The 115,343-nt window shown below is 48.4% G+C and carries 85 protein-coding genes (1 of these 85 running past the window's edge); 37 read left to right on the top strand and 48 right to left on the bottom strand.

The genetic code is table 11. From position 1 onward, the window contains the following. Positions 1-45 precede the first annotated feature (45 nt). Together TW77_RS08905 and TW77_RS08910 are read right to left on the bottom strand one after the other, a co-directional pair. On the bottom strand, positions 46-519 hold the full coding sequence (locus TW77_RS08905) for a hypothetical protein (protein ID WP_046004631.1): 474 nt from the start codon (positions 517-519) through the stop codon (positions 46-48). A 14-nt stretch (positions 520-533) separates the two neighbouring features. Continuing rightward, complete coding sequence (locus TW77_RS08910; protein WP_046004632.1) at positions 534-14,687, bottom strand: DUF1566 domain-containing protein; 14,154 nt, start codon at positions 14,685-14,687, stop codon at positions 534-536. A 222-nt stretch (positions 14,688-14,909) separates the two neighbouring features. On the opposite strand from TW77_RS08910, the gene TW77_RS08915 reads away from it, so the two are divergent. The 3 genes from TW77_RS08915 to TW77_RS08925 all read left to right on the top strand — a co-directional run bounded on the left by TW77_RS08915 (position 14,910) and on the right by TW77_RS08925 (position 17,874). Next, the gene (locus tag TW77_RS08915) at positions 14,910-15,425 is read left to right on the top strand and encodes an SCO family protein (RefSeq protein ID WP_046004633.1); all 516 of its coding nucleotides are present in this window, start codon (positions 14,910-14,912) and stop codon (positions 15,423-15,425) included. Between the two features lie 11 nt (positions 15,426-15,436). Then, complete coding sequence (locus TW77_RS08920) at positions 15,437-17,008, top strand: methyl-accepting chemotaxis protein (protein WP_046004634.1); 1,572 nt, start codon at positions 15,437-15,439, stop codon at positions 17,006-17,008. A gap of 179 nt (positions 17,009-17,187) precedes the next feature. Next, positions 17,188-17,874, top strand: a complete 687-nt coding sequence (locus TW77_RS08925) for a LipL32 family surface lipoprotein (protein WP_046004635.1) — start codon at positions 17,188-17,190, stop codon at positions 17,872-17,874. 99 nt (positions 17,875-17,973) lie between these two features. Here TW77_RS08925 and TW77_RS08930 read toward each other — a convergent pair whose 3' ends face one another. From TW77_RS08930 to TW77_RS08950, 5 genes are all read right to left on the bottom strand, one after another. Beyond that, the gene (locus TW77_RS08930; protein ID WP_046004636.1) at positions 17,974-18,231 is read right to left on the bottom strand and encodes a hypothetical protein; all 258 of its coding nucleotides are present in this window, start codon (positions 18,229-18,231) and stop codon (positions 17,974-17,976) included. Then, positions 18,228-19,205: a sterol desaturase family protein gene (locus tag TW77_RS24205; RefSeq protein ID WP_052713121.1), complete on the bottom strand. Its 978-nt coding sequence runs from the start codon at positions 19,203-19,205 to the stop codon at positions 18,228-18,230. The genes TW77_RS08930 and TW77_RS24205 overlap by 4 nt, the downstream gene beginning before the upstream one ends. A gap of 115 nt (positions 19,206-19,320) precedes the next feature. Next, complete coding sequence (locus tag TW77_RS08940) at positions 19,321-20,529, bottom strand: Bcr/CflA family efflux MFS transporter (protein ID WP_046004637.1); 1,209 nt, start codon at positions 20,527-20,529, stop codon at positions 19,321-19,323. A 79-nt stretch (positions 20,530-20,608) separates the two neighbouring features. Further along, positions 20,609-21,820, bottom strand: coding sequence for a cytosine permease (codB, locus tag TW77_RS08945; protein ID WP_046004638.1), 1,212 nt, complete (start codon positions 21,818-21,820; stop codon positions 20,609-20,611). Between the two features lie 85 nt (positions 21,821-21,905). Beyond that, the gene (locus TW77_RS08950) at positions 21,906-22,364 is read right to left on the bottom strand and encodes a DUF4920 domain-containing protein (RefSeq protein ID WP_046004639.1); all 459 of its coding nucleotides are present in this window, start codon (positions 22,362-22,364) and stop codon (positions 21,906-21,908) included. A 210-nt stretch (positions 22,365-22,574) separates the two neighbouring features. Between TW77_RS08950 and TW77_RS08955 the strand changes: the two genes are divergently transcribed. Then, positions 22,575-23,093 carry a hypothetical protein gene (locus tag TW77_RS08955; protein ID WP_046004640.1) on the top strand — a complete coding sequence of 173 codons (519 nt, stop codon included), beginning with the start codon at positions 22,575-22,577 and terminating at the stop codon, positions 23,091-23,093. Positions 23,094-23,208: 115 nt separating this feature from the next. Here TW77_RS08955 and TW77_RS08960 read toward each other — a convergent pair whose 3' ends face one another. Continuing rightward, on the bottom strand, positions 23,209-25,158 hold the full coding sequence (locus TW77_RS08960; protein WP_046004641.1) for a hypothetical protein: 1,950 nt from the start codon (positions 25,156-25,158) through the stop codon (positions 23,209-23,211). 138 nt (positions 25,159-25,296) lie between these two features. Next, positions 25,297-25,758 (bottom strand): flavodoxin family protein, encoded by a 462-nt coding sequence (locus TW77_RS08965; protein WP_046004642.1) that lies wholly within the window; start codon positions 25,756-25,758, stop codon positions 25,297-25,299. 67 nt (positions 25,759-25,825) lie between these two features. Here TW77_RS08965 and soxR point away from each other — a divergent pair, with 67 nt between their 5' ends. The 3 genes from soxR to TW77_RS08980 all read left to right on the top strand — a co-directional run bounded on the left by soxR (position 25,826) and on the right by TW77_RS08980 (position 29,153). Next, positions 25,826-26,353 carry a redox-sensitive transcriptional activator SoxR gene (gene soxR / locus TW77_RS08970; RefSeq protein WP_046004643.1) on the top strand — a complete coding sequence of 176 codons (528 nt, stop codon included), beginning with the start codon at positions 25,826-25,828 and terminating at the stop codon, positions 26,351-26,353. Next, positions 26,350-28,137 carry a DUF885 domain-containing protein gene (locus TW77_RS08975; RefSeq protein ID WP_046004644.1) on the top strand — a complete coding sequence of 596 codons (1,788 nt, stop codon included), beginning with the start codon at positions 26,350-26,352 and terminating at the stop codon, positions 28,135-28,137. The genes soxR and TW77_RS08975 overlap by 4 nt, the downstream gene beginning before the upstream one ends. Before the next feature lie 554 nt (positions 28,138-28,691). Further along, on the top strand, positions 28,692-29,153 hold the full coding sequence (locus tag TW77_RS08980) for a GyrI-like domain-containing protein (RefSeq protein WP_046004645.1): 462 nt from the start codon (positions 28,692-28,694) through the stop codon (positions 29,151-29,153). On the opposite strand, the gene TW77_RS08985 is transcribed toward TW77_RS08980, so the two are convergent. After that, a complete protein-coding gene (locus TW77_RS08985) occupies positions 29,150-30,643 on the bottom strand; it encodes a DUF3612 domain-containing protein (RefSeq protein ID WP_046004646.1) in 1,494 nt (497 codons plus the stop codon). The genes TW77_RS08980 and TW77_RS08985 overlap by 4 nt on opposite strands. Before the next feature lie 305 nt (positions 30,644-30,948). Between TW77_RS08985 and TW77_RS08990 the strand changes: the two genes are divergently transcribed. Then, positions 30,949-31,440, top strand: coding sequence for a malate synthase (locus TW77_RS08990; protein ID WP_046004647.1), 492 nt, complete (start codon positions 30,949-30,951; stop codon positions 31,438-31,440). Positions 31,441-31,917: 477 nt separating this feature from the next. After that, a complete protein-coding gene (locus TW77_RS08995; RefSeq protein ID WP_205623857.1) occupies positions 31,918-34,053 on the top strand; it encodes a cation:dicarboxylate symporter family transporter in 2,136 nt (711 codons plus the stop codon). 64 nt (positions 34,054-34,117) lie between these two features. Here the strand turns inward: TW77_RS08995 and TW77_RS09000 are convergent, their stop codons facing one another. The 10 genes from TW77_RS09000 to norR all read right to left on the bottom strand — a co-directional run bounded on the left by TW77_RS09000 (position 34,118) and on the right by norR (position 47,131). Continuing rightward, a complete protein-coding gene (locus TW77_RS09000) occupies positions 34,118-34,498 on the bottom strand; it encodes a DUF1294 domain-containing protein (RefSeq protein WP_046004649.1) in 381 nt (126 codons plus the stop codon). 66 nt (positions 34,499-34,564) lie between these two features. Next, on the bottom strand, positions 34,565-36,745 hold the full coding sequence (locus TW77_RS09005) for an exonuclease domain-containing protein (protein WP_046004650.1): 2,181 nt from the start codon (positions 36,743-36,745) through the stop codon (positions 34,565-34,567). A 163-nt stretch (positions 36,746-36,908) separates the two neighbouring features. Next, complete coding sequence (locus TW77_RS09010; protein ID WP_046004651.1) at positions 36,909-37,349, bottom strand: phosphate-starvation-inducible PsiE family protein; 441 nt, start codon at positions 37,347-37,349, stop codon at positions 36,909-36,911. Between the two features lie 144 nt (positions 37,350-37,493). Next, positions 37,494-40,817 (bottom strand): hybrid sensor histidine kinase/response regulator, encoded by a 3,324-nt coding sequence (locus tag TW77_RS09015; protein ID WP_082078890.1) that lies wholly within the window; start codon positions 40,815-40,817, stop codon positions 37,494-37,496. Beyond that, positions 40,817-42,028, bottom strand: a complete 1,212-nt coding sequence (locus TW77_RS09020) for an ABC transporter substrate-binding protein (protein ID WP_046004652.1) — start codon at positions 42,026-42,028, stop codon at positions 40,817-40,819. The genes TW77_RS09015 and TW77_RS09020 overlap by 1 nt, the downstream gene beginning before the upstream one ends. A gap of 84 nt (positions 42,029-42,112) precedes the next feature. Then, complete coding sequence (locus TW77_RS24210) at positions 42,113-43,369, bottom strand: adenylate/guanylate cyclase domain-containing protein (protein ID WP_052713122.1); 1,257 nt, start codon at positions 43,367-43,369, stop codon at positions 42,113-42,115. 40 nt (positions 43,370-43,409) lie between these two features. Next, complete coding sequence (locus TW77_RS09030; protein WP_046004653.1) at positions 43,410-44,246, bottom strand: ATP-grasp domain-containing protein; 837 nt, start codon at positions 44,244-44,246, stop codon at positions 43,410-43,412. Between the two features lie 153 nt (positions 44,247-44,399). Then, positions 44,400-44,885 carry a bacterioferritin gene (bfr, locus tag TW77_RS09035; RefSeq protein WP_010380639.1) on the bottom strand — a complete coding sequence of 162 codons (486 nt, stop codon included), beginning with the start codon at positions 44,883-44,885 and terminating at the stop codon, positions 44,400-44,402. 3 nt (positions 44,886-44,888) lie between these two features. Continuing rightward, on the bottom strand, positions 44,889-45,359 hold the full coding sequence (bfr, locus tag TW77_RS09040; protein ID WP_046004654.1) for a bacterioferritin: 471 nt from the start codon (positions 45,357-45,359) through the stop codon (positions 44,889-44,891). 197 nt (positions 45,360-45,556) lie between these two features. Next, positions 45,557-47,131 (bottom strand): nitric oxide reductase transcriptional regulator NorR, encoded by a 1,575-nt coding sequence (norR, locus tag TW77_RS09045; RefSeq protein ID WP_052713123.1) that lies wholly within the window; start codon positions 47,129-47,131, stop codon positions 45,557-45,559. Positions 47,132-47,298: 167 nt separating this feature from the next. Between norR and TW77_RS09050 the strand changes: the two genes are divergently transcribed. The 4 genes from TW77_RS09050 to TW77_RS09065 all read left to right on the top strand — a co-directional run bounded on the left by TW77_RS09050 (position 47,299) and on the right by TW77_RS09065 (position 50,559). Beyond that, complete coding sequence (locus TW77_RS09050; protein WP_046004709.1) at positions 47,299-47,523, top strand: hypothetical protein; 225 nt, start codon at positions 47,299-47,301, stop codon at positions 47,521-47,523. Continuing rightward, positions 47,523-48,740 (top strand): NnrS family protein, encoded by a 1,218-nt coding sequence (locus tag TW77_RS09055; protein WP_046004655.1) that lies wholly within the window; start codon positions 47,523-47,525, stop codon positions 48,738-48,740. The genes TW77_RS09050 and TW77_RS09055 overlap by 1 nt, the downstream gene beginning before the upstream one ends. Before the next feature lie 61 nt (positions 48,741-48,801). Next, on the top strand, positions 48,802-49,980 hold the full coding sequence (hmpA, locus tag TW77_RS09060; RefSeq protein WP_046004656.1) for an NO-inducible flavohemoprotein: 1,179 nt from the start codon (positions 48,802-48,804) through the stop codon (positions 49,978-49,980). Positions 49,981-50,070: 90 nt separating this feature from the next. Next, the gene (locus tag TW77_RS09065; protein ID WP_046004657.1) at positions 50,071-50,559 is read left to right on the top strand and encodes a low molecular weight protein-tyrosine-phosphatase; all 489 of its coding nucleotides are present in this window, start codon (positions 50,071-50,073) and stop codon (positions 50,557-50,559) included. A gap of 157 nt (positions 50,560-50,716) precedes the next feature. On the opposite strand, the gene TW77_RS24215 is transcribed toward TW77_RS09065, so the two are convergent. Then, entirely contained in the window at positions 50,717-52,549 is a 1,833-nt protein-coding gene (locus tag TW77_RS24215; RefSeq protein WP_052713124.1) for an ATP-binding protein, read from the bottom strand. Between the two features lie 123 nt (positions 52,550-52,672). Here TW77_RS24215 and TW77_RS09075 point away from each other — a divergent pair, with 123 nt between their 5' ends. Continuing rightward, positions 52,673-53,023, top strand: a complete 351-nt coding sequence (locus TW77_RS09075) for a hypothetical protein (RefSeq protein WP_046004658.1) — start codon at positions 52,673-52,675, stop codon at positions 53,021-53,023. On the opposite strand, the gene TW77_RS09080 is transcribed toward TW77_RS09075, so the two are convergent. The 6 genes from TW77_RS09080 to TW77_RS09105 all read right to left on the bottom strand — a co-directional run bounded on the left by TW77_RS09080 (position 52,985) and on the right by TW77_RS09105 (position 60,350). After that, complete coding sequence (locus TW77_RS09080; protein WP_046004659.1) at positions 52,985-54,301, bottom strand: sensor histidine kinase; 1,317 nt, start codon at positions 54,299-54,301, stop codon at positions 52,985-52,987. The genes TW77_RS09075 and TW77_RS09080 overlap by 39 nt on opposite strands. A 1-nt stretch (position 54,302) precedes the next feature. Beyond that, positions 54,303-55,640, bottom strand: a complete 1,338-nt coding sequence (locus tag TW77_RS09085; RefSeq protein WP_046004711.1) for a sigma-54-dependent transcriptional regulator — start codon at positions 55,638-55,640, stop codon at positions 54,303-54,305. A gap of 190 nt (positions 55,641-55,830) precedes the next feature. Next, positions 55,831-57,036, bottom strand: a complete 1,206-nt coding sequence (locus TW77_RS09090) for an ABC transporter permease (RefSeq protein WP_046004660.1) — start codon at positions 57,034-57,036, stop codon at positions 55,831-55,833. Positions 57,037-57,050: 14 nt separating this feature from the next. Beyond that, a complete protein-coding gene (locus tag TW77_RS09095; protein ID WP_046004661.1) occupies positions 57,051-58,364 on the bottom strand; it encodes an ABC transporter permease in 1,314 nt (437 codons plus the stop codon). A gap of 1 nt (position 58,365) precedes the next feature. Beyond that, positions 58,366-59,079, bottom strand: coding sequence for an ABC transporter ATP-binding protein (locus TW77_RS09100; protein ID WP_046004662.1), 714 nt, complete (start codon positions 59,077-59,079; stop codon positions 58,366-58,368). A gap of 14 nt (positions 59,080-59,093) precedes the next feature. Then, on the bottom strand, positions 59,094-60,350 hold the full coding sequence (locus TW77_RS09105) for an efflux RND transporter periplasmic adaptor subunit (protein WP_046004663.1): 1,257 nt from the start codon (positions 60,348-60,350) through the stop codon (positions 59,094-59,096). A 337-nt stretch (positions 60,351-60,687) separates the two neighbouring features. Between TW77_RS09105 and TW77_RS09110 the strand changes: the two genes are divergently transcribed. After that, positions 60,688-61,158 (top strand): SixA phosphatase family protein, encoded by a 471-nt coding sequence (locus TW77_RS09110; protein ID WP_046004664.1) that lies wholly within the window; start codon positions 60,688-60,690, stop codon positions 61,156-61,158. 34 nt (positions 61,159-61,192) lie between these two features. On the opposite strand, the gene TW77_RS09115 is transcribed toward TW77_RS09110, so the two are convergent. The 3 genes from TW77_RS09115 to TW77_RS09125 all read right to left on the bottom strand — a co-directional run bounded on the left by TW77_RS09115 (position 61,193) and on the right by TW77_RS09125 (position 63,797). Then, on the bottom strand, positions 61,193-61,567 hold the full coding sequence (locus TW77_RS09115) for a hypothetical protein (protein ID WP_046004665.1): 375 nt from the start codon (positions 61,565-61,567) through the stop codon (positions 61,193-61,195). Positions 61,568-61,668: 101 nt separating this feature from the next. Further along, the gene (locus TW77_RS09120) at positions 61,669-62,040 is read right to left on the bottom strand and encodes a hypothetical protein (protein WP_046004666.1); all 372 of its coding nucleotides are present in this window, start codon (positions 62,038-62,040) and stop codon (positions 61,669-61,671) included. 317 nt (positions 62,041-62,357) lie between these two features. Beyond that, positions 62,358-63,797, bottom strand: coding sequence for a PLP-dependent aminotransferase family protein (locus tag TW77_RS09125; RefSeq protein WP_046004667.1), 1,440 nt, complete (start codon positions 63,795-63,797; stop codon positions 62,358-62,360). Between the two features lie 127 nt (positions 63,798-63,924). Between TW77_RS09125 and TW77_RS09130 the strand changes: the two genes are divergently transcribed. After that, positions 63,925-64,500 (top strand): GNAT family N-acetyltransferase, encoded by a 576-nt coding sequence (locus tag TW77_RS09130; RefSeq protein ID WP_046004668.1) that lies wholly within the window; start codon positions 63,925-63,927, stop codon positions 64,498-64,500. Further along, positions 64,497-65,087, top strand: a complete 591-nt coding sequence (locus tag TW77_RS09135; protein ID WP_046004669.1) for an FMN-binding negative transcriptional regulator — start codon at positions 64,497-64,499, stop codon at positions 65,085-65,087. Before TW77_RS09130 ends, TW77_RS09135 begins: the two co-directional genes overlap by 4 nt. On the opposite strand, the gene TW77_RS09140 is transcribed toward TW77_RS09135, so the two are convergent. The 7 genes from TW77_RS09140 to TW77_RS09170 all read right to left on the bottom strand — a co-directional run bounded on the left by TW77_RS09140 (position 65,056) and on the right by TW77_RS09170 (position 73,200). Continuing rightward, complete coding sequence (locus TW77_RS09140) at positions 65,056-65,454, bottom strand: serine hydrolase (RefSeq protein ID WP_046004670.1); 399 nt, start codon at positions 65,452-65,454, stop codon at positions 65,056-65,058. The genes TW77_RS09135 and TW77_RS09140 overlap by 32 nt on opposite strands. A 2-nt stretch (positions 65,455-65,456) precedes the next feature. Next, positions 65,457-65,654 carry a hypothetical protein gene (locus TW77_RS09145; protein ID WP_046004671.1) on the bottom strand — a complete coding sequence of 66 codons (198 nt, stop codon included), beginning with the start codon at positions 65,652-65,654 and terminating at the stop codon, positions 65,457-65,459. A gap of 144 nt (positions 65,655-65,798) precedes the next feature. Beyond that, on the bottom strand, positions 65,799-67,907 hold the full coding sequence (locus TW77_RS09150; RefSeq protein ID WP_162197952.1) for a serine hydrolase: 2,109 nt from the start codon (positions 67,905-67,907) through the stop codon (positions 65,799-65,801). Positions 67,908-68,116: 209 nt separating this feature from the next. Then, positions 68,117-70,645: an ABC transporter permease gene (locus TW77_RS09155; protein WP_046004673.1), complete on the bottom strand. Its 2,529-nt coding sequence runs from the start codon at positions 70,643-70,645 to the stop codon at positions 68,117-68,119. Next, on the bottom strand, positions 70,636-71,298 hold the full coding sequence (locus TW77_RS09160; RefSeq protein WP_046004674.1) for an ABC transporter ATP-binding protein: 663 nt from the start codon (positions 71,296-71,298) through the stop codon (positions 70,636-70,638). Before TW77_RS09160 ends, TW77_RS09155 begins: the two co-directional genes overlap by 10 nt. A gap of 148 nt (positions 71,299-71,446) precedes the next feature. Further along, positions 71,447-71,782, bottom strand: a complete 336-nt coding sequence (locus TW77_RS09165; RefSeq protein WP_046004675.1) for a hypothetical protein — start codon at positions 71,780-71,782, stop codon at positions 71,447-71,449. 107 nt (positions 71,783-71,889) lie between these two features. Then, positions 71,890-73,200, bottom strand: a complete 1,311-nt coding sequence (locus TW77_RS09170) for an ABC1 kinase family protein (RefSeq protein ID WP_082078894.1) — start codon at positions 73,198-73,200, stop codon at positions 71,890-71,892. 207 nt (positions 73,201-73,407) lie between these two features. On the opposite strand from TW77_RS09170, the gene TW77_RS09175 reads away from it, so the two are divergent. From TW77_RS09175 to TW77_RS09185, 3 genes are all read left to right on the top strand, one after another. After that, a complete protein-coding gene (locus tag TW77_RS09175) occupies positions 73,408-74,823 on the top strand; it encodes a coniferyl aldehyde dehydrogenase (RefSeq protein WP_156158637.1) in 1,416 nt (471 codons plus the stop codon). 130 nt (positions 74,824-74,953) lie between these two features. Continuing rightward, positions 74,954-76,780 (top strand): di-heme-cytochrome C peroxidase, encoded by a 1,827-nt coding sequence (locus TW77_RS09180; protein ID WP_046004678.1) that lies wholly within the window; start codon positions 74,954-74,956, stop codon positions 76,778-76,780. Positions 76,781-76,849: 69 nt separating this feature from the next. Next, entirely contained in the window at positions 76,850-78,040 is a 1,191-nt protein-coding gene (locus TW77_RS09185; RefSeq protein ID WP_046004679.1) for a linear amide C-N hydrolase, read from the top strand. A 50-nt stretch (positions 78,041-78,090) separates the two neighbouring features. Here TW77_RS09185 and TW77_RS09190 read toward each other — a convergent pair whose 3' ends face one another. Beyond that, complete coding sequence (locus tag TW77_RS09190) at positions 78,091-79,707, bottom strand: calcium-binding protein (RefSeq protein WP_052713125.1); 1,617 nt, start codon at positions 79,705-79,707, stop codon at positions 78,091-78,093. 294 nt (positions 79,708-80,001) lie between these two features. Between TW77_RS09190 and TW77_RS09195 the strand changes: the two genes are divergently transcribed. Further along, positions 80,002-80,790: a hypothetical protein gene (locus TW77_RS09195; protein ID WP_046004680.1), complete on the top strand. Its 789-nt coding sequence runs from the start codon at positions 80,002-80,004 to the stop codon at positions 80,788-80,790. Positions 80,791-80,864: 74 nt separating this feature from the next. Here the strand turns inward: TW77_RS09195 and TW77_RS09200 are convergent, their stop codons facing one another. After that, positions 80,865-81,755 carry a hypothetical protein gene (locus TW77_RS09200; RefSeq protein ID WP_046004681.1) on the bottom strand — a complete coding sequence of 297 codons (891 nt, stop codon included), beginning with the start codon at positions 81,753-81,755 and terminating at the stop codon, positions 80,865-80,867. A gap of 57 nt (positions 81,756-81,812) precedes the next feature. Further along, positions 81,813-86,234: an FG-GAP repeat domain-containing protein gene (locus TW77_RS09205; protein ID WP_046004682.1), complete on the bottom strand. Its 4,422-nt coding sequence runs from the start codon at positions 86,232-86,234 to the stop codon at positions 81,813-81,815. Positions 86,235-86,714: 480 nt separating this feature from the next. Here TW77_RS09205 and TW77_RS09210 point away from each other — a divergent pair, with 480 nt between their 5' ends. The 4 genes from TW77_RS09210 (at position 86,715) to TW77_RS09225 (ending at position 91,236) form a co-directional block, all read left to right on the top strand. Beyond that, the gene (locus TW77_RS09210; RefSeq protein WP_046004683.1) at positions 86,715-88,850 is read left to right on the top strand and encodes a winged helix-turn-helix domain-containing protein; all 2,136 of its coding nucleotides are present in this window, start codon (positions 86,715-86,717) and stop codon (positions 88,848-88,850) included. A 212-nt stretch (positions 88,851-89,062) separates the two neighbouring features. Continuing rightward, positions 89,063-90,163 (top strand): OpgC domain-containing protein, encoded by a 1,101-nt coding sequence (gene opgC, locus TW77_RS09215; protein WP_046004684.1) that lies wholly within the window; start codon positions 89,063-89,065, stop codon positions 90,161-90,163. Between the two features lie 115 nt (positions 90,164-90,278). Continuing rightward, a complete protein-coding gene (locus TW77_RS25135; protein WP_156158638.1) occupies positions 90,279-90,446 on the top strand; it encodes a hypothetical protein in 168 nt (55 codons plus the stop codon). A 604-nt stretch (positions 90,447-91,050) separates the two neighbouring features. Next, complete coding sequence (locus TW77_RS09225; RefSeq protein WP_046004685.1) at positions 91,051-91,236, top strand: hypothetical protein; 186 nt, start codon at positions 91,051-91,053, stop codon at positions 91,234-91,236. Between the two features lie 270 nt (positions 91,237-91,506). Here the strand turns inward: TW77_RS09225 and tnpA are convergent, their stop codons facing one another. Together tnpA and TW77_RS09230 are read right to left on the bottom strand one after the other, a co-directional pair. Further along, on the bottom strand, positions 91,507-91,632 hold the full coding sequence (gene tnpA / locus TW77_RS25780; protein WP_240479475.1) for an IS66 family insertion sequence element accessory protein TnpA: 126 nt from the start codon (positions 91,630-91,632) through the stop codon (positions 91,507-91,509). A gap of 127 nt (positions 91,633-91,759) precedes the next feature. After that, positions 91,760-92,050, bottom strand: coding sequence for a helix-turn-helix domain-containing protein (locus TW77_RS09230; protein WP_046004686.1), 291 nt, complete (start codon positions 92,048-92,050; stop codon positions 91,760-91,762). A 352-nt stretch (positions 92,051-92,402) separates the two neighbouring features. Between TW77_RS09230 and TW77_RS09235 the strand changes: the two genes are divergently transcribed. From TW77_RS09235 to TW77_RS09245, 3 genes are all read left to right on the top strand, one after another. Next, on the top strand, positions 92,403-92,654 hold the full coding sequence (locus TW77_RS09235) for a helix-turn-helix domain-containing protein (protein WP_046004687.1): 252 nt from the start codon (positions 92,403-92,405) through the stop codon (positions 92,652-92,654). Further along, positions 92,654-92,902: a hypothetical protein gene (locus tag TW77_RS09240; protein WP_046004688.1), complete on the top strand. Its 249-nt coding sequence runs from the start codon at positions 92,654-92,656 to the stop codon at positions 92,900-92,902. The genes TW77_RS09235 and TW77_RS09240 overlap by 1 nt, the downstream gene beginning before the upstream one ends. A gap of 144 nt (positions 92,903-93,046) precedes the next feature. After that, positions 93,047-93,502: a hypothetical protein gene (locus TW77_RS09245; protein WP_240479476.1), complete on the top strand. Its 456-nt coding sequence runs from the start codon at positions 93,047-93,049 to the stop codon at positions 93,500-93,502. Here TW77_RS09245 and TW77_RS09250 read toward each other — a convergent pair. Further along, on the bottom strand, positions 93,491-94,432 hold the full coding sequence (locus TW77_RS09250; protein WP_046004690.1) for a LysR family transcriptional regulator: 942 nt from the start codon (positions 94,430-94,432) through the stop codon (positions 93,491-93,493). The genes TW77_RS09245 and TW77_RS09250 overlap by 12 nt on opposite strands. A 165-nt stretch (positions 94,433-94,597) precedes the next feature. On the opposite strand from TW77_RS09250, the gene hutH reads away from it, so the two are divergent. Further along, a complete protein-coding gene (gene hutH / locus TW77_RS09255) occupies positions 94,598-96,091 on the top strand; it encodes a histidine ammonia-lyase (RefSeq protein WP_046004691.1) in 1,494 nt (497 codons plus the stop codon). A gap of 13 nt (positions 96,092-96,104) precedes the next feature. Then, positions 96,105-98,117, top strand: a complete 2,013-nt coding sequence (locus TW77_RS09260) for a urocanate hydratase (protein WP_046004692.1) — start codon at positions 96,105-96,107, stop codon at positions 98,115-98,117. Positions 98,118-98,393: 276 nt separating this feature from the next. Here the strand turns inward: TW77_RS09260 and TW77_RS09265 are convergent, their stop codons facing one another. After that, entirely contained in the window at positions 98,394-99,620 is a 1,227-nt protein-coding gene (locus TW77_RS09265; protein ID WP_046004714.1) for an ectonucleotide pyrophosphatase/phosphodiesterase, read from the bottom strand. A 156-nt stretch (positions 99,621-99,776) separates the two neighbouring features. Then, complete coding sequence (locus TW77_RS09270) at positions 99,777-100,817, bottom strand: S66 family peptidase (protein ID WP_046004693.1); 1,041 nt, start codon at positions 100,815-100,817, stop codon at positions 99,777-99,779. A 169-nt stretch (positions 100,818-100,986) separates the two neighbouring features. Here TW77_RS09270 and TW77_RS09275 point away from each other — a divergent pair, with 169 nt between their 5' ends. Then, on the top strand, positions 100,987-103,173 hold the full coding sequence (locus TW77_RS09275; protein ID WP_046004715.1) for a carbohydrate binding family 9 domain-containing protein: 2,187 nt from the start codon (positions 100,987-100,989) through the stop codon (positions 103,171-103,173). A gap of 48 nt (positions 103,174-103,221) precedes the next feature. Here TW77_RS09275 and TW77_RS09280 read toward each other — a convergent pair whose 3' ends face one another. Then, on the bottom strand, positions 103,222-105,357 hold the full coding sequence (locus TW77_RS09280) for a winged helix-turn-helix domain-containing protein (RefSeq protein WP_046004694.1): 2,136 nt from the start codon (positions 105,355-105,357) through the stop codon (positions 103,222-103,224). A 302-nt stretch (positions 105,358-105,659) separates the two neighbouring features. Here TW77_RS09280 and TW77_RS09285 point away from each other — a divergent pair, with 302 nt between their 5' ends. After that, a complete protein-coding gene (locus TW77_RS09285; RefSeq protein WP_046004695.1) occupies positions 105,660-109,160 on the top strand; it encodes a PKD domain-containing protein in 3,501 nt (1,166 codons plus the stop codon). A gap of 49 nt (positions 109,161-109,209) precedes the next feature. Here the strand turns inward: TW77_RS09285 and TW77_RS09290 are convergent, their stop codons facing one another. Then, positions 109,210-110,589, bottom strand: a complete 1,380-nt coding sequence (locus TW77_RS09290) for a pyridoxal phosphate-dependent decarboxylase family protein (RefSeq protein ID WP_052713126.1) — start codon at positions 110,587-110,589, stop codon at positions 109,210-109,212. 87 nt (positions 110,590-110,676) lie between these two features. On the opposite strand from TW77_RS09290, the gene TW77_RS09295 reads away from it, so the two are divergent. Both TW77_RS09295 and TW77_RS09300 read left to right on the top strand, forming a co-directional pair. After that, on the top strand, positions 110,677-112,107 hold the full coding sequence (locus TW77_RS09295; protein ID WP_046004696.1) for a PLP-dependent aminotransferase family protein: 1,431 nt from the start codon (positions 110,677-110,679) through the stop codon (positions 112,105-112,107). A 34-nt stretch (positions 112,108-112,141) separates the two neighbouring features. Then, positions 112,142-112,789, top strand: a complete 648-nt coding sequence (locus TW77_RS09300; protein ID WP_046004697.1) for a hypothetical protein — start codon at positions 112,142-112,144, stop codon at positions 112,787-112,789. Between the two features lie 3 nt (positions 112,790-112,792). On the opposite strand, the gene TW77_RS09305 is transcribed toward TW77_RS09300, so the two are convergent. After that, positions 112,793-113,413: a LysE family translocator gene (locus tag TW77_RS09305; RefSeq protein ID WP_046004717.1), complete on the bottom strand. Its 621-nt coding sequence runs from the start codon at positions 113,411-113,413 to the stop codon at positions 112,793-112,795. A gap of 153 nt (positions 113,414-113,566) precedes the next feature. On the opposite strand from TW77_RS09305, the gene TW77_RS09310 reads away from it, so the two are divergent. The 3 genes from TW77_RS09310 to TW77_RS09320 all read left to right on the top strand — a co-directional run. Beyond that, the gene (locus TW77_RS09310; protein WP_046004698.1) at positions 113,567-113,884 is read left to right on the top strand and encodes an antibiotic biosynthesis monooxygenase family protein; all 318 of its coding nucleotides are present in this window, start codon (positions 113,567-113,569) and stop codon (positions 113,882-113,884) included. Positions 113,885-113,940: 56 nt separating this feature from the next. Then, positions 113,941-114,651 carry a helix-turn-helix transcriptional regulator gene (locus TW77_RS09315; RefSeq protein WP_046004699.1) on the top strand — a complete coding sequence of 237 codons (711 nt, stop codon included), beginning with the start codon at positions 113,941-113,943 and terminating at the stop codon, positions 114,649-114,651. Between the two features lie 259 nt (positions 114,652-114,910). Further along, on the top strand, positions 114,911-115,343 hold the beginning of the coding sequence (locus tag TW77_RS09320) for a TonB-dependent receptor (protein WP_046004700.1). 2,003 nt of this gene lie beyond the right edge of the window; the window shows 433 of its 2,436 coding nt (coding positions 1-433); it begins with the start codon at positions 114,911-114,913; the stop codon falls past the right edge of the window.

Consider the following 115,343-nt stretch of genomic DNA (forward strand, 5'->3'; position numbering starts at 1 on the left):
ACAGAATTATGAACACCCTCAAAAAGCCCCGCGAGGGGCTTTAAATTAAGACTTATGCCAGGCTAAAAAACCTTCTGGCTCATTATCCCAGTTTAGAGCTGTATCGATCTTATCTAGTAAGGCCGACTTATTCATCTGATATACATTATCAATTTGATCGCAGTTCAATTCAAAAATAACAACCCACTCACTCAGTAAAGGTAGTAACTTTTCAAGCATTTCCTTTAGCATCAGTGGTGATTCATCAAGATATGGTTCATTGACGCTCTTTTCCCAAGTTTCAAGCGCATTACTTTCTAATGACAAGTAGACCCAGTTCGAAACATTCATCTCTGATGGTATATAGTTCAGCATATGCTCTGGCATTGTTTGCTTTTTGAACTTAACTTCTTCTTTCCATGCATATCGAGGAGGGTCTTGGCTAAAGCTTTCATCCCCCCAGAAAGTAAGCTCCTCTTGAAAAGGGAAGTCATCTCCAAAACAAGTTTTAGGAATTAGTAAATCAAAACATACTTGCATTTTAAGCTTCCCCCTTATTGACCCTTAAATGGTAAACCGTTTCCACCTTCTCGAATCCATCCTTTCCCATCAAACTTAAATGGATGTTGATGAGGATTCAAATGGTCTCCGCGTCCATGGTTGCTCCAGTGAACTTCACTCATAGGAACATCTTTTCCATTTGCTTTCGGCCACGTATTAGCTGGAAATTCTGCTGACTGACGATAAACTTTTCCATCGCTCCCGACTCTCGAACCAAGTACAGTATGCGCTCTTCCTTCAGCTTCTTTTAATGGCAGCGGTATATCTTGGCCGTTCACTCGCTGCTTAGCTAATGGTGCATCAGATATGTAATGGTCTGCTTTCTTTGTAACCTTCTTCTTAGCCTTCCACATCTTATAAGCTTTGGCAGCTGCTGCACCGCCAAATGCCAGGCCACCGACCGCAGCGACCACCACAGCTTTGTAGTCAACACAGGCAAATGGCTTGCCTTCTACATATAGCTGGAATAACAATTCCATACCGCCGTCCTTGGCCGCACCATACAGGTTTGCCAGAATGTGCCCGGTCGGATCAATAAAGTTGACAGGATCCGCTGAAACATAATTATAAAGGTTGGTGTCGCCCCCCGCAAAGCCGATTGGATCTTTTGCAGTCCAGCGAGCAGCATACGGATCGTAATCTCGAGCACCAAACCTGACTAGCCCGGTGTCGCTGTCATACAAACCACCCGCAAACCCAAAGGGCTGAAAACCCGGGTTGGAGTCGTATGTCACCTCACCGTATACATCGTAGTCAAGTCGCTGGGCGATCTCACCACTCACAGCGTCCACCAGCATCCGGGGTGAACCTAGTTGATCGGTAATATAGCGATATTCTCTGCCACCTTTTAGCATGTAGTCAGGAACATGTCCTTTGCTGGCGTAGCCAAACAAAGCAACCACATTACCATTGGCATTTAATTGTGCGACCGGATTTAACTGGTCACTATACAGGTAACCCACAACGTGCTGCCCATCCACATACTTAGCCACACGTCGATTTTGTGGGTCAACATCATAGTCAATTTGTTTGCTAACCTGACCATCTTGTTTGATCTCAACCTGAAGTAAATTGCCAAAAATATCGTAGTCGTAGTTATGCTCGACAGAACCACACGTTTTATGTGCCAGCGCACCGTTCACATTGTACTGATACCGGCACTGAGCAAAACTGGTTAACCTGTCTTGTTCGTCAAATGTTGCGCTCTTAGTGGTGGTTTGGTCACCTTGTGTGAAATCAATGCCAATCCGGTTACCATTTGCACCATAGCGGTATACCTGTGTTGTTTCTCCTTTTATAGCTGTACTCAGGCGACCTAACCCATCGTACAAATAAGTTTCTACCTGGTTTTCACCGGCTACAAACTGTTGCTTTCTTGTTATGCGACCCGCATCATCAAATTGATAAGTGGCTTGATACAAGTTTTGTGCGCCAAAGGTATAGTGCTCTCTTACGATTTCACCATATTGGTTGTGCGATATGTGGTGTTGAATATCAAAGTGCTCAGTCCCGGTAATAACACCGCCTTTATCTAGCGCCCTGTTTAAAGTCAGATTACCAGCCGAAGTGAGCATACCATCCAGATCGTAGCCATAGGCAATACAGTTGGCGTCGTTCACACACACACTGCCAACATCGCCACCCGGGCTATAATTGACACTAAATGAGCCAGTTACATCACCAGACCAATTCGTACCAGTGTAGAGTAAGCCATCGTAATGATAATTGAGCGTATTGCCATCAGGTGCATCGACTCGAATTACATCACCTACTTCGTTGTAGCTCAGTTGGTATCGACCATAAGGGGTACTAATGGACTCTAAACGGTCAATTCCCCTGGCATAGACATAAGAGATATTTTCTCCCGAGGGTAAAGTAATCTCACTAATTCGCCGGTCTCTGTCATAGACATAGCTGGAGACAGTTTGCTCGGCATCTGCTGCTACCGGTGCAGTATAACTCGTTACGTTATTAATACTGTTATATGCAAACTGGTGCTCTGGCTGGCCATCAGGCGTAATAGAAATCAAGTTTCCGTTGTTGTCATAGCCAAACTCAGTTGCCTGCTGCTCTTGTTCGCTGTACGACAATACTGCTCGGATCACTTGCCCAACATTGTCTCTTGTCAGAGTTACTTGCGGTTGATTGCTACTGACAATTTTTTCTAATAGTCCAGTCCTAAGTCCGTAGCCACCACTGTAGAAATATCGAGTGCCTCTGTCTCCTTGCGATACTCGTGTCAAACGCCCGTAGTCGTCATAGCTATAGTGGACCGGTGCAAAGCCAACTACTTCGGTATAGTCCGGTATTTGCCTTGCTGTATCTAGTTTTAAAACCGTTTCTCTACCTAACCCGGTTGTTGTGGTTGATTTACCTGAATTAACGTGATACTTCATTGTTACTTTCTGAGTATCATTGTGCTCCACGTTAAAGTAAACGACGTAACCATCGCCATTTCTGGTAATGTCGGTTTTGGATTCCACCCCGTCGGGTGATCTCACCACCAGTGATCTTGGGACATTTCTTTTTTGAATGGGGTCGTATTTACTATGGATCAGATACTCCATTCCTCCAACCTGCTGATGAGACGTTGGTACTAGCCGGTTATTATAGTATTTAAAAGAGCGCATGCTCGACTCTACAGAGCCATCCGGATAGCGTGTTTCTGTGTCCCCATTTAAAGCTTCTTTTACCTCAAATCGATTATCTTCCGCCGTTGTATATCCATAAATTTTGGCCTGCGTCGCTTCATCCAGACGACTGTAAAAGCGCCACTCTCCACCTTCTGGATCAAGGCTTCGTGTGATCCGGCCATGTGCGTCAAAAAAGCGCTCAAAGACATTACCATTTGGGTCTACCTGATGGTTCAGCAACTCCCCCTGATAGTTGAGTTGATAGCCTGTACCATCGGGATATATGACGGACCTCAGGTTGTTGTTTTCGTCAATGTTCAGATATGTGATCAACCCCGATGGTGAAATTATCTGAGACACCTTCCCTTGCTCATCACGGATTAAGCTAACCTGATTATTAAATCGATCACGAATACTCGTCAGCTTTTTGGTGGCCCTAGAGTAACTAAACTCAGAAAGCGACGTGCCAGTTAGCTTGTCTGTGGTTTTAACATGTTTACCATTCTCTATAACGTAAGGGCTCACAACACTGTTTTGGTATGGACTAACGCACCGGACGTGGTACTGTTCTTCCTCTTGGTCGTAGGCGTGATAGCCAAGTCCCATTGTCACTTCAATCGCCCAGGCTTCTCGATCCGGCGCTCCGACATTTGGAGTAGAGCTCCAATAAGGCGACCGCCACTCCACATAGGGGCGCCATATTGCATCGGGAGCACCATTATGTCCAACCGGAGACTTGAACAAAAAGTTTTTAGTTCCTCCTTGCATCAGTAACTCATTCGCGGTCGGCAGACGCCAGTTGGTCATACCCGCATGTTCAAGCGTCTCACAATAATTAATTGCTTCACGCCATGTCATTTTTAGAGAAATGTTGTCCGGCGTGTCCTGCCAGTAAAGCTGAAAATAATCGTTATACCCTACTAGCCTTGAGGAGTCTGATAACATTGCATAGTTATACAGCGTCATATCATCAGTGATAATTGTCCAGGAGTCATGGCCGAGTCCTAGGCCCGCCACACAAAGCGCTTGTTTTCTCTGGCCCTCATCAATGCTATTTGAGCCCCAAACATTGAAGTAGCCGTTCAGCATATAGGCATCCGCTTCATGCTCCCGGCCGCTTTTATCTAGGGTGTAAAGTAGCTCTTTAATGGAAGGCAGTCTCCATCTTCCTGCCCAGGGTCCACCAAAGTCCAGGCTTTCACAGTATTCAATCGCTTCGCTTTTACTTAAAACCTGCTCTGTTGCTTTGATTTGCCAGTTTAAACGCGTGTTTATATCGGATAAATAGCCATACTTGGTGACAGCATAGGAGATGTCTCTTCCGGGTGCGCCATAGTAGCCGTCATCACCGTCGACAGCGCTTAAACTTAATCCGGAGCTGACTGTCGGAGAGGCATGACTACCCTTTTCAATTTCACCGTCCCCACGATAAATATTCCCATGGCTATCCACCAAGTGGTGATTAGATATACTCCAGCCATTGGCAATTTCACTCTTTGGCGATCCAAATAGCGAAATCACAGACTCGCTCCATTTGATTACGTTTTGTCGGCCTGTTACACCTAATGACTCACTCCCCTGCTGTGCCCAGGTTGGTGGAACCTGATCAGGCCTTAAACCTGAATCAGCTATGTTTCCTGCACTGGCATAGGCGGAAGCGTATTCATAACCAATTTTTAACCGAGCTTTTACCTCTCCCCGGACTGGTTCGCCCAGTACATCTCGGCCATCCCAAACAAACTCAACATTTTGCATCACACTCGGGGCAAACAGCTGCTCGAACCTGTTACCTGCCACTTCAAGAACAGCGTGCATGCGTATAACACCATCTGGCAATGACAAGCGGCTGACATTAGATTTGATTATATGGTGGAAGTCTGAGGTTCTGGCACTATTGTAGTGAAGTGTAAGACCCGTACCCAGAATACTGATATCTTCATGCAGCTCCAGAGTTTTAGGTTTTATATAAGAACTAACGGCTGCACATTGATCATTTTCTTCAACGACAGAACTATCACCGGCCAGGACTTCGATTTCTGTCGGAGAAGTACCATCTGAGCGGGCAGACCAGTTGAAATCATAAGGCGTAAAATGGAACATACGACCACGCCAGTAAGTTTTGCCAACCTCATAGCTCTCAATGCCCTTGCTTTCATCTGCTGCAGAGCCATCACCGTCTATATCATCAGGTTGGTCATCGCCGGTGTAATCCACACCATCAACTTTTCCATCCCCATTGGTGTCGAGTAGTCTGACAACAACACCATTCTCTGAAGCCTTCCACTTTGCTTCTTGTCGGTCGTAATAGCCAATAGGCACTAACTCACCAACAGGAAAATCCAGAAAGTTGTCCACATACATCACCACGGGTTGATCGAAGTGAACACTTTCATTGTCAGCAACTCCAGCTATGTCCAACTCAGAGCAATATGTAAAAGCGGACTCCACAGGTAAAGCACCTGGCATGGTTTCTGGCGTTTCATACTCAGTAGCACGGACCGCAAATTTATCCAACTGTCGTGTTTGCCCGTTGGGACCTACTACCGTAGCCTGATTGACATCTTCGAAAACAAGTGACGTAGATCGCACGCCGAATTCATCAGAGACCGGGCTAGATTTGTGCACTTTAGGACCATTTGACGTTAAATCTACTAACGTCACTTGTGCATCCAGCGGCTGGAGAGTGACCCTGTCAACGCTATTCCACTCTTTATTGAGCGCGATAACCTCCCTCTGCACTCTCAGGTAGCCGGGTAAAGAAATCTCTAATATCGATTTACCAGCCATACCGGCAATGGTATACCGCCCATTTTCGTCCGTTTTGACACTTCCAAACTCACCCTGGCCCAGAAAACTGACTTGTGCATTAGCCAAAGGTTGAGCATTGGTATTGAATACTTCACCCGTGTAAATGGAAAACAAATTGACTGGAAATCGCTCTGCCGATGCATTGTCAGCAATCAACCCATGGTGTTCGCCTGCAAAACCCTCTGCTCCTTTGGTATCTTGAGTCTTTTCAGATACAACTATCTGAATGGTATTTGACTCAACCTCCCCCGAAAGAACGGTAAGGCTGGATATACCCGTGCTCTTCGCGGTAACAGTACCCTTTTTAAAGCTAAATACACGTCTGTTCAGCTCAACCAAACTGACATTTTGATCTACTAGCTCAGAATGTCCATTACTATAAGTAGCTGTTATAGTTAGCTGCTCGGACATGCCAGGCACCAGATTAAGTGTCTGAGGTGCTACCTCAAGGGCAATAAGTTGCGGAATCGGCTCCATCGATATAACGGGCTTTTCACACCGAGTAGCAGCACTATGATCTACGCGAGTTATGCTTAACTCCGGCCACTCCTCTACAACATTAACCACGTTAACTCCAGTCCAGATTGACTCCACAGGCTGTGGTCTGTCTCCATTGGGGGTGAATGGTCCTACAATACTCCCGACCCCTAATAACCCTCTTGTTTGTGGCGGTGACCCTGCAGGATAGCCGACGGCTCCAAGCACGCCATTTCTATGTCCCCATGCCGCTCCTGTGTAAGGAAACTTATCGGCATAGATATAATCGTAGATGGACAACATGGCTGCCGCTGAGACTTGCTCGTCCAAAGAGAGATCTGAAGTACTAAAAATGCGCGTTGGTGATAGAGCAAGGACTTCTCCCGTCCTCCAATATTTACTGTGTTGTTCCCAACCAGAAAAGTGCTCAATAACGCGTTGGTGTGGAGTTGCGCCATCTGAAGTTCTATAGTGACCAAATACATCATTTTCTAATGAATACTGTGCGAATTTTTGCGTTACTTCACTAAACTCCTCAGCCACTCCGTAAAAAGCCTCAATACCACGTGCAGTCCGCTCAGCATTAATCAGATAAAGTACTTTCTCTTCAGCAGACCACGCATCCCACACGCTTTGTGCTGGCATATGTAGCTCTGCATCAACCGTTTCGTCCTGCTGCCGTGCATTGTTAAAACTCGCCTCAATATCCTCAACCCGATGATAAGTTGCACCGGTCCAATCGATATTTTCCTCGGGCACTGTTTGCTTTAGCTTTTCGTCGGAAAATAGCCTGCTGGGTTTACAGCTTTCAATTGTTGCTCTTACTCTTAATATTGTTCGATATGTATAACTTTGCCCTTTTTCATCAACAACTTTTAGTTCTAGGGCATAATCTCCATAATCCTCTGAAAACTCAAAAGTGGGCTCAGTTCCGACCTCGATACCATCTATCATCCACTGGTACTGGTCAAAAATCACACCTTCATAATCCGGATGAACTGTTAGTTTTTTCGTCTCAAAACGGTCCACGGTTATAACATCAGGAAATGGTCTGACAAGTATGATTTTGACCAGCCTGGTTGCAGATTTACCATCAAAGTGAGTTGCTTTTAGCTGATAGGTCTCTTTTTCAACTATATTGTTTATATGTAGCTCATTAACAGCCCAAACCCGCCCATCACTTAAGCGAGTGATTTCGTACCTCTGATAATATGGTTCGACTCCTTCATCGGAAAACGAAAGTGTATAACTATCATGCTTGTGAACAGCTACAACTCGAGTATCCGGCAATGAATTATCTTTTGGTTGCACAGTAATTTGTACCGGGTAGACCTTGCGATATCCCAGTTCTCCCGTAATGTGTAGCTGGCCTTCATATTGTCCAGCAGGATAATCGAACTTGTATCTGCTGTTATAAAGGGGTACTGGCTTGCCATCTACAACCCAGTTATTCCTGTAATTTTTAAACCGCTCTAACTTAGGAAGAAAGTTTGCCTCTCCTTCAGTAAATATCAGATTCGATAACCCAATATCAGTGGGCCAATCGGTTACTGTTACAGTTGAGGTATATTCATTCTGATTGCCAAGATAATCTGTGAATACCACTTTTACTTTGTAGGTACCCGGTGGCTTAGCAAAGTTCATAAATGACGAATAAGCACTGTCGCTTCGCCATGGCTCATCATTGATATACCACTCAAGTTTTTCAAATGGTCGCTTTTCGTAAATACGTGTAGACTTGTGAGCAAAAAACCGATACTGCTCGCCTGGCAACAGGCTTAGACTTGAAGGCAAAGGTCTGGCAACAACAACCTGGATGCTGCTCATTGCTGAGTTACCCTGTGCGTCCGTTATTTTTAGTTTAAACGTATCGTCAGCTGTCACATCTGTGAGCATCAGGCTTGGCGAGTCGTATACCTTCTCTGTTGCGACACTCAAAAATTCGATTGCCAGATCATCTCCATACTCAACACCTTGCGCCAACAAAACAGGTTGTAACAGGTGATCTGAACCACTAAACAATCCAATAGCAGGTCCCAATCTAACTAGCTCAGTTACTGTATACTGACGCAGTTCCAGCTTTATCGTAGCTATACGTGAGTAATCCTGACCATCAAAAACACGTACTTTGAATTCATCCTCAACACCCCGAGCCAGGCCTATTGCTCGAAATTTAAATGTTGTAGGCAGCCAATCGCCAGCTTCAAAAGGTATAAAGTCAATCCCAACTGCACTTTGCCTGCCCAGCTTAACAACCTTAGGCATTTCAACTACTTCGACTCGTAGCCTCTGACGAGCTTTACAATAGACAGTTGGTTCTGGACAAGAGGGTGATATCAAGTCGGGATCTTCAACATTTAACGTAATTGACTGCCCAAACACATCTTGCGGGCTAATCCTTTTGATAATGTGTAAATCTTCCACAGTCGGTGGCGTATTTGTGGGATCAGCAATAACAGTAACAGGTAGTTTCAGGTCGTACGTAAATCCAAACTTTCGCAGAGTCACAAGGAGCGACCAGTCACCCTGATCTGGGATCAGATTATGCTCACTACTAATATCAGTTAAGCAACTCAAATACCCTGATTTGCAAGCCAAGCGCCAACTGAGCTCTGGTTGATGACCAAAAATTTCACTTTCAGACGCATCTACGTGCAGAAAGTCACCAAACCTAATCACAGAGTTGTAATCTACCTTGAGCTTGGGCGGCTGCCAGTCTCTGACGCATCGGACCAACCCCTGACGCTGAGGGATATCTGCGCTTCTTAGCTCAACAGGCAAATAAGTAACATGAACAAAGCTATGTCCATCTTTTTTTATGAGATAGGCATTGTGATTGTGATCAGTTTTTGTAGAGCTCCAAAATGAATAATCAGACCACTTGTTAAATAGTTCAGAAAATTTACTCGCATAAGTGCCTTGATCATGTGCAAGGCTATATAATTCATTGATATTTGGGAGGCGCCAATCATCAAACCCAGCCTCTTTCAGGTTTTCACAGTATTGAACAGCCTGATGCCACCCTGAAGGCTGCATGATGGAGTCAGAGCTTCTATCTTTTTTCTGCCAAACTAGTAGATTACTCTGATCGTAAACACCATACTCATATTGCTTATAATTTGGCTGATGCGCTACTTCACCAGTCACACACAATGCATTACCTTTTGCATACTTAACATTGTTCCGTGAATAGGCAAGCCCTGTACTGATATCGATTTGAGTTGCAGATTGAATGGTAGTGTCATCACCCAAAAGCAAAGTATTCAGCTCCGCCGACCAATACCTTGATGACCCACGAGATTTAAACTCTGCTGGTAACAGCCCATTATCAAAATCGCTTCTATCAAGAAGGAAAAATAGTTCTTCCTCCAATGGTAATCGCCAAGAGTCAATGCCAGCATGGTTTAGGTTTTCACAATAGTTCTTCGCCGCGTACCAAGATAACCCCTGAGCCGTGGAGTCCCCTGCGAGGTCAGCCCAAATCAGCATTGAATTTTGGTCTGAGATGAGACCTTCCTGCAATTCTACGTAAGACCGTTCAACCCCTTGTTGATAAAAGCCATCGTCAAATGGCGCAAGGCTTTTTGTTTGGCCAGTTTTTGGTATGTTATTATTGCTTTTGGGCTTGTTGTTATTTAAATCTTCAATTGAGCAACCAAATTTATCTAACCCTTCAACAGAATTCGTTTCCAGGCACAAATCAGCTACATCAGGTATGCCATCCTCATCCTGATCTCTGCCCTTCTCAACCTCAATAGTGAAAGTTTGTTGGACCGTTTCAATACCATCATAAGCAACTAACACGACAGGCTGTGAGCCCATGTCTTCAGCTTGCGGTATCCAATGTATTTTATTGAACCGGTCGAGTACCATACCTGCAGGGGCTGTGGCCAGGTATAGCTGCATATAACCGTCAGTATCGGAAGCGACTGCCTGATACTGGTACTCATACCCAACAACCGCAGACAACGCCGGGCTGCTATGAATGGTGGGAGGTCTGTTAGTGTCAGATACTCCCAGCAAATAACGCTGTATTATTGTTATGCCTGATTGTGAAGTAGCTGCAACCTCCACCGGATGGCTTCCCCAACTACCGGGGACATTCCAGCTTATTAAACCAGATTGACTGACAGCCATCCCTTCAGGCCCTTTGAGTAATTCATAGCTAACTTGCTCATTCAATGAGTGTTGCAGCTGATAGCCATAAACCGTCCCACTGATCGCTGTTACTTTCGGGATACTGCTAAATTTTGGCTCTGGACTCCCTGACGGAAGGACTCTGATTGGACGACTGAACGAATGAGTCTGTCCATTAGTATCTACAACTGAAAGCGTGACAACATGATCACCTGCGGGCAGCTCAGGGACTTCATAGACCGCCTGTTTTGCAACAAGTAACCCATTGATGCGCCACTGATACTCTTTGAGTTCCTGCCCATTTGAGCTGAAACTATCCAATCCATACAAAGTAAATGCTTGGCCGGCTACGATCGTTGCAAACTTACCTAATACGGCTTTGGGATAGACATCAGTAACGCTCCTGCTATTCAACCAGCCTAACTTGCCATCGAACCAGATACCAAATTGAGCGTCGAATGCTTTACTAACAACCCAGGACGACCCTCGCGTTGCATAGCCCAACAGAACCTCATTAAACTCACTCTCTCGATATATAACTTCGACATTGCGCGTTCCTGTAGAGGTGCAGTGATTTGAACCCAAGCGCTGTATCTGGGCAAGTTCAACCCACTTAGTGGAAGCGTTAAAGTGAATTTCGACACGCCTTTGAGTCATGCTTACCATTACGTATTGCTGACCCGCAGAGATGTACTGCTCCACTACAGGACTAGTTGCAGAACCGAAAACGCCAGTTTTCTCAACCGTTTCAATAATGCTACATCGCTGTTCTTGGTCTTCAATTGCGAGTTCAATCGTCTGTAAATCAAAGTGAGTACCATCAGTTACTCTAATCTCAACTTCAACTAAAGATTCACTTGCAATATCTGGTAGCCAACTAATGGCGCCACTCTTCCCATCTATCTGCATTCCTTCTGGAGCCCTTAGCAATACAAACTTTTGCTGAGCACTTATTCTGGTTAAGTTTGGGGTGTAAACAAATAGCTGGTCTTTTGTGGCTTTCAATCCGACATGTTTTTCGACGAACTTAGGCGCATTATCAACGCCCAGCGCTTGGACAAAGGTTGCTTGAACCCAGGCATAACTTTTGCGGCCATAAGCATCGTGATATTCTATCTTGTACCAGCCTGCTTGATGATCAACGACAAAATATTTGGACCCAATATATAGCGAACTCAAAAATGGATAAGAAGAAATATCTGGGTTTTCATAGCCGCTTCCTCCTTCGCTAATGACGGTCAAACAGGCTGTACCAAAAGAATCACCTAAACTGCTTTGAGGAACCCATCCTGACAAATCTTCACTAACAATTTTCGAGTAACCATTTTCTTGCTCATCTAGTAGGAATCGCTGCCCAACTTTAGCGATGCCAATTGTACGACTTCCATGCACAGCATTGGCTTTTATGTAGGTATCACTCTTCACTGTTGCAGCGCGACACTGGGGGATTAGTGGCTCTGGTGCTACGTCTATGGTAAACGCTTGAGAGACTTCTGTTCCTTTAATGGTTGCAAACACTAAAGCTGAATGCTGGCCGATTTGGTTGGCACCTGGATGCCACTCAATAAGGCCCGTAGCGGAAATAGACATACCCTCAGGTGCATCGTTGAGAGAATAGGTAACGTTCGAGTCTAGATCAGCCAACTCAATTTGATAGCGATAGACCTGATTAGCAGTAGCCGTTTCAATCGGCAAACTCGTTATCACTGGTATATCTTGTTGAGGACCTCTGGAGGTTTTTTTAATGTAGCCGACCTGACCGGCATACCAGACTTTTATCCATTCTGAATTTTCAGTCGATATGCTCCATTGGGAGCCATTAGGCACAATCCCCAGTTGTGGTGCTTTATCACTGGCAAATTGGTAAATAATTGCCCCTGAATTTTGGTCAATATGCGAACATGCACCATCAACAAACTCTAGAAATCCCGGTCCGTAAGCCCACTTTTTTTCCCCATCAAACCATATTTGAAACCAAGCACCTTTTTGGTCTAGATACACATACCTTTGGCCATTTTGTATGTATCCTACTTTATTTCCACTGGTGCTATTCGAATCTCGTACATTGACGCCTCTGGTACTTTCAACTAATTTGCAAGATGAATCTGACAATGCAGTTACTTCAACAGAAAACTGTTGCGTTGCCGTTAAGTTGTCGGCAGTAACAGCCATGATCTCTACACTATGTAGGCCTATTTGCGCAGAGCTAGGCTCCCAAATCAGCATATTTTCGCTGATATACATACCGACTGGCGCAGCTATAATTTTATAGGTGACTGGCGAAGACGAGCTGCTAGAAATTTGATAGTTAAACTCTCGGCTAACATGCACAGCTGTAGGAGGCTCAGAGGTAATCGATAGATTGTCATTATTTGTATCGGCGCCATCGGAAACTGCTAACTTTACCAAACTCCCATTAAACCAAGTAACAATCGTGCTCACATCTTTTTGTAAAACAACCCACTTGGATCCTTCTTGAGCGACGCCAATAATATTACTTCCATCAAGAGCTTGAGCTTCCAAAGACTGCTCAGCAATGAAGCAATGTGCATTACTACGTTTAAGGTAGCCGGCTTCATATGCCCAACGAGCTGCTCCATCATACCAAATATTAACCCAATTCCCTTGCTCAGACAGAACCGTATATTGTTCGCCTACTCTGATGTAGCCTACTTTTTGTGAGGATCCGCTTGCTTCTGTGCGCACATTAACATTTCTAACTGCTTCAACTATCTCGCATTGTTTTTCGTCATAAAGCTCAGAAACCTCAATAGAAAATGACTGATTCAATTTACTTCCCAGCAAGTCCAACGCCTGTAAAGTCACAGTGTGCTCACCGATATCTGAATTAGATGGTAGCCACGAGATCACCCCATCCTCAATCGACATTCCCTCAGGAGCCTCATTGAGGTTGAACCGTACATCTTTCGAACGACCTTCGAGCTGAGGAATGTAGTAATAAGTAGTTTGGGGAGTTATACGTGTGTTAGGAGTCGAAATGAATGACCAATCGGCTTCAAGAGGAGTGACTGAAGTTTTTGCTTTTGCAATATAGCCGGGCTGCCCTAAATACCATACTTGGTACCAATGGTCGGTTTCCTGAGTAACAACCCATTTCGAATTTGGTTCAACCGCCCCGAGTAGTGATGAGCTGGAGTCGGGTGCAATATACACAGCACTAACGTCTGTGGTATCTATACAGCGACCACCGGAAATATTCAAGTAACCTTTACTATAAGACCAACGCGACTGTCCATCATGCCAGATATTGAGCCAATTCCCTTCGCTTCCAATAATAGGGTACTGCTCACCCAAATTTATATAACCAACTTTTTCGCCGGATGAGCTATTTCCACTACGAACATTAACCCCTTTTATGCTCTCGGCAATAGAACAGTTTGCCACTTGAGTATCATGAACGATTAAAGTGAATTTTTTGACCGAAACAATTCCATTTAAAAACTCTGATGCCAGTTCAATTTCATGGCTTCCAACATGTCTATCCGTTGGTACCCAATGAAGTTTTCCCTGCTCAAAGCGCATTCCTTCAGGCCCACTTTTTAGTGTAACATCTATTGCCGATTCCGGTTTCTGGTAGTAATAGTTGAAAGTAGTACCAACAAACGCATGTTGACTGGGAATTAGTAACTCCTCCTCAGTCTCCTCGTGTAACGCGCTTGTTGCAATTTGGCCTTTTTTCCCTCCAAACCAGATATTGAGCCAATCAGAGTCACGATTGGTCACCACCCACTTTGAATCTGCAGATGCAACCCCCAATACGTTTGCGGGCAAATCTCGCTCAACAACTAGGGTCGTCTGTTGCAAAGAAATACAAGTACCAGACGACTCCTTTAAATATCCAGGGGCATAAGACCACCTTGCAGATCCGTCAAACCAAAAGTTAACCCAACTGCCGTCTTTTTGTATTAGTGGATACTTTTCCCCTGGGCTAAGGTAACCGACTTTAAGACTGTCAGAGCTGCTGGCACTTCTGACATTGACACCTTTTACCCCCTCAATGATCTGACAATTTGCAGAGACCGTTGAACTAGAGAGTAACAAAATAAACAATAAGACGTGCCAGGCAGACATCGGTGATCCTTAATAAAATAGCATTACCTAAAAATAAGCCGGCGATTCTAATTATTAAGTTGTACCTTTTCAATTAATATTTTTAATAAATGATAAAAATAGAGTTAAAAAGCGAACAAATGTGTAGTGATGGGAATAAAACAACCCAAATTGCCAGTTTCTCCTTTGCAGTCTACAGTTTACTAATAGTTCATAGATCAAGACCTTGTTGTTGATAGCGCTATGCTGAAATCATCGTTTATGGTGTTGTTGCTTTGCCTACTGCTGGGGATTATTTTTGGGCTGCCGTTTGTACCGCTTGAAAGCAACCGCACAGTGGAAGCGCCTTTTTTAGAGCACTCGGGTAGCGATAAGGCAGTGGTGTTTTTTGGCTTTAGTCACTGCGGTGGGGTTTGTCCAACTACCCTGCTGATTTTAAAAAGTTTATTAGACAATACAACACGGCAAAGTCAGTGGCCGCAGGTGGTGTTTGTTGACATAGACGAGAATAGCTCAACACAACAAGCGCAAACACATGCCCGCTCCTACCACAATGCTTTTTCTGGCGTTCATGCCAATGCGGAATCGCTGGCTCAGCTGAGCCGGGATTTTGGCCTGAATATTCAACAAAATGGCGAGCAGATCAGGCACCAGGGGCGCACCTATTTACTTGCCCGCTCGCAACAGCAATGGCGCATAGTCAAGGCTTATAATCCTGAGACCTTTGACTTTAAAACGCTACAAGACGAGCTTTATTAAAGAGGCACATCATGCTTAAAAACCTGCTAATTTGTTATGACGATAAACTCAGCGACTATATGAAAGCCAGGTTTGATGAGGACTTTAAACGCGCGGATAAAGTTGTGCTGATGACCCTGCTGGCGTTTTATTTTATGGTGGCGCTTTTAACCCCCTGGCAAAACGGCTATTTTATGCTCGGGATCCTGGGTGGTGGCGCGGTATTTGGCATTTGCCTGGCGGCTTACAAAACCATGCCGGGCGCATTTATGACCCGCATTATTATGGCGGTTGGATTAACCGCCATGATGGCTATCACCATACAGCAAGCTAACGGCCTGGGCGAAGGCCACTTTATTTTCTTTCTCAATTTTACGATTCTGATCCGCTACCGGGATGTTATGCCCTTACTGGCCCTCATTGGTGTTACCGTTGCCCACCATCTCACTATGACCTACTGTCAGAGCATTGGCGCACAATTATGGGGCACGCCAATTATCATCTTCTCCTGGGGAGATCAAACCGACTGGGGATTGATCGCGCCTTTGCTGTACCATATTGTAATTGCCCTGATAGGCGCGGCCATTGCCATTTACTATATCCATGATGGCAATATTAAATTTGTCGCTTCTAATCAGGTAATTGGCCTGGTGCAAAAAGGCGCAGACGGTGACTTAACAGACCGCATAGATACCGTGGAAGAAACCCACTTGTCGCGCATTGTTAATGGCTTTTTTGACCGGTTAAACAACGCCTTACTCGATACTGCCAGCACGGCAAAAACCCTTACGCAACAAGCTGAAGACACCACACGACAAGCCCAAAGCAGTGCCCAGGCTGCACAGGAGCAGCAATCGGAAATTGATAAAATATCATCCGCTGTCGACCAAATGACATCCGCTACCGGAGAAATCGCCAGTAACGCCGAACAGACAGCCTCGGCATTACGTGAAGCGGTTGATAACAGTCGCACCGGCCAGACCCTGGCCAACAAGTTTGAACAAACCATAGACACGCTGTCATCCCGGGTAAAAGATGCCACCCAGGTACTCGACCAGCTGGAGCAAAGCAGCCAACAGATCAGCACCATTGTTGCGACCATCCGGGGGATCTCGGAGCAAACCAACTTGCTGGCGTTAAACGCTGCCATTGAAGCCGCCCGAGCCGGTGAGCAGGGCCGGGGTTTTGCCGTGGTCGCGGACGAAGTCAGGGTCTTGTCGCAGCGCACTCACGCCTCCACGGAAGAGATCTCGGCAATGATCAATACATTGCAGTCCACCTCTCACTCGGCGGTAGAGACGATGAATCAGTGCTATGAGCTGACCTCAGCAAGTGTCGATGACGCCAGCAATGCCTCTCGCAGCTTTAGTGAAATCGCCAACCTTATCAGTGATATAAACGCAATGGCGTCACAAATTGCCACCGCAGCTGAACAGCAATCGGCAATGACAAACGACATACGGCAAAATACGGATAACATTCAGAGTGCGTCCAGCCAGTTTTTGAATGACTCAGAAGAAAGTCTGCAATATGCTTCCAGGCTCAGCGACATGTCAGTCAAGCTAAATCGCCAGATCCAGCAGTTTAAACTAACGCGTGAATGACATGACTTGCACAAGAGGTTTTGCTCAATATATCAATGTTTTAATTACTTTTTTGACTAATGTTTCAGACCGTGTTAATTCGCTGTTAAACCGATAAATGTGTAAAAAATTGTTTTACTTTTCACAGTACATGCCTATAATTCGAGCGAATTTAAAAATGGTGACATGGAGTCAACACAATGAAAATGAAGTTATCCGGAAAGATCCTCCCTCTGATTGCACTCACAACACTTGCTGGCTGTATGAGTACTGGCCCACACCTTAAAAGCTCTGTCTCTGAAGGTGTTGCTGGCATCGAAGCACGGTTACCTTATGCTAACTACAGCAATTACTTCGGTTATGTAGATAAATCGGTTGTGCCAGAAGGTAAATACAAAGGCAAAGACACCTACTATCTGTATGTCTGGGTGCCTGCTGCGGTCGACGAAATTGGCGTTTCTATGATTTCACCTGCCGTTGCAACACCAGGTGACAAAGACTTTGTTCACGCAAACTTTAAACCAGGCATGGACAAGGATGCCAATAAGTTTTTCGACACTTATATTGTCCTGGACCGCATGAACATCATCGACAGCAACAGCATTGCTGACGGTGGCAAAGTTTTACAAAACCTGGGCCGTAATGACGATAGCAGTGAACTACCAGCAAACCCAAGTGGTGCAAGCTACAACTCTTTGCTGCGTAAAACCACATCGATGAACAATCCAACCGAAGCCTTGGTTCGTGGCGTTTATCGTATTGGATTTACGTCGTTCCGTTCATCTGTTGAAGGGTCGTTTGAGGCAACTATTGGTACCAACGTGCCAGGCGTGAAAATTGCTGCATCTTTGTCTGAATTGGATGCACTGGTAAATAATAAGCTGTAATCCAGACAATTTCACAGACCTATTAAGTTATGCCAGCCTCTATGTCGTTATCAGGGCTGGCATATTTGTTTCAACGATACGCCTGCCTTGTCTCTGTGATCAGGCCTGACACTTATCCAGACCAAACCAGCTATCGACATGACGTAAAACTACAGAGCAGCCTCCCGATTTAACCAATGAACTTCCGGCAGCCCGATTGCCATTTGCACGAGAGCGGCCCGAACTAAAGTTTTCGACGCCATAGTTTTCGACAACATTTTGTGTACTCACCAAACTGTCGGCACTGCGCGCCAGTTTGCCACTAAACATCACCCCAAATGCCGTAACAACGGCGATACCTATCAAGATTTTTTTCATATTTTCTCCTGTCTATTTATATTCTTACCAAAGAAAAAGGCGCGAGTGCTCGGTTGCGCTCTGTTACGCTGTGACAATCCAAACACCACCTTTTCCTCGCTCTCAGGCAGGTAAATGGTGCCGAACATCCAGTCCCAGATAGCCAGATTACTGCCATAGTTTTTGTTTCGATGCGCTGGTTTGCAGCTATGATGTACCTGATGCATTGCCGGACTAACAATAAGGTAGCTAAGCCAGCGAGGAAATCGCAGAAAAATATGAGAATGCACTAAAGTACCGCCAAGCAGTAAAACGCCAAAGGCAAATAAATTGGTTCCCAGGATCAGCATTTCAGATGCTTCTTGCCCCAGCGAGTAACTGCACAATCCCGCGACCAGCATGCTGGCAAAATACGTGATCGGTAAACGTAATATCGCCTCAAGAGGATGCGCTCGAAAATTCGTAAAAGGTGTAAGGTTTGTTGCACTGTGGTGGCGGCTATGAATGCGCCACAAGTCTGGAGACTGATGCAAAACTCTGTGATACCAGTAATTGAAAAAGTCGAATACCATAAACGCAATGATGGTAGTCAAGGCCACTGTGGCTTGTGGTGTCAGGTCCAGCTCACTGGGTCCGGCAACCGACTCCAGCCATGCTGACACAAACAGACTGTCTTTTACTGCTCCCCCGCTCAGATACCTGTCTATCAGTAAAGCAGCACTGGCCAGGCAAAAAGAATTGACGATCAGAGACACATAGTCAATGCGGCTGGATTGACTCCACCATATCCGTGAAGAAAGAAACGCCCCTTTCAGAGTTTTCCAGCTCAGGCGTTTGTTTTGTTTACGCTTTTTATAATGTAAGCACACAACCGCAATGAATAAATTGGTTGCGACAAAGACACTCTCATTAGACAGAATTTCAGCAACAGGATAAACGAGCAACAGCTCAATTACCTGAATAAGCTCAAAGATAAGCTCCGCAGCATATTGCATTATTATTGTTTTTTTGGCAAATATATAACCAAAAATTTAAACATAAAACGCCGGGTTGTCCACACTATTTGTTTTCAGGTGAGCTGAGCACCAGGCTCAGCCTATTTTGTTTGCGCTAGTTGCGGGCGGTGTCTTTGTCTTTGCACTTTTGGCCACGCCCGTACTGCACCAGGGCTGTCAGTGCTACCGCAGCAAACATCATTGCCGAGAAAGGCACCGTGTTGTTGGCATGGAGTAAGGCAAGCAACGGTCCGACCAAAGCCCCGCTTCCAAACCTAAGCGTGCCAATAACCGCCGTCGCTGTCCCCGAGTTTTTCTCAAACTCCAGTAAAATAAGCGCATCTGCATTTGCCGCACTGACTCCCAGGCTCATCATCAAGGGCGCAATGCTCAGCACGATATAGTACAAAGATAAATCCATCAGGCTGAACACTAACAGCGCGGATGCACTCAGCAAGCCAAGCAGCAGGCCGTAATACAACATTTTGCGCGAGCCCACCTTGGGAACCAGGCGGGTATTGAGAAAATTACCCAGCATCAGGGCAACCACATTAAAGGCAAACAGCACTCCAAACAGCTGCTCTGAGACGGCAAAATAATCAAGATAAATAAAAGACACGGAGGTCAGAAAACAAAAGAACGCAAATGAAACCAGCATTGAACTGGCAATATCTGGCAATGCAGCCCGATTGGTAAGCACCGTCGCGTAACTGTCAAAGAACAGATGAAGTCCGCGCTTGTCACTTTTGTAGATAGGTACTTCCACCAGATAAAAGTAAGCGAGGATCATTACCACAACGGCATAACTTGCCAGGGTAAGAAAAATCCACTGCCAGCTTGCCAACCCCATAATGGCCGAACCCACACTGGGCGCAATCAGCGGAGCGACCATCATGATCATCGAGACATAGGACATACCTTTAGCGGTATTTGCTTGATAAATATGACGAATAATGCCTGGCACAACAACCGTTGCTGCCGCACCGGTAAACGCTTGCGCGCCCCTCAGTATCCACAACTGCAAAATATCACTGCTAAAAGCTAGTAACAATGAACTCAGAGCAAACCCGCCAAGCCCAAATAATGCCAGCTTGCGCCGACCTAGCTGATCAGCCAATGGACCATACAGCATCATGCCAAGCGCGTAACCGGCCAGGTAGATACTTAAAGATAGCTGCACCTGCGGCATGTCTGCCCCTAAGCTACTGGCGATCACCAGCATCGCAGGTAAATACATATCGATTGCCAGCGGCGTTATTGCCACAATACTGGCTAACAGGGGCAGTAATATACGGGTGTTAAAAGCGCGTGCAGTATCGTCCATTGAGTACCAAATACTAAAAAGAGGGACGCAGATTATATCAGTTTAGTTCGCAATCCGCACCCCAGCTCCGACAGGTGCATTACCTCTCCCAGCGCGAAAATACCCAGTAACTCAATGCAGCCCCCAGCACCGCATTTAACGGCACAATGCCTGGCAGAAAATGGCCAGCTAACACGCCCACGCCAACAGCTGCAAGAGCACTGTAACGCACCGTTTGCCACTGCATTTGTTCAAATGCATGATAGCGCTGCCTGTTAACCAGATAGTCGGCTATCAACACACCGCCGATGGGCGGGATGGCAGCCGACAAAAAGGTCAGCCAGCCAACAAAGTGGTTATACAACCATAACGCACTGAGTGTACCAACAATGCCATTAATCACTGCCAAATTACGACTAGACCAGCCGGTAATATTGGCAAATCCGAGGCCGGATGCATACAGTGCATTGTCATTGGTAGTCCAGATATTGAGGCCCAGAACCACAATGGCAGGTAAAAGTAAGCCTTGCAGCATCAGTACCTGAGCGATATCAGATTCACCCGTTGCAGCCGAGCCCGCAGCACCAAATATAAACATCAGGCTGTTGCCGAGGAAAAACGCAATCAGCGTGATCAGCACAGCACTGGCGGGCCTGCGAGCAAAACGCACGAAATCGGCAGTGAGCGTGCCGGCGGAAATAAACGACCCCACCACCAGTGCGATGGCCCCACTCAAAGGTAAGGGTGTTGCCGGTACTAAAGACTGTAACTGGCTCAGCCCCCCGACTTCCCCAACTGCCAGCCACACGGAGTATCCACCTAACAAAGCGATAGCAGGCACGGCAATAACAGATAGCGCCATTAATGCAGAAATACCAAAATAAACCGTGGTCGTCATTGCCAGGCCCGCCACAATGATCAACACATTGGTATCGATACCCGTTGCTTTTTGGACTGGGATTGCAAACATCGCCACGCCAACACCAAACCAACCCACTTGAGTGCCACCGAGCAACAACGAGGGCAGCCAGGAGCCCTTTACACCAAATGAAAATCGCGCCAGCAAATGCGTAGACAATCCGGTAGAGGCACCAATAAACCCCAGCGCCGCTGTGTATATACCGAGTAATAAATTACCGACTAACACCGCCAGAAAAAAATCGTTAAATGAGAGCCCGGTGCCCAGCGTCCCACCTGTCCACATGCTCGCAGAAAAAAAAGTCAGCCCCAGCATCAGTAAAGATAAGGCTACCACGCCTTTTCTTGCCGACTCTGGAACGGGTTTAAGCCCATAATTACTGTCTTCAGTCACGCCCTTGCTTGCCTTTTTGGTAAAATATAATTGCCCAGTTGAGCACAAAACAGTGGAAACAATATGGAGCTAACAGAGGCATTTATCAGAGAATAGTCACCGCGCTGGGTTTAAGCCGGTATACCGTGATCGGATTTTTCAGTGTTTGGGGGTCAAAGGCTTCGCCGTTTTCCTCCGCTTTGTGAGCAAGGTAACGACGTGATTTTTCTAAACTCAGCTGAAACACCTCAAATTTACCAGTGGCCAGCGCTGTTTTGCCAATGGCGGACATTGGAAAAACCATGTCTCCATCACGCACCTTCACGGTGATCTGCTCGCCTTTTTCTACCTCCAGCGTCATCCAACAACCGCGCTTTTTGCATACCTTTGTCACTACCCCTTTCACTGTGACCTGGGTTTGATGGTACTGACTTGCCTTTGCCAGCAAGGTTGACGCATCAATAACATTGGTTTTGTCGGCACCGCCGGCGAACTCCATTGGCTGAGCAAACGCAGACGCGGTGCACACTATAGCAAGCAAACCCAACATTGTTCTTATTAACATATTATTCTCCTGATAAGGCATTCTGATTAGCCATTATTACAGATAAAGCCGTGATAACAAGCGCTTGCTAATTTTAATCTATGGATATACATGTTCAGCATAAAAAACACTAAAACCACACCTCATTTACAAACCATTACATACTGCCTTGCAACATGGATGAGAACTACTTACCTTAAATGGGTAAACACTATCACAAAGGAAAATAGTATGAATAAGATGATCAAATCCGCTTTGGCAATAACAACACTAGCAATGCTGAGTACAACGGCACAGGCTGCGCCACAGGAGTGGCAAGGCTATTATAAGGGCCAGTGTGAAGTTATCTCCCCTGTACGTGGAACTTTATATCAGTTTCCAATGTCACTTGAAATTGGTGCAGCGGTCGACAACAAAGCCGACTGGATCATTGTTTATGGAGAGGGAGAGCGTAAAAGTGTTCGCAACTACAGCTTGCTAACGCTTAATGAAAACCTGGGCCATTACGCAGTGGATGAAAACAATGGAGTTGTGATTGATCAATACCTGCTTAACGATGAATTCCTGAGCTTGTTTGAAGTAGGCAGCACCAAGCTACAGGCTTCTTATAAACTTGATAGCAATGGCAGCATAGACGTTAACATCAATACCTTCAGTGTCGACCCAATCCGTGAATCCAAAGTTGGTCAGTTCGTGGTATCCAGCTACCAGGGCAACACACAGCAAAGGTGCAAACTGTTCAAGTGGTAAGCGAGCAAAGCACTACTCAGGCCGTTCAACGGCACGCTATCTGAGGATATAAATATTGTCAGACAAAGCGGGCAACCGTGCCCGCTTTGTTTTAATAAAGGTGAGACCTTTTTCGTTAACCTCCGCCTCCACCCGTGACCGTACCTTCGACTGTCACCATAACATCAACATTTTCAGAGCTGATCCGATATTGAATGCTGGTTATCGCGCTGGCATCAGTAGACAAGAACAGATTAATCAACGGGCCACTGTCGTCAGCTCCGTAATTAATTTGTATGCGTTTCTCCTGCTCAAGATTAGTGCGATCAAAGATAGCAACGATATCACTTGGCGCGAAGCTCGTGCCTGTGTCGAAGTCGATAGTACCGTCTGACCCAATTATCACTGTTCCGCGTGAATGGCCTGCGCCTGTGACTGTATACTCCCCGGCTCTTGCGGTAACCAGAGCAAGGTTAGTCACTCCCTCGGCAACAAATGAGCCAAGCAGCACCTTCTCCATCGTAAACAGGTTGATTTCATTGAGCCCGGTCGGGGTCACTGACACGCGGTAAACAAACCCACTCTGCTCATCTTTATAGACGTACTCAGTGCCTTCCATCATGACATCATCTAGCGACATTTCATCCCCGTTATTTGCTTCGGGATCAGTGTCAATAAACAGCATACCGGAGCTCGAGAAAGTAAATTTCACTTTTTGCCCGTCAGCATAGCTGCTGCCGCTTTGCGTTAAATTAAACACCATCACAAACGACTTGCCTTTGAGTACTTCCGGCAACATCACATCGTCGTCCATGTCATCGTCGTCATCGTCTTTGCCAGTCAGCGTCCAGGTGTAAGTTAAATCGGATGAAACCGTTACCCCCTGAGTCGTAACTGAGTAACGCACAGAGACCACAATTTTGGTGTCTGAGCTGCTTACCAGTTCAAATGCCAAATCATTGACCGTCAATTGCTGTTGAACAAATGAATCCTCAATCTGCTTTTTGATGGTTTCAAGGTCATTGGGATCAGGCGCGGGTACGTTATTGATCGTGATTGGCGGTATTTCTGTAGTGACACCCGCCACAGTCGAACTGCCTGTGATGGTCAAAGTATTTCCTTCACCGTCGTTACCGCTATTGTCACCGCCGGATCCTGGAGACAAACCACCGGGAACAAAATCCAGGTCTAGAGAACCCAAGTCCAGGCTGGCAAAAATGTCGTTCAGCCCCTCCAAGGTTTTTTTAATGTTATCCAGTGAAAACGTAGTGTTTAAGTCTGTGGTTAAACCCACTTGCTGGGCATAAGCCTGAATAGCGCTGGTATATTCACTAATAAAAGTACTGGCATTATACAGAGGTGACTCAAAAGCTTGGTCGCCAACCTTGCCATCTATTGTGAGATCTAAAAAGTCAGCGCGCAATGCATCAACAATGGCCAGCGCCGGTGAGCTGGATGAGCTGCCCAATTGTGCCAATGCAGCCAGAGAAACGGCATAAATACCGGCCTGATCATCACTTGCGGTCACACCGCTGGCCGCGTCAATCAATTGTGGAGGTGCCGTAATATCCGTCAAGGCAGGTGCCAGTGCAGTGCGCACCTGCTCGTTGACCAGGTTAACGGCCTCAGCACTGGTGGCTCCGGTATTTATTATGGCCGTTGCCGCAATTTCGGTCAGTGTGGTGACCCCAACTTCAGACTTAAAAGCACTCAATACGGCGCGTAGCGTAGTGTCAGCCGGTAAGGCCAAAAAAGTACCTTTGGCCTCATCAAAATATTCGGCGTCTGCTCCCCCCAAAACCTCGACGATAAAGGGCTCAGCAATTGCGGAGTTAAGCGTAATGGTCGCAACCCCGGTTTCGCCGGTATTACCTGTCGCGCCTTCAATGGGTGTGTTATTGGCAAGTAAAATGAGCCTGACAGTTGCATTTTTGGTTAATCCCAATGCCGGGCTCACTTTGATTTCTGTGGTTTGTGCGGTTTGATCTGGCGTTGTGGTATTGTCGTCGTCATCATCGCCCAGGCAGGAGGCAAGTACGAGAACAGACAATATAACAAGCCAGTTGCGCAGCTTGTATATCTTCATGGTAATTCCTGGTTTTGACGGTTACTGATAATTACTCTGGCACAGCAATGGATCCACCTCATCACCATGCCACAGCAAAAACAGTTTAGTTTAACGAAACAATTAACGCCTATTTTTTAACCAGAAATATCCTTTTTTTTATTCGTTTTCTTGATAAGGGTACTGATGGTGAATTTGCTCACGGCAGGTCATGCCCAGGTATTCACAGGTTTTCTGGATCACTTCTGTAAAGCACCTGGGCGCGGTCTCCTGGATGGAGTTGGATAATATCGAAAACTGTTTGTCACGTAGCCTTCTCAGCTCAGGCTGAAGTGTTTCATCATCCATAAAATCGGTAATACGGTCGAAGAACGCTTTCATTTTTGGCGTTATCGCATACCAGTATACCGGCGAGGCAAAAACAATGTGATCGTAGTTCAGCACAGCCCGAAACAGAGCACGAAAATCATCTTCCGAGTTACTGTGATTATAGCAATAATCTTTAATATCATAATCATCGAGATATAGGCTATCGGCCTGCAACTGCTGCGCCAACTGTTGTACGGATTGTGCGGTATTACCCTGCCTGTTTGAACTTGAGTAAAGAATGATCGACTTCATTGTGGTTCTCCTTTGAGTTATTTGCTGCTAGCATAAAACCTCAACCAAGATTGAGGTAAAGAACCGAATGACCCCAACTCACACAACGGAGCGAGACGAACCTAAGCTCAGCGTCGGGCAAGTTGCAAAACGTGCCGATGTTGCAGTCTCCGCACTGCATTTTTACGAAAATAAAGGACTGATCCGCAGTTGGCGCAACAACGGCAATCAAAGACGTTACAAAAAAGATGTTCTGCGCCGCATTGCCATCATTAAAGCCGGCCAGAAAATGGGAATAACCCTGGCAGAAATAAAACAAACTCTGATGTCGTTGCCACACAGCAATACCCCAAGTAAAGAAGACTGGGCCCGTATGTCCAGTTTGTGGCGCGCGCAGCTGGACGAAAAAATAGCGTATATGCAACGGGTTCGCAGCATGGTTGACGGCTGCATTGGCTGTGGTTGTTTATCGATGAGCCGCTGCCCTATGTACAACCCGGATGATGTAGTCGCACAAGCAGGTAATGGCGCGGTACTGATAGATAACCCTGAGCAGGCAAAGGCCGCCAAATCTTGTTATGATGACGACAATAACAAAAAAGGAACAAGCGAATGAAAAAAACAGCACTCAGCCTCTCTCTGGCAGCCATATTTACGCTGGCTGGTTGTGCTCAGACCACGACACACTCAGAGTCGCAGCAGGCAACTTCAGTGACCAGCCAACAAACCAGTGATGTGGCCTTCGCTGCATTCTCTGAGCAGTTTATCGAACAGTATTGGCAGCAGTACCCCGAGCTGTCGGTTTACTTTGGCTACGGCAAATATGATGATGTCATCACCATCCCAAGCGCTGCCAATCGCTCTGCCGAGCTGGCTTTTATCGCCACTCAGTTAGCAAAGCTCCAGTCATTTGATTTAGCTCAGCTCAGCGACCACCTTAAAATCGATTATCACCTGATTGAAAATACACTCAAGCGCGCCAAATGGGAGCTGGAAACGTTCAAGAGCTGGCAATGGAACCCAAGTAGCTACAATGTATCGTACGGCTTTGCCAGCATTCTGAACAGCCGCTTTAAGTCTGAGGATGGCAAGCTTCGCCAGGTGTTTAAGCGACTCAAGTTTGTACCTGAATACTACGACGCTGCACAAGCCAACATTGACCAGCCAACGCTGGAATATACTCAGCTCGGGATCCAGCAAAACAAAGGCGCATTCAGCGTTTTGACGGACGATTTGCTGACACGTGTGGATGCGCTCAGCACCTTTAGTGCCGAAGAAAAGGCCGAGTTCAAGCAACGCTTTGCCAACGCTAAAACGGCAATTCATGGTTACATTGACTTTCTGACTGCGCTTGAACAGGAATTGCAAAAAACCGGTAATGCGCGGAGTTTTAGGATTGGAGAGGCACTTTACGAAGACAAATTTGCGTTTGATATTCAGTCTGGATATACCGCCAAACAAATGTATCAAAAAGCCCTAGCGGACAAAGCCCGCGTCACTGCTGAGATGATCACACTGACCGACCAACTTTGGCCTAAGTATTTCCCCGATACGGCGCGCCCTGGCGATGATACACAAGCCATTGCAACACTTATCAAGCACCTGTCTCAGCGTCATGTTGAAAAATCTCAGTTTGTAAACGAAATTAAGCGCCAGATCCCTGAACTGGAGCGCTTTGTGATGGAAAAAGACTTGCTGACACTCGACCCAGAAAAGCCGCTGGTTGTTCGCCAAACACCGGATTACATGCAAGGCTTTGCACTGGCGTCTATCTCTGCACCAGGCCCTTATGAGAAAAAAGAAAACACCTATTACAATGTTGAACCGCTGGATGCCCTGACGGATGCACAGGCAGATTCTATGCTGCGTGAGTACAATCACTGGATCTTACAGATCCTCAATATCCACGAAGCCGTACCGGGTCACTATACACAATTGGTGTACTCAAACACCTCCCCTTCTTTAGTGAAAAGCATCTTTGGTAATGGCGCTATGGTTGAAGGCTGGGCGGTCTACACTGAGCGAATGATGCTGGAAGAAGGATACGGTAATTTCGAACCAGAAATGTGGCTGATGTATTACAAGTGGAACCTGCGCGTCATTTGCAACACCATTTTGGACTATGGCATTCAGGTTAAGGGAATAAGCAAAGAGCAAGGCCTGGACTTACTCATGAACGGCGCATTCCAGGAACAGGCAGAAGCCGAAGGGAAATGGCGTCGGGCCACACTCAGCCAGGTGCAACTGACCAGTTACTACAGTGGATTTCGTGAAATTTACGATCTGCGCGAAGCGCAAAAGAAACAGCTGGGTAAAGACTTTGACCTCAAAGCCTTTCACGAAGAATTCCTCAGCTACGGCAGCGCCCCCGTAAAGTACATTCGTCAATTGATGAACTAATACCAATTTCACTTAATACTTGTTTAATTTGAAGGAGCAAATATCACGCTAACTGTGTTAAAAATTTCTTATTTAGAACAACTAAATAGCAAAATTTTTGCCTTGCCTACATGGACGTAGGTACCTCAGCGATAGCAGGACGCGTGAGCGGTGTTATCGACGACATTTTCTCGCCTCAAATTAGAACTCTTAATTAAGAAAATTGGTATATCCAGTATGCCGGACTGAAAGGTCCGGCATATTATACTGATTTCAATCATAAGATTTTCGGGATCATCCATCGACTCTGGCGAAACCATGTATTATGGCTCATATAAGACTAAAGCAGTGTCACTTTTCCTTCCCAGCGACTTGCCTAAAACTCACACTATGTTACCATTCGGCCGCTATATTAATAGTCTAAGTGATTATTTAATATACATATAAAATTGCAATCTCCACCTCTTTGGAAAAGACTTACAGACACGCCAGATGTTGTGACTTTGTCAGTAGACAGGGACAGATATTCGGAGTAAAGCAATTTAGCGACATACGACGAGTAATCAGGGAATCCAATGGAAGTAAAAACGTTCGCTCCACGCCAGGTTGTGGGGATCTCTACCCGCACCAACAATCACTACGAACAGACCGAAGGAGAAGGTCACATAATCCAGTTGTGGCAAACATTTAATCAACGCTATACCCCTTTGCTTAATCAAGGCGCAACACTATATGGTATCTACTCGCACTACGAGTCGGATCACCATGGCGACTTTAAGGCCACCGTTGCCACTGATGCAGCGGAGCTGATTGCGCATGCTGACAAAGATCAGGCACTGCAACCCCAGCAATTGAACGCCGGGCGTTATCTGAGCTTTGCCGCTCAGGGTGAAATGCCACAAACTGTGATCCGCCTGTGGGAGCTTGTATGGCGCTACTTTGAACAAACAGACTGCCCATACCAACGCGCCTATTTGCAGGATATCGAAATCTATCATCACAGTGACGAAGTCGAGATCGCCATCTCAATTCTTTAGTCATAACAACCAGGTTGCCGCGGGCAGGCTTTACCACGTGTGCAAATAACACGAACATCGTTGGCTATGCCCCGCTCTATCCAATTGATATTGAGAATTTTGGCCACACTTTGCAGTTGCTTCTTCAAATGCCAGGGCACCACACTGGCACCCCCTTGCTTAATGCACAATGCCTGTAGCTCCTGCACAACCTCATTGGCATCCAACCCCTGGGCCGCAATCGCCGGGTTAAGATCTATCCCGGCGCAGAGCACATGAGGATTATCTGCAACATCATTCACTTTGATAGATTCGCAACAATAAAGCCGTGGCTGATTGTTGACATTGAGCACCGACAGTTGCGCGCTGGCCTGCATGGCCTGCTGCTGAAACTTACGGAACACCGCCCAGTGCTGACAGGGATCGGCCACACTGCGCATATTGCCCCAGGGCAAGGGGATACCATTGCCACGGTACACGGCTTTGAGCTTACCCGGCAAATAGGCATCAAAATAGTGCCAGTGTGGATAAGGCGAAGCCACTGTCATCCTGCGCATAGCCACCGACGGCGAAATGCCCAGCGCCTGATGAATGTGCGTTTCATATCCATACGAATCAAGTAATTGGCGATAAGCGACTTTAGGGCATAGCAGCGCACCGGCAAAAAAGCTCGACTCAAAGTCGTGCCAGGCCGAGAGAATATCCTGAGCATTCGGTGCAGACTCGTCGGTATTTGCTGCACCACTGACGCCACCCGAGCCCAGTACACATTGCAACCCGTCTCTGTTGTGCAACACCGCGTGGCCAAGATGCACGGCCAGGTCGTACTTTAGTCTGGGCTGGTTTTGCTGCAACATGCGATTGATATGCACCTCATTTGGCGGCGCAAAATAAGAGGTGATCACTCGCGCAAACACATGGCCACTTTCATCGATTACTTCGCCCGGTGCCTCATCAAACCAATGTACCACCAGCCCCTGAGCTTTGAGCATACTCAACAGGGCATCTACATCGAGATACAGATCTTTGCCGCCCACTTCTTCGGCCGCACGCTCAAGATCCGGAAAGTGATTCTGATGATGCTCCTGATGCGCGCGGATCAGCAAGTGTGCAAACTGACGTCCGCTGATCCCCGTTTGTGACAGCATTTCCGGAATCGCAATTTGCAAAATATCATTATCAAATAAAAAGTTAGGCTCCAGCGCCATCCCACTGATCCCACCATGCCGGCCTTTTTGCGGAGTGATTTCGTTCACCTCGGGCTCATTGTCCAAAAACCAGTCCACCGGCTTTTGAAATACTTCGGCCAGGTTCTCCAGCATGTCGCTGCTGGGCGTGCGTTTACCCCGCTCAATCATTGACAAGTACGACACTGAGGGCGCGGATTGTGGGTCGACCCGGATGCATCGGGCAGATAAGTCTTCAAGAGTTAAGTGATTTCGCTTGCGTAAATTACGAATTTTGGTGCCCAGAAAGTGTGACTTTCTCATGAGTTCTGAATTTTTTTTCACCGCTTCATTCCTGTTTACGTCTGTAAGGCGCCTGAACGCTGTGCTTACTACTATGCCACAACACATGGTCAGACCAGTTTTTGTAAAATTTACACTGTAAAATTCTTTTTGTGAAATTTATCGATTTTTTTTCATACACTGAATTTGTCAACAGAAGACTCTGCACTCCCGCCGGGACTAAGCAGGTAATTAATAATAGTAGCGATATTTTGCCTTGTGACGACAACGGGTGAATTGATAAGCCAGCAGGCTCTCACCACACAGGCAACGGGTATCGGGTAACCTTGGTAACTGGGAATACACACATGAAAGCACAAATTCAGCATACAGAACTAGAAAACACCAGCACAGAATGTCAAAAGCTGATCGTCGCAAAGCAGTACCTGGATCAACACTGTCCTTTGGAGTTCGGCTCTCACAAAGACGTCAGCTCCTATGTCGTATACTACAATCACCTGATGGTGTTCTTTGCCGACGGCCAGCACTGCGGACTCAAAAACTGTAAGCAATTTGTGGCGTTATGTGGCCACCGTGAAGCGCCCAGCGCCATTTTGCTGAAAAAAGCGGACGGCATGCACATTGAACTCAGCTTCGATACTGGGTGCGAACCTGGCCGCCATGACCGCGCCCACCTGAATGATGTTCAGTATGAAACGCCGCTCAGCCCGGTGTCAGGCACCGGTGAAGCACTCAGCCCCATGTGGATGAGCTTTGTTTCTGGCGTACAGCATGCGTTGGTCAACCAGCAAGACCGCAAATGCTACCGAGCCAAAAACGGTGACGATTACCAGCTATAGTTAATTGTTCCGCTCCTGGCGATACACAACAAAGCTTGAGTGCTCACATAATTGTAAGCACTCAAGTTTTAGTAACTCGGCACAGCAATAAGCTGCCCATAGTAAACTCAATCGAAAATGACTGGCTTGGCGTCAGTGCAGATAAACCGCTCAACGAACCAATCACTATCATTTGCCTGCAAATACACCTTTAATTTCACTTATACCAATTTGCTTAATTAAGTGTTCTATTTTGAGGCGAGAAAATAGGGTCGATAACTAGGCAAAAATTTTGCTGTTTAGTACTTCTAAATGAGAAATTTTTAACACGGTTAGCGTCCTATTTGCTCCTTCAAATTGAACAAGTATTAAGTAAAATTGGTATTGCCGCGCTGCATTCAGATTAATTTCAGCTAACCTCAATATAATCTCGCTCTTTTTATTGCGCACATGGGGATTATGAAACTCGTTTTAGGTTGGTTAAAGAGCATGAACTGGATGCTCTGGGCATTGTTACTCGGTATTGCATGTGGCCTTATTTTTGGTGAACGGGTGGCGTTTTTAAAACCACTCGGCGAAGGGTTTGTTAAACTCATGCAGATCACCATCTTCCCTTACATTGTGGTCAGCCTGGTGGTCGGGCTGGGTAAGTTTAATCCGGATCAGGTTAAATCCATTCTAGTCAAAGCAACCACTGTCATGATAAGCCTGTGGCTGGTCGGCCTGGCTGCCATTTGGGCGTTTTCACTTACGCTGCCGAGCCATGATGCCGGGACTTTTTTCTCTCCCGCCCTGGTGGCCAGCGCCCCGGAGGTGGACTTTGTCAGCCAGTATATTCCCGCCAACCCTTTTGCATCCATGGCCGAAGGCAATGTGCCCGCACTGGTGATTTTTTGTATTGCACTTGGGCTGTCGTTAATTTCAAACGGACAAAAGAACAGTCTGTTAGATGTACTTGAAGTCGTGGGTCAGGGGCTCTCTTTGATCTCGAAAAAGATCATTAAGCTTTTTCCGATTGGGATCTTTGCAATGACCGCCAGTACCGCCGGCACCATCAGTATGGAAGAGCTCAACAACCTGCAAATTTATCTGGTGCTGGTTACCTGTCTGGGGGCCTACCTAATGTTTGCCCTGCTGCCTATGCTGGTCGCAGCATTAACCCCGGTTAAGTACCGCGACCTGATCATGGTGATGCGCAATGCCTGGATCACCGCGTTCAGTACCGGCAACGTGTTTATTGTCCTTCCTGTGATCACAGAGGGGATCAAAGCCCACCTGGCAAAAATCAAACGCAGTGATGAAGAGTCGGACCATATCGCCGAAGTGCTGGTGCCCATTGCTTATACGTTTCCAAGCTTAGGTAAGCTGACAACACTGATGTTTGTCACCTTTGCAGCCTGGCTGACAGGCAGCCCGGTTACGCTGGATCAAATACCCAATGTCACTTTATCGGCCATGCTGAGCTATTTTGCCAACGTGCATATTGCCATTCCTTACCTGCTCGACAGCCTGAAGATCCCGGCAGACAGCTACCAGTTGTATCTGTCGATGTCGGTACTGACCGCTAAAATTGTCTCTCCGACTACAGTTATCTATATTTTTGCCTTCGTGCTGTTAAGTATTTTCTATACCAAACGTCAGCTGCACCTTAAGCGGATCCGCTCGGTGTATTACCTGACTTTACTCAGCGCCCTGCTGCCTGCATTTATGTTACTCAGCTTTACGGCCAATAATCACCTGGCCCGCGATACGCAGGCGGCTGATGAGATCATTGCCAATATGGTGGTTTCAGATAAAGTGCCGGCAGAAGTGCTCAACCATGTGCCCAAGGCCTATCAAAGCGGAGAGCTGTCTCTGACCAACATAGACGTGATCAAAAAACGAAACTTACTCAGGGTGGGCTACCTGGTCGACAATGTGCCATTTAGCTACTTTAACCAAAAAGGAGAACTGGTCGGTTTTGATATTAGTCTGGCCCATAAACTGGCTGCCGACTTGAATGTGAAGGTTGAGTTTATTCCGTTCAAAAAGTCGCAACTGGCTGAGTACCTGAATAAAGGCTTCTTTGACATTGCGATGTCGGGACTGGAAATTAACGTTGCCGACCTTAGTCAGGTCAGATTTAGTGATCCAGTCCTGCAATTACAAATGGCTTTAATTGCCAAAGATCATCGCCTTAAGCAACTGGCCACCCGGGAGCAGGTGCTCAGCTACAAGGATCTGCGCCTGGCGCATGTGGAATACACCCCTCTGATGCAAGACCTGGCAAAAAAATATCCTCATATTCAGGTGTCGGCTTTGTCGAATCATCAGGCATTCTTTGAATCCGACGGACAATTCGATGCCATGGTGATAAGCGCTGAGGCTGGGTTTGCCTGGAGCATGTTCCATCCGGAATTTGGCGTTGTTGTACCCAAAGGCGCAGAGATGCAATACCCGGTTGGGTTCGCCGTTGCCAAGCGCAACCTGGACATTCTGAGCTTTGTTAACGCCTGGCTCACCATTGCCAAAAGTCAGGGGCAAATCACTAAGAGCTATGATTACTGGATCCTGGGCAAAGGCACGCAAAACAAGCAGCATCGATGGTCTTTAATGGACGAGCTGGACTACGAGTTTGAACTCAAGCTCGATTAATAAGCCGGTGGCAGACGCAAGTCTGTCACCTAACTCTTCTTAACTGCATGCCAGGCGCTGGGGGTTACATCAAATATCCGGCCAGCACAGTGACAAAGGCAAAAAGCTGAACCAAATACAGAGCCAGTAGTTTTAATAAAAATGGCAGCTTGATTGTTTTATGCCTTAACACCGACATAACCGGTAAGGTTGCCATATGGCATGATCCCGCAGAGACAAGCAGCAACAGGCGCTCGGACAGTCGCTCAGTGCCTTTTTTTGCTAATGCTTTATCTCTTGCATATACCCCAAACACAGTGACACAAGAGATCAGCAGATACACAGGGATGGACCAGGCAGGAACAGACAAAGCTATCAGGCTGGGTGCTATCGCAAATATCAGCAGTAACGCAGACAACCCCCAGGAAACCTGCAACAAAGAATAGACGAGGTACTTTTTATACACAGCAATGACTGTTTACTCAGAACATGAGGAGCAATGTACACTAAACCCCTCAAACAAACACCCCTGCTAGGTTAACGGCTGCTGATGTGCAAGCCTTTGCGCGTTAATCATCACAAATAACTCGGCCGTTGCCTGGGCGTCTGCCATCGCCCGGTGATGTTGGGTTAAGGTGATGCCCAGCTCGCGACACACATTGTTTAACGCATAAGACTTCAGACCGGGCAGCCACTTTCTGGCCTGCTGAACGGTACATAACTTAGGCTTTTGGAAGGTTTGCTCCAGACGGGCAAACTCAGCCTTGATAAAGCCCATATCAAAGTTAACATTGTGCGCAACAAAAATGGCATCTTGCATAAAGTCTTCCACTTGCTGTGCAACCTCAGAAAAACGCGGTGCATCAGCCACCATCTCATTACTTATGCCCGTTAATTCGGTGATGTATTTCGGGATCCGCCGCAGCGGATTAACTAAGCTTTGCCAGCGCTGCGTCACCTCGCCATCAACCACTTTGAGCATGGCAATTTCGGTTATGCGGTCAAACTCCTTTTTGCCTCCAGTCGTTTCCACATCTATCACAACATAGGCCTGCTGCGGCGCGATTTGCCAGCGTACTTGCTGAATATCCACCTTAAAGCCCGACTCCATCAGGCGTCTTATGGTCACCAGCTGATTACGTCTAAGGCTGTCGCCAGGCGCTTTAATTTCAACAAATGAGACGTCGGTGCCGTTAATGCAAATAAGATCCGGATAGCCATCTTTGAGCATTTTAAAATCTTTACACATGGCGCGCAGATGTGCTTTTAACGGCGCAATGGGGATCAGCCGGGCCACCATCAGTAAAAGATCTATGCCTGGCTGATGCCAAAACACTAAACGATTCGGTTTGCCAAAATGCGAGCCTGCCTGGTGCAACAACCAGTCGAATAAACTTTGATTATCTGTAATACCAGCCAGGATCTGTTCGATTTGCTCGCTATGTACTTCATAGAACTGGTTATATTTAAGGCTCTTGGGGGTTAAGTCAAACTCATTACTGGGTGCACTGGCATCAGATTCATACAGCGCGGGCCAAAAAGCCAACACAAATAACATCCGCCAGAACTGGTTTTCTCCATGAAAGGCCTGGCAACCCTGACGGCGATACCAGGCAATGGCCCCTTGTTCAGGATAGCCAACATAGGCCTCGTCCAGCGCAATCGGTGTGCCGCTTTGACGCAGCATATCGGTGAGTACTGAGGTACGCTTGGTGGTGAATTTCAGCGCTGAGAAGTCTTCGGCAAATATCAGCAGCTCCTCATTTTGTGGACAAGCTAACACAGCCTCCAGTTGCGCCTGGCAGGCCTGGTACTCACCTGCACTATACAAAGCGCGAATGTATTTTTCTTGTGCTTTTGGATGATGGCTGAGCTCAAGCATAGCCATTGCCAATTGCGCGTCGTCCTGCTCCAGCTGGCAAGCCAGTTTGTGCGTTAGTTCATCCCGTCTGGCCTGTGCCATCGGCCCCTCAGCGACTGGCACCTGCTGTTCGCAAATTTGCTTTGCCAATGACACTTTGCCTGCCAAATCCAGGGTTTTCAGGTTTTTGTTCTGAACAACATAATAATAGGCACTTTGCGCCTCTGCCAGTTCCGAAAAGTGCGCATTACCAGTGGCAACGCCCTGACGCGTTTGCATCACACCAAGGTCGCGCAGAGAAAATTGCTGTAAGGTGCCACCCAGTTTGCCAAAAAACAAAAACAGCCAATATTCAAAGTCCGCTTTGACCGACGCCGACAGATGGGCACGAAAGACAGATGTATCCGCCAGGGAGGCGCTTTGGCTTTGTGTATGGACGAACTCAACCCACAGGGCTTTTTTCGCCGATTTAGCCGGCGCTGCCACAGAAACGTTGCCCGACGACATCAGCTCAGCGGCAATAGACTGTAACTGCTCCTTGGTGAGCTCAGCCAGCAGTACATCGCTATCTTCATCTTGTGCCACACTGATCAGGCCGTTGCGCGCCAGTGCCAGCAGCGCAGCATCAATGTCGTTAATTTCTGCATAGTTAAGCTGGGCTCGGGTTACAAATACGCGCTTGCGATTAATGATCCGCAACAACAGGCACAGGCAATCCTCATCCAGAGATGCAAGCTCTCTCAACAGCATTTGCTGCACCGGGCTTAGCAAATGAAGGCTGGTTTTAGCAATAAACCCATGCAGCTCATTAAAGTGGGTGAGGTAATACTTTTCTGGCAACGCTTTTAACATAGACAACCAACCCTGAAAACCAAAACACTGTATATTATAACAGTAACATCCTAAGCTAATCTGGTCTGAAAGCAAAGCCCGTTGTTATGCCTTATTAGTTAGCGCGCGTAAGGTAGTTGAGAGGACAGCGTTTGAAAACGGGGCCGCAGCCCCGAAGTAAAGATTAGTGACTTTCCTGCTCTGCGAGGTGTTTCTCACGCTGATATACCAGCACAGAGGCAATACGCAGTGCGCCCAGTACAAATAGAAACGCTGAAAATGCGTAGATCATGTCTGGTTTAAGGTCATGTTTGAACAGTGCAATCAGAATTTCCCTGATCACAAACACAATCGCGCCATCAACAATAAAGGTCAGCCTTAAGCGATGGGTATTAAAGTACTCAACCAAAGAGCGCGACAGCTCAATCAGCACATACAGCGTCAGTACATCCGCAATGATATCAATGTAATGCCCAGTGATCCCCTTAAACGCCAGTAGCTTCCAGGTGGTCACGAAGAGTTGTAGTGTGCCAATGGCAATGCCGATGATGATAAAGAGTAAGATGACTGCAAAGATTGCATCAACAGACTTATCAAAAACCACTTTTATTTTATTGCTTATCATGGTGTCAATTAACTTGGTTACAAGGTTAATTGTACAGTGCAGAGCCCTCCGAACTGTACAAACTTCACTCACCCTGAGCAAAGCCGCGCGATAATAAGGCTAAGCGCAGCAATTAGCTAGCATTATTTTGACACTCTTTATTTTTTATTCTTCGACCAGGATTTGCTCATACTCCAGGTGCTTTTTCAGACAACTCAGCAGCGCCTCTATGGACACAGGTTTGCTCAGATAATCGTTCATACCGGCTTCAAGACATTTTTTCTCATCGCCCACCATAGCATTGGCGGTGAGCGCCACTATGGTAATGTCCATATTCGACTTACCAGCCTGTCCTTTCCGGATAGCTTTGGTGGCATGAAAACCGTCCATTTCAGGCATCTGACAATCCATCAGTACCAGCGAATAGCCTTCTGAGTGTTGATACTCTCTCAGGTTGCGCAGTGCTTCATTGCCGTCATTAACAACATCAACAGATTCTATATCGAGCTTTTGCAACATACTGACTGTCACTATCTGGTTAACCTGATTGTCCTCTGCGAGCAAAATACGCGGCTTTGGTGACCACTTAACCTTTTTTGTATCCTGGTCTGGGTCTTTCATGCTTTTCAAATAATGGGTTGTCACCAGCGGCTTGGCATTTGCCAGCGCCTCGCCGTCATCGGCAACCACAGACAAGGCGTTAAACAAGTCCTCTGTGGTTGCGGGCTTGGGAAAGTACCCCGAGAAGCCCAGATCTGCAAAGTAAGAGGCATCGCCCTGATGACCAATGGAGGTCATCATAATGAGCTTAATTCCCCCAAAACGCTTATCTTCTTTGATGGTTTTGCCCAGTTGTGCACCGTCCATATTGGGCATTTGCATATCCAGCAAGGCAATATCAAACATTTTGCGCTGACCATCGTGGTAGCGCTTTTCACATTCGGCCAGTGCAGCAATGCCCGAAGAAGACTCAAACACCTGAGCGCCCCAGTGCCGCAGTTGCTGGCCTAATACCGTACGGTTTGTCTGGTTATCATCCACTACTAAAAGCTCAAGCTGAGACATGTCCAAATCTGGCAGTATTTGCTTTGATTGTGCGCTTTTCTCAAGTAACACGGAGAATGTAAAGGTACTCCCCTCACCTTCAGTACTTTGCACTGAGACATCGCCGCCCATCAGCTGGCATAACTTTCTGACAATGGCCAGGCCCAAACCGGTGCCGCCATATTTTCGTGTAGTAGAGGAGTCTACCTGAGAAAAGGAGTCGAACAGGGCCTCACTTTTGGCTTTTGGTATGCCTATCCCTGTGTCTGTAATGGCACACTCCAGACGCAACAGGTTATCTTCCTGTTCCGTCAGTTTTCCCTGAATAATCACTTCTCCCCGTTCGGTAAATTTAATCGCATTACCAACCAGATTCGCGAGGATTTGCCTGATCCGGCTTGGATCTCCTTTGGCCATACTTTGCTCGATATCCAAAGTATCCAACACCAGTTCCAGCCCTTTACATTGCGCTTGCAAAGCCGCCGACTCGGCAAAGTCTTCAAACATACCGCGCAAGTCAAAGTCGAGCATTTCAAGCTCTAACTTACCGGCGTCCACCTTAGAAAAATCGAGTATGTCATTGATCAGGTTCAGCAATGAGTTTGCACTGCTCATCGCCAGCTTAACCCTGTGGGTTTGTTGTTCATCCAGTTCGTTGCTGAGCAGCAGGTTCAGCATGCCCAGCACGCCGTTCATGGGGGTGCGGATCTCATGGCTCATGGAGGCCAGAAACTCACTCTTCGCCCGACTGGCCTGCTCGGCCTGACTTTTTGCCTCTGCCAGCGCTCTTTCCTGCGCGATATCCTCAGAAATATCCTGAATGATCCCCACATAGGCAACCAGCTCTCCCTGGTCGTTGCTCACCGGTGCAATATGCAGGTTGTTCCAAAACGGCTTACCATCTTTTGTATAATTGAGAATCACAGTGCGGTGCGCCTGGCGATGTTTAATCGCTTCGACCATATTGGCGACCACTTCTGGTACAGTGTCCTCACCCTGCAAAAACTTACAGTTAGTCCCCAAGACCTCGTCGCCATAGCCCGTTATTTTAGTAAAGGCGCTGTTGATAAAGGTCAGTGGCAGGCCCTGCACTTTGGCATCCGAAATAATAATGCCCACATCACAGGACTCGATAGCATAGGCAAGCAAATCGTTGTGCTCCTTTGCCTGGCTTAAAGCCTCCTGAAACATTTTTTGATCTGTGATATCGGTCAAAGAACCCGACATACGAATGGCTTTCCCTGTCTCATCGCGCAGCGCCAGCCCTTTTGAGCGAAAGTAGCGATAGTCGTTTTGTTTGGTGCGCAGACGAAACTCTACATCAAAGCCGCCCTTGCCGTTTAAGTGATCTTGTAGTGCAGAAAAAGTCGCACTTCTGTCTTTTGGATGCAAATGCTGCTCCAACACCTCAAAACGATCTGCAAAGCCGCTAAGATCATTGGGACTATAGCCCAGTAACTCTCTGTATCTCGGCGAATAAAAGACATCGCCGCTTTCGATATCCCAATCCCAGATGCCATCATGGCTACCGGCTATTGCCAGTTTAAAGCGCTCCTCGCTTTTTTTGATCATTTGCTCTGAGGTCTGAAGACGTTTGAATGGATTCAGCAGTAACTGGCGACCAAAAAACAGCAGTAGTAGGAAGGATAAAGAAAGCCCAATAAAAATGGCCTGGCCAAGCTCAACAATAAAATCAAAAACGCTGTCGTCTATGGTCGACTGGCTGATCATCAGACTGACATGAATATCAGTGCCCGGCATTTGTGTGTTGTGCAGCACAACATATTCCGCACCAGGCGCGGCATTGCTATAATTGACCCATTGCCCGGACAACTCGACCGCCAGGGCCTGATTGCTCAGATCCAGGGCCAACAAATTGGCCAGATCAGTATCAAACTCAGCGACCAGCACGCCCTCTGTAAATCCGTTGTATTCAATGGGCACGGCAATGACAAAACTAAACAGCTGTTCGTTTTGTTGTAAAAGCACCGCATGTGGTAAGCGCCCGTCAAGCAGCAGCTCAAGCCACTCTTCCTGTTTGCCGGGCTCTAATGAGACCTGGCCACTGCGATATACCGGCTCGCCAAGCACATTGTACAAAGACAAGGGCTCCTTTTTGCCCAGGATCCGATACTCCCCCAGAAAGTCAGACAAAGAAGCGCGCGAAATATCTGACCCCATCACGCCGTTGGCCAACACCGGATATTGCGCCAAGTCTTTAAGCAGTACCAGTCGAGTGCGCAAAAACTGGCCCAAGTTGCTCACCCCCAATCGCGCTTCAGTCTGACGCACTTCCGTTTGTACCTGCCGAATGGCGGTATCCGCATGATTGCTGAGCATCACCAGGCTCAAAGACACTGACAATATCAGGCTGCACAACAAAAACGCGTAGAATGCCTTGTCGGAGCTCATTTTAAATAGCGACTTCACTGCATTATTTCTCATTAGTTATTTAGCACCTTGATACTGCCATCAGCGTTGTAACTGGCCATACAAATGTCTTCCAGACCCAGCGCCTCATGGGCATCTGGCTGCGACTCTGACCAGGGTGAAAATGGCTTCTCGTACACTTTCAGCAACCCCTGAACTGGCTGCTTGAGGTTTTCAAGCGCAGCACGCAATGCGGCTCTGTCTTTTTTTACATCGCCGCTCAAAACGACTTGATCGAGCGCGCTAAGCAGGACCCGCCCTAAATCATAGCCGTGAATAAACCCGGCCGGAGACTGGATAAATCGGCCATCAATGACTTTGTCCGGATAAGCGCCCACCAAGCGCTGCCAAACCTGCGCGGCAAATTCGCTATGCGGCCGTTGCTGAAATGAGAAGCAGCTTTGCAGAAAGTGTAAATCTATACCCGCACGCAGTTCATCGGCCACCTGCTCGAAAAAGTGACCACCCGTTATGCCCCAGTGACTGATAATGGCTGGGCGCTGTGCTTCTGGTGTCTGCGCAAGCGCTTTGACCAGTTGCTTGCCCTCCAGCGCATTACCGACAAATATCACACAATCGTGGCCGCTGCTGACAATCTCTCGCAGCATGATTTTGGTGGCGTTCATTTTCATGTTCCAGTTAAACCAGGTCACGGGGGCCTCGGGCTTGTCCAGTGCCCGGGTAATGGTTTGATAATTTGATTTACCCCAGGGGGTGCGCTCCAGCAACATGTGTGGCGAACGACACTCCTTTTTCCTGGCAAATTCTACCAGCCTCAATCCGGCTTTGGTGTCATCAATAGAGAGTCTGAATACCCAATTGTTGGCATCCGGGTAACGTGTTATCGGCCCACCCGCAGCCCAGGGCACTAAAAGCAAAATGCCCTGCTGGTTAATAAATTCACGATGTTTGATATATGGCGGTGAGTGTAATCCACCGAGCATCAGTAACGCATTGTCGTCCTGCAAAAATCGCCGCATGATCAGTAAACTGCGGTTACTATTGCCCCTATGGTCCTTTTCCAGCAATTGCAGCCTGAACCCCTGCACCTCAAAGTTGCGCTCACTGAGCGCACTGTTAAAGCCCATTTTCATGGCTTCAGCGGACGCTTTATGGCTGCTGTAATCCGAGTCATGGTAAATATGCAGCACGGGTCGCTCTGGCGCGTTTGCCAGTACACTGAAAGTCATAATACAAAGAAAAACAGCAAGCAGTGTCCGTTCCATATTCATAAGCGCGTTAAATAACTGATTATTTAAAGTTAGACTATTTCATAAAGATTGCTTAGCGCAACACCTTGTTAATCTTTTTTAGTCAGGGTAGTGATACACCTCGATAGGCTGGCTGCGCCCGGTAAGCTCAACCATGGCAACCCGTTTAAGCTGTGTCAACCGGGACTGGTGTACACTTTGTTCGCTGATCAGCAGCGGAAAGTTTAACTCTTTGGTTTTGCTTTCAATCCGAGCCGCCACATTGACTGTATCGCCAATCACAGTGTAGTCCATACAGCTGCTGCTACCCACATTACCCGCAATTGCATCACCACTGTGTATGCCAATGCCAATCGCGATACTCGGCAAGCCCTCTGCAACGAACTCCTGGTTGAGTGCCTCAAGCGCCTGAAGCATCTGCCGCGCCGCTTCTATTGCGTTTTTAGCATTGTTTTCTTCTTCTTGAGGCGTTCCGAATACAGCCATGATCGCATCACCGATAAATTTATCAATCATGCCCTGGTGGATAAAAATAACGCTGCTCATGCGCGAAAAATAGCGGTTCAGCAATTGCGTGATCACTTCCGGGTCGTGCTGCTCACACAAACGGGTAAAGCCGCGGATATCCGCCATCAATACCGTCACATCGCGCCTCTCGCCGCCAGGTTCAATATCAACCTCCCCCCGCTCAACCGCTTTAACTAATTGCTCAGGCAAATAGCGCAACAGGCGCTCGCGATGGCGCAACTTGGTGTAGGTGCCGGTGATATAACTAGACAAGGACCAGGCTAAAAAGCCCGAGCAGATGATGATCACTTGCTCGTGGATCTCAATGGCTCTGGCTGTGTGACTGTGCTCGAGCACTAAGGTCCCGGTCACCACGCAACAAAGTGTGGAATAGTAAATGATCAGCTTACCCTGGCGAAATGCACTCATAATATTAAACAGTAACAGAACACTTACCAGCATGAGTTCGAACTCAGTCTGGTGCAGGTCCTGCAAAAAGTGTTTAAACACATCCAGCGACTCAATTTCGACCGATACCACCAGAATAATGGTGTAATCGAATAAGATAGAGACATATTTGAGCCAGGGTTTGTAGCCTTCGGAGCGAGACCAGTGTGAGACCAGAGCGCACCAGCAAGTCACCACGGCGATGGTGGCCAAATCAACGACCACCAGCGTGGTATCCCAGCCGATACTGTATAAACCGATGGCCAGTTCAGTAAGGAATAAGGCCATCAGGCCAAAAAAACGCAGCTTATTAACATGGCGCTCCATGTCCATTTCACGCCTTTGGTAACAGTCGGTCAGCAGAGTATCAAAACTGCTGTCTATGTCCTTTAACCATTTCATTGTCGGATAACCAGATCACAGGGTTTCCAACAGTTTAGCCCTAAGTTGTTCGATTATTCAGCTTTTGTAGCATGTTTTTGTACATGCTGGTGACCGCCGCAGGCCCAAGTTCAGGATTATCTATGATCAGATGATTAAACTTAGGGGAAGAGTTCAGTTCAATCAGATAAAAGCGGTCATCCTGACCCAGGATAATGTCAAAGCCAACAAACCCGATATTTGCCAGCTCAAACACAGGCTTAACAAACTCAAACAGCACCGTGAGCAAAGTCTCATCCTGCTCCAGTGTCGCGACTTCATTTTTCTCCCAATAGCGCACATTAAATGTCTGCGCCATGCCCCTTTTATAGGCCAGCAAGGGTTCGCCAAAGCCACACACCAGACGGTATTCAGCCTTGTTCTCAACATAGGCCTGCGCCAGCGCCAGATAATCATAGTGCTTTGACTGGCCGTTGAATATCTCACCAAAGGCAGCCACAAGCGAGGCTTTATCCTGACATAAGTGAACATTCACACCCAGTGCGCCGCTATTACTTTTAATGACCACCGGATAGCCAAAAGTGTGCTCAACTGCCGCAACAATTTCATCCATGTTTTGGTACTGCAAATAGTGTTTGTACTCGTCTGGCACATTGGGGTCGAGGAAAGAGAGCGTCTGGGGCATAGTCACAGCCTGATTAAACGCCTGATATGAATGCATTTTGTCCCGGCACAGACCGTAAATGGACTCAGAGTTAAAAGGGGTTTTATTAAGCTCAAAGTACTCAACACCATGGTTGAAATACACCCTGACCAAATTTTGTTCGCGGTCGATACATTCGTGTCTTAAGCTCAGTTGTTTACATGCCTCTACCAGGCAGGCGACCTGTCTTTCCAATTTAACGCTCCGTTATCAACAGCCTGATGCTGCCATCTTTCATGGCGGCAAGTATCCCTGTGAATAACCCGTTTGGCAAGCCCGCAAAGTCAGTTTAATCAGGCATAAAAAAAGGAGGCATGGCCTCCTTAGGATTGCACTATAATCTATTGTTTAAGTGGGATCGCCACCCGACATCTGGCTTTGAATATAATTTGGTAAGCCAATGAGTTTGATCAGTCCAATGTGCTGTTCAAGCCAGTAGATGTGGTCCATTTCTGTGTCGTCAAGCAGCGCTTCGAGCATCTCGCGCGACACATAGTCCTGCTCTTCCTCACAGACCGCAATGACTTTTTTCAGATGATCTTTTACCGTGATCTCTGCTGCCAGGTCATTTTCAAGCATTTCCTGAACGTTTTCTCCCACTTTGATGGGCGCTCTGGATGCTGTATCGGGCGTGCCCTCAAGGAACAAAATGCGCTCCGTGATCCGCTTCGCGTGATCCAGCTCTTCTTCGTATTCATGAGCCAGTTTATGGTGCAATCTTGACAGGCCCCAGTCTTCGTACATTTTAGAATGCGCCAGATACTGGTCCATTGACGATAACTCCAGGGTCAGCTGCTTGTTGAGTAAATCGATTACTTTTTGAGAACCTTGCATGTCTTACTCCTCAATTTGCGATTGCAGATAGTTTTCTATGCCGCAATTTTTGATGAGGAATTGCTGGGTTTCCAGCCAATCGACATAGTCTTCCTCATATTCCAGAATATCTTCGAGCAGTTCACGACTGACATAGTCCTGCTCTTTTTCACACAGCTCAATGGCACTGCGCAGTACCGGCAGTTGCTCCGTTTCAAACGCCATATCGCAGCTGAGCATTTCTTCGGTGTGCTCACCAATACGCAGTTTTTCGAGATGTTGCAAATTTGGCAGGCCTTCGAGGAATAAGATCCGTTCGATTAAGTCGTCGGCCTGCTTCATGTCTTTGATGGATTTTTTGTAGGCTTTCTCGTTGAGCTCTTCAATGCCCCAGTTTTTCCACATGCGTGCGTGCAAAAAATACTGGTTAATAGACGTCAGCTCGAGCGTTAAGACCTGATTTAATGCTGCTATTACTTGCTTGCTACCCTGCATAGGGCCCCCTCAATAAGGAATAGTTAGACGCCTTATAAACCTAGAACAAAATCGCAACTTAGCAAGACCGATTAAAACTAATAAATTTCTTAATATATTCTTTTAAAATAAATGACTTATAAACTTAGTAAGAACAATTTTCATTGCGAATAACAGTCCTTATTCAGTTACTTCATTTTATTAAATTGCCAGTGTCCTCAGGTTAGCTTTTTAAGCGTTGCTATGCCCAAACGTTTTGCCAGACGCACCAGGTTTGCCCTATCAACGGATAGCTCACGCGCAGTGGCTGCCCAGTTGAGTTCATTGGCCTGTAACCGGGCCTTGATGAGATTTTTCTGAAACGCTTCTGTAGCGGCCTTTAGGGTTTGCGCAGCGGGTACTGAAGTAGCCTCGCTATACGGGTTATCTGCTGGTGCCTGCGCAGCGCTGGCTTGCCACTGAACACCATGGGTGATATCAACCTCGACAATATCCTGCGCCAAGGCGGTATGCTTTGCCTTCAGCGCCGCCCGGCTGAGTACATGTTCCAGCTCGCGCACATTGCCCGGCCAGTCGTGTGCCTGCAATTGTTTTAAAAAAGGTGCCGACAGCACCAATTGACGCACTCCCAGCTTTTTACGCAATTGCTCAACAAAAAAGCCCGCCAGCGGCACAATGTCCTCTGCACGGTTTCTCAACGGCGGCACTTGCAGCGGAAAAACGCTCAGACGATGATACAAGTCGGCACGAAAGCGACCCGCTTCAACCTCCTGGCGTAAATCACGATTGGTTGCAGCGACTATCCTGACATCAACATATTGCGGTTTATCTGTGCCGACGGGCTGGATCTCACCACTTTGTAGCGCCCGCAGTAACTTGCTTTGCATGCCCAGTGGCAGTTCACCGATTTCATCAAGAAACAGGGTGCCACCATGCGCCACCAGGAACTTACCTTCACGATGTCTGTCGGCACCGGTAAAGGCCCCTTTACGGTGGCCAAAAAACTCACTCTCGGCCAGGTGTTCACTTAACGATGCACAGTTGACCTGAACAAACGGGCCCTGAGCACGCGAAGAGTGTTCATGAATGCGCCGTGCCACCAGCTCTTTACCTGTACCGGTTTCACCCTGGATCAGTACGCTCAGCTCAGAATTCGCGACCAGATCAATATCCTGCTTGAGCCGTTGCATCACCTCGCTGTTGCCTATCATGGTATAGCTCTGATGGCTGAGCTCTCTGAGCATCGCCCTGCCGTGGCGCGCTTGCTCAGACAATGCCGCCAGATTCAGTGCGGTCGCAAAATGTGCTGCAACCAGAGACTGCAACATCACGAGCATGGGTAGCGCAACTTGTTCAAACGCGCTGGGCGTGAGGCTGTCAAAGGTGATCATGCCAACCAGTTGCGCGTCCTGATATAGCGAAAAGCCCATGCAGGCGTGGACGGGTAATGCCCCGGCGGTGGCCAGCAGCATACCGTCATACGGGTCTGGCAGCGGGCAATCTGCCGCAAATATTTGCGGCTGCTGAGCTCCAGCAATGGCCGCCAGCCTTGGGTGATCTTTGATCACAAAACGCCGCCCCATCGCCTCTGGCGCAAGGCCCGAACAGGCAAGCGGATAGGCAATCCCCTGCTCGCAGCGTAAAACCGCAATGGCGTCGGCCGTTACTGCACTCTGAACTGCACGTACCAGGGCCTGAGTAAACGCGCCAATATCGCCTTCATTAACACGGGGAAGTTGCTGAGCCAGCTCAGTACTGATACCGAGCAGGTGAGATAAGGTTCGCTGATCCAAGTCAATATGACCTATTAAAGTTTAAAAGACATCTTCAGTGTAAGTCATTATGACTCCACATAGCAAGCAGACAAACCATAACCTGCTGTTTTATATAAAATAAAAATTTGGCACAGTTCATGCTCTTGTATCATCAGTTTGACTCACTGTGTTTTACAAGGGTAATTATGAAACTTTATCGCCGTACGCTCCCTTTTGCCAATCAATGCCTGATGCTCAGCCTGATTGGTTTTATGCTGGCCATTTTGGCCAGTTACGCCTTTGACCATCACCTGTCATTGTCAACGCAAATAGCGGCCCATATCAGCACCATTGTTTTTGCCACCCTGCTCAAGGTCAGCTATGTGGTGCGGTGTTTTTGCCAGTATAACCTGGGCCTGGAGGTGCGCTGATGACCCTGCTAAACCTTGATGAACCCATGCCACGCACCGTCAAATGGTACCAATTACAACATGCTCCTGTACTGATGCTGGCATTTCGTCCGCTGTTTTTACTTGCCAGCCTGTGGGCCTGCTGCGCAATGCTGGTTTGGTTCGCAATATTGAGTGGTTTCCTGAGTTGGCATGCCCCCTACCCGGCAACACTGTGGCATGCACATGAGATGCTGTTTGGCTTTGCCAGCGCAATCGCCATTGGCTTTTTGTTGACCGCTGCCAAAAACTGGACCGGCGTAAGCACGTTAAACGGCTGGCCTTTGCTGGGGCTTTGCGTGGTCTGGGGCAGCGCGCGGGTCGCCGGAGTTTGGTCGTCCCAACCCTTAATGTGGCTAATGGCTCTGCAAGGTGCATTCTGGCTCATTGCCATTGCGCATTTCACCTGGGTGGTGGTGCAGGTTAATAACAACAAAAATTACCTGTTCATCCCGGTACTGGCACTGCTGGCAACCCTGAACATGGTGTTTCTCGTGGTGGTTGATCAGCAAGCCTTTGAGCTGGCTGGACTGCTAAGTCAAATGGCCGTACTCGGCTTTACTTTGCTGATCAGCATACTCGGTGGCCGGGTTGTGCCCTTTTTTATCTCCCGAGGCCTGGGACTGGCACAGCAACAGCGTACTCCCCGACTCGATAAATTACTGCTGTTTGTTTCTGTGACGGGGATATCTGGCTTTTTTGCGCATCACTTTTTGCAGCTTGCTGTTGTACCTGGATATCTGTTGATCCTGGCCGGACTGTTGCACCTGGTACGTGCTGCTATGTGGTTTAATCGGCGGGTATTTTTAGTGCCCCTGCTGTGGTCGCTGTACCTGGCCTACCTGATGATGGCGCTTGGGCTTGTTGGCTTTGGTTACGCCTACTTTAACACAAGCTTGCAGGCCAAAGATGCCCTGCACCTTATCACCATAGGTGGTATGGGCATGATGATCCTGGCGATGATGGCTCGGGTTGCACTGGGCCATACTGCCCGCCCCTTAACCCCCCATCCGCTGATGTCTGTGGCATTTTTGCTGGTTCTTACAAGCGCACTCATTCGCAGTCTGCTGCCCGTATACATTGGCACGCATCTGGCCTGGCAGCTCAGTGCCCTGATCTGGTCTGCCAGCTTTGCGCTGTTTGTCTTTATTTACGCCCCCATGCTAGTACGCAAGCGCCTCGATGGGCGTCGCGGTTAGTTTTTATTGTTTCGTGCATTTACTCCACTTCAACGAAAAGTGGACTTATTAGGAGTTTTTTATGCTTTGCCAACGAACCATTACCCTGGTTAAACAATCAATCCCTCTACTTGCCGACGCCGGTGTTGAGGTGACAGAGCACTTTTACCAGCGAATGTTCGCACATAACCCAGAACTACTTGATGTGTTCAACCTCAGCAACCAGCGCTCCGGCAGGCAGCAATTTGCGTTGTTTAACGCACTGGCGGCCTATGCAACCTATATAGATCAGCCTGAGGTACTGAGTGATGCGATTAAGCGCATTAACCATAAGCATGCCAGCCTCAGCATACAGCCACATCACTACCCCATTGTTGGCGAGCACCTGCTTGCGACCTTACGGGAAAAATTTCCACAGCAGTTTAACGCAGAGATAGAACAAGCCTGGGCTGAGGCCTATGCCTTTTTGGCCGACTTATTTATCACCCAGGAAGAAGGCATTTATCGTCAGACCGAGCAACACCATGGCGGCTGGCGTGGCACACGCCGCTTCACTATCAGCCAAATTGTTCACGAATCTGACCTGGTTAAGAGTTTTTATCTTAAACCCTGTGATGGGCAGGCTGTGATGCCGTATCAGGCAGGACAATACCTGGCTGTGCAGTGCGACATCCCGGGCCAAAGCCATCGCCAAATTCGCCAGTACTCTTTATCTCATGCTTCTAACGGCCGGTTTTATCGCATTTCAGTCAAGCTGGATAATCTGGTATCCGGCTATTTACATGGCTTGTGTGAAGGCGATGAGCTGGACATCTCCCCACCTGCAGGGGATTTTGTGCTCAGGCAAACAGATACACCCAAAGTGTTGATCAGTGCGGGAGTGGGTATTACCCCTATGATGGCAATGCTGCATACGCAAGCCCAGCAACAAAGCGACCAGGCGGTGTTTTTCCTCCATGCCTGCCGCACCCCGACGCAACAGAGCTTTAACCGTGAGCTGACACAAGCCGCAGACGCTCTGCCTGCACTGACTACTTACACCTGGTTTGAAGAGGGTGCAACCGGCACCAGCTCACAGCAGGTAGGTGCCGGACGCATGGTACTGGCTCCATTGAGTGACACATTGCCTGTAAACAACGGCGAATTCTATCTTTGCGGCCCAACCCCCTTTATGGCCGACCTGAAACAACAGTTGCTGGCGCTGGGGGTGGATGACGCAAGAATACTGTACGAAGTTTTCGGCCCTCACGAAAGCCTGTGATCTCGCGCAATTGTGCCATAAAAGTCTGATATGATGGCGGATACTAAGGGCTGCCTTACCCTGGCAGCCCCTCTGCAAAAGGATCCATTTATGAGTAACGCCATCCAATTGAGCAATCCGCCCAAAGTTTTGGTCGTGTGTATGGGCAACATCTGCCGCTCTCCAACTATGGAAGCGGTATTGAAACATACAGCCATTGCCCAGGGGCTTAACGTGGAAGTCGATTCTGCGGGCACCATTGCCTACCATCAGGGCAATCCACCCGACAGACGCAGTGCAGCAGCCGCACATAAGCGGGGCTATAACCTGTCGTCCATCACAGCCCGGCAGGTTCAGTCACAAGACTTTGAGTACTTTGATTTGATCTTGTGTGCTGATGAGCAAAACCTGGCCGACCTGCAATCCCGCTGTCCGGCACATTATCAGCACAAGCTGGCGCTCTTTTTACGTTATGGCGAACAACCATACGATGAAGTACCCGACCCCTATTATGGCGGCGGCGACGGCTTTGAACTGGTATTAGACCTGGTTGAACAAGCCAGTAACAGGATCATTGCAAAGTTAAACCATCCCGGTTAGGCCAGCAGATGATTTTATCCCACAGGCAAAGTGCCCAGCTCTGGCCACTTTGCCACCTTCCATGGGAGATTTTTGACTCACCTGCATTGATATAAATCAATGATAAATTTGCTGCCAACTAGACTGCGCTTTACCGAGCCGTTTGAAATCCGGCGGCTCATTCACTCACTGACACACAATTGGCAAGAATAGAGTCGGTTAACTCGGACTGGGAAATGGGTTTGGCCACGACAGCGTCAAACCCCAAATCTACATAATGAGACACGTCGCTTTCAAACACGTTGGCGGTCACCGCTATCACAGGTACCACCGGCCACTTTGCTCTGATCACCTGAAATGCCTCAACTCCGCCCATCACAGGCATCTGAATATCCATCAATACCAGCTGGATCTCGTCGTGCATTTTCTCTATTGCATCTTCGCCATTGCTGGCCACGGCTGTTTTTGCCCCCTGACTGACCAACATTTTTTGCAAGATGATCTGGTTCACGGCATTATCTTCAACAATCAAAATCGATAAGCCCTGTAAGGCCGCCTCTGAACTTGCCTTTTGACTATCGAAGTTTACCTGTTCTGACTCCTTCTGCGCCGACTCTTCTGGTAGTGGCAGCGGTATTGCCAAGGTCACCTGCGTCCCTTTGCCCGGCTCGCTGGAAATCTCAATGGTCCCCTGCATGGCATCAACCAGGGACTTCACAATCGCCAGGCCCAGTCCGGCACCGCCCTTAAGCCGGGTGGGTGAGGCATCACCCTGTTCAAATTGCACAAACAGCTTGCTCAGCACCTCTGGTGTCATACCAATCCCGGTATCACTGAGCACAATATCAACCCACTCAGAGTCCGACGCTGCGGCAATAGACAACGAAATGCGACCGCGCGGGGTGAATTTAACGGCATTACTCAGTAGGTTAATCAGCACCTGCTTGAGCCGCAGCTCATCTCCCAGCCGCACGGTTTGCTGTACCTCAAAGGTATAATCAAAGCGCAGTTTTTTCTGCTCACACTCGTGCTTAAATATATGCTCTAAAGTCCGGGCCACTTTACTTAAATCGAACTCCCCGACTTCCAGCTTCAGCTTGCCCGCCTCCATCTGGGTAAAGTCCAGTATGTCATTAACCAGCGTCGATAGCATTTCACTGCACATAGTCGCAGTGTCCAGCAAAGAGACACTTTCTGTTGAGTGTGTTTCTTTGCGCAGCAACTGAAGTGCACCATACAAGCCATTGATTGGCGTTCTCAGCTCATGGGACATATTGGCCAGCAGTTGCGACTTAGCTTTACTGGCTTGCTCCAGCTCTGCCGATGTGGTTTTCAGCTGCGCAATGGAGCCATTCAGGGAGTTTACAAGGTCCTCAACGGTTGCATCGGCCTGTTTATTATGTCGATATAAGTAAGCAATGAAGGCCAAAAATAGCAGCGCCAGCACAATTAAAGACCCGAGCAAAACCTGAGTTTTAAACTCATTTTGCTGAACCAGCTTGGTTTCACTCTGCGCTCTGGTTTTATCAAGTGCGTCAAACACGGTGGCCTGATACTGAGACTTCAGCGCAAAGTAGGCGTCATCGAGTAAAATTTGCTGGGCCCGCTCGGCCATGCCTGCACGGCTCAATGCAAAGGCTTTTGTCTCAATTTCAATCAGTTTGGTGTTTACCTGCGCGGTTGCCGCGATGGCATCAGCAATCACCGGGTCCAGAGCTTGGGCTTCAAGCAGGGTCTGATCCAGTGCGTTGGCAATTCTCAGGTAACGCTGAGACCATTTTTCGTCGCCGGTAAAGGTGTACATACGCGATGACATCGTTAGCACTTCATCGTAATAGATGATTTCACTGGTTGTTTTTTTAATTGACTCAATGTGGGCGTTCAGTGCATTACGCTCATTTAAACTGGAGATCACAAACGGCACTAATGCCACCAGGGCCATAAACACAATGACCAGCAGTAGCAGGAGTTTAATTCTGAGTTGCTTTACCTGTTTAAGCGGTTGGGTCATAATCCGTCGGAGTGTTTTTGAGACTCTATTCACTTGAGTATGGGCATTTTTGTATTGAGTTCAAGCCCGCTTGAATGATCTGCGCCATACCGCAAGGTTCTTTTTTCTCACCAAGAGGCCAGCATGACACGTTTTAAACCCGCTGCGGGCCTGTCACTCATCAGCTTAATGTTACTAAGTAGCTGTATGTTTGCCCCCCAGGAAGTCCAGTATTACGACGCCAAGTGTAAAATGATGATGCGCAAAAAAACATTGACCCATGCACAAATGCAGGCAATTAGTCAGTGCCGGGGCGATGCTTGCGCATTGGTTTTAGCAGGCGCCGGGTTAGTCAGTGCCGCCAGCCTGGTAGTGTCCGGCACCATAGTCATTGCCGCAAATACCGTCTCCTGGCTGGAAAACGTGCAAGGCTGTCCAGAGCGCCCGAAAACGCCGTCAAACGGCACTGAGCGGCAAACGAACTTCGACACATAACCCACCTTGCGGGCGATTCTTTAAGTGGATCTGGCCGTGGTGCGCTTCAACGATTTCACGGCACAGTGCCAGGCCTAAGCCCGTGCCGGTGGGTTTAGTGGAGTAAAAGGGGATCAAGGCATTGGCCATGATATGCTCGCTCATTCCCTGACCGGCATCCACAACTCGCAGCAATGCATGCTGGGCAGCAAAGTCGACCTTAATACCCACGGCGTCCGGAGCACTCCCCGATTCATGGGCGTTTTTGAGCAAGTTGATCAGCAATTGCTCGAGCTGGGCCGCATCGGCCAGCAGCTGACGGCTCTGTGGCTGGGTTCCCGTTTGCGTGCACTGAAACTGCAAGTAGGATTGCAGCTGCACCAGCAACTGCGACAAACAGACAGGGTTTAGCTTAGGAGCAGGTAACTTGGCAAATTTGCCATAGCCCTGGACAAACTCGGTGAGATGACGGATCCGCTCATCTATGGTTGAGAACACCCGCTCAAGCCGCGCCTCTTCTAACTTACTTGCCAGGATTTTGCCGCTGTGGAGCATAGAGGAAATGGGCCCCAGTGAGTTGTTTAATTCGTGGCTGATTATACGGATGACCTTTTTCCACACCGCGACCTCCTGACGGTTTAACTCGCGGGTTAACTGCTTGAAGATATAGAGCCGATGAAACTGATTATTAAGCAGCAGTTCGCCGTTAGACAAGTGCCAGGTCTGTTTATCTGCGCCCTCTGGATGCAGTTCAAACAAACCATCCACCGCCTCCGACAGCGCGCTATGCAACGCCGGGCTGGCTTGCTGTGCCAGTTTATCAAGCTTCATACCTTCGAGGTTATGCTCACAATTAAGCAGCGCCTTGGCACTGTGATTTGAAAACACCACAATACCCTTATCATCGGTTAGCAACAGTGCTTGCGGTGCACTGTGCAGCACCTTATCGAGCATCAGCTCGCGCTGATAGATCCACTGTTTTTCATCTCTGAGCTGCGCTGCGGCCTGATTGTATAACTGGCATAACCTGCCAAGTTCATCGTTATTTTGATAAGCCAGTAATGTCGAAAAATCACTGTCTTTAAAGTTGAGCAGGCCACTTTCCAGCGCCTGCAAACCAGCAAACAGATTGCGAGTCAGCAGTTTGAGTATGCCTGCTGCCACTAAAACAGCCAGCGACAGAGTACCCAGCCAGGTTTGCCAGTCAAATAAAAACAGCAATGGGACACTGACAATCGTCAGGGTCAGTGCCATCGCGAGCAGCAGTTTTTGTGCAATAGAGAATGCGGGCAGCTTCATATTAGTAGTCAATGTCGTGTTTTTGCAGACGCCGGTACAAAGCCTGGCGGCTCATGCCAAAATGGCGTGCCACTTTAGCGATGACCCCATGAAACTCTCGCATCGCGCCCTCCAACTCAGCTTTGCCGGGCTCGTGTTTGCTCTGCGCTGGCTGCTCACTGCGCTGAACACTTTGTTGCAAGCCAAAGTCCTGCGCTTCCAGCAATCCCTGCGGATTGAGCACGGCGGCGCGTTTACAGGCGTTTTCCAGCTCCCTGACATTGCCGGGCCAGTCATAGCTCAGTAGCCTTTGTTCCGCGCTCAGGCTGAGTTCCCGGCCAGGTAAAAAGTGCGCAATCAGTGGCAAAATATCATCGCTGCGTGATTTAAGCGGCGGCAGGTTCAGTTCAATAACATTGAGGCGGTAATAGAGGTCCTGACGAAATCGGCCACTTTGAATATCGCTCAGTAAGTCGGCATTGGTGGCCGAGATCACACGGACATTAACGCGGCGGGTTTCAACTGAGCCAAGCCGCTCAAATTCGCCCGTCTGTAATACTCTGAGCAACTTCATTTGACCAGATAAAGGTAAATTGCCAATCTCATCGAGAAACAAAGTGCCACCATCGGCGGCTTCAAAACGCCCGATCCGTTGCCTGTTGGCACCGGTATAAGCACCGGCCTCTGCGCCAAACAGCTCGGCTTCTATGAGCTCCTGTGGCAGCGCCCCGGCATTAACCTTAATAAAAGGTGCAGCTTTAAGTGTGGAATTGGCCTGAATGATCTCGGCGACTTTTTCTTTGCCGCTGCCGTTATCGCCAGTGATCAGCACCGACACATCGGACTTGGCAACCTGCACCGCCATATCGACCACTCGCTGCATTGCCGCACTGCGATAGATAAGCCCACGCAGATCTGCGCCTTCGTTGAGTGATTCACGCTGTTGCGCGACTCGCTCATACTGTTCATTTTGCGTTTTTGCTTCACCTAAGGCGATAAGGTTGGCAACAGAGGTAAGCAGCTTTTGATCGCCCCAGGGTTTGGCAAGATAATCCGCAGCGCCAGCTTTAACCAGTTCAATGGCCATTTCCAGCTCGGTCCAGGCGGTGATCAGGATCACAGGTAAATGCGGATTGATGGCGCGCAGCTCACGGAATAAGGCTTTGCCTTCTTCCCCGGAGGTGGTGTCCGCTGTGAAATTCATATCCTGGATCACCAAAGCTATACGCTGATAGCGCACGATTTGCAGCGCTTCAAAAGGCGTTAAGGCCGTTTCGACCTGATAATCATGGAGCTCCAGCAGCAGTGATAGCGCATCCAGCACAGCCTGGTTATCATCGACGACGAGGATCTTATTCATCATTATTATTGTGCTCGTGTTATATGCGTGAGCCAGCTATATCCATCGCTTTGGCTCTGTGTATCCAGTGTAACATAATCCCTTTTACTTTCAGTAACTCATAATACCAATTTAACGATTGGCAGTGTGCACAGTGGCAAGCAAGTTGCCACCGTGCACTCATTACTTAATTGGATTTGATAAAGCGTACTCAGACACTGCGTGTCGCAATGCTGGGAGAGATATTGGCTGCTCGCAGCGCCGGCATCAGCACCGATAGCAAACTCATCAGCAACAGTAACCCGGCTGTAACGGCAATGAAGGAATAACCCAGTGCCGGCACTGAGTACCACTGCATCAGTTGTTGTCCAAGTAGCACTGCCGCTGCTGCGCCCAGCATCAGGCCCATGGTGCAGATCAGCGCATTTTCAACCACAAAGTAGCGCACTATGGCAGACTTTCGGGCGCCGAGGGCACGTCGGGTGCCTATCTGTTTGGTTCGCTTGCTGATATTAAAGGTCGACAAACCAAAAATACCCAGCGCCGTGACAATCACCAGTACCACAATCAACGTCATCAGCATACGCATCATCAGGACGTCTCTGGCATCATACCGAGCTTTTTTCTGATCCAAGCCGGTGATATCGCTAATGACTCGCTCACGATGGCTGGCAAGCATAAGTTCTTCAATCTGGCGCATTACCTGTGCCCGTTCCTCAGGCGCAGTGCGAACGATAAACTTCTGGAAATTACCAGCACGAATAACCGGAATGAGCGCAGTGTTTTCGCCAAAGCTGCTTTTTGGCCACTGGTTTGCCATAGTGTCCACAATGCCCACAATGGTCAGCGGGTTGGTGCCCCAGTAAACGGTCTCACCCAGTCCTTTTGATGGACCAAACAGCGCATCGGTCACAGCGCGGCTGACAATGATCACCGATGGCAAGCGGCCATCGCCATCACTGACAACCACATCATCCTCGGTAAAGTCGCGCCCTTCTGCTAAAGTAGCGCCCAAAGCCCTTAGCATGTGTTCATCACCGGTCACATAGCCCATATTAACTCGCTTACTTTCTTGCGGCATCGGTTTCAGCTGTACCCCATCCGAGCTACCACTGCCTGTCAGTGGCACTGAACTAACCGCAGCAGCCGCTATCACTCCGTCAACATTGCGTAGTTGCTGCTCATCCAGCTCTACTTGCTGTAATCGGTCCAGCTGCTTATCGAAGTTCAGTGAATTAAACTTAAAAATAGCCGTTTCAGGGTAACCCGTATCCTGGTTTAAATAGGTCAGTCTGTCCTGAATAATAGACACCGCATTGCTGACTATGGCCAAAGTGATGGCCAATTGCAAAATGAGCAGTACCGCACCGAGTTTAGAGCGCATCAGGGCATTGAGTGTTGGTTTAATTTCAAACATGGTCAGGCTCCTTGTTATTGTACTTTCAGGTGGGTTGCCGGGGTGGTTCGACAAACCAGCCAGGCCGGATACAGTCCTGCCAAAATACAAGCAGATATCGCAATCACTGGTGCACTCAGTAACATCATCCAGTCCATACTGGCCAGGTTATTGTAGTAGTCATAGCTTTGTCGCACGCCCAGCAAGCCAAACTGCGCAAACACAATACCGACCGCACCACCGAGTAACCCGAGCATACCCACTTCCACCAGGTGCTGATAAAAAACCTGGCGCTTGCTGGCACCAAGCGCCCGCCTTACGCCAACGTCAGCCGCCCGGCGCATAAACTTGGCCAGCAACAGGCCTAAGATATTGGCCACACACACGGCCAGAAACATAAAACTCAGACCGACCAGAATTTTATTGTCTTCGCTTATCACCTTGTTGTAGTTCATCCAGGCGTTGACGTCTTGTAGTCCGTACGCTAACTCTTCACGGTTAAAGCGACCCAGCTTTTGCTGCTGTTGCATATAGGCCATTAGCATATCGCCATAGGCCTGGCGCTGCGCTGGCGTATCCAGCTGCACCCAGAACTGGATCCAGACCATTTCTGAATTCATTTTGTCGTTAAAGTCGCGGGTTTCCTCAAATTTCCAGGCGTTGGTATTGCCCCAGGTGTCCACATCATAGGCTTTAACATGGCTAAACGGCACGAATAGTCGCTCAGCTTTACCAAAGGCACCGTTGTTCAGGTCATAGAATTTGATGTTGGGCCGCCACTTTTGCGTCACTCCCACAATTTCATGGCGACGCTCACCTAGAAACAACGACTCACCCACCACGTCAGTTTTACCGAACATTTGCTGCGCCATTTCTTCATCTAATACCACCACCGGGGCGGCACTTTGCGCCTGCGCCGCAGTCCAGGCGCTGCCATGGATAAAGGTCAGGTTAAACATGCTAAAGAAGTCGCTATCGGTCACCCGCGCATCTTCTATCACAGGCTTACTTTGTGGTGTGTTCAGGTGCACGGAAAACCCAGCCCGGATCATCGGAGCGCGCAAAAAGTCACCCGGCAACGCCTGCAGATTAATGGCATCCTGATAGGTCAGCTGATAGGGTACATCATCTCCTGTTGCCCAGGTTTCACCATCATCCATAGGTTGCAGTTGTACCGCAAACAAACGGTCACTTTTATCGGGGATCGGATCGGTCGACATCATGTGATAGACAGACAAAGTTGTCATAGTCACCCCAATGCCGATAGCAATGGCCAGGATCATTAAAAATGTCACCAGAGGGGTCTGGCGCAGACTGCGCCATGCCAGGTCAATATAGTGTGTAAACATATTAGCCTCCTGCCGCCATCGCGGTATCCATAGAGCGACCCTGATACAGCGTAAAGTCAGTTACCCGGCCATCAACAATCTGAATATTACGTGGTGCGCGCCTTGCCAGTTCGGGGTCATGCGTCACCATCACTATGGTTGCCCCTTCACGATTGATTTGCTCCAACAATTCCATCACCTGACGTGCCATCAGGCTATCGAGGTTACCTGTGGGCTCATCCGCCAGCAAAAAACGAGGTCGTCCTGCCAGCGCTCGGGCTATTGCAACACGCTGTTGCTGCCCGCCTGATAATTGCTGAGGTAAATGTTTGGCGCGTCCCGCCAGACCCACCAGTTCCAGACATTCTTCGACCCGGCGTTTACGCTCAGCGGATTTGATCCCCCGATAGCGCAGTGGTACTTCCACGTTTTCATACAAGTTCAAATCAGGAATAAGGTTGAAGCCCTGGAAAATAAAGCCAATTTTCTGGTTTCTCAAATCAGCTCGGGCGTTGTCGTTGAGCTTGCCAATATCAACACCATCCAGGCAATATTGCCCGCCACTAAAGGGCTCCAGCATACCTGCAATATTCAAAAAGGTGGTTTTACCTGAGCCCGAAGGACCCGTCACGGCAACGAACTCCCTCTCGGCCACATGAAGGTTAAAATCTCGCAGCGCGTGCGTCTGTACCATATCTGTTTGATAGACTTTACTGATAGCTTTCATATCTAGCATTTTCGTTATCCTTCTTATCTCAGTTGCACTAAGGGTGCATGTTCAAATTGTTCGTAATTAGACACTATGATTTGATCGCCAGGCGACAAACCATCCAAAATTTCCACTTCGTTCACACTGGATGCGCCGGTGCGCACATTCAGCCGCGTTGCCACCTCACCCTCGACTCGGTAAACCACGTTGCCTCCGCTGTTCATAAACGAGCCCCGGCGGACTTTAATCACATCCTCTTTGCTGTCTAATAATATCCGCGCAGACAAACGTTGATTCTGCCTGATCCCACCCATGTCGCTGTGATCAAAGCGCACCCTGGTCGTTACTTCCCGATTGCTGACCTCCGGAGATATCGCCGAGAGCTTACCATAGACTTCACTGGCACCGACCTTTAGCACTACACTCATACCCAGGCCCAACTCATTGGCATAACTTTCAGGCACTTGCAATTGCGCTTCATAGGCAGATAAATCAACCAGCGTCATCAGCGCCTGCTGATCTGTAACAGCCGCCTTGGTTTGAACAAATAGGTTTCCGACCAGGCCGCTTACCGGCGCACTAATATCCAAAGCGTTAACCTGACGCTGGAGCTCATCGACGACCAGTTGCTGTCGCTCAACTAAATTGCTCGCCGCTGCCAGTTCGAATGCCAACGTATCTTTGCCCAGAGCGACTTCCTGCTGCGCATGCTGATAGTTCAGTTTGGCACGAGCCAGGTCATCCACGGCTTCTTCCAGGTCGATCTGGCTGATCAGATTTTGCTTGATGGACAACTGTGCCCGACGATTTTCCCGCTCAGCGGCATCCAGCGTTACTTTTGCCAGCTCCAGGCTACGGTTTAGGGTTAGCGTCTCGCGTCTGACTTCCAGTTGCTCCCGCGCCAGGCTATCGCGCAGTCTTGCCAGCTCGGCCTGCTGCTGCTTAAGCTCATTGGTCAGCGTCGGGCTATTTACCCGGGCAATCACCTGCCCTTGGGCTACGGTATCGCCCGCTTTCACCAATAGGTCGACAAAGCCTGCTTGAGGGCTGTACACCTGAGGGGCGTTGGCCGCCACTATCCGGCCACTGGCCTGGATGTCGCGTACAAAATCGCCCCGCGAAACCGTCGCAACCTGCAATGCGCTGCGCTCAAATGAGCGACCAGTGGTATCTGCCATTGAAATAGCGCGCGCCGTGACGCCTAAAGCGCCAATCAAGGCCACCACTCCGACGGCCTTTTTCCAGCTTACTTTCGTAGACTTCACCACTAAATCCTGTTGACTGGTGTCTTTAATCATGGGTACTCCCTCGTGTTATTCTCGTCATTGTGCCAGGTCCATTACATCCGGCTGTGTTTGACTGCAAAGCCACACACCTTGGATTGTCAATGTGTCCTGTTGTCTGTTGTGTAGAATGAATACCAGAGTCGTGCCAACTTTTATCTTATTGTTTTTATTGAATTAAGTAATTTTGGGACCGGAGTAAAAGTGTCCGCGGACGGAAAAAGTGTCCGCTATTTTGAGCAAAACCGGACAGTTCACCGAAAGCGGACAACACAGCACTGGCTGGCGCAACTTGCTATCAGGGACAAAATTAGACACACTGGCGGCTTTAGTTCTGAGGATAATAAATACAATGAAAATCCTACTCCTGATACTGTTAACGCTCGCTTCGGCTAATGTCTTTGCGCAGCCTGAGCAAATTGTTTTGATACGCCACGCAGAAAAAATGACAGGTAAGGATCCTGAACTCACGCCACAGGGCCAACAAAGGGCACAACGACTCGCCACCTTGCTGGCCCCTTTGAGCCCTGGCCGTTTATTTTCAACAAATTACAACCGGACAAAACAGACTCTGGCACCTTTGAGCAGTAAAATCTCAGTGCCAGTGCAATTGTATGACCCACGGGCATTGGCCGATTTTGCTATGCAACTCAAAACCTACTCGGGGGCCATTGTGGTTGCGGGTCACAGCAACACCACACCTGAGCTGGTCAAGTTACTGAGCGGACACTCAGTGAGTATTCGCGAGGATGAGTTTGATAAGGTGTTTATCGTAAGCTGGGAAGAGGGTAAAGCGATTCTGGAAGAGCAACATTCAAACTGAGGAGGCTTGACCTATAAGCCCCCTCTCAATAAACCTAGTGACCTGTCTCGTAAGTAGGGCGAGCTGTATTGGTTTGCTCCCAGGTGCCATCTTTATACAAGATCAGCGCAGAGGCAGAGTTTGTGGTATATGCTCTGATAGTCGCATTACAACTTGTTCCACCTGAGCAATTAGCATCGCCATTCCATTGTACTTCCTGGATGGGTTTTGCAATATTTTTCAAGTAGTAACGACCGCTGGTTGATTTGCCAAATGAGAAATCAAAACCGCCACAGTTGGGTGTACCATCACCCCAGGTGTGTGCATTACTACCTTTTGGGTAAACTTCACATACTAATTGCGCCGAGAATGCTGAGCCTGCAAAAACTGTGGTTGCTATGAGCGCACATGCTTTTATTATCGTTTTCATGGTCATTTCCTTATCTAGTATTTTGTTTATTGGGTGTATAACTTCATCTGAGCAGAATTTGGGGTGTGAAGCCCGTTGTTATTAGGCTTCACACTCAACTGCTAGTGTCCTGTTTCGTAAAACGCGCTGGCTGCTTTAGGACGCTCCCAGGTACCGTCTTTGTATAAGATAAGCGCTGTTGCTGTGTTACTTGTGTAGGCACGGATAGTTGTGCTGCAGCTGGTACCACCTGAACAGTTTGCGTTACCTTCCCAGCGTACTTCCTTGATTTCCTTTGTGACATCTTTGAGGTAAAAACGACCGTTTGTAGAGCTGCCAAATGAGAAATCAAAACCAGCACAGTTAGGTGTGCCATTGCCCCAGCTGTGACCATTTGATTTAGGGTAAACATCGCATACCACTTGCGCAGAGAAAGCAGAGCCCGCAAACAGAGTACCGGCAACCAGAGCAAACGCTTTTATTGTTGTCTTCATAGTTATTATCCTTTTCTTTGTTGTGAATCACTTGATAGTTAAATAAAACATTAAATGAAATATTCGTTAATAAAATTAGCGAAACACTTACATAAAAGTCAACACTCACGAGTTGGAAAGACACAATAAAAACAAAAAAGTTACACTTTGGTTATGTTTTTTCGCATTCTTAGAGCGCGGATACGCCTGTTCAAAAGCTGGAATTTACCAATCCAAAACCCTGATCAATAAGAATATATTATTCCTAAGTGGTGGTAGACATGCATCATCTCAGGCTTTGGATATGGTACAACACAGCAAAAATCATGGATGACTCTCTAGAGTAACGCGATGATACGCGCCAGCCCCGCACGCATCTTTTCCTCGCTTTGCCCGGCAAACCCAAGGCGAATATGGGTATAATTTTGTTGTGGAAATTGCCAGAATTCAGCTTCAGTCTGCACATACACCCCCTGCTCAGCGGCGCGCGCTCCCAGCTCAGACACATCCTGATGTACATTCACCCAAAATGCCATGCCCCCATCAGGCACTGTAAAAGTCAACGCATAGCCCTGCGCCTGATAACGTTTAAGCTCCAGTGCCATTGCATCACAGCGCGCCTGGTAGCGCTTGGTCATTCGCCTTAAATGGCGTTCAAACTCACCCGAGGCCATCCAGCTCGCCAGCGCCATTTGCAACAAAATATCGTTTTTATGGTTCATTAACTGCTTAAGCAACACCAATTGATTAAGCACATCGGCTCTGGCAACCAGATAACCCATTCTGGCGCCGGCAAACATGATTTTTGAAAAGGTTGAGACGTAGATCACTATCCCATGAGGGTCGTTTGCAGCCATAGGCTGTAGGGGCGGACAGCGGTAGTGAAACTCGTGATCATAATCGTCTTCAATAATGAACACCCCATACTCAGTACACAATTGATAAATCGCCATCCGACGCGCAACGGATAAGGTCACCATAGTCGGATACTGGTGTAATGGCGTTAAATACAGCAACTTGATTTTATTGCGCTCAAAGCAGGCGCGCAGACTGTCGACACTCAGCCCTTCCTTATCTTGCGCAATGCCGTGCAGGGTTGCACCACATGCTTCAAATGCACAATGCGCCGGTGGATAACCCAAAGATTCGACTGCAACGCCTTCGCCAGGCTTAATAAAAGCTTTGGCAATCAAAAACAGCGCCTCCTGAGAGCCGTTGCACACCAAAAGATCATCACACTCCAAAGCGCGCGCCCGACGCAGGTAATGTTGAAGTTGTTGCTTCAATGCGGGCTCACCACTGCAATTGCCATAGTGTAAATGCGGCACATTCACAGCCCGACAAGCCTGACTGAGATGGCGCCGAAACTCATCGTAAGGAAAGTCGGACAAGTCAGCCAGACCACCGGCAAAACTATACTCACAGGTTTCTTTTTCTACACTGCTGGTGTGAGTATCTGGCAGCGATAATGCAAAATCAGGTTTGATATCCCGGGCCTGTGTGTTGGGCTGGACTACCAACTGACTGGATTCTACCGGCAAAGCCTGATTAACCCGATATCCGCGCCTTTGTGCAGAGCATAGCCAGCCCTGAGCCACTAAGTTTTGTAGCGCAGTCATCACCGTATGACGGTTGATGCCATATAACTCGGCCAGCTTTCTGGCCGATGGCAGCGGGTCATCAGGCTGCAAATGCCCCTGCTTAATTGCGTCACAGATCTGCTCTGCCAGTTGAATGTACTTAGGGGTATTCTGAGTTAAGGGCGCACCCGTTAACATAGTTTCTCTCCGTGCCAGTTCTGCCATACCAACTGGTCTAATAAAAAATACAATTCTGGTTGTTTATAACCTACCAGAAAACACTAAGCTGATCACACTCAAAACACAGTTATGGGAGTACAGACTTATGCTGACACAATTGACACTGCAAACAGACAAGGTGCGCCTCGCACCGCTGACACGAGAACACTTGCCACACTTGCGCAGCTTTGGCGAACAAACCGAGCTGTGGACCTGGGTGCTGGATAATTACTGTCAAACCGATGAGAAACTCGTCCACTGGTTTGAACAAAGCGCACAGTTTGACCCCGATGTTCAGTTACCTCTGGTCATTTTCGACCAGCAAAGCAATGCGGTGGCGGGCAGTACTCGCTTGTTCAGGCTGCACAAAACCAACCTGAGCGCGGAAATAGGCCATACGTTTATTGGTAAACAGTGGCAGCGCAGCCACATTAATACTCATGCCAAGTATTTGCTGCTAAAACATGCGTTTGAAACACTGGGCCTGGTACGCGTGCAATTGCGCACACATGAACACAATCAGGCGTCGCGTGCAGCAATCACCCGACTGGGTGCACAGTTCGAAGGAGTCATATTAAAAGATCAGCGTGTTGCGCCGAATGCATTTCGTAACACGGCCCAGTTTGCCATCACAGATGACATGTGGCCGCAAGTCAAAAACCAACTGGAGGGCTGGTTATGAGCTATCCACGCAGCGCCTTTGCAGAGCACAATACCGAACGCCTGTGGCAACTGATCAATGAGCACCCACTGGCAACCTTGGTTGTGCCGAACTCTGAGACCCCTTTTGTCCACATGTCTTTGAGTCTGAACAGTAAAAGAACACACTTGTTAGGGCATGCAAATCCAGCGAACCCACTCACTCAACTCGATAAAGCTCAGCTACAGGTGTTGTTCAGAGGACCAGATGCCTATTTATCCCCGAGTCAGGTTGCCGGGATCATGTTGCCAACCTGGGATTACGCCACCGTGCATATCAGCGGGCAACTTAGGGAGATCACACACCCGGACGACAAATACGCGGCCATGCAGTGCCAGCTAAAACAATTTGAATCCCCGGCCAATCCCTGGGGTATGTCCATGCTCAGTGAAAACCAAATTGCAAAACTGTTCTCACAGCTGTTCTTTTTCAACATAGAGATAGCCTCAATCACCGGCACATTTAAACTGAGCCAGAACAAAAGTAACGACACCCGCCAGGCCATTGCACACCTGCTTGAAACTCAGGGCAATCCGCTTAGTCGCTACTATCAGCAGAAAACAGGATGATCAGCGCCTCCGTCAGCGCAATAACAGGTTCATCGCACTCATCCTGAGCCCCACAGTTGGCGATCAGGCCGATCGCCACATCCTGATTGGCCAGGTAGACACTTTGCGTGATGTAACCAAATTCATTGCCGCCATGATGATATAAAATGCCGCCGTCATGCTTTTCAACCATCACGCCTAGCCCATAATACAGCGCTCCGTCCAAAAAGCGTGGCAACCAGCGGGCTGTTTGTAAATACGCATCGCCAACCATATTGCGACGGATGCGCTCATTAACAGGCTTTTCTTTAACAATGATGGCTTTGAGCAGCTTGGCCATATCCCGTGCACTGGATGCCACTGGCGCATCGGCCAGTGCCGTATTCACAATCAGCTGTTTTGTGTTGTAACGCTCACGCCGGGAATAAAGTCCGATACTAAATCGGCCAATAAGAAATCTATCTGCCGGCGGCGCTCGCTTTCAGGCTGCTTGATTTCACCCGGCGCTGCGTGTTGCGTCCCCCCGCAACTACTGACTAACCAGAGCATGACAAGCCATACACCAAGTTGCGCTGTTTTATTTCCCACCAGTTGATTTCCTTGTCCATCAATGTGACTACAAACTACTTTAAATTTCGGTACAAATACATACACTACGTCATATATCTATTTGCAGCATTTGATCCGGTATCACCAAACTTCTCCTGATTGTGCTGAGCGTTTTGTTATGACTCAAGGCGCAAATAATTGCTGCTGCATGTGATCCACCAGGCTGATACCCAATTGATGCTCCACTGCATACCCAGCCAGGCCCGCGCCCACATTGCTGTAGTTATGCACACTGCCCGCAGGTAAGCTGCCTTTTCCTATAAATACGTCTTCACTGTAGTATTGGCCATCTGGTAATAAGTAAGCCTGATAGAACTCGGTAGAGTCTGTCAGCGTGGTCTCTTCACAACTCTCACGACCGCCCTGAGCATATAAAGACAGGTTGGTACCGTGAATATAGTAGCTGCAATTGTATTGCGCTGTGTCTGCGATTCCTGAGGTGTGTGTCACTAAATGCCGCAGCAGAATATCGCGCTCATTATTTGGCGGGACAAGGTCAAATGGCAAGTTCATTTCAGACAGTGGCGTATCCAGACTCAGCCGGCCTTGTTCAATCAACTGCATGATGGCGACTCCCATGACCGCTTTGCTGGTTGAGCCAACATTCATTGGCGCGTGCACTGTCATGGGCTGCTCGGTCTCCAGGTTTGCAATACCGTAGCCTTTTTCAAAGACAATCTGGCCGTCTTTAATTACAGCCACAGTAACGCCGGGAATAGCCATATCGGTCAGGTCCTCAGTGAAATCCTGATCTACGGTGTCGAAGCTGTGGCCTCTGTCGGGCACACCACCAAGTGCCGCAATGGCATAATCAAGCACGTTATCGGATGCCCACTCGAGTTCTTTTCTGGCATAGACAGGAAGGTCGATATCTGGCAAAACACCTGCGGCTTCAAGTGCCACATTGTTAAGATCGGAATAGCTTTGATGACTCAGAGACCCTGTCCAGCCATTAGGCAACGTAAAGTCCAGAGCATCTGACACCGCACCATTGGTCGCGCCACCAATCAGGGTCACATGAGACAAGGATTTAAGTGCCTGAGTCAGGACTTCACCTGCGCTGTAAGCCAGCTCGCCGGTGAGCACATAAACGGGCTTGGTGTAAGCCTGATCGGGCGCGGCTTGCAAAGTTAGCGCCTGTTTCTCCTGCTGGTAATAGCTATTGTCGATCTGCTTATAGGCCACGGTTTGTGCCTGATCGTTAAAAAATCGTGCAATCTCCAGTGAAACGCCGTCAAATCCTCCGTCGTTTACCCGTAAATCAATGATGATGCCGTCGCTGTCAGCAAGGTCTTTCATCACTTCTCGCATTAACGTTTGGGTATCTTCAATATCTTGCTTTGCTTGCGAAATAACCGCCAAGAAATCATCAGCTTCCGTCTCTTCATTCGCCAGCATGGCAGACTCACGGTCAATGCGAATATAGCCCAGGTTGCCTGCCACTTTGCCCCAGCCAAGGGCGTTGCTGTCCGGGTATCGCGTCAGCTTTTTATCCGTCAGATACAAGTCGGTCAGTCGCACAAATTCACTTAGCTGGTCGTCGTAAGCCTTACCAATATGCGCTTCCCATTCGTCGGCATAACGCAACTGCATCAGCCAGGCTAAATCCTCGTACAGCGCCGTGCTGCCTTCACCCGACACCTCAAAACGCTTGCTATCCGTCAGTGATACATGCGTATCATCAAAATCTTCAAGCATGGCTTCAAAAACGCTCGCAAGCTGCTCTGGTGAAGTATCCGCATTGATCTGCGGCCGGTATGCGGCATAAGCTGCCTGCCAGTCAATGTCTCTGAGCGCAAAAAACGCATAATAGTCGTTAAACATATGCCAAAGGTACTCGAAGTTTGCCACCGGATCGTCACCGCTCAGGCGATTTTTAGGCAGACACTGCTCGCGCATTTCGGCTTGCTTTGTGAACACCCAGTCATTGGTTGCATGAGTAGTTAACGTCAATGTATTTTTATCACTTTCGAGGAACTGGTCGAGCGCATCCAGCTCTTTGTACGGACGTGCTTCAACCAGCACACAGCCATGGCTGTTGTACTGAAAACGGCGTAAATGATCGGTATCGAACTGCCACAGGTTACCTGTGCCCTGCTGCACCCACACACCCCGATGCTTTGTCAGCGTATGATCGTCACTGCTGTTGCCACACCCTGCAAGCAACACAGCCGCACTGATCAGGCTCAGTGCCATCCATCCCGATTTTTTCTTACCCTTTAAGTCAAACATATCTTCGTCCTTTTCCATTTGATAATGTTCCGGCCCAGACAACCTGAGCAGGTCCCGATAAAGAGACTTAAGGCTAGATGAATGCGTTGCTCGATTCTGTAGTATGCTTATTTGAGTTTGTTGGTTTGTGTAGCGAGCCGTCAGCAAGTGTGGCTAACTGTGGGGTTATGACCTTTTCAAGGTTTGCCATAGCCCCTGGTTAGTGTGCTTTATACGCCCTCTTTTAGTAATCCCATGCTACTTTGGCACAGTTGTTTGCGGCTGAGTAAAATGCCACTGATTGCCACCACCAGCGCGATAGCCAGCGCATGTACGAGCATGAGCAGTCCACTGCCCGGGTAAGGCATGGCCAGATTCTGCCGATAAAATGCGTCGATAAAGCTATAAATTGCCCCAAATGCGCAAAAAGCCGGGATCATAGTCACTATCAGCCATTCAATAGTGAGGATCTTCAAGCCCTGTGCGGGTGACAGGCCAAAGCTCAGTAGCAAGCCATTGCGAGCCTGATCTTTTTTCATATGGGTCTGAACAGCCGCCACCATCAGCAAATTACTGAGCAGCGCGATAAATGCGCCGTAACTGATCACCAGTCCAATCAATGCCTGCACTTGCGTACGGATCTTCTCCAGCAGGGCGTCTACTGTAACCAGACGTAGCTGAGGGTGCGCACGCCACAATTCACCAATAGCCCCCACTCCTTGCGCATCAAGTGCAATACTGCCCATATGGTAGATTGGCTCGCGCAAACTGGGGGCGCTGTTTTGCTGTAGCACAAACCAAAAGGTGACTGAGCTGCCACCGGGTTTAAACTGATGAACCGCTGTGATCCTAGCCTCAACAACGTCATTGCCGACAAAAAACTGCACGGTATCACCCAGCGCCAGTGCCATTTCAACAAATACTTCGTGGTCAACAGAAACGCCAATCCGGGATGAACTGGCAGCCCAGGAGCCCTCTGCGATCCGAACATTGTTCGGCGCTTGAGCATGCCAATGCAGATTAACGGGCTGCATCAAACGACGCAAGGAATCGCTGGGCTGCACGTCCCGCGCTTGAAGTGCGGTGCCATTAATGTGCGTGACCTGAGCCAGCTGAAACGGCTTCATTTCTTTAATGCTTCCCTGGTGGCGCGCCACAAAGGACGCTAGCGCTTCTTTTTGCTCATCATCGGCCCTGCTTACAAACACATTGCCTTGATTCTGATAAAGGTAAAGTTCCAGCATATTGGTCACATCCCGCCCCATACTGATGCACAGCAAGAGTAAGGTGACGCTCAGGCCCAGTGCTGTCATTTGCACCAGTTTCACCACCATGCGTTTGCGCAGTAAAAGTACGCTAAAGCGCGCCAGGGTCCAGGACTTTGGCATCAGATAAGCCCCAAAACGAAGCACCAGCCAGGTAACAAAAAACACCAGCAATATGCAGATACCCAGTCCGCCCAATAACATGCCACTGAGCAACCAGTTATCGGTATAATACATTATCAGGGCTGCCAGCAGCGCTGCCGGGCTAAGCATTGCCAGCCAATGCCAGCGCCCTTGCTCTGTGCGTTGCGCCAGTAGCAGGCGAATATCCCCTTGTAGCAATGACAGCCATACAGGCAGAGCAATAAAAAAGTAGACGGTGACGGCCAAAGTGCAGGCGGCCAGCAGATCTCGCCATTGCCATTGCAGGGCAAAACCTTCGATATACCCCTGCGCCAGATGGCTGACCCCGTAGCCTGCCAGTAACGCCAGCACCAGCGCCGGCAGTAAGCTCAGTAGCAGGATCATCACCCCGCCATGAATTGCCAGCAAGGGCAACCATTTGCGTGGCATGCCACAGGCCAGCATCACCGACACGCTTTTTTTCAGGGGCTGAGTTTGCACCTGACTGCACAACCACAGGATCAGCACGCTGAGTAACACGATGATCATACTCAGCAGCCCGAGAAAGTTCTGCACCCGCGCCCAGACTTTGGCCAGAGGATAGTTATTCAGGGATTTACTGATCACCTGCGCTGTCGGTGAAGCCGACTGAAACTGGGTTATGCTGCTTTTGGACAATGCGTTATGTAGCATCAGTGCTCTGTTCAGGTGCGGCGTCAACTTGGCTGCGCTCAGGCTGGACTCAGACACCATGGCGCGCATATCACTGCCAAGCCCCTCAAGCACTCGATCCGGCTCTAGCAACAACAAGGCACCGACGCGCAGTTGTGTTTCGCCAAGTGTAATGGTGTCGCCCAGCTCTGCCGCCAGTGCTGCGGCTAGCCTAGGCTCCAGCCAGATCTCCCCGGGCTGCGGCCCTGTTTTAACAGGCTTTGTATTAAGCCCTTTACTGAGACTGATATGAATATCCCCTTGTAACGGATAGTCATTATCAACGGCTTTAAGCTGCACCTGCTGATGCCGCTCCCGGTGACTCACTGTAACACGATACTGAGATTGCAAGCTGTAGGCCCGACCATGCGAGCGGATCCACTCGAGTTCAGATTGCTGCCAGTCCCGTCTTACTGTGACCTGTGTATCTGCGCCTAACGTGGCTTGCAGATTGTGCGCCAGGAACCGCTCAATTCCCTGGCCCAGCAAGCTGCTGAGCAGCAAATAAAAAAACAACAGGCACAGCGCGCACAACGTCAGCCAGTATTTGCCTTGCAGCACCTGGCGCCACAGCACGGCGGTAAAAACAATCAACGCATTGTAAGGTGTTAGCGTGTGAGGGCACTCAGAGCTAAAACGCTGGGTGTGTGCTAATGACATAACATCAGCCTCCCCTGGCTCAGACGATAAGCCTTGTCCATCCGCCGTGCTAGTGCCATATCATGCGTCACCAGCAGCATAGCTGCGCCACTTTCTCTGGCACCTTTGAGCATCAGACTCATCACATGCTCGGCGGTGGTTTCATCCAGGTTGCCCGTCGGTTCATCTGCAAACAGTATTTGCGGGCTCACACACAAAGCACGGGCAATCGCGACCCTTTGCTGCTCACCGCCACTTAACTGACTGATGCTGTCTTTGAGCCGCTCGGCCAGCCCCATGTGTGTTAGCCAGTCAGTCGCTTTGCGCTCGGCATCCCGCTCGCCTCTGAGCTGCAAAGGCAGCGCCACATTCTCCAGCGCGTTTAACTCAGGTAAGAGGTGAAATTGCTGAAACACAAAGCCACTTTGAGCCAGTATCCCGGCGGGGGGCAGTGTCTGGTTATCCCGTCGATAACACACCTGTCCGGACTGATAAGGCGTCAGCCCGGCCAGCAATGACAGTAAAGTCGACTTACCACACCCCGAAGCCCCGACGATGGCGATATGCTCGCCTGCATCCAGGCGCAAGTCCAAATTATCAAGCAACGTCAGGTTTGAACCCTTGTGCAGTTTGATTGTGTGTGAAAGGCCACTGACCTCAAGTGACAAAGCCATGTCTGAATCCCTCAATAAATAATCGAGGGTTCAGCATGTGCTTTAAGCTGTGAAATGCGTGTGAAAAAAATAGCGCCAAAAATAGGCGCCATTTAATTCATTGATTAAGTGCATCACATACGGCTTAGTATGGTATGACGTTTGTTTTCTAGTATCGCGTTTCCTGTAGTGAGATCAGGCTCACTTCGCAAGTATCTGAAGCCGAGGTCAGACGCACTTTCTTACCTGACATATAGGCAGACAAAGCCAGACTTAAAAAATGATCCATTTTATCAGCACTGTGTTGACTGTAGGTGATGGTTGCGGTTTTGTTACAGCCAGGAAGTTCGTGCTGCACATCGCTACCGAAGTAAAGGCGAATTGTTTTGTCGTTCGCAAAGTCGTATACCTTTACGCCTACAAGCGTACCATGCCCGATATCGGTTGCTGCCAAAGACGTAAATGAAGACAGCACCAAGGCTGCACCTAACAAATTTTTAAACATAACAGACTCCTTTGTTATTAAGTTGTGTACCCTTTTTGAGTTTTTAGACTATATAACGGGCCTATACTAAGTTCAATGACTTATTACGAGTCATTGGCTTAAGTACGTCAATCAGATATCAATCTCAATAATGGCCTGAGGTCAATCCGTGCCTTTAGCCTGGCAGCGATTAAATACAACCCCGCCAGCTTACGATGAATAAACAAGGCATCTACCGGCGGCGTATGCCACTGCCTGGATTGCATACTCAGTTGCCTGCCCTGCTCACTGATCTGCTTGGCGAGCCCACTGGCGGCAAAATCAAACGCCGTAGAGGCTCTTAGAGGCGATATAGCCAGGTCGAACAAAGACAACACCGCCTGCTGATAGTGCGCGTCGATGTCATCGGCAAAGTAGCCTATTTCACAGGCCGCTTGTTTCAGTGCCTCGCGGTTTTGTTCGGCCCCGGCCCTGAGCAGCTTTTTATAGCCCTGACGCAACTCGGGTGAAATGGTTCTGGTTGCCCCAAAGTCGAGCAGTACAATCTGCCCACTTGCTCGATTGTACTGATAGTTGGCCAGGTTCGGGTCTGTCTGTATCATGCCCAACTCAAACATCTCGATGAAAAACAGTTCAATCAACCGAAACGCCAGCTCGTCCCGAGTCTGCTGTGGCAAGGTCACCATGTTTTCCATCGGCTCTCCCTCGACGAACTCCATAGTCAGCAAATGTCGAGTACTGAGTGATGGATAGCTGCCCGGTACCTTAAAATGCGGGTTATCTGCCAGTGCCTGTGCAAACCCATTGAGGGCACTTGCTTCAAGGAGGTAGTCGGTTTCTGCCAGTAGCTGTAGTTTGGCCTCTTCAACCAGTGGCTGAATGTTTAGTGTTTTTGGCAACAATCCGCTGAGCTTAATCAGGCTTACCACGTTATCAACGTCACTGTGAATGCTGTCGGCAACCCCCGGATATTGCACTTTGATGGCCAGATTCTGACCCTGCTCAGAGGTGGCTTTATGTACTTGCCCTATCGAGGCACGAGCAAAGCTGTTCAGCTCAATGTGGCTGAATTTATCCAGCCAGTCGGGACCCAGTTCTTTAGCAAAGGTGGCAACCAGCTGTTTGTGTGGCATAGGCGCGGCATCGGCTCTGAGGCGCGCAAGCAAAGCCGACAACTCAGGGGGCAGCAGCTCACCGGCATCCATCGACAGTAATTGGCCCAGCTTCATCGCCGCTCCACGTAAATGAGACAGTTTTTCAGCGACCGCATTAATGTTGCCCGGTTGCAGCAGTAACTCAGTGCGACTGGATTTTTGACCACTCAAAGCTTGTTTGGCACCGGCAATCATCACATTGGATGCCACTTTACCTGCCAGGCCACCAAAATGGGCCAGCCTGCTCAGGCGACTGGCTGGAACACGACGCGATTTATTGTTCAACACTTCACTCCTGTATTTGGGCTTCTTCCTATATTACGTACAGTTTACCCATTTTGTTCAGAGTTGCGGGCAAAAACTCACTCAGTAAACAGCAGGGAAAGAAACTATTTTTGAGCAATTTTAGAGCTTTTATTCACACACCTGCAGATCAGGGTTATTATCAGGTAAACCGTTTTGCCAACAACCAAGACAAAAAGGCCTCTCACAATGAGCGATATGAGCACAGTATCTGAACAAACGCTGCTAACGATGAATTTTCAGGCAATGCAGTCGGCCTATCGCCGCGATCCTGCGCCGGACCATGCGCAGCGTGTGGCGGTGCTCAAAAAACTCAAACGGTCGCTGATCAATCACGAACAACAGGTTTACCAGGCATTATCGAAAGATTACGGCTACCGCAGTGAATTCGATACCTTTTTTGCCGACATCATGCCAACCATAGCTGCCATCAAGTATGCCATTAAACACCTGAAAAAATGGATGCAGCCTTCCAAGCGCCACGCCGGGCTGATGCTCGCCCCTTCTAAAGTAAAGGTGCATTATCAACCTCTTGGCGTTGTTGGCGTTGTCACGCCCTGGAATTTTCCGTTCTACCTTGCGCTGGGCCCGACTATTCAGGCGCTGGCCGCAGGCAATCGGGTGATGATCAAAATGAGTGAGTTTACGCCCCACGCCAACCAGGTGCTGCGCACCATTGTTGAAGACATCAGCGATCATGTGCACGTGGTAGAAGGCGATGCAGAGATTGGCGCGGCATTCTCTGCATTGGCGTTCGATCATCTGATATTCACAGGATCTACCGCCGTTGGTAAGCAAGTTGCCAAAGCCGCTGCCGATAACCTCACGCCCATTACCCTGGAGCTGGGGGGTAAGTCACCAACCATTATCGACGAGCAAATCGACATGAAGATTGCCGTAGATGCGGTGATCATGGGCAAGTCCATCAATTCAGGGCAGATCTGCGTTGCGCCGGATTATATTTTTGTGCCGACATCGCGTCTGGACACTTTTATTGAAACTTTTATTGCGCGCTACAGCGAATACCACCTCACCAGCAACAATCGCAATCAGCAAAGCCATATTATTTCACAGCGCCAGCACACTCGCTTAATGCAATTACTGGATGATGCAAAGGCCAAAGGTGCCGAAGTGCATGCGGTCAAAGCACCAGAGCCGGGTGACGAAAAACGCGTTTACCCGCACTTGCTGACTAACCTCAGCGACGATATGGCGGTGCTCAAAGAAGAGATATTCGGCTCTTTATTGCCCGTTATGAGCTATGAAAGCTTAGATGAGGTAATCGCGTATATCACGGAGCGTCCTCGCCCGCTGGCCCTGTACATTATGTCAAACAACCCGACCTTGATTGACCGCCTTATCAACCACACCCACAGCGGCGGGATAAGCATTAACGATACCACCATGCATGTGGTCGCAGACGATGCGCCCTTTGGCGGGATAGGCCATTCGGGTATGGGCCATTATCATGGTTACGAAGGGTTTTTAACTTTCTCGAAAGCCAAAACGGTGTTGTACTCAAGCAGCTGGCTGCCGAAAAATCGTTTTGTGCTCAAACACCGGGACAGGGTGTTAAAAGTGCTCCGTAAATGGCTGCTAAGATAAACGCAGCCGCAAACCCCACGCTCCCTTTAAACCACAACAGATAACACACCTGACATGTAACTTCATGTAATAGCCAAACGCTCGCCCTGCCACTACTCTTTTGTATCTCTCTGAGCGCAAGGAAAACCCAATGAGCAAGTTACCTGTTATCGCAGCCCTAAGCGCAGCCAGCCTGCTGGTCTTAGTTGGCTGTACAACCAACCGTCATACAGCACCCGCTGATCCGATAGATGTGACCCCTGAGCATGGCGATGTGCCTAACAGGGTATGGTTAGATCAGGGCTGGAGCGACAAGATCCGCGAAGATTTCTGGTTTACCGGACAAGGCTCGCAGATCATTCCCTACACCTGGTTTGTCTGGCTCGAACAGGCCGACAACCAGCAACTGTTTCGCCACAGCGAGCACATGGAGTTCTTGCGTTATCTGCCCAGCAAGGCAAGCGAGCGTAACCCCGGGGGACTGCCCATTGGCTTTGCCCTGCACAGTAACCAAAAAACCGGTGAAAACTGGGTTGGCATGACCTGTGCGGCTTGTCATACCAGCCAGATTGATTACAAAGGTACCAAGATGCTGGTCGAAGGCGCGCCGACGCTGGCCAACTTCGTGCTGTTTTTCGACCGCCTGGTTGCGGCCCTGAACAATACACTACAAGACGACGCAAAGTTCGAGCGCTTTGCTCGCAATGTACTGGGTTCTAAATACAGCAATAGCAGCAGTGCCAGTCTCAAGCAGCGATTGCAACAGGTTGCACTGCAAACAGCGCAAAGACAGGCCGTCAACGCCCTGCCAGATGACTACCCGAAAGACTTTACCAGCTACGCCCGCTTAGATGCATTTGGCAATATTCAAAATGCCGGTACGGCATTTGCGCTCAACGATCTTAGCAACAAAAACACCCCAACCGGGCCCGTGTCTTATCCGTTTTTGTGGGGTACCCACCAGTCAGACGTGGTGCAGTGGAACGCCTCCGCCCCGAATACTCCCATTGTCGGCCCCTTGGTGCGCAATATTGGCGAGGTCGTTGGCGTATTTGGCGAATTGCAGATAGAGAAAGCGCCCTTCTGGCAACGCGTTTGGGGTAAAAAGTTCCGTTACAGCTCAACCGTCGACATGATTGGGCTGGGCTATCTTGAGTCCTGGGTTAAAACTTTGAGGTCACCTCAGTGGCCGGTTGAATACCTGCCCGCCATAGATACGCAAAAAGCGGCCAAAGGTGAGCTGCTCTATAAACAAGCCTGTGCCAGCTGCCACCAGTTGATCCCCCGCGAAAAAGAACACCTGGATTATATTGCCAATCAAACCCTGGTTTCTGAGCTGGGCACCGATCCGGTAACGGCCAATAACGCTTCCTGCCATATGGCTAAAACGCTGATTTTAGAGGGCACCAAAGAACGTATTCTGATAGGCAGTAAGTTCCAGGCCGTCGACAACGCCATCGATGTGCCGGTCAATGGGGTAGTCGGTCTGGTGTTGAAAGACTTACCCACAGCCCTGAAGGCTGGCAATATTCCTGAAAGAACCGGTGCTGACGGGCAAAAAATATCGGTGGTTAAAGAGCTGGAAAACCTGGTGATGCAACACCTGAAAGCGCGAGGAAAGCGTGCCGACGCGGTAGAGTCCGATTGTGTTGATGGGAAGCTTGACGGCGCGGTGTACAAAGGTCGCCCGCTCAATGGTATTTGGGCAACGGCACCGTATCTGCATAACGGCTCTGTACCCAATCTCTATGAGTTAATGAAAAAACCTGAGCAGCGCGTCACCGAGTTTTGGGTGGGCAGTCGTGAGTTCGATCCGGTCAATGTGGGCTATGTCACCACACAAGGGCTGAACAAGTTCAGAGTAAACGCCAGTAATGGCCAAATCATGCCCGGTAACTCCAACCTTGGCCACAGCTATGGCACCGAGTTTAGCGACGAGGAAAAGTGGCAGATCATTGAATTTATGAAGACGCTGTAGTGCGGGTAGCGGCCTGCTTTGCTATGTAGCAGGCCATCTTTTAAACAGTACAAACAATAAGGATCCGATATGTGTACTAACTTCAAAATTAAAACCACCTTTGATGACATCATTGTAGGGCGCAGCCAGGAGTTTTCTCAGCTGTTAGGACGCTCATTAATGTTCAGAAAACCCGGCCATCATTATCAGCAAAACTTGTTTGATCCCGATGGTAAAGACTGCCAGCCAAGTGAGTGGGCAAAAGCACACTGCCAGTTCACCTGGACCGGCGAGTATGGCTTTGTAGCCATGCAGTCGTTAGATTTTGATGAAGTTGCAAAAACCTACAACATTCAAATTGCAGACTCAGTGAAAAGCCCTATCGCAACAGACGGCATTAATACCGAGGGCTTGTATATTGGTTGTTTGTTGCAAAATGCCGCCGATTATCCGGCAGTTACCGATCCCGCCAAAGGCTTAGCGGTTACCAACTTGATAGACTACATTTTGAGTACCTGCCAGAGCTGCCAGGATGTGCGGGACAGACTGGCGCCAAACAGTGCAGAAGGTGCTTGCCAGCAAGACAAACCGCAGGCGCAAGTACAAGTAACGGATGCGACCAGACATAAGCTGTTTCATCAACACTTTCCGGTTCATGACCGCTTTGGCGACAGCATAGTGATTGAGTTTATTAACGGCCAGGTTCAGATCCACGACAACAACCAGTACGGGGTATTAACGAATGACCCGGATTTTCAGTGGCATATCACTAACCTGAAAAATTATGCCAATGTTACACCGGTTTCGTCGCACCACTCGCAACCGGGTAACCTGGACGACATCACCATGCAAAGTCAGGGTAACGGATTCTCTTTGTTGCCGGGTGGTCTGCTGCCCATGCACCGGTTTGTCAGAGCCGCGATGATGGTCAACTATGCCAAGCCAGTTGCCAGCACAGATGAAGCCATCAACCTGGCCGCACACATTTTAAATACCGTGGATATTCCACTGGGCGTGATCCGCGAAATCTCTGAAGGGAAATCACTCAAGCCTGAGCTTGATTACACCCAGTACATCACCTTATCGGACCTGAGCCAGCAAAGGTTTTATGTGCGTTTGTATGAATCGCCACAGGTGTATTGTGTTGACCTGAACAAGCTAGATCTCTGTGCGCTCAATGGTAAGACGTTTGATATTCCGAGGAATACATTGGCAACCAACCTGACCGAGCAAATCTCCACCAGCAAAATTGCTAATTCGCCATTTCAGGCGGCCGGCTAAGTTAACCTGCAATCAGGGCGGCTGCATAGCCGCCCTGATTACTTTAGCAATTACAGATCAAACACACTTGTTGAGCGATTCTCAAGCCACTTTTCAAACTTAGCTTCGCTGACCAGGTTAGCTATTTTTTGCTTGAAGCTTCTGTACCCCGTCCGTTCATTAAACCGGACCAAATTCAAAGACTCTTCATGGCGTGATGACATGCCTCTGGCGGCTCTGCGTACCGCGTCATCAAAGTAGCCACTTTTGCTGTTCACGCTGGACAGATAGTCACAGATATCCCTGTCACCCCATTCGTTGTAGCAATAATCTTTACCACTGCCGCCCTTACCTTTAGGGATTTCATCGCCTCTTACAAACAGAATGTCTCCACCATCCCCGCCGTATAATCCGATATCAGAATAGGTTGAGATTGCGGCTAAGAAGTCTTTGCTACCACCTCCATTGAGCTCGCAGTGTCCACCTTCACAGACAATGATATCCTGACCGCTGCCGCCCCAGAATTTGGCGCGTCGATTCCAGCGGCTGCCCCCGGAATCCACCAGCAAGTCAGCGCCTGAATTACCATAGAGACGGTCTTTACTGCCATCGTTGCCAAACAGCAGGTCGTCGCCATCACCGCCACTAACTCTGTCCGACCCCTTGTTGCCAAACAGCACATCATCGCCTGCTTCACCATACAGCTTGTCGTCATTACCGCCGGACTCAGTGCCGCCCAGATATACCTGAATACCATCATGATCGGTCTCAAGCAAAGAATCTCCAATGATCCAGTCGTTGCCGGCGCCACCTTTGATGGTGTCTTTATCTGCACCACCAACGAGCAAATCATGCCCGCTGCCGGTTATGATGCTATCTTTGCCATCACGACCATACACGGTAAAGTTCAGGTTTGAACCTGATGCATTCAGCACATCATTGCCATCAGACAAACTAACAGAAATGCTGTGTATGCCACTGGTATAGGCACAGTGCTGATAGTCTTTGGTGTAAGCCAGTACATAGTCATCATATTGCTCTATATACAATTCAATGCCCGACTCAATCGCCTGGATCCCCCACAGCCCATTGTATGAATAGGTTGAGAATTCATTAAGCTGCGAATCGCATCGCTCATAAGCCTGAGTGAACGCCTCGGATGGCGCTAAAAACGTGGCACAGCCAGTCGATTCAATATTTTTGACATGACTGTCGGCAGGCCCCTCCTGCCCTTCCACCAGACAGTCTGTACCCGCGCCACCATCGACATACTCATAGCCATCATGGGTAAAAATCGTATCGTTGCCGCCATGAGAAAAGACAAAGTCATACTCACTACCGGTTTGAATATAGTCATCGCTGTCACTGCCCGTGACTCTTTGGTGAGCATCCAGGCCGGAGCCATCAAAAGTACCGCCCGATTCTGGCAAGTAGACGGCCAGACCATTGTAATCACTGAGGTCAAACACCTCACAACGGCCATTGTATTCAAGCATTGCCGCAGACTTAGTACCCGACGCGGTTAACGTCTGCTCAGTATGCGCTGGATGCACGGCAACATAGCTGAAGCCATCTTCCGTTGCGCCATATTCAACCGACATATCTGCCCGATTGATCCCCGTACAATTAGCCCATGAGTACACCGGCATCAGCAGTGCGCCATACAGAGCAAGTTTTTTTATATTCATCAGAGTGCTCACTTATCGTTTTTCAGAGGTGATAACGTCATTGTCCTGATACTTATACAACGACAATGTGCAACCAATATGGATTGTCTCGCGCTATACCGAAATCTCACTGTCTTGTTGTAGAAACCACTCCAAGCTGTTAACTTGTTGTTTCAAAAATCCTCCAAGTGTAATTATTGATTGAAGCATACGAATGCCTAAAACATGCGTTGTAAGTCACCTACAGGCAGGTTTACTTGCTGTTGCTGACCGTCGAAAGATAAGTACTTTGGAACACAAAATTAAGGATAAGTAATGAACTTCACAAAAGCTGCGCTAAGCCTTGCCTTAGCTTCTTCTTTAACATTCGGATTCAACGCGAACGCAGGTCAGGACATTACCTTTAAACTCGCTGCGACCACAGATGGCACCAATCACTCTGTACCTATGCCAATCATGGGCCAGAATGCTTTTTCATTTCAGGTAGTACTGGATTATCAGTATCAAAACAACGGCGGTACATGCACAATCTTGTATAGTGAAACCGCCTGTACAATTGAAAATATGAGCGGTGCGGTTACCCTGTCAAACATACACTGGGGAAGAGCATCGATGCATAAATCCATGCAGCAGATTTCAAGCTGGATGTATGTGAACTCGCAGGAGCAAACTTCAACAGTACTCATCCCGTCCAGTAATGTGCACTTTTACTTTTTAGACAATGCACAACCTACAGCAACATTAAATGTCTATGGTCGCTCCTCGCATCAGATTGCCAATTACGGGCGCGCCAGTATGCAAACAACCAAAAATGCCAACAACCTGGGTTTTGAGCTGGCCCGTCTGCCTTACAATACCAAGCAAGACGGCGTGAAATTTCCTATGATGGCAGGTTGTATGAACCTGGCGGTACTCAACACCAGTGCCTCCAGTATTGCTCGGGTGAATTTTACCCAGGCCAATCAGGCAACCGGCCCCATCACAACCACATTGTGCGTACCAGGGAATGACACAACTACGTTTGTAGGGATAGATACCACCACAGAGCGGGTCGCTAATATCTCGACTCATGTTCCGGCCGAATTGTCTCACTTGTATAAATAAAAGGCACGAAAGAGGCCATCCGATATAGCAGGATAGTCTCTTTCGCAATCTTTGCATGACAGGCCACTAGGTGTTTAGTAGTTACTACCCCGCTTCCAGTTAATATATACTTGGGTTAAGTCTCTAACCGCTTGCTGGCTCTGATTGACACTCAGATTTGTCAGGATAGAACCGACCTTTTTTTCTGCTTTTGTGTCATGAAAATCAATAGGCTCTGAGACAGATCTAACATAAAGATCCAATTTTGCCAGACTACGGGCACCGGCATTCCACAGCAGTTTTGCTGCGCCGCGGTTCATACCGGTGTATTGTTGCCAGGATGTCGAGAAGTCCTTTTTCTGATATTTAAAGCCGGGCAGAAACTGATGCGCAAAAATCTGCTGCACCAATTGGTGGTCGTCATCAAGTATTGTGATGGACTGCGCCGAGCTGAGAGAAAACTCAGCACGCAGCGTATAGTTGCCGGGTGCCAGATCAAGCGTGAGGCTTTGCCAGCTGTTTTGGTCTTCATAATCGCTTTGACGCACCAGGTGAAGCATATACTTACCTTTAGTCTCGCTCAGTAAAACGGTATCAGGCGCTATGTCAGCATCCAGGTTGCCACATAACCCCGCGATCAGGCGCTCAGCAGGAAAAGGAACACTGGTTAGCCGCGTGTCATCCTGAAAGTGCAGCTTTCCTTGCTCCAGCAACATTGCGATGACCAGTACTTGTTCACTCTGATATTTCTGGCATGCTATTAGCCGCTCTCCCAGATTAGGCGTAATCGGAACAGTTCGAATGAGTTTGAGTGTGTTATGGCTGTGTACCTGAACTGTTTCGTCCAGCGGTGAAGCAACAAACACACTGCTGTTCGCAAAGCCAATAACCTCTTTGTCAGGCACAATCCCGGACTTGGCCCACCCTGGTACCATGTGCAATGACAAAAAGACGGAAAAAAGCACGGTACAATGTATGGATTTCATATCAGCTCCTATTGTCCAAGCCCCGCCAACTGAGTTGGTGGGGCCTTGTGTTGCAGGTTATTGCCCCATTGGGTTATGAATTGGTCTGCTGACACCATCAACGCGGTGCACCACACGCCATACTTTTGCCGGGTTACCGGTATTTTTGGCTTTATCCTGGATCTGCTTGAGGATCCGCAGCGCCCTGATATCACTGGCATGTACGGCATCTTCCCGGCCAAGCATAGACGGGTCCACAACTAAGTCTATCAGGTCATAGTAGTTGTCTACGCTGGCTGGTAAGAAGTAACTTCTCACAGTGTAAGCATCGACAGCACCAGGCAAGGTGTTGTTGTCTCCATCCTGCACCTCACTGGCAATGGTATTGTCGATATCAATGGCAAAATTAATTTCGCTGTTGCTGCCTTTTGTATGCTTATAGGTCCGAGCATAATAGCCACCGGCAGAAGCGCCCCAACCCGCGCCCGTCAGCTCAATTTCCACGTCCCAACTAACGCCGGCATTAAACTCCAGATCATATCCGAGGTAATCCGTTATTGCGCTGGCGGCCGTACTGTCGGTCGACAAGAATGCCCCATCCGTTACACTCACTTTGGCAGTTAACAACTTATCCAGAGCAAACCCTTGGGCACTTTCGTTGTCTGCTGAAAACTCAGACTGACCGTAACGCTTCAATAACTCTTCACTTTGACGTTTATACTTGAGTAACCAGGCTACTTCCTGACCAGGGTTGAAATAGGACTGACCGTCAGAAACTTTGACATCACCAACATAGCCATCCAAAGAGCCCGCCAGCTGATAACTAGGGTTTATCTTAAATTTAACCGGCGCCTCATCCTGAATAGCAGAGCTAAAATCAAGGGCATAACCAATCAGTTTATTATTGCGAGGGTTATATAGCGCGTAGCGGTCAGCTGACAAAGTAGATACAAACAAAGCGCCTTCATTATGTGGTTGCCACAACTCTGTCACGCTGCCGTCCTCAGCAGTACCAATACAATTGTCAGCCCAGGGATTAGAATCGGCATCGCAAGCTTCGCTAGGTGGCGTGCCGGTCAGTAGTGATTGACGTTGCAAGCTGTCCGAGAGGCTGTATTCCTTATCGCCGCCAAAAATAGCCCCCGCTCTGAACTCAGCGGTAATATCTATTTTTTGACTGACAAACGGGTTTTTCCCGCCCAATGTCAGTCTGCCCGCAACACTTGCACCAGCACTTTGATCCACATCCAGACTGTAAGTGACACCATTATCTATATTAATAGCAGCGTTGGTCGCACCTGAGTAACCCCATTTACCATTTTGATCCCGGCCCAGATTTTCTTTTGGAACCGGTGGAGCCCCTTCAATAAACCCAATCAGGCTGGCATCTGCAGTGATACGTTGATCAAATTCAGCAGTTAAGCGGTAAAGCGCAATATCACTTGCAGCAAACTGGTACTTGCCATTGTATTGCTGTTGCAGCTCTAAGAACTCGCGATACAAAATACCCGCTTTTTCGCCATTTTGGTCAATCAAGCGGCCATTTTCAAATACGATTGGAGCCAGGCTCAATCCTTCAAGCGTTTTGTCACCTTGACTGTAATAAGTACCAAATTTAGGGGTATAGATATAAACCTGATTATTGTTCCAGGTTCGCGGAGAATTGGCACGCCAATCCATTACCCATCGATAGTCCAGAGGTAACCTTTGCTCTGGTGTACGATTCTGAGCGCCCCATGACATAGCAAGTTTATCAGAACGTCTATACAGACCCGGGTCTAAGACACTTTCCATCAGAATATTGGTTCGATCGTCTCTGAACAAATGCCCGCCGCGCCAGTACATATGAACTAGGCCATCACTGGCGTATGTCAGTCGCGGGGCAGAGCTAAAATCGACCACTTCGAAAGGTCGCAATGTATAGGCCGGCCTTACGGCATCCGACGTATCTCGAAACCCACCCGTTTTGGTCAACGGGTAATGTAAGGTACTGACCCGCTTCTGGCCAGATGCCAATGTAGTTGTCGCTACAATAAGCTCTTCATCAAGCACCACTCGCTTTTGTGATTCAGTGTTTGTCACCGTTGCATTCACAGTAATACTATCCAGGGCCTGCACTGTGCCTCTGGTGCCTGCCTGAACCTGCTGATACCAAGAGAATGACTCTGTCTCTCCCTGTTCATTGACATAGTCAAAATCAGTGGTATCGAACAGTTTGTCCTCTCCTTTTTTCACCGAAGAAATGCGCAGCTGAGCACTGTTTTTACAGCTAGTCGACAGCAGCAATCGCTGTGCACTTTGACCAGTTCCCGATGTTGTTGCACTGACGCTGCCAACGTCACAACTTTGCCCATTATACAGCGCAAACGGCACCTCAAAGGCTGGTTCATAAAACAGATCTCCGAACGCATCGGAAGTATCTATGATATCGCTGTTAGCAAAGTTCTGATTCTGAGACGGATCGCTGATGACCCTAATCGTGCTGTCAAAGCGCTTTTGTGCGGCTTTATACCGAGATTCGACCAGACGCTGCACTTCTTCGGCCACATCCGAGTAAGTAAACCGCTCTACAATGACGTTATTCTGGTAAGCCCTGTATAAATAAAGGTAATTGCCATCCGTGGTGACATCAAACTGCTCGCCGCCGTATGGTGCATTACACACAGGTTTTACGTGCAGGCTTTCACCACTGTCAGGATTAGGAAAATCTGCAGCGGTTAAAAAGCGCCCACCGGCAGGCAAATCATTCTGACAGCGCGGATCGTTGCGTTTACGGTAAAGGGGTAGTGTTTTGGCCTCCTGCCAGCCAGCATCACCTCTCACTGTATATTTGATTTGATTACCATCGTTATAGAACACAAAGTTCTTTTGCTTAAAATTGACATCCTGAGTGACTGAAACAGCATTATGTTGCGAGAACTGTACGTTAGTTAGCGGGTTATAGGGTGGCGTAATATAGACGAATGCCGAGTCTCCAGAGTTTGGGATCATTAACAGATCCGGATAGCCATCCCCGGAAAAGTCAGCCACTTTCATATCTTTATATGTATTTGCATGACCACTGAAATGGCTGTTGATCTGCCCATCCTGAGTCATGGTTTTCATGTGGTGTACACCCACGAACTGAATCTTCTTCAGTTCGGCATCCTGCTCCTGTTGTTGAGGCTGAGTAGAGTAAAGAATAAATGGAACGCCATTCCAGATTGCAATGTCATCTCGCTTGTCATTGTTAAAGTCTCCAATGCCAACCTGCTTGCCGTCAAAAATGGTCTTATCAGCGGTTTCAAGCTGAGACTTGCTGAACAAAGCTATATTCTCTGTGATTACCTGCGTCTGGTTATGCTGCTTCTGAGTTCTCACGGCTCGGCTAAGCAACACGGTATAGCTGTACCCCGAGAAGTACACAATATCGTCGCTGCCGTCACCGTTAAAGTCCCCGGTGCGCAGATTGAAAAACTCAACATCCTGCATCTTATCCTTGAGTTCATCGTCACTGCGCGTTTTCAGATGATTGTCATCACTGTCGATATAAATTTTGCTGCGTTTGAAGCGGCCCTCGTTGTTCGGCAAACCAAACCAGATGTCGATTTGTGGCTCAGTATCACTATTGTCATCTACCCCGTCGATTGTCTCTTCTTTATTCCAGCGGAGGATATCGCTCAGGCCATCGCCGTTAAAATCCGCTACCCGAACAAAAGACTTATCGTTGGGAAATAGTCGGCCGGGCCGATCTTCGGTGTTGTCGCTGTCGTCACTCATAGTGAGATTTTTCATCGCGCCTATCTGGCCCCGACTGTTATACGCCACCGTCACGTTCAGGCCTATGTGTTCAGCCAGATCACCTGATTCAGTGCGCAGAATGTCATCCAGACCGTCGCCGTTAAAATCCCCAACAAAGACATCATTACCTTTATAACCATTATATAGATCGCTTAGCTCCTGACCGGTCGTAAAGTGCATACTGGAGCCGTCGGTAGTAAATCCACTATGAATATTAGCGGACAAGAATTCATCGTGCCCCCAGTTTTCTGAGCGCTCCTGGCGCAAAAGATCCTCTCCCCGTTTGTGATCAAAGTTACCAATGTATAAAGAGATATCCTCACCGTTGAAGATATTGATCCCGGAACGGGCTTGTGCACTCCACCCTGGCCGGACAAAGTCGACATAGCCGCTTTTGTAAATAGACTCATCAGTAGATAAAGGCGTGGCACCTATCCTGCCGGGGTTTTGCCGCGTCGCTTTACTTAAAAAAACTTTCAGTGCATCTACGGTTGTTTCTGGATTCAGGCGCACTATGTCTGCGTTGCCATCACCATTAATATCGGCTGTATAGACCTTTTCAGCATAAGACCAGCTGCCATATTGCACAGCATTAAGCTCTTTGTATTTCCAGGGAATATAAGAGCGATGCTCCAACTCTCTTTCTGCGCTGTAAACACTGTGCAGTGGTGAAAGTAATAGCGCCGCCATGATACTGCGCGCCAGATATTGTTTTTTCACTGTTAATGTCCTTCTGTTTGTTATTCGTTAAAGTTGCGGGCATCCGTAGCTAAAATCGCTCGCGGCACAATGACCCCAACAGAAGCCAACCACCAGGTGATTAACAACACCAGAAACTAACAATGCCGCTTCAATCGGCTAAGTGAATAACTCTCATTAGTTCTTAATCCATCTTAAAAACTCACCAAGAGTAGTGATAATGCAATGATTTTAATTGCTATATTTTTTATCCCTTGTTCCATTTGGTCGCTAAGAAAACACCTAAACGATCATCACATAGCTAGATTTTGTCTCAGCAGGAGTAATGAAAAAGTTGCATTTATGTAAGTCGATGAAGTTGATTTTGCGTTATACCGGTCACTTATTACATCAAAGAGGTCGTACCGTTTTAGTCAGTAATTGTTGTTACTATGGAATTTGAAAATCGACCGCTCAGCACAGTGTGTAAGTAAATCATCTTGCTCTGAAGAGGTATTAATATTGCGTTTTAAAGTAGGTAAATGGACATTAGATGAGCGTCAGTTTTGTTTGTTGCACGGTGACAGACGTGTCGAGCTGACGCCGACTGCTTGTAGATTATTACAACTGTTTATTTCACAATCAGACAAGGTGGTTTCTATTACCACCATCAAAGAACAGGTGTGGAATACTGAGTTTACGACTGACAACCTGGTCTATCAAACTATTCGAAATTTACGGCTGGCTCTGGAAGACACCGATGAACAAGCATACATAAAGACCATCCCCCGATTTGGCTACCAGCTGGTTGCTCCGATAAAGCAGCTGCCAGGTACGCCCGATATACCACTAGGATCTCGTAACTCATCACTGCGCTTCATGGCAACCCTGTTTGTAGCGATACTGGCTGTACTTTGCGCCTACCTGGTATGGTCTTATCTTAGCCGTTCCCCGGCAGACTCCAATCAGCAACTCATTAAAATATTTCACTTCGATACAGGCACAAAAGAGAATGGAGTACACAGTGACCGGATAGTGCAACAGATTGCCAAAACGTTACAGGTAAAAGACGTTGTAAGCATAAGCGCTGTGAACTTGTTTGCGCAATTAAACCAGCATGGTAATGGCGCGAAACTGGTGCTCAGATCCATACCAGAGAAAAACCAGATGCTAACCTTGGTATTTGTGGGCTCCCCGGCCCGCCTGAGTTATATCGACCTCAGGTCTGTATCTGAATTTAAAGAGTCAAAAACGCTCTCAGAGTTAGCCAGTCAGTTACAGCAGCCAGTATTAAGCAGAGGAAACTCTGGCATTGCCACTTTAGCCACATCGAGCCAGGTGCTGAGGGCGCTGGTGTCTTTATCAAATAGTGCAAAGCTGGCGCAAGCGAGAACAAGCCTGCAAGCTGAGATTGATACGCAAAGTCTTAATGAACATCAAAAAAGAGCTAAAAAAGCGTTTGTTGACAATCTGTTAGCTTTTTACCGGCAAGAGCCACTCAGTGATGAACACCTCTTACCCGGTATCAACTTTTTACTTTCTCGTTATCATCAGAGCAACTATGCATTACTGACTGCCAGCCTTTACCTGGCCGAACGAGGTGCACCTCAGATAGCATTTGAGCTAATAGAAAACCTTGAGCAAGATCTGTTTATCACTTTCATTCAGGGACTGATGCACCTTGAACTGGATGAGGCTCAGCGTGCGCTTAAACATTTTGAACGTGTGTTCAATCTGGCGCCTGAGTTTGAAGACAATACGTTTTTCTACTTTATGGAGCTGATAGAAAGCGGCCGTAACAATGAACTGCCGACGCACCGCCAGATGTTGCTAAGCAGTCAGTACCAATCAACAGCCAGTCATTATATTCTGTTGAACTATTACATTATGCAGGGCCAGTTCGAAGACGCATTTTCTCTGCTACCAGACATGAAGGCCGCTTTGTCGTGCAATGATGATTTGGCAGGTTCTCTTGCCTTATTAAATACTGCGCTGGGCAATATTGCACAAAGTGAACAATGGCTGCTGATCCTCAGTAAAATCAATCACAGAGACTGGCGAATTCCCTGGGTGGTATTTTCTAATTACGCGTTCAAGCACCAACTCCCGGCATATCCGCGCTGGTATTCCAGTTACCGTACCGAAGTGTTGGGTAACGATAGCCTGTACGAGCCCCTGTTTCTAAATGTACTGGCTCATTTTGCCGCCGGTGACATCAACTCAGCACAGCAAAACTTTGCACTAATGCAGGCAGCCAGCTCGGCGTTTAGCAAAAATGATACTCTGGACATTGCCAGTGCCGTCACACACGCACAGCTCGAATTCGAAAATACACAGGAGCGCATCGAGTTCCTGACTCAATTTGAAACCGTAGCGCAAACGCTCACAGAGGATGAGACTGCATTGCCCAGCCTAATTTCAGCACTGTATTTCACGCTTTATAATGACTTCAGTCGCGCAGAACAAGCACTCATTAACAGCTGTACAAGAAGTCCTGCAATGTGTACTAGTTGGCATTTTCTGCCGTCACTTAAACCGATTGCAAACACCACAAAACTGAAACAAGCAGGTTTACAGGCTCATTCTCAGTTAGAGTTTGCACGACAACCGCTGACAGCGCTGAACAAACAGCTACTCCCTTTGTGTAACAAACCGTAAGCAACGCTCGCACTTCTGACGACGCATCTCACCGTTAGGGGCTATATGTATTAATTTATTTCATTAGTAACAGCATCGAAAAGGGGACAAACTTGATACGGGATCTGCGCAACTTGCCTTTTTTTGTTTTGATAATCAGTGAGGTTCACTGAAGAATGACTAACGTCAGGTAAAGTGCAGGGCAAGTCGTGAACATTTAACATGGAGAGAACATGAGCCGCGATTTAACCTATGATGGCCTGAGAGGCTGGTTGCTAATCATTATTGCCTGTAACCATCTGTTTGGTAGCTTTGTCACGCAGTTTACGCGCACGCCGCTGGGGTTTGTGTCGGCAGCCGAGGGATTTGTGTTTTTATCCGGGTTTGTGGCCTATCTGGTGTATGGACGTCTGGCCAGTGATAGCAAATCAATGCAGCGCAAAATATGGCGGCGCTGTTGGGTCATTTACGGGTTTCATCTAAGCGCGATTGTTATCTGCTTTTCGCTGGTGGCGCTGTTTCCTTTATATATCCCGCAGTGGTCTGATTTTTTTAATGCCGCCAACTGGTTTAGCAATCCTATCCAAAGTGTTTTGTCTGCCGCCTTACTGCTTGAACACCCTGGCTTTCACGATATTCTGATCCTCTACCTGGTGCCTATGGCATTTTTGCCCTTTGCTATTCATGCGCTTAAGCGTGGCAAAGCCTGGTATGTGGTCGCCACTTCCTTGCTAGTCTGGCTGCTGGCCCAGTTTGTCACTGCCAAGTTTTTGGCAGCGCCATTTAGTCGGGTGTTTAGCGATATTACCTTGAACGTCAGCCATTTTGATCCCTTCGCGTGGCAGATTTATTTTTATCTGGGTGTGATGCTCAGTTATCTGAAGTTTGATAAAGGTCATACTTTTACCTTTACACCTGCGGTGAGAATCTTGCTGCTAAGCGGTGTGGGCTGCTTTTTTGTTATAAGACATGGCTATCCACAGCTGATGCAACCCTATTTTGCGGGCCACGGCAGCGCTTCCGTGCTCTATCAGCTTAATTTGCTGCTGAGCGCGTATTTAATCATGCTGCTGATGCGGCGTTTTTCGTGGTTTTTTACCCTGAGATACCCGGTATTTATCGGCCAGCATGCCCTGCCGGTTTTCGCCTTTCACTGCGTGGTGATTTACTTTCTGCTGCCCTGGAGCCATGCATATACCACCGCCCAGTGGTACTGGGATGTACTGATTTGCATCGGCTTTGTGGGCCTGCTTGCAATTCCGGCTAAACTTGACCAGCGCTGGCGGGCACATATCAGCACGAACACAGCAGCGATGAGGACATCAAAAACCTAAGCTTTTAGCAGTCGATCTTTAAAAAGGGAACAAACTGTATTGACAATCCATGTCCACATGTTAATTTTGAAAACGAGAGGTACAAAAGTTAAACTGAAATATTAAGGAAAATACGATGAAACTCAATTTAAACAAAAAAAGCATTAAATCTTTAAGCGCAGGCCGCAAGCAACTACCTAACGATGCAACACCGGCCGTTGCCGGCGGTAGATTAACTGATCGCTGCTCACGCTATTGCCAAACCATCGACTTTGAACAGTGCGTCACCACCATTGAGCCTTAATCACTGAGTGTTACTTTGTTGTGCGTTCTCTCTATGCCAAACGCACATCGTTAAATACAAGGCAGTGCGTTAAACAGCACAAGGTATAAACCTAAAAACCAGACAAGCGTCTGGTTTTTTAGCATCGAGGCCGAATCTGATCCAGCGGGGTTTATGAACCTAATGATCCTCACGTCTCAGGTGCTTTTAAGCGGTAAAGCCAGACGCTTCATATGCAAAATAGATACACACTCTTTACTCAATGAAATCAGACGCATCATAGCAGTTCAAACCGCTATGATGTGTCAAAGTTAAAGGATGACGAAAAATGAAAAAGATACACCCACTTACATTTCTAACTAAATTGGCTTCTCTGACTAACTTAACAAGCAAGGAGAAGGGCCAAGCTCTGAGTAACAAAAAAACCTTATCAGCTGGCCAGGAGGGATTAGTATCGGGTTGCGGTATTTATGAACCTACAGATCCTCGCGTCTCAGGTGCTTTTAAGCGGTAAAGCCAGACGCTTCATATGCAAAATAGATACACACTCTTTACTAAATAAAATCAGACAGCTCAGTAGCAGTTTAAACCGCTATGATGCGTCAAAGTTAAAGGATTACGAAAAATGAAAAAGATACGCCCACTTACACTTCTCAAAAAATTGGCTTCTCTGACTAACTTAACAGGCAAGGAGAAGGGCCAAGCTCTGAGTAACAAAAAAACCTTATCAGCTGGCCAGGAGGAATTAGTATCGGGTTGCGGTATTTATGAACCTAATGATCCTCACGTCTCAGGTGCTTTTAAGCGGTAAAGCCAGACGCTTCATATGCAAAATAGATACACACTCTTTACTCAAAAAAATCAGACGCATCATGGCAGTTTAAACCGCTATGATGCGTCAAAGTTAAAGGATGACGAAAAATGAAAAAGATACGCCCACTTACATTTCTCACTAAATTGGCTTCTCTGACTAACTTAACAGGCAAGGAGAAGGGCCAAGCTCTGAGTAACAAAAAAACCTTATCTACTGGCCAGGGGGAATAAAAGATGACTCAGGTGGTTCTTTAGTACGAAGCTTACTTCAGCGATTATAAAAAGACTTGGTACTGAGATTGTGCTGCGAGCAGAAATCACTGACAGACAAACCACTGAGTTCCTGTTGTTCGATAAGTTGCAGCCACTGCTGTGCGGTTTTATGTTTAGGCATGTTCAGCTCCGAATTGAGATCAGAGCTGTACTTTATAAGTCGAGCGTATTCAGTAGCTAGGTGAGGTTTAGGCGACGCTTACGATGATAAGGCGGCCAGACCAGAGTACTTCGCCCGGTTTACGGCTTTATTCCTGAAAACATTCATCCTTGTTTTTGGTCTTGTTTTGCTCAGAAAACAAGATTTCCGGGCAGGAAAAGTCTTCACCAAACATCAAATATAATTCGTATACGTGCTCTATGGTCATCACAGAGCGGCCCGACTCAAAATTACTAATGGTAGACTGATCCACGTTAAGCTTAGCGGCAAGCTGAGCCTGGGAGAGCTTGTTTTTGTGTCGTAAGTTTCGCAGGTTGCACTGCAAACGTCCCATCAGCTTGTTAATTCTCTGCTTTCTGGCAAATGCATCGTTTTTCATAGCCTAATCCTTTTACACGCTTGTATATTGGCCTGCACAAGCGCTGACCGTGTTTTTATCAGATACACCTGAAAAGCAGCGTTTCAGGCACATCCATCGAGTTAATCTGTTGGAAAAACCGCTCTCAATGTAAACGCCCTGTTGACCTTTTTAACGTTAAGAAATATCGTGTAACTTACAGTCCCGCACGGCTGTTAGTGTTGCGATTGCAACGAAATAAATTGATATCTCTAACTTAAGTCAGTTTGACATGTTCCCTTTTTGTATTAACATTGCGACTTTCTTGTTAAGATTATGTTCATTCGAATGTGGAAAAGTCTCCGCATTCCAATAAAAAAAGGAAAAAAAGGACGTGATTGATGGCGATGATTTAAAGGCAATGAGGAAAAACGCCGGCATATCCCAGGAACTGATGGCAAAAAAGTTAGAGTGCGACCGTAAGACAATCAGTAACTATGAGCAGGGTGTCAGTGACATAAAGTCTAAACAGCTTTTTCGCTGGCTGATGCTTTGTAAAATAGATACACGCTCTTTGCTAAATCAGATTAAAAGTGTTGGTGGCGATTTGAGCTCCAGCTCCTCTGAAATAAAGGATGATGAATAATGAAGATGGTTAAAATATTTATATATCGATTACTTGGTGAAAAACGCAAGAACCAAAATTCAATTGAAAAAAGTGCTTTCAAGAAAAATAATTCGCCCCATAAAAAAATCTATCTCATCGAAAGTAATAAGCTCTCTAAATTAGAGTGTGCCAACATATCGGCAGCTGGAGCATTTAAGCCAGACAAGCCATCAATAGCCAAGTTCAGGTACAAATATTCATCCTCGAAAAAACATCATGAGGGATAGGGCATGAAGCTTTCAAACTTAATACTATTGAGTATAGTTACGATAGCTTTTTTCTACATCTACCTTTGGGACAACAATACTGTCGCACCTCTCTACTTGATATTTCTCTTGGTTTGCTATATATACAACACATATACAAAGGACGTGAACTCTTCACATATTACCCTGTTCATTCTATTAATGACCTTAGCTGAGTATATTGTTTTTATTTCAGGGCTACTGAGTTTAGAGGTTACTGATGAGAACAGAAAGTATCAAGGTGCATTAATTTTTGGAACACAAGTTTTATTTAGTATCATGACTTTCTTCATTCTGATATTCAGAGTACAAATATCAAGAATGATTTCAAATTCTAAAAAAATTAAACTCACTAATTTTGATGGATTATTTCATTGGCTATTTTTATACTCAGGTGTGATTGCCTTTTTGGCTTTAATCGAGCATCTAGCCCGTCATTTACTAGGGCTAAGAAGCATTACGATAATTTATGATAGCTATGAGGCTTTGGTTTATATAGCTTGGGCACTTAACAGTGGCCTCTTACTATCCATGATGATTATCTCTACCAAAAATGCCCAAGAGCCTCACCTATCCAATTAGCTTTTGGTCATCACCTACATGCACCCGCTTTATTTCTTCTATCAGCGCCTCAGCCAATGGTGAGGCGCTATTGCTTTTTGACGTGATCAGCATCACCGGGATCTGATAGGCGTATTTTTCTGCTTGTATGGCTCTGAATATGCCTTTATCGACCCAGTAGCTGGCATAGTGCTCGGGCAGGTAACCAATAAACTCACCAGACAATATTAAGTGGGCAATGCCTTCATCGTGATAAGCGATGGCGCTGTTTTGGTAGTTAAGGCCATCGTTGCGTACTTCTTTATCGCGCAGGTAGTTACTGGTGATCACTTCGGCCTCGGCCAGTAAGGCCTCTAGCTTTGCACTGTCGCTTTCGGCCATATCATCTTCCAGCAGTTCAAACAAAGGGTGACCCTGCGCGCAATATAAATAGTTGTATTCGTTATGCAGCGGATAATAGTCCAGGCCGCGTAGCTGATGGCGGCTCACGCCCAGCCCCACCAGAGAGCGGCCGTTCACTACGGAAGTTTCGACTTCACGGGCTTCACATACCTGGATATCAAACTGAATATTGCCACCGCGCGCCTTGAGCGCCGAAATGGCCCGCGCCACGCCACAGCGGGGATCGCTGACCATAGTATCTATGGTGGCAATGGTCACCCGCCCAGAGAGTTCGTTTTTAGAACTGGCTACAGTACTGGCAAAGGCTTCGCATTGCTGTAACAGCTCTAAAGATGCCTGATAGGTCACCCTACCCGGCTCGGTCAGCTCAAAGCCGCTGCGCCCACGTTTGCATAATTTCAGGCCCAGCCGTACTTCGAGATCCGACAGGTGCGAACTAATGGTCGAACGGCCGATGTTCAGGCGCGACTCCGCAGCCGACAGTCCGCCACACTCCACAATAGCGACAAAGATCCTCAGTAGTCTTAAATCAACGTCTTGTACCTGCACGCCTATTTACCTCTTTTAGTTCGGCACTTTTAGTTCGATACTTTTAGTTCGAAAATACCGGAATGAATTACGATAATTATGCATTTATAAAACTACCACAGCAAGTTAGGATTGCGGGATAAAAACACCATCTGCATGTAACAAGATGATATTTAGGAGAATAAAATGACGTTTAGATATGGTATCGATCGTCTGGACCTGGACACAGTCAACGGCATTGCCGACGGCAGCATTAAAGCCGAACTGTGTCAGGAAGCACTGGATAAAATCAACGCCAGCCGTAGTAACGTGGAAGTGATGGCCGCCTCAGATAAGGCTGTGTACGGTATTAACACCGGCTTTGGTCCGCTGTGCGACACGCAAATCTCACCAGAAGAGACCAATCTGCTGCAAAAAAACCTGCTTATCACTCATGCTGTTGGGGTTGGCGAGCCAATCGCTAAGCCCATTTCTAAGCTGATGTTGATCACCAAAGTCCATGCGCTGAGTCAGGGTTTTTCAGGTATTCGCCTGGAAACCGTGGAGCGTATGCTGAAGTTTATTGAGCTGGACCTTATCCCAGTGGTGCCGGAGCAAGGCTCAGTGGGTGCATCAGGTGACCTTGCGCCACTGTCTCACTTATTCCTGCCACTGCTTGGCGAAGGTGAATTCTGGCAGGGCGACAAAATCGTACCTGCGGCCGAAGCACTAAAAGAACATGGCCTGGAGCCAATGGAGCTGCACGCCAAAGAAGGTCTGGCGCTGATCAATGGCACTCAGTTTATTCTCTCACACGCCATCACCGCGCTGACCAAAATGCGCTATCTTCTGGACTTAGCTGACGTGGCAGGTGCCATGAGTATCGAAGGTATGCAGGGCAGCCAGTCGCCGTTCCGTGAAGAGCTGCACCAAATTCGCGCCTTTGCCGGTAACCTGGAAGTGGCCAAGCGCATGCGCCGTTTATTCAAAGACTCACAAAATATGGCCGACCACGAAGAGTGCGACCGCGTACAGGACCCGTATTCACTGCGCTGCATTCCACAGGTGCACGGTGCGTCTCGCAACGCCTACAACCACCTTAAAGAGCTGGCTGAGATTGAAATGAACTCAGTGACCGACAACCCGATTGTGATCAGCAGCGAAGAAGCCATCTCGGGTGGCAGCTTCCACGGTCAGCCTTTGGCCATGGTACTGGATTACGCCTCAATCGCCGCAGCTGAACTGGGTAACATTTCAGACCGCCGCTGCTATTTGCTGCTGGAAGGTCTGCACGGCCTGCCGCGCTTATTGACCACTTCTGGCGGTCTGAACTCGGGCATGATGATCCCGCAGTACACCACCGCAGCTTTGGTCACTGAGAACAAATCACTGTGCTTCCCGCCGTCGGCAGACAGCGTGCCCACCTCTATGGGCCAGGAAGACCACGTGTCTATGGGCAGTATCTCGGGTCGTAAACTGAACCAGATCCTGGGCAACCTGGAAAAAATCTTTGCCATTGAGCTGATGTATGCCGCTCAGGCCATTGAGTTCAGACGTCCTAACACTTGCTCAGACCTGATTGAAGAGAACTTTGCGCTGATCCGCAGCAAAGTCGCCAAACTTGAAGAAGACAGACTGCTTAAACCCGACATTGATCACATGGTAGCATTGGTTAAGTCACAAGCATTTACGGTTAACTAAGGGGAAAATAACAATGACCACCACACTGAGTTTTCAGGACCAAATTAAGCAAGGGATCCCCAGCGAGTTGCCAGCGCCTAAGCCTTACCCGGCTGGTGCCAACCGCGCCCCCAAGCGTAAAGACATTTTATCAGCCGACGAAAAGCAACTGGCGCTGCGTAACGCCCTGCGCTATTTCCCGAAAGAATGGCATCAGGAGCTGGCGGCTGAGTTCGCCGAAGAGCTGAAAAACTTCGGCCGTATTTACATGTACCGCTTTAAGCCTAACTATGACCTTAAAGCGCGTTCTGTCAGCGATTATCCTGCTAAGTGTCAGCAAGCCGCAGCCATCATGCTGATGATCGACAACAACCTGGATCCGGCAGTTGCCCAGCATCCAGAGGAGTTGATCACTTACGGCGGTAACGGCGCGGTATTCCAGAACTGGGCACAGTATCTGCTGGCCATGAAGTACCTGAGCGAAATAGAAAGTGACCAGACTCTACACATTTATTCTGGTCACCCGATGGGCTTGTTCCCGTCAAGCGAAGACGCGCCGCGCGTTGTTGTCACCAATGGTATGATGATCCCGAATTACTCACAGCCTGATGACTGGGAAAAGTTCAATGCACTGGGCGTGACTCAGTACGGCCAGATGACGGCGGGTTCTTTCATGTACATTGGTCCGCAGGGCATTGTTCATGGCACCACCATCACCGTCATGAATGCCTTCCGTAAAGTCCTTGAACAAGGCGACAGCCCGAAAGGCAAGATCTTCCTGACCGCCGGTCTTGGCGGCATGAGTGGCGCACAACCTAAAGCGGGCAACATCGCTAACTGTATTACAGTCTGTGCCGAGGTAAACCCTGCTGCTGCCACTAAGCGTCACCAGCAAGGCTGGGTAGATGAACTGATCGACAACATGGATGAGCTGGTTGCGCGCGTTAAAACCGCGCAGGCGAACGAAGAAGTGGTATCAATTGCCTACATCGGCAACATTGTCGATGTCTGGGAAACCTTTTATGAGCAGGATATTTTCATTCACCTGGGCTCAGATCAAACGTCGCTGCATAACCCCTGGTCAGGCGGTTACTACCCGGTCGATATCAGTTTTGAAGAGTCTAACCGACTGATCCGCGAAGAGCCTGAGGTCTTCAAAGAAAAAGTGCAGGCTACGCTGAAGCGCCATGCCGATGCGGTGAACAAGCACACTGCCCGTGGCACTTATTTCTTCGATTACGGTAATGCCTTCTTGTTAGAGTCATCCCGTGCCGGCGGCGATGTCATGGCTGAAAACGGCATCGACTTTAAATATCCGTCTTACGTGCAGGATATTCTTGGCCCTATGTGCTTTGACTACGGCTTTGGCCCATTCCGCTGGGTGTGTGCTTCTGGCGACCCGGCCGATCTGGATAAAACTGACGCTATCGCGGCAGAGGTACTGAACAAGATCATGGCAGAGTCTCCGGCAGAAATTCAGCAGCAGATGCAGGACAACATCACCTGGATCAAAGATGCCAAGCAAAACAAACTGGTGGTGGGCTCACAGGCGCGTATTCTGTATGCCGATGCACAAGGTCGTATGGAAATTGCCAAAGCCTTTAACGATGCAATTGCACGGGGCGACATTGGCCCTGTAGTACTGGGCCGTGACCACCACGATGTAAGTGGTACAGATTCACCGTTCCGCGAAACCTCAAACATCTATGATGGCAGCCGCTTTACGGCGGATATGGCCATTCACAACGTGATTGGTGACAGCTTCCGTGGTGCAACCTGGGTGTCTATCCACAACGGCGGTGGCGTTGGCTGGGGTGAAGTGATCAACGGCGGTTTTGGTATGGTGCTGGATGGCAGCAGCGATGCTGAGCGTCGTCTTAAGTCTATGCTGTTGTTCGATGTGAACAATGGTATTGCACGTCGCAGCTGGGCTCGCAACGAAGAAGCCAACTTTGCAATTAAACGCGAAATGGCTCGCACGCCTAAGCTTAAAGTGACACTGCCAAATGGCGTAGACGACGAGATTTTAAATAATCTGTCGCTGTAAGCTTTAAGAGCACAGTGGAAAGGCTGCCCCGGGCAGCCTTTTTTGTGGGCAATGCGCTCATTATGTGACCGTTCACGCACAGTAAAAATAACTATTAAACCATTGTTTCTTTTAAACATTTAGTTATTACCCACAGATTTTGTGACTATCTTGTGAGTAACTCAGGAATAATTCAGAAAACCAATCGTTCATTTGAGTTCACTGTGCCATCCGCCCTGCAAATCCCAGGCCTACATCACTAAACCACTGTCCCATTCAAATCTACCTATGCACTCATTAATGTCGAAGCGCCGGTAATAAAGACGCGCCCGTGCCGTCTATATCAGACAGTAATTCAAGACCCAGGATCTGCGCCACGACCGGGTAAATATCCAGATTCTTCACCGGACCAATTTCTACGCCCTGTTTAAACGCAGGACCCACAGCGACAAAGGTGGCGTGCATATCGGGTGTAACTGCAAAGCCATGAGTGCCGTAGTGCTTATCTTTATCATCATAGGCAAAATAGCGCGGCGCCTGCGTTTCAATCACTATGTCGGCAGTCGTTGAATCGATGGTAACGCCACGGCTTTTCAAGGTTGCTTCACTGGTAATGTCGTAGCGACCACGGGCATTGCGCATCAGCTGAGCACGCACCTCATCGAGGTCTAACGTTGCCTTTGGCTTTTTGTACAACCAAACCTGAGTACCGCTGTTTTTAACGATAAAATCGCCGAGGTCGCCCCCTAAGTCAGACAGCTGCAAACGCTGCTCCGGGTCGAGCTGCGCCATGCCGTGATCCGACACTATGATCAGGTTCACATCCTGTTCAACCTCGCGCTGAATGCGTCTCGCAAGCTGACCAATCAGCTTGTCTACCTTTTGCACCGCCTGATAGGTTTGCTGTGCATCCGGGCCAAAGTCGTGTCCCATGGTATCCACCAGTGAAAAATACCCGGCAACAAAACGAGGGCGCGTTTGCGCTGGCAGCTTCAGCCACTGCACTATCTGGTCAATGCGTTGCTGGTAGTCACTGTGCTTTGAGTAATGATAAAAGTAGCTAGGTGTCATGCCATTAATGCGGGCATCCGATTCGGGCCAGAAATAGGTTGCGGCTTTTAAGCCTTGCATTTCAGCTAAGTTCCAAAGCGGGATCCCTTTAAGCCAGGAGCTGTCGTCCTGACCGCGGCCCATTCTATAGCACTGATCGCGCGCGCTGTCGCAAAAATGATTGCCAACAATACCATGATTGGACGGCAGCAATCCGGTGATAATAGAAAGGTGATTGGGAAAAGTTTTGGTTGGGTAAACAGGCTCCAGATACTCGGCTCGAACCCCCTGTGCAGCGATTGAAGCCAGGTTTTTTGCCTTGTGCTTTTCGATATAATCCCAGCGAAAGCCATCGAGCGAGATCATCACCACACTTTGCTCAGCAAGCTGCTTATTTGCAGTTTGCTTTGCCAGAGTTAATGTCGGGATCAGAGAAATAAAAGAGAATAAAACCAGTAATACGCGATTGATCATCATGCCCTTGCGTTCCTAAAACGATAAACCAGCGCAGGCACTGTAAAACCAAAAGATGAATAAAATGAAGGACCTTTTACCGAACCAGAGGTGTTTTACGACCAGTAACAGATTTTCGGGACGAGCAACGCCCGCCCCTTGCAAGCATACCGCAGGCTAACGTAAGTGCTGAACCAGCGTCCACTGCTCGCCACAAAATGAAACTTCTGCAAGCGCCCCGTTTATTACCACCAGATTGGGGGCAATATGTGAAATATCGACACCCGTGACTATGGGGACTGACAGGTCGCCCAGTGCCATTTTCACCGCAGTTTCTCCATCAAAAGCTTTACCGGCCATACCGGATACCGCATTGCGACCGACCAGAATTCCGGCGGCATGCTCAAACGCACCGCGTAATTTCAGGCTCTGCAACGCCCGGTAGTAAGCTGTCGGTGACTGCTCGGCGTTTTCAAAATAAAAAATAAGCTTATCGTCCGGGTGCCTGTTGAGCAGCGACTGGGGATCAAAATACTCAGAGCCATACATCAGCATATGCGTATCCAGACACCCGCCAATCAACCGGCCCTGAAAAGACACCGGTTTTGTACTGTTTGCTTCCTCCCCCAGCAACTGCCAGCGGCTTGGTTCAGTAAGGTTAAATACAGCATGACTGTCTTGCGCATAGTTACTGAAGCCCTGCTCAAAAAACGGTGCGTTGTGCTGAGTAAAGGCTTCACCTGTTGGCGTTTGCAAATGCGCAAAGGTATTGGCTGTCAATGGATCGCTTTGTGCCAGCGACAATTGCATCAGATTCGTACAATGGGCGCTTGCCCAGCCGAGTTTGCTGATAAATGCGCTTAGCACTGTGCTGATATCAGAAAACCCCATCAGCCATTTTGGTCGCACCTGCTTTAATGCTTGCCAGTCCAGCAAAGGTAACAAATCCATGGCAATTTCTCCGCCCCAGGGCGCCATGATGGCATCCACCTGGTCGTCGAGCAAAAATCGCATCAGTTCATCGGCTCGCTGCGCTGCAGGCGCACTAACATGCAACTGGTCTTCACGCAAACAACGACCTTCGAGCACATTAAACCCACGCCGAGCCAGGTCACCCAGCACCAGCTCAAGGCGGGCGTGCAGGGGCGCTGCAACACCGCTGGAAAATGCAGTTACCGCAATGGTACTGCCAGAGGTTAAAGGGGCTGGATAGTGCATAAGCTGTCCTTTTTACATACTAAAAATTTAAAACCAGTTTATTCATTAAGTTAGGCAGGTATTAGTCACATAATTTCCCCACTTTGTCACCTCATTTCGCGCCTTTTTCACGCTTTTTATTTTCGCTGCAACAACAATGGAGCCAGCTTTTTACGAAACGGATAAAACAATGAATAAGTTGAACGCACTAAGCTTAGCACTATGCACCCTTTACACGACTTGCAGCGCAGCGCAGCAAACATCAGAACCCATTCGACCCTGGCAGCAGTTTACCCAGAGCGACACCGCTATCCCACGGCTTGCTACAGCCCCGAACATAGACGGTGAACTTGCGCCTGATGAATGGAACAACGCCCGTGTGATCACCGAGTTTGTTGAATTCCGGCCAACCGTGGGTGGTACGCCCAGATACCCAATCACCGCCTATGTGGCCTACGATGAACACTTTTTTTATGTTGCCGCCAAAATCACTCAGCCAGCTAACACCATAGTGGACCGGGTACTCACCCAGGGCGAGCGGATTTGGAATGAAGACTATTTTGGTCTGATCCTGGATACCAATCACGATAAATCCGATGGCTACTTATTTCATGTTACCCCCTCTGGCGTGCGCGAAGATGGCCTGGTGAACGGTACGGAATATATCGCCGAATGGAAAACTCTGTGGTATGCCAAAACACAGCAACAGCAAGATGGCTGGACGGTAGAGATTGCCATTCCCATGCAGTCTTTATCCTTTGACCCGGATGCCAAGAACTGGGGGTTACAGTTACGCCATAAGCTCTCCAGCCCCTACGTGCAATCTTACTGGAATCTTAACAACCCCAACTCAGCAGGCTGGCATGCGTCACAAACTGCGCCCATTTCCGGGCTCGGCGAGTTGGACCAGGGGTTGGGAGTTGAAGTTAAGCCAGGACTGGCCTACAAGGATACGCTCGATGAGAGCAGCTTTGAGCCCTCCCTGGACGCCACCTACCGATTTACACCCAGCCTGACCGGTCAGCTCACACTCAATACCGACTTTTCCGGGACCGATGTCGACGAAATCGAAATGAACATGACCCGGTTTGGTCAGTACTACAGCGAAAAGCGTGACTTCTTTTTGCAGGACAGTCAAATCTTCCGCTTTGGTGGCATGGATGATGACGATTATAACGGCATGCCCTTTTATTCGCGGCGTATAGGTCAGGGACCGCAATCGGGCGTTCTGGATGTTAACTGGGGTACCAAATTAACGGGTCGTGTGGGTAATACCGACTTAGGCATATTAAGCGTCAATCAGGAACAAGACGGCAATAGTGACGAAACCACTCAGCTCAGTGTCGCCAGAGCCAAACAGCATATTGGCGAGCGTCACCAGCTCGGTGCCATACTCACCCATGGCAGCGCCGATGACAGTGCCAGTCATGCCCTGACTGGGGTTGATTATCGCTTTGACGATTTATTATTTGGTGAAGAGCAATTGATTGCTAACGCCTTTTATCAGTCCATTGACGTGCCAGACGACACACCCGACAGTGACAGCAAGTCTTATGGTCTGGCGCTTTTGCTGCCCAATGATAAGTTTTACCTGAATGCCAAATATCGCTATATCGGTAAGGATTTTAACCCGGCGCTGGGCTTTGTTAATCGCACCGACCTGAAATACTACCACCTCACCAGCCATTACCGGGTTCGTCCGCAAACAGGCTGGCTCGGAGATAATCTTAACCTTTACCAGGTCAGAGCCTATTATAAGCGTTGGGAAAGTACCGAAGGCGAAAAGAAAGGCCAGCAGCTGTTTTTGCAACCTTTGGTCATACAAACCCGGTCTAATGACTACTTTCATATCAGTTATGAAATGCACGAAAAGGTACTCAAAGACCCCTTTAAATTCCGCGATAACATTCAATTTGCCACAGGCGAGTATGATTATAATCAGTGGAACTTGTACTATGAAAGCGCCAGTGATCGACCTGTTTTCGTCAGCGGCCGGGTTGTTAAAGGCGACTTTTTTGATGCTGATTTAGAGCGCCTCAGCTTGACCATAAATACGCGTCCAAACAAGCACTTGTATGTGCAGCTTGGACGTCATATGTACTATTACGAGCGCGCGGGCGAGAAAAGCAACATGTATAACACCCGTTTGAAAGTGAATATTGCCTTCAACAGCGAATGGTCGTGGAATTCCCTGTTTCAACATAACACCCAGTCTGACAGCTTCTCGCTGTTTAGCCGGTTGCGCTATGAACCGGCACCGGATGAGCTCTATCAGCTGAGTATTAATAAAGGATACGACTTAGAGGATGGCTGGCACGACAAGCAAGCGCGATTCAGTGAAACCGCCGTGAAGCTCAACTACACCTATCGGTGGTGATAGTACATAATACAAAGCGCGTTGCACGATTAAGGCACGCGCTACCAGTTACCTCGCAACGGTGCTGTACACGTCGCTGCGAAACGCTGCTTTACGACCATAGATCACCTGTCCGTCACGGACATCAAACCCCATATATGCCCCTATGTCCTGACGCGACAGCGGCTGTAACCCCTCATCACTCAGGCTGTAGCGCACCAGCTCATGCCACTCTTTGGTCATCAGATAGACCTTGCCATTTTCCAGCTCCAGGCTTGAAAACGCCTCCAGCTGTCCGATTTTTTCACCTGCAGAGCGCTCTATGCCATTTAAAATACTGGCAAAAGGAAAACGATAGAGCATATGCTCTTTGTCGGTCAGATAAACGTACTGTGGCGTTGTCGAGTCTGTTAGTGCAATCATCCACCCCTGTGGCAACTGCGCCACCAGCTGCATCTGACGATTGTAGATTTGCACCCGTTTTTGCTCATTCTGTTTCACTGAGAGCGCAAATAAACTGTTACTCAGCCAACTTTGCTGATAGATATAACCATCAAAGTACAGGGTGTTGTCTTGCTGCGCTTCATTGGTTGAGATCAGCCACATGGCGTGATTATCGTGGTTGATCAGCAACAGTTCATCGTCGGGTGACAATGTCATATCTCTGAGGCGCACATGTTCAGGGAGCGCTGAAAGCGGCCTGGCCTGGTCCTGCGGGCGCTGATAATACACCTGAGAGCTGCCAGAGCGATCAGAAATAAAATACACGCCCGGATCTGTGTGCGCTAAGCGTGGTGAACGGTCCAGCCCATTGCTGTTGTCCAGCACAAATCCGGTTTCCAGCCACTGCAGTTCAATGTTTTTGTCATAGGTGGTAAAAATATAATCCACGCCATTGCCATGACGGGCAATATTACAGCAGATTTTGTCGCTAAGACTGCTCAGTAAGGTCGGCTCGCTCTCAGTAAATGTCTGATGATACATTTGAGTACGCGGGCTGGAAGAGGAGAAAACAACCCCCTGATGGTCGTGGTCCCAGATAGCGCCATGCATTAATCCGGTCCGCGACAGCTGCAAAACTTGTTGTGCCGACTCGCTCTCGTAGCTGAGCACCCGACTGTTACCATCATTGGTGTGTGCCGTCAGCAACAATTGGGCCGTATCGGGATGAGCGTCAAGATACGCCAATCGCCAGCTTGGTTCCAAATTGGTCGGTAATTTTTTGATTTGGGAGGTAAAACTGAGCGCATACAACTCATTTTTATGCTCAAATCGGCGTTCATGGGCCAGCGCATAAATGATATCTGAATCGGCCACATAAATGCTGTCGTGATAAATCAGGTCGCAGTTATATAATGCCTCGGAGGGCGGCGACAGTTGTTGGCCAGCGATGTCTAATCTGGCTTTAAACCAGCCACATTGCTCCTTGTAGTAGCCTTTAAAAACCAGGTACTCGCCCTGGCTACCCAATAATTGTTGCAGGTGGTAATCGGGCGCCTCAATCGGCTTTGGTAACGCGCTACCGACACTTGCATAATCAGCCACCCACAAGCGACGACCCTGCGTTGCGGTCACGTTCAAAAATGCAACATGGGCTTGCTCTGCCAGCACAACAGGAAACAATTTGCCGCCGCTGACACGGCTCAGCGCCCGGCTTTCGCCATACTGTGCCTTGGGCGTATTAACATGTTGCCAGATAAAGCTACCCAAAAGCCCAACAAACAGGATAACACCCAAGCGTAAATACCATCCTGGCAAGCGCTTTTGCGCTGTGGGTTGCCTGGCTGACGGCGTATTGTCATCAACCCCAATACTGATGGGCGCAATAAAGCGGTAGCCCTGTTTGGGCACGGTTTGTATATATTGCGGCGACTTAGGATCATCGCAAAATGCCTTTCTCAGATTCGCCACCAGCTTATTAATGGCATTATCCGTTACTATGGAGCCCTGCCAGATGGCATCTTGTAATTCATCCCGACCGATAATGCGATTGGGGTTATCAACCAGGAATGTCAGCAATGACAGCAGCCGAGGATCCAATGTGATGCTGCGCTCATCCTTAATAAGTTCATTGGTTTGATGGTAGAGGCGATATTCGCCAATTTGAATAAAATCCATGGACTTCTCGTCTATCCCCTGCGGCTTCACCTTACCTGATGTGAAGCCGGCAAATTCGCGCTCGTTATTGTTATTGTGGTATTGCATCTGCGTGCTCACGCCTGCAAAAGGCGCAATGACGAAGCAAGGTATGCCCTAGTCTATGATCATCTCAAGGCTTTGCAACCCACCAATTGAAGAACATTGCAAAAATTGACAACAGCTGAGCAAAAAACGCGCAATAGTTAAGGCCGTTAAGCGCGAACTAAGCCAATGTGCTACAGCACACGTGTTGCTGAATTTAAGCTGAATTAGCATTCCCTTTTCTGACTTATAAACTATGCTTACCCTGCTCATTTTACAACCAAAGGAAGGGCGAGTTTATTTCGCTAAATCGAACAGGTGTGTTTATGAAAAATCTAAAATTATTGCTGGCGGCTTCTTGCCTGACAGCCATACTGGTTGGATGTGGAGGCTCCTCAGACAGTGGATCCTCTCCCAGCCCCAATCCGAACCCGAATCCAGATCCAGGCACAAATAACCAGGCTCCCACAGTCAGCATTACTGGCGACAGTGAAGCGCTGGAGGGCACCGCGGTATCACTCAAGGCCAGCGCAACTGACAGCGATGGCCAGGTTGTCAGCTACAGCTGGAGTGTCAGCACAGGACCATCGGTCACCCTCAGCAACAGCACGACCAGTGATGTAAGCTTTACAACACCGGATGTCACTGAAGATACAGCCATGATACTGGCCGTTACTGTAACCGATGACGATGGTGCAACGGCCACCGCAACGAAAAACTTCACCGTAAAACGCTTAGTCAGATCCGTCACGCTAACCGGCATAGTCACCGACGCACCCGTGGCGAATGCATCACTGATGGTGTACGTAGGCGATGAAACCTTCCCGGCGACGGCCGGCAATGACGGCACCTACACCGTTCAATTGGATATCGATGATTCGGCGGTAAATCAGCTGATCCGCATCAAAGCGAATGGCGGTACAAACCAGCAAAATGTTGAGTTTTACTCCCAACTGGAAAGCTTTGCTTCTGTCGCCACTCAGGCCGGAGACGACGGCATAGTCAATAGCAGCGAAAACTTTGGCGTAAACATTACCAATGTAACCACCGCTGAATATGCGCTCGTTACGCGGGCCGTCGGTGGGGTGCCACAAACCACCAGCGAGCTGAACAATGCCCTGGTAGGGGTTGATGCCGATGAGAAACTCACTTTGTCTGCGCTGATAAAGCTGGTTGTCGATGGCAGCGGCGACACTAAGTTTTCTTTGCCCGCAGACGTCAACAGTACCTTTGAACTGGTTTCGAGCCAAAGCGCCGTGGATGAACTGACCAATACCATCAACGACTCTGACCCCACTTTAATTGATAAAACCAAAGAAGAAATCAAGCAGGATGACAAGCTGGTTGATAACGGCGAAGGCTCTATCGTTGGTGACTACCTGATTGGCTCAACGCGCTATTTTCGGGGCCACTTTACACAAATGACACTCAACGAAGGTGGTACAGGTACATTCACCGACCACACCAGCGGTGCCATTACCTGGACACAGGCTACTAACGGCGCGGTCAGCGTTACCTTTAGCGACGGTATTTTCTCACCACGCTACCGCTGTAAAGACCAACAAGATGAAACTATTTATTGCTACTCAAGATACAAAACGGCTTCTTTTAATATTTATGATGATAATAGCTTCGCTAAAGCAATCAGCCTGACTGGTACTCATGATGAGATCAAAGCAGATGATGACACCATACTGAATGCAGATGTCTCGGCAACAGAAGACCTTACTATGGTGGTACGCAACAATACCATCACACCGACTGCCGCACAAATGCCTGGAACCTGGCATTTTGATCAAATGTATTATCTGATGGGCGGTAAAGCCGGTGAAGAGTATTACGTCCCTCAAGCTGGTAAAATGGTGTTCAATCAAGGTGGCACTGGCAAATCTACCCTGCCGGACGGCACCGAACGTGATTTCAGCTGGCAAGTCAGTGGCAATAATCTGGTTGTGATGTTGGCCAAAACCGACACGATGGAGGCCAGAACAATCACGTACTGGCTATTAAAGACACTGCACAATGGCTTCCAATTTTGGGCCATTACCGATGATATTGTTGCCACCGAACCCGACAGAATGGCATCAATAACACACCGTCACCGCAGTGGGATCATGATGCCAGAACAAGAGATCACTCTGAATAGCACTATGATACAGGGCCGGTTGACAAATTATTTAGGCGCAAACTTACGCAATAACAGGTACTTTTTTGACAACTACATAAATGGCACCAGCTATGTAACCCTAAATGAGCAAACCAACGTTTGGGCACTTGATGGACGTCGGCTTTCGATTAACAGCTATTACAACTCCATGACATACAAAAATGTTTATCAGTGTCCCGAAGGGGCAGACTCACAAATGTGCAGGCTTGCTGTCAGTAATACCTTTGATGTCATCGCCATAGATGGAGACTACTGGTACGTACGACAACACGGTAGCAATATCTACAGCGATGACCCGCAAAGTTCGTACCTGCTTAAGTTAGCAAAGTCTGATGCCGTATTAACAGCGTTTGACTATGGCTGGCTGCGACTGCGTTTATTCTATTTTTTAAATATAAATTCATCAGTAGAAACAAAACACTACGATCACGAAACAGATAGTATGGGTATGACCAAGCGGGTTATCCGCGACACTAACTTCAGCGAAATTGGCACATTCTCTGTTAAATCCGGCAAGCTGCATTCTGATGAATCTGGCTCAGTGACAGTAAGTGATTTCAAAGGCTTTGATCGCGACTATATCAAGGTTTGTAACTACCCGCTGGATACTAACTGTGACCAAGGTATGGAAGAAACTTACTATCTTAACGAGCAAGCAGCCAATAAAGCAGCAATGGTAACCCCCCCTGTGCCAGCCTACACGACTACACCACTCAACGGTGCCTGGTACGACCCGACTCGGCCAGATTTTTTGGTGGTGATCCGCGATGGTAAGTGGGTTCATATGGAGCTTAAAAGCGATTCCGATCCCGATGGCAAGGCCGGGCTTGAGGTCGGCTATGCCGATTGGAATGAGCAAACCGGCGAGTTTATGGTTGACCTGTTTTTTGACTCCAATGGCGTATATGGCTTTGATGAATCACTGAAACATACCCTGATGGTAGAGGGGGATACATTGACGCTGGATATTGAGGGCGAGCCAAGCTTTACATTGAGCAGGCTGGTAGATACAAACAACCCCTTGGTCGGAGCATATGTTGAGTATCCGCTGGATAGCGAACGGATCTGGATCAGTGCATTCCTGCCTGGCAACAAGTTCTTTGAAGCAGACTATGAAAGTGCAGACTCTGCTATGGCTGGGATCAATTATGGCAGCTTTAACTATGACGCCAGTACAGGCAGAACTGAGTTAACCTTTGAGCTGAACCAACTTGCTGACAGCGACACCATTTTTGCTATGTTCCTGAATGGGGATGTGATCCAATGGAAAGACGGCGACGACTTAGGCACAGTGCAGCGCGTTAAACCAAGCTCAAGTCAACCTATGTTCGATAGCCATACCCTGATGTACGAGCGCTTTGCACTCATTAATGGCAACGAGACCATGTATGTAGATTTCCATATTGGTAATGGCCAGGCGGAAGTGGTCACAGAGGGTAAAACACGAGCCTACACTTGGGAGCTTAATCAGGGGCAATTGACCTTAATGGCAGACACCCCAGCTGCCGGACTCAGCGCCGAAGGGTTTGTTATTTCACCGAGCTCAAAGCTTGACGATGGCTGGAAAGTGTCGGTATTGAAAATGATGGAGCCGCTGATTGTGATAGAAAACGACCCCACCAGCTCATATATGCGCTTTGACGCCGATATGCGCCGCTAGGTAAACCTTGATTGCGGTCCCTTCATATCCCAGGGACCGCGCTTTTTAGCTAACTTGCCAGTCTGGCGAGTGCCGCAATCGCCAGTTCAACATCCTCCATTTCGGTGCGCCAGTTACTAAATGCACAGCGGATCACCGCCTTGCCCTGCCATATGCCTGGCGTCATAAATACCTGACCGCTTTCATTTAACTGGGCCAACACCGCTTGTGTATCCAGTTTATTATTACCGCTCGCACAGAACACCACAACGTTCAGCTCACACGCTTTGTTTAATTCGTAACCATCGGATAAGTTTATCCAGTTTGCCAGGGCATTAGCCTGATCGACATTACGCTGGATCTGTGCCCTTATCCCTTGCTTGCCATAGGCGAGCAAGGTCGCCCAGACGGGCAAAGCACGAAAACGCCGTGAGTTTTCAATGCCCAAAGACATAAAGGGCCGCTCGGCATCGCTGTTAGCTAAATAAGGGGCATCCACATTACAGGTGGCAAATAGCGTGCTTGGATGGCGGGTCAGAAAAATGCCGCAATCATAGGGCACATTGAGCCATTTGTGACAATCAAGCGTGATGCTGTCTGCCAGCTCTATACCCTGGGTTTTACCTTGTGGACCCGCCAGCAGCCGTTCAAAAATACCAAATGCGCCGTCGACATGTAACCAGGCCTGATGCTGGCGGCACAGTTGTGCCACCCGGACCAGGTCGTCGTAATCTGTGCCGGTCACCGTTGCCGCGCTGGCGATAACGATTTTTCCCGGGCCTCGACAGTCCGCCAGTTTGCGTGCCAGCTCGGTGGTATCCATGGCTTCACTGTTGGGTTCACAGGCGACCTGCACCCAGCTTTCCTGACCCAAACCAGCCAGCCCAAGCGCCTTGACCATACTCGCATGTGGGGTGGCGGCAAACACGGTATACTCCAACTCCTTGCAACCCACTTTTGCAACATCAATCCCTTGTTTACGCCCAATTTCCTGCCTGGCCGTCATTGCGCCTAATACGTTAGCGGCTGTCGCACCTGTGGTCATCACACCTTCAAATACCGCGGGTAGTTCAAATAGTTCAGTGATCCACTTAATCGCCTGGCGCTCTACCTGACTGGCAACGGAGTCGCCGCCTTTAGACACGTTCTGGTTGTACAAGGTCACGAGCCAGTCGGCATAGGTGGCAACCGGATTGGCCCCGCCAGTGACAAAGCCCCAGTAGCGCCCCCCATTACTGGCCGACAGTTGTGGGGCGATTTCTGTACTAAAAACTTGCCTGAAGATTTCAAACCCGCCCGGTTGTTCGGTCAGTTCCCGTGGCTGTAAACTAGACGCCGAATTGCTTACTCGGCGGGTATCGATTGACTCTCTGAAAGCCTGACATTCTTGTTCGAGCGCTGCGAGCAAGTGTTCATAAGTCGGCAACTGCCGGGGTGTGAATGACTGCATAATGACTCCTTTTGACTTTACGTCCCTTACTTTAGCGTGGTAGTAATTAGATAACAGATACAAAAAATGGAAATTTTTAGATAACAGATGACTAAGCAAGCAAAATATAAAGTACTGGCCGGGCAGTTCATCGGTGCCATCGAAGCGGGCGAGTACCAAAATGGCCAGTCCCTGCCTTCTTTGCGTCAACTTAGTGCGCTCAATCAGGTCAGTATGACCACGGCAATGGCCTGCTATCGCCACCTTGAATCGCTGGGATTTATTACCGCAGATCCGAAACGAGGCTTCTTTGTCAGCCTTGAATACAACCCGGCAGGTGACATCAAGCATGCCCAATTTACGGCAAAAGTCAGTCCTTTACCTGCAACCCCTCCTTCAAGACTCAGATCCGGCTTGGCAACGGCACAGCTAGATCCTGCCCTGATAGACACTCAAACATTACGCGCTTCACTGGCACGCACCATGAGGAGCAACCAGTTGCTGTTCAACTATGGTGATCCCTTGGGTGAAATTTCGCTGCGACAAGCACTTTCCAATCATATGAAAACACAGGGCTTTACCTTAAACGCACAGGACTTGATTATTACTCAGGGCTGTCTGGATGCGGTAAAAACAGCGCTGGAATTGACCACCAAAGAGGGAGACGTCGTTGCTGTTCCCTCGCCATGCTACAGCGGATTGCTTGATATACTCAGTGTTATGGGCAGGTACGTTATGGAGATCCCCAGCAACCTCGATGGCATCGACCTGGTACAGCTCGAACGCGCAATGGCGGGCCAGCAAATTGCAGCCTGCTTGCTCAGCGCCAATTTTCAAAACCCGACAGGGCACTGTCTGAGCATACAACAAAAACAGGCACTGGCAGACATGGCCCGGCGCTATCAAACCCCGGTTATTGAAGACGATGTCTATCGGGAGCTGAGCCATGACAGCATGCCTCCTTTACCTGTTAAACATTTTGACAAGGATGGTTGGATCCTCTGGTGCAGCAGTATTTCCAAAACACTGGCGCCCGGATTCAGGCTGGGCTGGTGTGCACCGGGACGGTTTTATGACCGCTACAGCGACCTTGTCCGTGTGCGCTCTTTAGGATGTAACCGGCCACTGCAGCTGGCACTGGCTGACTATATTGGCCGGGGGCATTACACCCGATATCTTAAAAAACTGAACCGCACGCTTGCGTTGCAGTGCAATCAATACATACAAACACTAACCTCACTGCTGGGTGCCAGTATCCAGCTCAATCGCCCAAAAGGTGGGCTGGTGCTGTGGCTAGAGCTGCCGGATGTCGATACCAGGCAATTACAAGCACAGCTAAAAAACGAACATATTTACATTCTGTGCGGAGATGCCTTTTCTACCACTGATCTCTATCAGAGCTATGTTCGCCTTAACTTTGGCCAGTGTCTGAGTGCAGAAGTCGAGTCGCAGCTTATTCGCTTTGCCCAGGTCATAGAGCACCCCTTGTGTCAAAAACCAGGCGAAAAATACGCTAAAACTGGTACAAAACCTGCTTAAATTTCATACTACGAATTATGCGGTGATTACTATCATGGACTTGACACAGGATGAGCTGGACTATATTCACCAGGTGGTTGAAACGTCTCAGCTAGATTTATTCCAGGCACACACTAATTTGTGCAATGAGCTGAAGGCGTTTACCAGTGATCTGCTTGAAGAGCTGGCTCAGCACGAGGCCAGCTATGCACAAAGTGAGCGCCTGCTCGATACCCATTTGCGCGCCGCCAATATCGTTGACTTCCCGGTTCAACCTTTGCTGGAATCGAACAATCACAATCAGTGGCATCCGGATCACCAGACGCTGTTGTCCATTATTGACGACTTGCCGCATATCGTAGAAGGACATGGTATGCCGCGCAGCTGGCGGTTTACCCCTTATCCGTCTGTCCGCCTGTTGCTGAACTTTCCCCGGGCATCATTTCATGTCGATTCTTTGTCACTCACCGGAGCCTGTATCAACACTTTCCCGCTCTACGCGGGTGCATACCAGGATGTGTTTACGCTAAGAGGGGCCAGTCTGATGTTACCCAATGGACATTGCATCCATGTCGACATTGCTTCGGTGGCCAGTCGGGGCGAACACAGACTGGCGCTGAAATTTGACCATTACACCGTCGCCAGTCCGACCCTGAAGGTCTATGTGGTCAGCAATTATGTTCGCCTGCACGGCTGGCAATAATGTTTAGATAGTTTGATAAACAACCCGGGCGGCCAGTAACAAAAATGCGCAGCCAAGTAGTTTGTCTATCACAGCCTGTTTTGCCGTTAAATCGAACCGCTCCCGGGCTGAAGCGGTTACAACAGACACAAAGAAATACCACAACGCATCTATCACTAATACTGTCATACACATGATCACCGCCGTCTTAAGCGTCAGTGCCTCGGGGTCAATAAACTGCGAGAACAGTGCCAGGAAAAAAATGGCCAGCTTTGGGTTGAGAAAAGCAATGGCAAAGCCATCTTTTGCCGCAGCAAAATAGCTTTTAGCATCGTGCTCTTTGGCCACTTCAATACCGCTGCTTTTACTGCTGAGGATTTTGTAACCCATATAGGCAAGATACGCCGCGCCTGCGTACACCAGCCCCTGATAAACCAAAGGAAACTGCTCAATCAAACTGGCCAGGCCCAGCAGAGACAAGCTGGCGTAAATACCCACGCCCAGACCATGAGATAAACTCGCAACAATCCCATGCTGAGCACTGTGATACAGGCTGTAACGTAACACAACCGCCAAACTGGGTCCGGGGGACATGGCCCCAACACAACATATAAACGCCAGACTTAACCAGGCCGTAAATTCCATCACACTTCCCCACACATTAAAAAGCGCATAGTCTAACCGAGCATCAAGAGCCGGCCAACGTTTAAATGGAATACCACCCCACTGCACCCTACTGACACTCCCTGACACCACCACGTGTTTTACTGTCACCAACTTAAACAAGGAGACAAAAACATGAGCACTAACTATGTGGAAATCGCCACTTTCAAACTGGCTAACGGCGTCACTGAAGCTGACTTTTTAGAACAAAATGAACACTTTATGGCATATATCAAAGCGCAGCCAGGATTGCTGTACCGTTCGGTTTCAAAGCACGCAGACAGTGGTGTATACACCGACCTTGTGTACTGGAATACGCTGGATGATGCCAAACGTGTGCAAGCGGCTTTTGAGCATGAGCCAGTCTGTCAGCAGTTCGCTGCGCTGATCGACAAAGATAGCCTGTCACTGGCCCTGACTGAGGTAGTTGCACAAACGCCTTGCAGTGAGTAACCTGACCGGGCGTATGAATGCCGGGATCCTGTACCGGCGTTTTTTTGGAGACAGTCGTGCACAAATCTGAGCGTTTATTTCAGCTGGTTAATCTGCTTAAAGGGCGGCGTCTGGCCATTACGGCTAAACAGCTTGCCGAGCGGCTGAATGTGTCTGAGCGAACCATCTACCGAGATATTCAGCATCTGCAAAGTTCAGGAGTTCCTATCGAGGGCGAAGCCGGTATTGGATACCTGATAGCGCAATGCGATCTGCCACCTATGATGTTTACCGTGGCGGAGCTGCAATCTTTATTACTGGGTACACGCATGGCCAGCGCCTGGACCGATCCGGTATTATCGGAGCATGCCAGCAGCGCCATGGCAAAAATTGAGGCAGCGCTGCCCGAGCACCTAAAACAACAACTGGACGACTTTCCTTATGTGGCCGCCAGCTTTGGTCACACCGAAGATCATCAAAGATTCAGCAGCACATTACGTGAAGCCGTGGTACAAAAACGCCAGGTCCGATTGCATTACAAAGATGCCAAAGAGGCCTATAGTGAGCGTGACATAGAGCCGCTGGGACTGGTGTACTGGGGCGGCAAATGGACCATTATAGGCCATTGCCTTTTACGCAATGACTATCGTGAATTCCGTCTGGACAGAGTCTGTGATATTTCTTTGCTGGCACACCCTTTTGAGCTCACTAAAGAAAAAAACCTGCAACACTATATCGCCCTAGTAAAGGCAAAATATGCCGACGAGGCAGAAAAGACAAGCCCTTAGCCAGCTTCCGAGGACGTGCTCTGAGCAGGTTGCAGGTGAGTGTAAACAATCATCGGATCTGTGTACTTTTTTTACTCGATTGTTTTTATTTAATAAATTATCAATAATTCATTCTCAGCAGGTAAACCAGATCAAATAATTCGCCACACAAGCAACATTTATTAAACGCAAATGAGAGTTGTTATCATTTAAAATCACTGTTAGTATGCGCTCCCTCTGCAGTCCCGAAGCCGGGTTCCTTAGTTGTATGGAGTGTAAAATGCAATTCTCTCGCTCGAAGAATTCACCGAATATGTTGGCTAATGCCGTTAAAATCGCCCTGCTGGGCGCCGCTGTGAGCAGCCCTGCGGCTTTTGCTCAGAACCCTGACGAAAACATCGAACGGATCAGTATTTACAATAAACACAATAAGTTGATCCTGGAATCAGGCACAGCCACTAAATCCAACATGGCTTTAATGCAAACGCCAGCAGCCATTGTCGTGGTTGATAAAGAATTACTCAAAGCACAAAACGCCACAACGCTTCAGGAGGCCCTGCGTAACGTCAGTGGTCTGGGACAAGCTGGTAACAACTATGGCATTGGCGACACGCTTACTGTGCGTGGCCTGGGCGTCAACTACACCTATGATGGCATGTATGGCGGTGCTGACTTAGGCAACAACTTTAACCCTACCCGCTCGATGACCAATG

Source organism: Pseudoalteromonas rubra, from assembly GCF_000967655.1.
Classification (GTDB): Bacteria; Pseudomonadota; Gammaproteobacteria; order Enterobacterales; family Alteromonadaceae; genus Pseudoalteromonas; species Pseudoalteromonas rubra_A.

Coding starts and splice junctions, on each gene's coding strand:
- TW77_RS09260 (WP_046004692.1), top strand. CDS start 96,105: ATGACCACCACACTGAGTTTTCAGGACCAAATTAAGCAAGGGATCCCC.
- TW77_RS09090 (WP_046004660.1), bottom strand. CDS start 57,036: ATGTTTGAAATTAAACCAACACTCAATGCCCTGATGCGCTCTAAACTC.
- TW77_RS09110 (WP_046004664.1), top strand. CDS start 60,688: ATGAAAATCCTACTCCTGATACTGTTAACGCTCGCTTCGGCTAATGTC.
- TW77_RS08960 (WP_046004641.1), bottom strand. CDS start 25,158: ATGAAGATATACAAGCTGCGCAACTGGCTTGTTATATTGTCTGTTCTC.
- TW77_RS08975 (WP_046004644.1), top strand. CDS start 26,350: ATGAAAAAAACAGCACTCAGCCTCTCTCTGGCAGCCATATTTACGCTG.
- TW77_RS09180 (WP_046004678.1), top strand. CDS start 74,954: ATGAGCAAGTTACCTGTTATCGCAGCCCTAAGCGCAGCCAGCCTGCTG.
- hutH (WP_046004691.1), top strand. CDS start 94,598: ATGACGTTTAGATATGGTATCGATCGTCTGGACCTGGACACAGTCAAC.
- TW77_RS08950 (WP_046004639.1), bottom strand. CDS start 22,364: ATGTTAATAAGAACAATGTTGGGTTTGCTTGCTATAGTGTGCACCGCG.
- TW77_RS09300 (WP_046004697.1), top strand. CDS start 112,142: ATGGACTTGACACAGGATGAGCTGGACTATATTCACCAGGTGGTTGAA.
- TW77_RS09275 (WP_046004715.1), top strand. CDS start 100,987: ATGAATAAGTTGAACGCACTAAGCTTAGCACTATGCACCCTTTACACG.
- hmpA (WP_046004656.1), top strand. CDS start 48,802: ATGCTTTGCCAACGAACCATTACCCTGGTTAAACAATCAATCCCTCTA.
- TW77_RS09200 (WP_046004681.1), bottom strand. CDS start 81,755: ATGAAATCCATACATTGTACCGTGCTTTTTTCCGTCTTTTTGTCATTG.
- TW77_RS09225 (WP_046004685.1), top strand. CDS start 91,051: ATGAAAAAGATACGCCCACTTACACTTCTCAAAAAATTGGCTTCTCTG.
- tnpA (WP_240479475.1), bottom strand. CDS start 91,632: ATGCCTAAACATAAAACCGCACAGCAGTGGCTGCAACTTATCGAACAA.
- TW77_RS08915 (WP_046004633.1), top strand. CDS start 14,910: ATGCTGAAATCATCGTTTATGGTGTTGTTGCTTTGCCTACTGCTGGGG.
- TW77_RS09270 (WP_046004693.1), bottom strand. CDS start 100,817: ATGCACTATCCAGCCCCTTTAACCTCTGGCAGTACCATTGCGGTAACT.
- TW77_RS09240 (WP_046004688.1), top strand. CDS start 92,654: ATGAAGATGGTTAAAATATTTATATATCGATTACTTGGTGAAAAACGC.
- TW77_RS08910 (WP_046004632.1), bottom strand. CDS start 14,687: ATGTCTGCCTGGCACGTCTTATTGTTTATTTTGTTACTCTCTAGTTCA.
- TW77_RS09115 (WP_046004665.1), bottom strand. CDS start 61,567: ATGAAAACGATAATAAAAGCATGTGCGCTCATAGCAACCACAGTTTTT.
- TW77_RS09080 (WP_046004659.1), bottom strand. CDS start 54,301: ATGAAGCTGCCCGCATTCTCTATTGCACAAAAACTGCTGCTCGCGATG.
- TW77_RS09280 (WP_046004694.1), bottom strand. CDS start 105,357: ATGCAATACCACAATAACAATAACGAGCGCGAATTTGCCGGCTTCACA.
- TW77_RS09105 (WP_046004663.1), bottom strand. CDS start 60,350: ATGATTAAAGACACCAGTCAACAGGATTTAGTGGTGAAGTCTACGAAA.
- TW77_RS09020 (WP_046004652.1), bottom strand. CDS start 42,028: ATGGAACGGACACTGCTTGCTGTTTTTCTTTGTATTATGACTTTCAGT.
- TW77_RS08920 (WP_046004634.1), top strand. CDS start 15,437: ATGCTTAAAAACCTGCTAATTTGTTATGACGATAAACTCAGCGACTAT.
- TW77_RS09310 (WP_046004698.1), top strand. CDS start 113,567: ATGAGCACTAACTATGTGGAAATCGCCACTTTCAAACTGGCTAACGGC.
- TW77_RS09295 (WP_046004696.1), top strand. CDS start 110,677: ATGACTAAGCAAGCAAAATATAAAGTACTGGCCGGGCAGTTCATCGGT.
- TW77_RS09195 (WP_046004680.1), top strand. CDS start 80,002: ATGAACTTCACAAAAGCTGCGCTAAGCCTTGCCTTAGCTTCTTCTTTA.
- TW77_RS09015 (WP_082078890.1), bottom strand. CDS start 40,817: ATGAGAAATAATGCAGTGAAGTCGCTATTTAAAATGAGCTCCGACAAG.
- TW77_RS24215 (WP_052713124.1), bottom strand. CDS start 52,549: ATGACCCAACCGCTTAAACAGGTAAAGCAACTCAGAATTAAACTCCTG.
- TW77_RS09290 (WP_052713126.1), bottom strand. CDS start 110,589: ATGCAGTCATTCACACCCCGGCAGTTGCCGACTTATGAACACTTGCTC.
- TW77_RS09135 (WP_046004669.1), top strand. CDS start 64,497: ATGAGCTATCCACGCAGCGCCTTTGCAGAGCACAATACCGAACGCCTG.
- TW77_RS09265 (WP_046004714.1), bottom strand. CDS start 99,620: ATGATCAATCGCGTATTACTGGTTTTATTCTCTTTTATTTCTCTGATC.
- opgC (WP_046004684.1), top strand. CDS start 89,063: ATGAGCCGCGATTTAACCTATGATGGCCTGAGAGGCTGGTTGCTAATC.
- bfr (WP_010380639.1), bottom strand. CDS start 44,885: ATGCAAGGTTCTCAAAAAGTAATCGATTTACTCAACAAGCAGCTGACC.
- TW77_RS09075 (WP_046004658.1), top strand. CDS start 52,673: ATGACACGTTTTAAACCCGCTGCGGGCCTGTCACTCATCAGCTTAATG.
- TW77_RS09185 (WP_046004679.1), top strand. CDS start 76,850: ATGTGTACTAACTTCAAAATTAAAACCACCTTTGATGACATCATTGTA.
- TW77_RS09165 (WP_046004675.1), bottom strand. CDS start 71,782: ATGTTTAAAAATTTGTTAGGTGCAGCCTTGGTGCTGTCTTCATTTACG.
- TW77_RS09100 (WP_046004662.1), bottom strand. CDS start 59,079: ATGCTAGATATGAAAGCTATCAGTAAAGTCTATCAAACAGATATGGTA.
- TW77_RS09095 (WP_046004661.1), bottom strand. CDS start 58,364: ATGTTTACACACTATATTGACCTGGCATGGCGCAGTCTGCGCCAGACC.
- TW77_RS08940 (WP_046004637.1), bottom strand. CDS start 20,529: ATGGACGATACTGCACGCGCTTTTAACACCCGTATATTACTGCCCCTG.
- TW77_RS08905 (WP_046004631.1), bottom strand. CDS start 519: ATGCAAGTATGTTTTGATTTACTAATTCCTAAAACTTGTTTTGGAGAT.
- TW77_RS08990 (WP_046004647.1), top strand. CDS start 30,949: ATGAAAGCACAAATTCAGCATACAGAACTAGAAAACACCAGCACAGAA.
- TW77_RS09305 (WP_046004717.1), bottom strand. CDS start 113,413: ATGGAATTTACGGCCTGGTTAAGTCTGGCGTTTATATGTTGTGTTGGG.
- TW77_RS09055 (WP_046004655.1), top strand. CDS start 47,523: ATGACCCTGCTAAACCTTGATGAACCCATGCCACGCACCGTCAAATGG.
- TW77_RS09130 (WP_046004668.1), top strand. CDS start 63,925: ATGCTGACACAATTGACACTGCAAACAGACAAGGTGCGCCTCGCACCG.
- TW77_RS08955 (WP_046004640.1), top strand. CDS start 22,575: ATGAATAAGATGATCAAATCCGCTTTGGCAATAACAACACTAGCAATG.
- TW77_RS08965 (WP_046004642.1), bottom strand. CDS start 25,758: ATGAAGTCGATCATTCTTTACTCAAGTTCAAACAGGCAGGGTAATACC.
- TW77_RS09120 (WP_046004666.1), bottom strand. CDS start 62,040: ATGAAGACAACAATAAAAGCGTTTGCTCTGGTTGCCGGTACTCTGTTT.
- TW77_RS08980 (WP_046004645.1), top strand. CDS start 28,692: ATGGAAGTAAAAACGTTCGCTCCACGCCAGGTTGTGGGGATCTCTACC.
- TW77_RS09285 (WP_046004695.1), top strand. CDS start 105,660: ATGAAAAATCTAAAATTATTGCTGGCGGCTTCTTGCCTGACAGCCATA.
- TW77_RS08995 (WP_205623857.1), top strand. CDS start 31,918: ATGCTCTGGGCATTGTTACTCGGTATTGCATGTGGCCTTATTTTTGGT.
- TW77_RS24205 (WP_052713121.1), bottom strand. CDS start 19,205: ATGCAATATGCTGCGGAGCTTATCTTTGAGCTTATTCAGGTAATTGAG.
- TW77_RS09150 (WP_162197952.1), bottom strand. CDS start 67,907: ATGTTTGACTTAAAGGGTAAGAAAAAATCGGGATGGATGGCACTGAGC.
- TW77_RS08930 (WP_046004636.1), bottom strand. CDS start 18,231: ATGAAAAAAATCTTGATAGGTATCGCCGTTGTTACGGCATTTGGGGTG.
- soxR (WP_046004643.1), top strand. CDS start 25,826: ATGACCCCAACTCACACAACGGAGCGAGACGAACCTAAGCTCAGCGTC.
- TW77_RS24210 (WP_052713122.1), bottom strand. CDS start 43,369: ATGAAATGGTTAAAGGACATAGACAGCAGTTTTGATACTCTGCTGACC.
- TW77_RS09065 (WP_046004657.1), top strand. CDS start 50,071: ATGAGTAACGCCATCCAATTGAGCAATCCGCCCAAAGTTTTGGTCGTG.
- TW77_RS25135 (WP_156158638.1), top strand. CDS start 90,279: ATGAAACTCAATTTAAACAAAAAAAGCATTAAATCTTTAAGCGCAGGC.
- TW77_RS09175 (WP_156158637.1), top strand. CDS start 73,408: ATGAGCGATATGAGCACAGTATCTGAACAAACGCTGCTAACGATGAAT.
- TW77_RS09125 (WP_046004667.1), bottom strand. CDS start 63,797: ATGTTAACGGGTGCGCCCTTAACTCAGAATACCCCTAAGTACATTCAA.
- TW77_RS09010 (WP_046004651.1), bottom strand. CDS start 37,349: ATGATAAGCAATAAAATAAAAGTGGTTTTTGATAAGTCTGTTGATGCA.
- TW77_RS09160 (WP_046004674.1), bottom strand. CDS start 71,298: ATGGCTTTGTCACTTGAGGTCAGTGGCCTTTCACACACAATCAAACTG.
- TW77_RS09050 (WP_046004709.1), top strand. CDS start 47,299: ATGAAACTTTATCGCCGTACGCTCCCTTTTGCCAATCAATGCCTGATG.
- TW77_RS09230 (WP_046004686.1), bottom strand. CDS start 92,050: ATGAAAAACGATGCATTTGCCAGAAAGCAGAGAATTAACAAGCTGATG.
- bfr (WP_046004654.1), bottom strand. CDS start 45,359: ATGCAGGGTAGCAAGCAAGTAATAGCAGCATTAAATCAGGTCTTAACG.
- TW77_RS09190 (WP_052713125.1), bottom strand. CDS start 79,707: ATGAATATAAAAAAACTTGCTCTGTATGGCGCACTGCTGATGCCGGTG.
- TW77_RS08925 (WP_046004635.1), top strand. CDS start 17,188: ATGAAAATGAAGTTATCCGGAAAGATCCTCCCTCTGATTGCACTCACA.
- TW77_RS09005 (WP_046004650.1), bottom strand. CDS start 36,745: ATGTTAAAAGCGTTGCCAGAAAAGTATTACCTCACCCACTTTAATGAG.
- TW77_RS09155 (WP_046004673.1), bottom strand. CDS start 70,645: ATGTCATTAGCACACACCCAGCGTTTTAGCTCTGAGTGCCCTCACACG.
- TW77_RS09085 (WP_046004711.1), bottom strand. CDS start 55,640: ATGAATAAGATCCTCGTCGTCGATGATAACCAGGCTGTGCTGGATGCG.